The following is a 114,217-nucleotide window of genomic DNA, read 5'->3' as shown; positions in this document are numbered from 1 at the left end:
CAGCATCGCGGGCGAAAAAATCCTCTGCGGGCTATGATATGACCCGCCTTCTGGTCGGCTCTGAGGGCACATTAGGCCTGATCACGGAAATCACCCTGCGTTTGCAGGGCATCCCCGAAGCGATCCGCTCGGCGCGGTGTTCGTTTCGATCGGTGGATGATGCCTGCCGCGCGGTGATGATGACCATTCAATATGGTATCCCTGTCGCGCGTATTGAACTCCTTGACGAAATGAGCGTCGGGGCGGCCAACCAACACTCCGGTCTGGATTTGCCAGAGGTGCCGCTGTTGCTGCTGGAGTTCCACGGCTCTGACGCGGGCGTCGTTGAGCAGGCTGATATGTTTGCCCAGATCGCCGAGGAATTTGGCGGTTTTGACATCTCTGCCACGTCGACCGCAGAAGAACGCAACAAACTCTGGCAGGCGCGTCACAATATGTACTGGGCCAGCCTTGGATTGCGCCCCGGTGCCAAGGGGATATCGACCGATGTTTGCGTGCCGATCTCGCGGCTGGCCGAATGTGTTTCTGCGTCACGGGCCAAGGCCGAGGAGATGGGTCTGATGGCCCCGATGGTTGGCCATGTGGGGGATGGTAATTTCCACGCCCTCTTGCTGATCGATATGGAAAACGCCGAGGAACGGGCCAAGGCGGATGAATATGTCGGCTGGCTCAATGATCTGGCGATCTCCATGGAAGGGACCTGTACTGGCGAACATGGCATTGGACAGGGGAAACGCCCTTATCTGATCCGCGAGTTGGGCGAGACCACCCGGTTCATGGCAGCCGTAAAAGCGGCACTTGATCCCGACAATATCCTCAACCCGGGTAAAATCCTCAGCGACGGGTAACGCAGCAATAGGGAGGAAGCATGCGGCGGTCACGCCGCATCTTTTTTCCGATATAAGGCCCAAATTCTGCCTGATCCCACTGTTAACAGCGATAGTGGCAAAGAGGTGGGATGACATGTTTATCATCAGAAAATTACATAGGCTGTTTCGGCTCTATACCTTCGTCTTGCTGTGCGGGATCGTGATGGTGGGTATCGACTACGACATGCGGGCAAAAGCGGTGGGACAGACGATTGGGACCTATGAACCCAGCGCCTATCTTGCGACTCTGCAGCGTCGGCTTGGTCGGCCGCAATCGCTTCAGGTATCCTCCGACGGTCGCATTCGTTCACCGGAAGAGCAGGTGACCTCCCCGCTGGATGTGGCGTTTCGCGCCCTGCGTGGCCTTGCGGTGGCCAAGGCGCAGATGATGGGACAGGATCTCGAGATGGAACAGGTGGTCCTGTTGCCTCCGCCCGCGCCGACCACGCTGTCTGTACCGCAGGACACAGAGGCCGCTTCAGCAGAAGAGAGCCCGTCTCAGCGCCCCTGCGTACGTCGCGGCAACGTGCTGAACTGCTAAAATTCAGCTTCGCGAAATATCCTGTCGCCCGCCAAGTGTCGCGCTTTGCTTCGAAACTCTGACACAAAGTCGGTTTTGTCATTTTTTGCGTCGGACTGATTTCGCGTCTCTGCCACAGTCTGCGTCATAACCGATTCAATTGTGAATCAGAGAACTCGGAGAGCGGGCTCATGAAAACCCAAGTCAAAGCACTGGTCGTAGGCGGCGGCGCCGTCGGCACTTCGATTGCGTATCATCTGGCCAAGGCTGGTTGGGACGACGTCATGCTCATCGAGCGCGACGAACTTACATCGGGCTCCACGTGGCACGCCGCTGGTCTGCTGCCGCTGTTCAACATGTCCTATGCGACCACCCACATCCACAAATACTCGGTGGATTTCTACAAAACCCTTGAGGAAGAGACCGGCCTTAATGCGGGTTTCGCGGTCGTGGGCAACTTGCGTATGGCGCAGACGCAGGAACGCATGGATGAGTATATGCTCTATGCTTCCACCGCAGAGACCTGCGATGTGGCCTATGAGTGGCTGACCCCGGAGCAGATCAAGGAGCGCTGGCCGCTGATTGAGACTGGCGACCTCAAAGGCGCGATCTACCACACCGAAGATGGCTATATTAACCCCGCAGATGTGACTCAGGCGATGGCCAAAGGTGCCCGTCAGCGCGGCGTCGAAATTCACCGCAAACTGCAGGCCGATGCCTTTCACTGGACTGGCACCCATTGGGAAGTCACCTGCACCAAGATGGTCGAGAAGGGCGGCAACCTCGTTGAGAGCGACGAGCAGATCGTCATCACCGCCGAACATGTGGTGACCGCGTCCGGCAACCACGCGCAGCGCACCGCCAAGATGCTGGGCATCAAGATGCCCGCGATCCCGGTGGAGCACACTTTCATCGTCATGGACAAGGACCCCGAACTGGTCAAATGGCGCGAGGCAGGTAACCCGGAGCACCCCGTCATCCGAGACGCCGACAATGAATCCTATGCCCGCGAAGAGCGCGGCGGCTGGATCCTCGGCATCTATGAACACGGCGCACCGGCACGGTTCGAGCACGGCGTGCCGGACAGCTTCCGGGCGGACCTCTTCCCGCTCGATCTGGACCGGATTGCGGATCAGTATATGGCGATGGCGGAGCGTGTGCCCTCTTGCGCCGAATCCGGCCTCAAGGACGATTTCAACGGCCCGATCTGCTACACCCCCGACGGCAACCCGCTGGTGGGCCCGGCACCGGGTCTGCGCAATATGTGGCTGGCGGAGGGCTTCTCCTTCGGGATCACCGCTGCGGGCGGTACCGGCTACTATCTGGCGCAGATGATGGTGGATGGCGAGGCCGAGATCGACATGGCGTCGCTCGACCCGAAACGGTATTCGTCCAACTGGATGACCACCGAGTTCGCAGCCCGCAAGAATGAAGAATGCTACGAGCACGTCTACATCCTGCACCACCCGGACGAAGAACGCCCCGCCGCACGCCCGCTGCGCACCGCGCCTGCGTTCGACCGTCAAAAAGCCCGTGGCGCTCAGTTCGGCTGGGTCAACGGCTGGGAACGACCGAACTACTTCGGCCCCGTGGATGCACCGGATAATTTTGACCACGACGCCCGGTCCTTCCGTCGCGGCGGCTGGTGGCAACATGCGGTGGACGAGGCCAAAGCGATCCGTGAGGGCGTCGGCCTTGTGGATGCAACCGCCTTCACTAAACATGTGGTCAAAGGCCCCGGTGCCACCCAATTCCTCGACTGGTTCACCTGTAACAAACTGCCGAAGGTTGGCCGGATCAACCTGACCTACGCGCTGACCCAGAACGGCACCACCCGAACCGAATACACCATCGTGCGCAATGGCGAGAACAACTACTATCTCGTCTCCGCCGGGGCATGGTCCGAGTATGACGCCGATTTCTTGCGCAAGGCGGCCGAGGACAAGATGGAGGAGTTCGGCTACATCGAGATTCAGGATGTAACCACGCAGTGGGGTGTCTTTGCCATCGCAGGTCCGAAATCCCGGGATGTGCTCAAAGAGGTCATCAACGACGCCGACCCGACCACCGCGCTCTCTAACAAGCGCTTCCCGTGGCTGTCGGCCAAGCAGATCGAACTGGGCATGTGCCCGGTGAATGCGATCCGCGTGGCCTACACTGGCGAGTTGGGCTGGGAGCTGCATCACCCGATTGAAATGCAGAACTATCTCTTCGATCTGCTGGAGAAGGCGGGCGAGAAGCACGGGATGAAGCTGGTGGGCGCACGGGCGCAGAACTGGTTGCGTCAGGAGAAATCCTACCGTGCCTTTGGCAACGAGCTGGGCCGGGATGCCACCCCGCTTGAGGCCGACCTGCCGCGCTTTGTGGACCTGTCCAAAGACTTCCACGGCAAGGCCAAGCTGGAAGAAACCGGCGTGCGGGTGAAATGCTGCACGCTGCTGATCGACGGGCCAAGTGATGCCGATCCGTGGGGCCGCGAGGCGCTCTATGCGGAGGATGGCACCCGCGTCGGTCGTCTGACCTCCGGCGGCTACTCCGTCGCTTTTGAGAAGTCCATTGGCATGGGCTACGTCAAACCCGAGCACGCGGTCGAAGGCACCAAGCTGAAGGTCAAAATGCAAGACAAGCTCTGGGATGCGGTTGTCACCTGCGACAGCCCCTATGACCCCAAGAACGAGGTCATCCGCAAGGACGGCTAATTCTGCAGCCTTTGCCTGCACTGGCGGGCTGTGGTGACGTAAATCTCCCTCAGGCGCTCCGGTACAACCGGGGCGCTTTTCGCTTGGTTACCCAGACGAATTGCGAAATAATGATGTGAGTGTTGCGGCGTCTTTGAACAGGGCGCCGGAGGTTAAAGAGACAGTGATCGCGAGTAAGTTCCTAGCCGTTTTTGCGGACATCCCAGCGCGCCGCCTTGATACAGCCACCCGTGGGTTCTGCGTGTTGTTGCTCTTGGGGCTGGCCTTCAAAAGCGTGTTGCTGGCGCATTGGGCATTGAGCGCCATTCTGGTGGTTTTGGCCGGAATCATCCTGATCAATATGGTGGCGCTGCATCTGGAGCGCGAGGCTTTCGTACCTCTGTCAATTCTTGTGGCCGTACTGACCGCAACCGTGATCCTGACCACGTTCTACGTGGGTCTCTCCGGTGCAACTTGGATGTTCCCGACCCTGGTGGGGCTGCGATTTGCTGCGCCACCGTCGCAGTATCAACCGGCGCGGCTTGTGCTGATCGTGATGGTGCCCTTGGTGGTGCTTTATCATGGCGATGCTGGCAACGCGGGCCGGCTGCTGGCGGCAGGTATCATCACCTCTGCCTATCTTTGGCTTGCGGAGGGCGAGATCGTTTCGTTGCGCGCAAGGCTCGACGGGGACGAAGGCCGCGATCCTCTTACGCGGGCCTACTCGCGCGCGCGAATGGAACTGGACAGAAGCCTGATCGCCGACAATTTGCCCGTGGGGATTGTGGTGGTGCGGCTCAATGGGCTTATGGGTTTGCGCACGCAAGGAGAGGGCGCGCGCGCGGATGAAATCATGGTCACTGTCGCCGCCTCAATTCTGCCGCTTCTCAGCGCCCGCGAGCGTCTCTATCGGCTGAGCAACAATGAATTCATGATCGGCCTCGCAGGCTGGCGCGCGTTTGAGTGCTTCGAGTTGGGCCAGAAGGTCTGCAAGATCCTCCAGCCGCAATTGCCGGAAGGTATTACGGCGCAAAGCGGTGTCTCTGAGGTTAAGACACCAGAGGATTTTGAGGCGGCACTTGATCTTGCGTCATCCATGGTCTCAAGCGGCTCAGACTACCGGCGCAACGCACTTTCGTCGGCGTTTTGATCTAACGCTGCATGTCGGCATGCGAGACGATGCCGTCTCCGTCACGATCCAGACTATGGGCAAAACGGTCGGAGTGACGGTGAAATTCACGCCGAGAAATAAACCCATCCGCATCGGTATCAGCAAACGTAAACGCATCAATGCGACCGGGACTTGCATTGTGCGCCTGATAGCCTTGCCCCATCTGACGAAAGCGGGCTCTGGCATTCTGCAGAGAACGGTCGAATTCTTCGGGATTGATCTTCCCGTCCCCATCGCGGTCAATCTGGGTAAACTGCTGATTTCGCACCAATGCCACCTCGCTGACCGTGACCGTCCCGTCGCCATCAAAATCGAGGCTTTCCAAGAAATCAGGATCCGCCCAGACAGATGTCGCCCCGAGGCTGACTGTGAGACAGAGAGACGCAAACAAGGGTCTGAGGCCGACAGCCTGCAGATCGGTGACGAAAGGGCGGAGGGTCTGAGCCATGGGGAACCTTGCAACTGCTGCTTGGTTTTGAATTAAGCGCGCAGTTGCCGTTTTTTGAGAGGCCCGTGTTACAAAACTGTCAAATTTTTGCACATCTCATGTGCGTGACAAAATCAAGCACAGGTTGTTGGCAGGCATCTCCACGGGGCTCGCAACACTCAATCCGGCCAGAGCGGCCCATTCCGTGACGGTTTCAACATCCTTGTACCCAATGTCGGGATCGTGTGCGGTGAGAGCGGCGTGAAAGTTCTGATCACCCTCGCTCACCAACAAGCCATTCCGCGCGAAGGGCCCATAAATCAGAAAACGACCACCGGGAGCCAGAGCGGTGGCACTCTCCGAGAGGAGTGTGCGCGCCTCATGCGCGCTGATCAGATGCAATAGATTGGCCAGCACTATTAAATCAAAAGGCCCGATCAGCGCGCCCCATCCTTGTGTTGTGGCATCAAGAGCTGCGGCGTGTGCGACATTCTGCACGCCCGCCTCGGTCACGTGTGCATCAACGCTTGCGCGGCGGCTTGGGTCAATATCGCTCGGTTGCCATTGCAGTCCGGGCATGGCTCTCGCATAGCCGACCACATGCTGTCCGGTGCCACTGGCAATTTCCAATGCCTGACCTTTGGGGGGCGCGTGACGCTCCACGACCTCCAGAAGCGGTGCCAGATTGCGCGCCGCAGAAGGGGCGAAGAGCTTGCCGCCCTCACTCTCCTCGGCCACAGAGGCCTGTCCGGGAACTGATCGAAAGGGCATTATCGAAACCTCCCGGGGCATAGGGTGCGGACTATATCGGCGCTGATCTCGGGTGTATCGCATGCCACCAGCGCGCGTAGCAGCCGGGCAGAGGCGGGGGCGCTTTGGAACCCATAGCCGCCTTGACCTGCATACCACCAGAACCCCGCCTGAGCCGGGTCTTCGCCAAAGACAGGAACGCCGTCCGGTGCAAAGCTGCGCAAACCTGCCCAACTGGTTTCCAGTCGCGTGACGGGTGTGGTGACCATTTCCTCATAACGCGCAAGCCCTTCGGCCAACACCATGTCATCGGCCCATGCGTCTTGTGGAGGGACGGGGTCCGCGTCGGCGGGGGAAACCAGCAGCTTGCCCGCCTGTGGCTTGGCGTACCATGCCTCATGCACGCCCATCAGCATCGGCCAGCCGTTCACATCATGGCCTTCGGGTGCGGGCAGCTGTGCCATGGAGCGGCGCTTGGGCTGAAGACCCACCGGGGCCACGCCTGCCATCTCGGCAATGATATCGGCCCAGGCACCTGCCGCGTTCACGAGCTGGCGCGCGTCAAAGCTGTCATTGCGGGTTTCGACCCGCCACCCTGCCTCAAGTCGCGTGATCGCTATGACCTCCTGCCGCATGAGCGTCCTGCCCCCGCGTTGGCGCAGAAGTTTTGCCCAGTCCCCCATCAGCCGATCCGTGTCGATATCGGTTGCGGTTTCATGGGTTGCCGCAAAAGCAAGCGTCTCGGGGTTCAGGATCGGCACCCGTGCGCGTGCCTCTGCAACAGGGATTTCCTCCAGATCCAGTGTGGCCAGATCCGTTTCAAACCCCGCCCTCTGGTCGGCACGACCCACCAGCATCAATCCGCGCGGGCTGAGGTAACTCTCGCGCTCCGCGCCGGGGGCCGCGAGATAGGCCCGGCTTGCCCGAGACAGCGCCTTAATCGCGGGCGGGCCGTAATCTTCTTCAAACATCGCCGCAGACCGCCCCGAGGCGTGATAGCCCAGCGCATCTTCACGCTCTAATAAGAGTACCGAGCCGAGCTCTGCCAGATGCGCAGCTGCTGCGATCCCGGCCACCCCACCGCCGATGACGAGAAAATCGGTCATGCCTCCTCCAGCCGATCGGTCGCGGGAGCAGGGCGGGGGCTCAGGGCCTCAATGCGGGCGTATAGCTCCGGGGACATTTCAAACTTTGTGGCTGCAAGCGAAGGGGCCAGCTGACTGGCAGAGCGCGCCGACAGGATCGGAGCGGGGCGGGCGGGGTGATGCGCAGCCCATGCGACCGCCAGCGTCGCCGGGTCGGTGCCTTGCTCCTGCGCCAGTTGCAAAAGATCCTGCGCGGTGCGGTGCATCCAATCCTGACCGTATCGGGCGCGATATTTCTCATCTTCGCTCAACCGCCCATTGCCGCCCTTGGCGTATTTTCCGGTGAGAAGGCCGCCGCCAAGGGGAGAATATGGCACAGGCAGAATATTCTGATCAGCGCACATGGGCAGGATTTCCACCTCAGCCTGACGTTTGACCAGTGAATACATCGGCTGCAACACGTCGATCTGAAGGCCAAGACGTGCGGCCAGCGCAACCGCCTTCATCACTTGCCATGCGGCAAGGTTGGAAAGCCCGACATGACGGATCAGCCCTTCTTGCTGCAGCTGTGCAAAACAGGTGAGCGTGTCCTCTAGTGGTGTCTCTGAATCGAAGCGGTGCAAATAGAGAAGGTCCACCTGATCAAGTTTCAGACGTGCGCGGCTTTGATCAAACTGCGCGCGCATATTTGCGGCGCTGGCCCCACCCGTGAAGCCCACTTTGGTGGCCACATAAAGGCTCTCGCGTTCAGTGGCGATCAACTTGCCAAGGATTTCCTCACTTGCCCCGTCCGTATAGAGCCACGCGGTATCGAAATGACGCAGGCCCGCCTCCCGGCAGGCGGCATACATCTCGGAGGAGGCCTGCACGTCGGCGCGGCCGCCAAACTGCATACAACCAAAGGCAAAGCGGCCAATCTCATGACCATCCAGGGTGGTGAGCGGGGGGCGGGATACATGTGTCATGGCGCGAAGACTGACACGCGCCCGGAGGGCGTGCAACGCAGAGTTTAGCCCGATGCGATTTTGTGATCCGAAGCAGCAGTGTCTCAATCTTCACAATCCGGCAGCGGCAACGTGAGTGGATGTTTCAACCTTTAGCCGCTAGATCATGGGGATGTTTGACGCCAAAATCCGCCCTCTCATTGATCCGATCCTGAACGCGCAAGGGGCGCGGTTGGCCGCCTTTGGGGTGACGGCCAATCAGATCACTGTAGCGGGTCTGGCGCTTGGCCTGATGTCGGCTGCCATGATTGCATTGGGTCTGACCTATTGGGCGTTGGTGCCGCTTTTGGCGTCGCGGTTGGCGGATGGTCTGGACGGTGCGGTGGCCCGATGTCATGCGCCGAGCGACTTTGGCGGCTATCTTGATATCGTATGTGATTTTGTCTTCTACGGTGCGGTGCCGCTGGGGTTTGTGGCGCTGGCGCCAGAGATCAATGGCTTGGCCGGCGCGTTTCTCTTGTGCAGCTTTTACGCCAATGGTGCGAGCTTTCTCGGCTATGCCGTGCTCGCGGAAAAGCATGACATGCAAACTGCGGCGCGAGGAGTGAAGACCCTTTATTTCACGGGCGGTATTCTGGAGGGGGCAGAGACCATTGGCTTTTTTGTGCTGCTGTGCCTCTGGCCTCAAGCTTTTATACCGCTGGCGTATGCTTTTGGGGCGCTGTGTTTTGCCACTGCTTTATCGCGGGTGTTGTTGGCGGCACGTGTGTTTTTCAACAGATAGCGACGCGCCCAGTCGCGCGGGGGGCTCCCGCCGCTTCAGGCGCCCTGACCCTTTCGGGTCAGACCTACCCTCAGAGTTGGGCCGGGCCTTTTGTCCGGGGATCCCGGACAAAAGGCCGCCGCGCGTGCCCCATATGGGGCACGCGCGGCCACCCCCAACGGGAGCGAATGCGCAGGATTTTCCTGCGGGTTTGGCGACGGGCGGGAGCGCAACCTTCATGGCCAACAGACACGAAAAGACCCGCCACACAGGACGGGTCTTTCCAAATACACCAAGTATCTTGGGGCATTACTCGGGGATCGAACCTTCGATGCCTTCGACATAGAAATTCATGCCGGCAAGGGTCCCGTCGTCCGCGGTCTCACCTTCAGCAAGGAAGTCGGAACCGTCCTGCTTTTTCAGCGGGCCAGTGAAAGGGTGGTATTCACCAGATGCCATTGCGTCCTTCAGGGCCAGTGCTTCGGCTTTCACCTCGGCGGGAACCGCATCCGAAATCTCACCGATGCCGACCATGCCCGGGCCAATACCGTCCCATGTGTCAACAGAGCTCCAAGTGCCGTCCATCACTGCTTTGGTGCGGGCAATGTAGTAAGGTGCCCAGTTGTCGATGATGGAGGACACGCGCGGCTTGGGGGCATATTCTGCCATGTCGGAGGCCTGACCAAAGGTGATCACATTGCCCGCAGCCTGCGCTGCAGCTTGCGGCGCGGTTGAATCGGTGTGCTGCAGGATCACGTCTGCGCCCTGTTCGATCAGAACTTTGGCGGCGTCAGCTTCTTTGGCCGGATCAAACCATGTGAAGGCCCAGACGATCTTGAATTGGACGTCGGGGTTCACCTTCTTGGCGTGGATATAGGCCGAGTTGATGCCGCGGATCACTTCGGGGATCGGATAGGAGCCGATGTAGCCGACAATATTGCTCTCGGTCATACGGCCTGCGATGGTGCCCTGAACAGCGCGGCCTTCGTAGAACCGTGCCGAATAGGTCGAGACGTTCTCGGCGCGCTTATAGCCAGTGGCGTGCTCAAACTTCACGTTCGGGAATTTCTTGGCGACGTTGATGGTCGGGTCCATGTAGCCAAAGGAAGTGGTGAAGATCAGATCTGCACCCTGCAGCGCCATCTGGGTGATCACGCGCTCGGCATCGGGACCTTCGGCGACGTTTTCCACATAGACGGTTTCAACTTTGTCGCCGAATTCCTTTTCCACGGCCAGACGTGCCTGATCGTGCTCATAGGTCCAGCCGCCATCACCGACAGGGCCAACATAGACAAAGCCGACCTTGGTTGTGTCCTGAGCCAGCGCGCCGCCGGCGGCCAGACCCAGTGCAACAGCAGCACCGGCAAGAAGTTTGGTGAGTTTCATATGATGGGTTCCCCCTGATTGGTTCCATGTTTGAATGTCCGCCCCGGTTTCATCCGAGACTGGACTGGTCTTGAACGGTTCGGGCAAAACATCCCGCAACTGTCATACGCTCCCGGCGTTAGCGAGACGCGTGAAAACTCCGGCCAAGCGACGCAGGCGCGCTGCTCTTGTCGGCGGACAAAATAACGAGCACCAGAATGGTGATCAGATACGGCGACATTGCCAGATATTCCACTGGGATAGCAACGCCCGCTGCCTGCAGATTAAGCTGCACCACGGTGACGCCGCCAAAAAGATAGGCACCCAAAAGCGCCCGCCAGGGCTTCCAACTGGCAAAGACCACCAGTGCAAGGGCGATCCAGCCGATGCCTGCGGTCATCCCTTCGGTCCATTGCGGCACGCGGATCAGGCTGATGTAAGCCCCACCCAGCCCTGCACAGGCACCACCGAACAGGATCGCCAGCGTGCGGATCTTGACCACTTTGTATCCCAGCGCATGCGCCGCATCGTGGTTTTCGCCCACCGCGCGCAAGATCAGACCGACGCGGGAATACTTGAGCACCGCCCAGACCGCAGCCGTCAGCGCGATCCCGAAGTAGAGCACAACATCATGGCCAAAGAGAACGCGCCCAAAGACCGGCAGATCAGACAGAACCGGAATGTCGATACGCCCCATCTGCGGCGGTTTCACACCCACGTATTTCTGTCCCATCAGGGCCGAGAGACCCAAGCCAAAAAGCGTCAGCGCCAGACCCGAGGCCACCTGGTTGGCCAGTGCCACTTGGGTCATGATCACAAACAGCAGCGACAGCAGTGCCCCCGCGATGGCTGCGGCAACAAATCCCAACAGGGGCGAGCCTGTCTCTACGGCGGCGGCAAATCCTGCGATCGCACCGACGATCATCATCCCCTCGACCCCGAGGTTTAGAACGCCGGATTTCTCGACCACCAGTTCACCGATTGCAGCCAGCAACAAAGGCGTTGCAGCCACCATCAGAGACGCGATCAGAAGGACTGGGTTGATAGCAGACAGATCCATCACGCCACCTCCGGTTTGCCAATTGCAATGCGATAGTTGGTGAGCAGATCAAGCGCCAGCAAGAAGAACAGGAGCATGCCCTGAAACACCTGAATGGCTGCGGACGGCAGGCCCAGATTGCCCTGCGCAATATCGCCGCCAATGTAGGTCAACGCCATCAATGCGCCTGCCAGCAGAATGCCCACCGGATGCAGGCGACCCAGAAAGGCCACGATAATCGCGGTAAACCCATAGCCCACGTTGAAGTCAATCGACACCTGTCCTGAGGGACCAGAGACCTCAAACATCCCTGCAAGCCCCGCCAATGCGCCAGATGCCCCGAGACAGAACAGGATCAGCCGGGCGGGTTTCACCCCTGCGAATTTTGCCGCCCGCGGCGCCTCGCCGGTCAGGCGGATATGATAGCCAAGCATATGGCGGTTGAGCAGCACGTAAGAGAAAATCACCGCAATCAGCGCCGCCACCACGCCCCAATGCATGCCGGTCCCGGCGATCAACTCGGCGTTATGTGCGCTGTCATATTGTTGCAGGTTGCGCGAACCCGGAAAGCCGAACCCTTCCGGGTTCTTCATCAACCCTAGCGACATGGACGCCAGCAGCTGTTCGGCCACATAGACCAGCATCAGGGACACAAGGATCTCATTGGTGCCAAACCGTGTCTTCAGCACCGCAGGGATCATCGCCCAGGCCCAACCGCCAAAAGCGCCCGCCAGAACCATCAGTGGAAAGATGATCCAGGACTCCATCGGGTAGAACGCCAGACCCACACCCGCACCCGTGAGCGCGCCGATGATATATTGCCCCTCCGCGCCGATGTTCCAGATCCCGGCACGAAATCCCAGACTGAGGCCAATGGCAATCAGCACCAAGGGAGCACCTTTCACCAAAAGCTGCGGGCGGTAATAGAACGCAAACTCGCCAAACAGCGGCTCCCAGAAAATGGTGCGGATCGCCTCCACCGGGTTCTTGCCAAGGGTGGCAAACAGCAGCCCCCCCATCACCATGGTCGCCAGCACCGCCACCAGTGGCGTCGCCATCGACCACGCCCGCGACGGCTGCGGTCGTTTCTCTAGCCGGATCATCCCTATTGTCCCTCTTGGCCGGATCTTTGTGGTCCGGTTCTCTTCATCTTCTTGCAAATATCCCCGCCGGAGGCTCCCGCCCCAAGCGTTACATCCCCGACATTTGTGGTGAGGATCCTACACATGCGCCACTTCCATGCCATGTGCACCGCCCATCATCAGGCCGATCTCATCCACCGTCAGCTCCGCCGTGGGGCGCGGGGCAGACAGACGACCCTCATTAAGGGCGGCAAAATTGTCAGAGATTTCCATCAGCTCATCGAGATCCTGACTGATGCAGATCACCGCCGCGCCATTTGCCGCCAGATCGAGCAAGGCCTGCCGGATCGCCGCCGCTGCCGCCGCATCCACACCCCATGTGGGCTGGTTCACCACCAGCACTTCAGGGCGCTGCAATACCTCGCGGCCGATGACGAATTTCTGCAAATTCCCACCAGAGAGCGAGCGCGCTGCATTCTCCGGCCCCGGTGTGCGCACATCAAACGCCTTAATGATCTTTTCGGCAAAGGTCTTGGTTGCGCCCCATTTGAGAAAGCCGTTGTTTTCCAGCCCCTCGCGCACCGACCCGGTCAGGAGCGCATTTTCGGTCAAGCTCATATCAGGCGCCGCTGCATGGCCCAGACGTTCCTCGGGGGCGGTCAGCACACCAAGTGCGCGGCGTGCCGTCGGCCCCATGTGACCAATCGGCTTGCCATCAAATTTCACCGCATCGCGCGCGCAAGTGACCTCGCCCGACATCACCGCCAAAAGTTCATCCTGCCCGTTGCCCGCGACACCACCAATACCAAGGATCTCGCCCCGCCGAACGGCCAGATGCACGTTCTTCAATGTGGTGCCAAAGGCCGAAGGCGCAGGCACCGACAGGCCCGAGATATCCAAGGCCACATCGCCAAATTCCCGTGCACCGCGTTCGGGCGTCTTGAGGGCGGTGCCCACCATCAGCTCCGCCATGTCGCGGGCCGAGGTGTCGCGCGGCACACATTCGCCCACGTTCTTGCCCAAACGCAGGATGGTCGCGTGATCGCAGAGCGCGCGGATCTCTTCGAGCTTGTGAGAGATATAGAGGATCGACGTGCCTTCGCTTTTCAGTTTCTTCAGGGTCTCGAACAGGATCTCCACCTCTTGTGGCGTCAGAACCGATGTGGGCTCGTCCATGATCAGGAGCTTGGGATCTTGCAGCAGGCACCGGATGATCTCCACCCGCTGACGTTCGCCCGCCGACAGATCGCCGACGGTGCGGAACGGATCAAGCGGCAGGCCGTAAGCCTCGGAAACCTCGCGGATACGGGCGGCCAGATCACGCAGGGCGGGCGGGTTCTCCATCCCCAGCGCGATGTTTTCCGCCACATTGAGCGCGTCAAACAGCGAGAAATGCTGAAATACCATCGCGATCCCATCGGCGCGCGCCTGACGGGGCTCGGCAGGCTTATAACTCGCTCCGCGCAGGGTCATCCGGCCACTGTCAGGCTTCACAAGCCCATAGATCATCTTGACGAGTGTCGATTTGCCCGCGCCGTTTTCACCCAAGAGCGCATGTACCTCGCCCTCGCCGATGGTAAAGGAGACATGGTCATTGGCCACCACGCCGGGGTAGGCCTTGGTGAGGCCCTCGATGGTCAGAAGGGGAGGCGTGCTCACGCGCTATGCTCCTTTTTCAAGTCCAAACGCTGCGAGAGCGCCATGAGTTCTGCCGCCACGCCGATGGCGATGGCCTGCGGGTGTTTGCCCAATTCGGGCCGCCCGATCGGGCAGGTGAGGCGCGCGATCTGCTCTGGGCTATGCCCGAGCGCTGAAAGACGCGCGCGAAACCGCGCCCATTTGGTCTTGGATCCGATCAGCCCTGCAAATTCAAAGCCATGCCCCAGCAGGCGATGGCATAGCGCCAGATCAAGCTGATGGGAATAGGTCAGGATCAGATGATGCGCATCAGAGGGCGCGTGCGGTACCAATCGGTCCGGTTCCTGCGCGGGCAAGGCAGTCACGCACTCAGGGATGCGTTCCGGAAACTTTGAGTGCAGCGCATCGACCCAAGTGATTTCAAACTCCGGTAAAGGCGACAGCACCTGCACCAGCGCGCGCCCTACATGGCCAGCCCCCCAGATCCAAAGGGGCTGTGTTGGCCGCGCAACCGGCTCCACCATCCAACCTGCGATCATTTGTGGCTGGGAGCGCTGTCCTTGTGCACGGGCAGCATTCAAAAGGCGCGTTACGACAAGGGGTTGCGGTTCGGGCTTTGTTGGGCGTGCGATCACATCCCCCTGAAGGCGGGCCAGATCCTCTGACGTGTAAATCTCGCTTAGTAGGGTGACTGAGCCACCACAGCACTGCCCCAGATCCGGCCCGAGCGCATGGGTGGAGAGCTTGCGAGGGACATTCAAACCCTGTGCCGCCTCTGCCGCTTCAAGCTCCAGCGCGCCGCCGCCAATGGTGCCAGACTGCCCACCGCTCCAGACCAGCATCGCGGCTCCAACCTCGCGCGGGGCTGATCCTTTGACCTCGGCCACCACAACACGGATGACACGGCCATGGGCCGCGACGGCGGCCCTGAGGGCGTCGATATCAAACCCCATCGCGTTGTGTCCCAAGTGCACGCCAGATCTCCTCCGCCGTGGCTGGCGCGTTCAGATGTGGATAGGCATCGCCACAGGCCGCAACTGCATCCGATAGCGCAAGCCAAGCAGAAATCCCCAGCATAAAGGGCGGCTCCCCCACCGCCTTGGAGCGATAAATAGTGTCTTCGCGGTTCTGCCCATCATACAGTGCCACATTAAACACATCGGGTCGGTCAGAGCAGGCCGGGATCTTGTAGGTCGACGGCGCATGGGTCCTGAGCCGCCCATTGTCGTCCCAGACCAGTTCTTCGGTGGTGAGCCAGCCTGCGCCCTGCACATAGGCCCCTTCCACCTGACCAATATCCAGCGCCGGGTTCAGCGACGCCCCCGCATCATGCAGAATATCCGTGCGCAGGATGCGGTTTTCACCGGTCAGCCGGTCCACGACGACCTCCGTGACCGCCGCCCCATAGGCAAAATAGAAAAACGGCCGCCCCGCGCCCTTGATCCGGTCCCACTCCAGCGAGGGGGTCTTGTAATACCCGGTGGCCGACAGGCTGATGCGGCCCGTGTAACAGAGCATCGCTGCCGCCTCGAAACTGATCTCCTCAGAGCCGATCCTGACCTTGTCTCCCTCAAACGCGACCGCAGAGATCGGTTGCTGATGCACCTGCGCCAAATGCGCCGCCATGCGGTCGCGAATGGTGTCGCAGGCGGCCTTCACCGCCATGCCGTTCAGATCCGACCCTGAAGAGGCCGCCGTGGCCGACGTATTGGGCACCTTGGCGGTATCGGTCGCGGTGATCTTTACGCGCGCCTGATCGACCCCAAAGCGCGCGGCCGCCACCTGCGCCACCTTCTGAAACAACCCCTGTCCCATCTCGGTGCCACCATGGTTGAGATGGATGGAGCCGTCCTGATAGACATGCACCAAGGCCCCCGCCTGATTGAGATGCGTGAGGGTGAAGGAGATCCCGAACTTCACCGGTGAAAACGCCATCCCGCGCTTCAGCCGCTCATTTTTTGCATTCCAGGCCGCGATCTCTGCCCGTCGCGCCGCGTAACCCGAACTCTCCAGCAACTGTGCCGTCATCTCGTGCAGCTCAAAATCGGTGACCGGCATGCCATAGGGCGTGGTGTTGTCTTTCAGCTTTTCAGAAATATCTCGGGGGGAGGCCGCAGGTCGAGGGGCAGAGCCCCCTTTGCTCGAGGCCGCGGCAGTGCCTCCCGCATCAGGCGCATCGTAGTAATTGCGCACCCGTAGTTCGACCGGGTTAATCCCCAGAACATGCGCCGCATGATCCATCACCCGTTCGACCCCGACCATCCCTTGCGGGCCGCCAAAGCCGCGGTAGGCGGTGGCGCTTTGCAGGTTGGTTTTCAAACGGTGGCTCTCGATGCGGATCGCGGGGATCGCATAGGCGTTGTCGGCATGTAGCATGGCGCGGTCCGCCACCGGCAACGACAGATCCTGCGCCCAGCCGCAGTTAACCAGATGCGTGAACTCGATGCCCTGAATACGCCCCTGTGCATCAAAGCCCGCGCGATAGGAAATCCGAAACGCATGGCGCTTGCCGGTGATGGTCATGTCATCGTCGCGGTCATAGCGCATCTTGCAGGCTTTGCCGGTGAGGCGCGCGGCCACGGCGCAGGCGACGGCCAGCGCGTTGCCCTGACTTTCCTTGCCGCCAAAACCACCCCCCATCCGCCGGGTCTCGACGCGCACCGCGTGCATCGGCAGGCCAATGGCCTCGGCCACCTTATGCTGGATTTCGGTGGGGTGTTGGGTGGAGGAGTTGACGATCATGCCGCCATCCTCCTGTGGCAGCGCCAGCGCGGCCTGACCTTCGAGGTAGAAATGCTCCTGCCCGCCGATCTCGAAGCTGTCCTCGATCACATGTGCCGCCGAAGAGATGGCGGCAGAGGCGTCGCCTTTTTGATAAATGCGCGGGCCTTCCTCGAAGCGGCTGTCGGCAGCGAGAGCGGCCTCCAGTGTCAGCAGTGCCTCTTCTTCGGCGTATTCTACCTTGCCCTTGCGTGCAGCAATGCGGGCGGCGCGATGGGAGGTCGCGACCACCAGAAACACCGGCTGACCCAGATAATGCACCTCTCCCTTGGCCAACAGCGGCTCGTCATGGGCCGAGGGTGAGACGTCATTGTCGAACGGCAGACCGTCCGCCGCCAGCACCGCGACAACACCTTGGGATGCGCGCACCTCCGCGAGGTTCATCGCGGTGATTGTGCCCTTTGCAATCGGAGCAAGGCCAAAGGCCAGATGCAGCGTGCCCTTGGGTGTCGGAATGTCATCGACATAGCGGGCCTGACCCGTCACATGTAGCGCTGCCGCATCATGGGGCAGGGGTTTTGCAACACTCATAGGTCCACCTCCAACACATGTTCAGAGGCGCCGTTCAGGTCTGTGAAATAGCGCCTGAGCATATTGCGGGCGCAGTCCAGCCGATAGGCAGCGGAGGCACGCATGTCACTCATGGGGGTGAAATCCTGATCAAAGGCGGCTTTGGCGGCCTCAATCGTTGTGTCTGTCCACGGCTGGCCGATCAGGGCGGCCTCCACATGCGTGGCGCGCTTCGGGATGCCTGCCATGCCACCAAAGGCGATGGCGGCTGCGGTCACGCTGCCATTGACCACGGTGACATTAAACGCGCCCAGCACCGCAGATATATCCTGATCGAAGCGTTTGGAGAGTTTATAGACCCGAAGGCTGTCGGGTTGGCGGGCAAAGCTCACAGCCTCGACAAATTCACCCGGGGCGCGGTCCTGTTTGCCGTAATCGATAAAGAAGTCCAGCAACGGGATGGCACGGCGGGTGTCTGCGTGGCGCAGGTGCAATGTGGCGCGCAATGCGATGAGGGCAGGCGGGTTGTCCCCGATGGGAGAACCATTGGCGATATTGCCGCCGATGGTCGCAGCGGCGCGGACCTGCTGGCTGGCATAGCGGCGGATCATCTCGGCGTAGGAGGCATGGAGCGGCTCAAGGGCGGCGCGGACACGGTTCATATCCGCCATTGCCCCGATGCGGACCTCTGTTTCGGTGATGGTGATGTCCTTCAGATCCGTGCAGCCATCAAGGAAGATCACATTATTCAGATCGCGCAGTTGCTTGGTGACCCAAAGCCCCACATCGGTGGCTCCGGCGATCAGCGTGGCATCGGGGCGGGCTGCATAGGTTGCGGCCAGCTCATCCGAGGATCTGGGACGCAAGGTAGAAGGGGGCGCTGCCACAGGGATGTCGGAGGGGGGCTCTGCCCCCCGGTCTGCGACCTCCCCCCGAGATATTTCTGAGAAGATGAAGGATGAATCCTGCCGGATATGCTCCGGCACAGGGGAGTTCTGGGCGGCTTCGGCGGCGCGGATGATCGGGGCATAGCCGGTGCAGCGGCAGAGGTTGCCAGCGAGTTGGTCGTCATGATCGGTGGCACCATTGGTATGGGCGGTGACCATCGACATGATGAAGCCTGGGGTGCAAAAACCGCATTGGCTGCCGTGGAGATCGACCATTGCCTGTTGCACCGGATGCAGGGTGCCATCCGGATGGGCGACCCCTTCGACCGTGCGTATGGATTTGCCGTGGAGTTGCGGCAGGAACAGGATGCAGGCGTTTAGTGCTCTGGCACCGCTCTGGTCGGTGACCATCACAGTGCAAGCGCCGCAATCGCCCTCGTTGCAGCCTTCCTTGGTGCCGGTGAGACCACGGTCCTCGCGCAGCCAGTCCAGAAGCGTTGTTGTTGGCTGGGGTTCTGGAAGCGAGACCTCTTCACCGTTGAGATGAAAGGTAATCGTCATCTTGAAAAGCCCGTCGCGGTACCCTGTTGTCCCATGCTGCGCGACTTTCGATGCGACGTAGAAAGTGCGCGGGCGTTATTTGATGTCACGCTCAGCTTGTGAGGCCTTGCCAATCAAAGCAAGAACAATGGCTGCAGGCATCGGTTGAGAATTCTTCACGTTTAAGATCGAGGCATTGCACAGATTGCGCAGTTACTGCCTGATTTGTAACAATTTTACTCTGCGCGCGCTACGGTGGAATTCGTCTTCGGGCTAAAGAGTTTCAAAAAAATCCATAAATTGAGTGATGCGTTTCTGGGCGTGTGACGCTGTAATGAGCGCCGCAAGTCTGTGGCGCGCAACGCAAAGGGATCATGCGTCAGCCTTTCGAGGCACCGCATATATTGAGGCAACAAAGCTGACCTATCTGTGGCATGCTGCCCTCGCATTGGGCAGCTGCGACGCTATGGGCCCTTGTTTTCTTGCCTTGCCTTGTGTCGCGGGGGCAATGGCGCTAACAGGCGCTCAAAACAAGCTTCCCGAATTCACAGGTTTTGGTGTCATGACACGCGGCGTATTGGGCCTTCTGGCCAAGAATATCTCTCCTCCCAATCTTTCCATCATGCAGGATGAGGGCTTTACCGTGGCCCGTGTGCGCACCGAGTTGTTGTCGGGGCTGACGGTCGCACTGGCGCTGGTGCCGGAGGCTGTAGCCTTTGCCTTTGTCGCGGGCGTGCACCCGCTGGTGGGGCTTTATGCAGCCTTTCTGGTGGGGCTGATTACGGCGCTGATCGGGGGGCGTCCGGGTATGATTTCCGGCGCGACTGGCGCGTTGGCGGTGGTGATGGTTGCATTGGTTGCAGACCACGGCGTCGAATATCTCTTTGCGACTGTGGTTCTCATGGGCATCCTGCAGGTGATTGCGGGGGTGATGCATTGGGGCAAGTTCATCCGGCTGGTGCCGCATCCGGTGATGCTGGGGTTCGTGAATGGCCTGGCCATCGTGATTTTCCTTGCGCAGCTTACGCAGTTTAAACAGCCGGGTAGCAACGGCGAACAATGGCTCGCAGGGGCACAGCTTTTGATGATGCTGGGGCTGGTGGTGCTGACGATGGTGATCATCTGGGGTATGCCCAAGCTCACCAAGGTGATCCCGGCACCGCTCGCGGGGATTGGGATTACGGCGATTATCGTGATTGCATTTGGTCTGGATGTGCCGCGGGTTGGGGATATGGCCTCGATTGAGGGGGGCTTGCCGATGTTCCATATCCCGATGGTGCCGCTCGATTGGGCGACCCTGCAGATCATCCTGCCCTATGCGGTGATCCTGGCAGCGATTGGCCTGATTGAGAGCCTATTGACGTTGAACCTTGTGGGGGAGATCACCGGTAAACGTGGCGGTGCAAGCCAGGAATGTATCGCGCAAGGGACCTCTAACATTGTCACCGGCTTTTTTGGTGGCATGGGTGGTTGCGCCATGATTGGTCAGTCGATGATCAATGTGAACTCTGGCGGGCGGACCCGGATTGCAGCGATTGCGGCCGCCCTGTTTCTGTTGCTGTTCATCGTTGCGGCCTCCCCGCTGATTGAACAGATTCCGCTGGCCGCCCTTGTGGGGGTGATGTTCATGGTGGTGATCGGCACCTTCGCGTGGAACAGTTTTAAAATCATGACCAAAGTGCCGCTCACGGATGCCTTTGTCATTGTGCTGGTGACTGTGGTGACAGTCATGACCGACCTTGCGATTGCCGTGGTGGTTGGGGTCATTGTTTCGGCCTTGGCCTATGCGTGGAACAACGCCCGCCGCATTCATGCGATCACCCGCGACAGTGTCAGCGAGAAAGGGGCCAAGGTCTATGAGATCCAAGGCCCGCTGTTCTTTGGTTCTACGGACGGGTTTATCGAGCTGTTTGATATCGAGAACGACCCGGATGTGGTGATCGTTGATTTTGCCACCTCGCGCGTTGTGGATCAGTCGGCGTTGCAGGCGATCGAGGCTTTGGCCGGGAAATATGCGGCGGCGGGCAAAGCGTTGCAATTGCGCCATCTGAGCCGCGATTGTCACCAGTTGCTCTCGAAGGCGGGTCATCTGATGGTCGATAGCGATGATGACCCTGAATATGGTCTGGCGGTGGATTACTCGGTGAAAACCGGCATTCTGGGCGGTCACTGAGATCTGACAGGCAAGTTAGCAAAGCGGTCGCGGTCCCAAATGGGACCGCGGCTTTTTTGTTTTAAAAAGGAGGTCGCGCGCCAAAGCGGCAGATCAGTCGGGCGCGAGCGCTTCGAGCATGTCGAGATCGCCAGATGTGATGGCGGGTTCTGCGCGCAGGATCAGCTCTGCTGGCCAGTCCCACCATTTGAGCGCCAACAGACGGGCAATCTGCGGTTTAGGGAACCTGTGGCGGGCAATGGTGGCCGGATTGCCGGTCATGATCGCGTAGGGTGGAACGGTGCCACGCACCACGGCCCCTGCACCGATAATGGCCCCATCACCGATACGGGCACCGGGCAGGATCAACGCGCCGTAGCCGATCCAGACATCATTGCCGATCACTGTGTCGCGGGTGTCGGGTTGAAATCCGGCCATTTGAGCAGGGTCAAACACCGGAAACGGATAGCAGCTGAGGCCATCTTGTGCATGGTTGGCTGAGGCGGTGATGAATTTCACCCCATGGGCAATCTGGCAGAACCGGCCGATTTTCAGCTGTTCGCGCGCGCCTGCAAATAGATAGGGCGCCAGATGGCTGCCCCAATCCCGTGGCGGATCAAAATCCGATGCATAGGTGTAGTCGCCGACGATGAAGTTCGGGTTCTCCACTGCGCGTGCCAGCTGCACCGTGCCTGCATGAGGTGAGCCATCGGGCAGGATGATCGGATGGCGCATCTTTGGATCTGGGAGCGGCATCTCAGTCGTCCGGACGCGTCAGCGCGAACAGATCGCTGACCTTGGCATAATCGCGATACCCAAGGCGCGAGAGCGGCTGGTACTTGGTCACGTCAAAGATCCCGTCCACAAGGCAATCATCGCGCAAGTGCACGCCAACCACCTCGCCAAAGGCCACTTTGTTGGCCTCGCCGGGCAGGTCGATGATCTGGGTGAGCTTGCACTCCAGTGCAGCGGGCACGCCTGCGACACGGGCGCAGTTGATCGTCTCGCATGCAACCGCCTCAAGCCCCGCATGGGCAAACTCGTCGACGCCCTTATCAAATGCTGCAGAGGATTTGTTCATCTGATCGCGCATGGCGTATTCAACGATATTGACGCAAAAGACGCCGGTCTCGCGAATATTGGCCATGGAATCCTTGGTGCCGTCCTGATCCGCCTTGGTCGAGGTGGAGGCAAACATCACCTGCGGCGGCACATAAGCAACGGCATTAAAAAAGGAATAGGGCGCGAGATTGTTGACGCCTGCGCCGGAGCGCGTGGAGATCCAGCCGATCGGGCGGGGGGTCACGACGGCGTTAAACGGGTTATGGGGCAGGCCGTGGCCATCCTCGGGGCGGTAGAACATTCTATGTCTCCAAGTGTTTGCCCCAGACTTACGCCCGTGCTAGGGCGAAATCCACCCCCGCGTCGAGTTGGCCCTGTGGTCGCAAAGCGCAGCAGACGGAGCCTGAGACACGTGATCACAATCGCGCCGGAGATGCCGGAGGATTCTTGGGAGGTGGAAGCCCTCTATGACCTGTGCTTTGCGCCGGGACGGACGGCTTTGTCCTCTTATCGTCTGCGCGACAATGTCGCCCCGGTGCGTGCTCTCAGTCAGGTGGCACGCGACAGCGATGGCATTATGGCAGGCGCGATCCGGTTTTGGCCCGTTCATGTGGGTGACAGCGACGCGCTTTTGTTGGGGCCGGTGGCGGTTCACCCGACACGGCAAGGCGAGGGCATCGGTGCCTCATTGATCCGCGACAGCCTGTGGAAGGCGGAGCACAGCCATTGGCAGCGTGTGATCCTTGTGGGGGATGCCCCTTATTATCAGCGCTTTGGCTTTGTGCGGCTTGAGGGCGTGGAGATGCCACCGCCGACCAACCCCGAACGTATTCTGGGCCTGAACCTGAGCCCAAATGCATGGCAGGGGGTGCAGGGGCGTGTGACGCGCTGGAGCGGTGCGGCGCAGGGGTAACACTCACGGCCCGGATGCGATGTTCAGACCTTGAAACCATGGACGCGGCTCCTGATCTCTTATGGCAGGCGCAGCAGGGATGAGGTCAGACATGGGCGAACTGCCGGGTGAAATTCTGGAGAGCAGCGAGCGCAGCCTGACGGTGCGCGATGTCGAAGCAGAATTGGATGCGATTGCCGCTCGCTACCGGGCGGCGGGGCATTTTGGCATGCGGTTGTTGAATGCGCTGGGCGGTCAGGGAGAAGACCTGATGCGTCGTATGCCGAGGCCCGTGCGCAGCGCGATTGAGGGCGCGGTTTTGCAGGCGTTGCATCTCTCTGTTCGGGGGGCGGCGCTTAGCCGTCGCGTGCTACCCGATCAGCCAGCACAAACCAATCGCTGGGTCAGTACCACCATGGGCATGGTGGGGGGCGCGGCCGGGTTGCCGGGCGCATTGGTGGAATTGCCTGCAACAACGACCTTTTTGATGCGCAGCATTCAGGGCGTCGCGCAGGAATATGGTTTTGATCCCAATGCCAAAAGCGTGCGTTTTGATGCGGTCGAGGTTTTTGCCGCTGCGGGGCCTATGGCGCATGATGATGGGGCGGACACGGGGTTCCTGACCTTGCGACTGGGGCTGTCTGGCGCAGGATTGTCGCAATTGATCGCAGCCGTTGCCCCGCGCTTGGCAGTGGCGCTTGGCCCCAAGCTCGCCGCACAGATGGTGCCCGTTCTGGGGGCTGTGGCGGGCGGTAGCGTCAACTATGTCTACTCGGGCTATTATCAGGAAATGGCGCATGTGCATTTTGCGCTGCGTCGCCTCGCACTCGAGGCCGATACGCCCTATCCGCAGATGGTGGAACGCCTGCAACAGCGGCTTTTGAGCTGAGAGCGTATCCCGAACGACGCGGTATCGTGATCGTACCCGCCGACCGGCATCAAAACGCCCATAACCTTTGCTCCTCTGGATTGAACGGTGAAGAGGGGTAAAAGGAATGTTAACCATTTTTTCGCAATCTTGAGGCGCGTGTTATTTGGTTGGCCCGTGTTTGGGCCGCGATTTTAAAGAGTATAAAGGCAGGAGACCCATGTCAGAGGTCTTGGAAGCAGTCAGGCCGCAAGGCGAGCAGCAGGCCCTGCACCAGCAGGTCGGGGCACTGTGTTATCGGATCACCGCCAAGGGGCGGGTCAAAGTGTTGCTTGTCACATCTCGGCGGACACGGCGCTGGATCATCCCAAAAGGCTGGCCGATGGAGGGGAAATCAGCGGCCCAGGCGGCTGGTGTCGAGGCATGGGAAGAGGCGGGCGTCACAGGAGAGACGCTGGACATGCCAATCGGTCGGTTTACCTATGACAAGGTGCGCGAAGCCGCACCAAATTTGCGCTGTCGGGTGGATGTTTTTGCCCTGAAGGTGCACAAGCTCGCGGATCGTTTTCCCGAACGCGAAGACCGCTTGCGGGTGTGGATGTCGTTGAGCCGCGCAGCGAAACAAGTGGCCGAGCCAGAATTGGCGGCCTTGCTGCGTTCATTCTCGCCAAAGGGCCTGTAATGACGGGGCGGCTGGTTCCGGGCACGGCCACCCTTGCAAACCTCGCCCAGCCGTATTTAATCGTCGCCTCTGAGCACGAGACAAAAAATGATACGTTATGCACTGAAATGCGCTGAAGGACATGGCTTTGAAAGCTGGTTCCAATCGGCAGAGGCCTACGAGAAGCTTTTAGGCACAGGCATGGTTGCCTGTACCCATTGTGGATCCACCAAGGTGGAAAAGGCCCTGATGGCGCCCAGAGTGCGCCCCGGTCGCAAAGCGGCCGCTGCCCCCGCGTCAGAAACTTCACCTGACACTGTGCCAGCTGCACCGAAACAGGTCGCGCCGGCCCCGACATCGCTTTCGACACCATCGAATGAATTGGAAGCGGCGATTTCTGCGCTCAAAAAACAGGTCGAGGCGAACTCAGACTACGTCGGCAAGGATTTCGTGAAACAGGCGCGCGAGATGCATCTGGGTGATGCGCCCACGCGCTCGATCCATGGCGAGGCAAAGCCGGAAGAGGCAAAAGCGCTTCTCGAAGAAGGCGTGCCGGTTTTGCCCTTGCCCTTTGCGCCCACACGCAAGACCAACTAAGGCAGACCTATCTTGCGACTCGCTGGGACCGGTTGCGGATAGGAGCAGGCAGAGCAGACAGGAAGGAGACCGCCAATGCATGTGGTGGTGACAGGCAGCAGCCGCGGTATCGGACGCGAGCTGAAAGCACGGCTGACTGAGCGTGGAGACCGGGTGACCGGCACCTCGCGCGATCATTCCTCGGGTACGCGGCTTGATGTGAGTGATCCGGGCCAGCAAGCGCGCTTTGCGGCGCAGATCAAAGGCGATCCGGTTGATCTGCTGATCTGTAATGCAGGCGTCTACCTCGATAAATCCATGGCGCTGAAGGACTATACCGCTGAGGTTTGGGCGAAATCTCTGGCGGTGAATGTGACCGGTGTGTTCCTGACCGTGCAGGCGATGCTGCCAAACCTGAAACTCGCTGAGGCCCCGAAGATCGCGATTATCTCTTCGCAGATGGCCAGCCATGCCCGCGCGCCGGGGGGATCTTATGCCTATCGCGCCTCAAAGGCGGCAGCGCTCAATATCGGGCGCAACCTTGCAACCGACCTCAAACCCGAAGGTATCGCGGTTGGGATCTATCATCCCGGCTGGGTGCGCACCGATATGGGGGGGCAGGACGGCGATATCTCGGTGCAGGAATGCGCCTTGGGGCTGATCAATGAATTTGACGTCCTGTCGCTCGACACCACGGGGTGTTTCCATACTTGGGACGGTCAGGTCCACGCCTACTGAGGATGCGGTCATGCGGGGTCTTTGCGATCAAGGCAAAACCCGCTATGTGCGGGGCGAACCCCCTCTGATCCACCACCACCGGCCCAATGATCCGGGCCGGGAAACGGGATGACCGCATCATGACTGCCAGCAAACGCATCGTTCTTTCCAGTGATCACGCCGCCATCGAGCTGCGTCAAACCATCGCCAAACATATCGAGGCACGCGGCTATAGCGTGACCGACCTTGGCCCCACCACGCCGGAGAGCACCCATTACCCCAAACACGGTGAAGCTGCCGCGCGTCACGTGGCGGCAGGTGAAAGCGACTTGGGCATTTTGCTGTGCGGGACCGGGCAAGGCATCATGATGGCCGCCAACAAGGTCAAAGGCATCCGCTGCGGTGTCTGCTCTGATACATTCTCCGCCCAGATGATCCGCGCCCATAATGACGCCAATATGCTGTCGATCGGGGCGCGTGTCGTGGGCGAAGGGCTGGCGCTGGAAATCGTTGATGCTTTCCTCAACACTGAGTTTGAGGGCGGTCGTCACGGCACCCGTGTCGATATGATTTCCGCAATCGAAGGCTGATGACAGGTTCAGATCCGGGTCACGTACACATGTGATCCGGCCTTAAAACCCGGCCTTAAAACAAAGGCTCCCGAAGTGATCTTCGGGAGCCTTTTGATGTTCGGGGTGTGGGAGGTCTTAGTCCCAGCAGCTGACCAGCGTCGTAAGGCCGGTGGCCTCTTTTTGCAGTAGCGACAATGGCATCTCGCCAGTGGCGGAGGCTTCTGTCGCGGGCAGGCCGACGCCCGCTTTTTCAAGGGCCATACGGATCACCTCACCTTTGAGCGCAAACCGCACGCCTTCGGGCAATGTCGGACCATCGGTCACAACGGGCAACAGCATGCCATGCACCGTGCCGTCCTTGTCCAAAAGCGGACCACCGGCATCACCGGGCTGAGCGGCGAGTTCCAGACGGGCCAGATAGTCCTCACCCTGCAAGCCCTTGAGGTCACTGAGCGCGCCCCAAGTGAGGCTCGGCGCGCCGAGAACACCGCCGTAGGAGTAGCCAGAAACCGCAAGCGCGCTGCGCAGGCGCGGCGCGGTGGAGGCAAGCGGTGCGGTTGCCATTGGCGCAAGTGCTTCGGTCGGTTTCAGCACTGCAATGCCCGCCTCGCTATCGCTTAGCAGCACTTCGGCGGTTACGTCGCGATCCACGGTGATGCTGCCGCAGCTGTTCACCACATCTGCGGTGGTCACAACCACACCGTCGCCCGACACAAAGAAGCCCGAGCGCGACAGGCGCGGTTTGCGGATTTCCAGACCCGAGACCAGATCGATGGATTGTGCATCATCCATGCCTGCAGCCGGGTCGAGCACATTGTCCAGACGGGTAAAGCTCTCTTGCATGGCAGCCAGTACACGGGTGCGGCGCGCCTCATCCCCGGTGGGCCACACAAGGGTAAAGCCTTTGATCTCCCCATCAATCAGGCGTGCCTCTGCATACGTGACCACCTTGCTGTCGCGCCCTTCGAGGGTGAAGCGGTCGCCAGTGCGTTCGCGCGGACCTGCGAGCGGCATGATCGCCAGCGTCTGCATAATGTCATAAAGACCATAGAGCGTGCGGCGGTCGCCGGGCTGCGAAATCAGCAGCACACGCGCACCAAGATCGCCAGAGGACTCAAAATGCGCAAAAGGCGGCTCGTAGCGGCTGAACGCCACTTCGTTCAACGGCAGATCCAGCGAGATGCCTGCGGCTTCGTCGGTATATGACGCCATGCCGGTGGAAATCAGCGGTGCGTTATATTCATCCATAAGCGCTTTGCGTTGGCCGGTGGTCAAAACACCGGTCGCCTCATAGCCGCGTGCCACTTGCCAATCAGACATGGACGCGCGGGTGCCACGACCAAAAGCGCCATCGATGCCAGAGTTGTAAAACCCTGCCGCTTTCAGCGCGATTTGCAGGTCCATGCGCTCTTCGCGGGTGAGGGCGCGTTCGCTTTGGCGCGCCTGAGCCGGGGTTTCATCAGCCACTGCGACGTCTGGGGTGACGTCGGAAGCAGCATCCTCTGCGGGGGCGGCCTCAACCTCGGAATCCGCCAGCGGCACCGGGGCCGTTCCTTCCGACTCGACTCCTACAGGATAAAAGCGGGTGCGCAGGTTGCTTGTGAAGGTGATGAAACTGTCACGCGGGATCTGGCCCTCAGCGCGGTAGACACGCAGCACTTGTTCGGCGTCAGAGCGTGCATAGGGGCCGATGACGATGCCATACCAGCCCCCGCCAAGCGCATATCCTGACACATCGGGAAGGCGGGCGGCGAAATCACGTGCCTCTTCCTGCGCTTCGCTCAGCGACGGGCGGGCGGCGACCTGAATCCAGACGCCTCCGGCATTGGATTGCTGCGCCTGTGAGACGCCCGGAAGCGCCGCAAAGCACAGGATCAATGCCCACAACACCGAGGCAAATAGGTTCTTCATTGCTAATCCTCTGTACGAAGAAACGGATTTTGTTCGCCGCGCAGGTAACCATTTTGTGTCCCAAAAGGAAACGGCGAGAATCCGCACATCTGCGTGTTATATGCATCTGTTTCTCATCTTCGACACTTCGACGCGAATTTTCCCCCTGTCTGCGGTCTCGCCGGGGTTTGCAACGCACGGGGCCGTTGACCCCGCCGGGGGGCTTGCATAGGAAGACGGTCGAACATTGCACCGTCTGTGTGGGCTTCCGGTGGCTCTCATAAGGCGGGCGCGCCGATGCCCTAGAGGGGAAGAGACATGACCCAGACCACAGCCCCGCGTTCGTTTCAGGAGATCATCCTGCGTTTGCAGACCTATTGGGCCTCCAAGGGCTGCGCCATCCTGCAGCCCTACGATATGGAAGTGGGCGCGGGCACCTTTCACCCGGCAACCACGCTGCGCTCGCTTGGCTCCAACGCATGGGCCGCAGCCTACGTGCAGCCCTCGCGCCGCCCCACGGACGGGCGCTACGGTGAAAACCCGAACCGCTTGCAGCATTACTACCAGTATCAGGTGCTGATCAAACCCAGCCCGCCCGACCTGCAGGAGCTCTATCTCGGCTCGCTGGAGGCCATCGGCGTCGATATGGAGCTGCACGACATCCGCTTCGTCGAAGACGACTGGGAAAGCCCGACGCTTGGCGCCTGGGGGCTGGGCTGGGAAGTCTGGTGCGACGGTATGGAAGTCAGCCAGTTCACTTATTTCCAGCAGGTTGGCGGCCATGATTGCCACCCGGTCTCGGGCGAGCTGACCTACGGTCTGGAACGTCTGGCGATGTATATCCTCGGCATTGATCACGTGATGGATATGCCCTTCAACGATCCGCAGTCGCCACAACCGCTGAGCTATGGCGATATCTTCAAGCAGACCGAAGAAGAATACGCGCGCTGGAACTTTGACGTGGCCAATACCGAGGTGCTCTTGCGTCATTTCGAGGAGGCCGAGGCCGAATGTGCCGCGATCCTCGCCCAAGAGCATATGGACCCCAAAACCGGCAAGCGCATCATCATGGCGCATCCGGCCTATGACCAGTGCATCAAGGCTTCGCATATCTTTAACCTCTTGGATGCGCGCGGTGTGATCTCTGTGACCGAGCGTCAGGCCTACATCGGGCGCGTGCGCACGCTGGCTAAACAATGCGCCGATGCCTTTGTGTTGACCGAAGCGGGCGGGCATACCGGCGAGACAGCGGGCGAAACAGCGGCTTGAGCGGCGCAAGGGAGCATCTGATATGACCGGTAAAATCCTGTCGATCATTCTCATCGTCTCTGGCCTCGTGGCAGGGATCGCGATGTACTACCTGCAGGTCTACGGCTTTTATGACGATGTCGTTGAAAAACCCGGGCAGGATGTCGTGTTGTTGCCGATCGGAGGCGAAACGCCGGAACCCATCGCCTATGGAAACTTTCAGGCCATTGATGCCGATAGCTCTCCGATCCGCTATCGCGCCTGTTTCACCACGCCGCTGAAACCGGCGGAGGTGGCGCAGCTCTATCAACTGTCTGACGCGCGTGAGCCGCGTAATGCGCCAAACTGGTTTGATTGCTTTGACGCCAATACCATCGGGCAGGCATTGCATGACGGGCAGGCGACGGCGTTTATCTCTGAAAAGAACATCGAATTTGGTGTCGACCGTATCGTGGCCATCACTGAGGATGGCCGGGGTTACGTCTGGCACGAACTGAACAACTGTGGCGAAAAGGCCTATGACGGCACCATTGTGGGCGAGGAATGCCCCAAGCGGCCGCAAACCAACTGACGGGCGCAGGCGCGTCTGTTGCCACATCCCTTATTGCCGTGAACGCACGGCAGATCCGAACCGTTGAGGACTCGTAATGGCTGATCTTCTGATCGAACTTTTCTCCGAGGAAATCCCCGCCCGCATGCAGGCGCGCGCGGGCGAAGATTTGAAGAAGCGGATGACCGACGGTCTGGTCGAGGCGGGTCTGACCTATGCCGGCGCACATGCGCTGACCACGCCGCGCCGCCTGACACTGGCCATTGAGGGGCTCTTGGATCATTCCCCCACCGTGCGCGAAGAGCGCAAAGGCCCCAAAGTAGGCGCGCCCGACAAGGCGATTGAGGGCTTTTTGCGCGGTGCAGGTCTGAGCCGCGATCAGCTTGAGGAGCGCGACACCCCCAAGGGGGCGGTCTATTTTGCAATCATTGAGAAACCGGGGCGCCCGGCGGCAGAGATCATCGCCGAGGTGCTGGAAGACACCATTCGCAACTTCCCATGGCCCAAATCCATGCGCTGGGGTGCAGGGTCTTTGCGCTGGGTGCGGCCTCTGCATTCGATCCTGTGCGTGCTGACGCGCGAAGACGGCAGCGAGGTGGTGCCGCTGGATATCGACGGCATCACATCCGGCGATGCAACTTGGGGTCATCGCTTCATGGCCCCGGCGCGGATTTCTGTCACCAGCTTTGAGGATTACGCCGCCAAGCTGAAACGCGCCTTTGTGGTGCTCGACCCAAAGGAACGCGAGGCGGCGATCTGGCAAGATGCCACCAATCAGGCCTTTGCGTCGGGCCTTGAAGTGGTGGACGACAAGGGCCTTCTGGCTGAGGTTGCGGGGCTGGTGGAATGGCCGGTGGTCCTGATGGGCTCGATTGATGCGGAGTTCCTCGACCTGCCGCCGGAGGTGCTGCAAACCTCCATGAAGGAACATCAGAAGTTCTTCTCAGTAAAGAACCCCAAGACCGGGCGGATCGAGAAGTTCATCACCGTGGCCAACCGCGAAACCGCCGACAATGGTGCCACCATTCTGGCGGGCAACCAAAAGGTGCTGAGCGCGCGTCTGGCGGATGCGAAGTTCTTCTGGGAGAACGACCTGCGCATCGCGAAATCCGAAGTCGGCATGGAAGGCTGGCTGGAAAGCCTTGGCAATGTGACGTTCCACAACAAACTCGGAACCCAAGCCGCGCGCATCGACCGGATCGCGGCGCTGGCGCGCGAAATCGCCCCCGTTGTAGGCGCGGATGCGGATCTGGCGGAACAGGCGGCGAAGGTCGCCAAAGCGGACCTCAGCTCCGAGATGGTCTATGAGTTCCCCGAACTGCAAGGCCTGATGGGGCGCTATTACGCTCAGGCCGCCGGGCTGCCGCAAGAGGTCGCCAATGCCTGTCAGCTGCATTATTCGCCACTGGGCCCCAGCGATGAGGTGCCGACAGAGCCAGTCTCGGTCGCGGTGGCACTGGCCGACAAGATCGACACGCTCACCGGGTTCTGGGCGATTGATGAAAAGCCCACCGGGTCGAAAGACCCCTACGCGCTGCGCCGCGCGGCGTTGGGAGTGATCCGGCTGGTGCTGGAGAATGATGTGCGCGGCGGTTTGGAAGGTGTGCTTCAGATTGCGGCCAAGGTTCATGCAGAAAAGCTACCGTTTGAACTCTTTGTCGGTGCTAAACATCTTCCTAAAGAACGCTATATGAAAGCCGTTGCATCAGCCGAGAATGATGATGACCAGTTTAGCAAAGCTAAGAATATTTTCTTTTCGCAGGTTTTGCCCGACCTCCTCTCCTTCTTCCACGACCGCCTAAAGGTCTTCCTGCGCGATCAGGGTATTCGTCATGATGTGATCGACGCCTGTATTGCGATGGAGGGCAATGACGACCTGACGCTCTTGGTGAAACGGGCCCGCGCGCTGGAGGTGTTCATGTCGTCGGAGGATGGCGAGAACCTGCTGCAAGGGTTCAAGCGCGCCAACAACATCCTGTCGCAGGCCGAGGAAAAGGATGGGGTCGAATATTCCTACGGGGCCGACAAGAAATTCATCGAGGATGCGGCAGAGGCTGCCCTGTTTGATGCGCTTGCCGCAAACGAGGGAGCGATCTCCTCGGCCATCGAGGCCGAGGATTTCGCGGCCGCCATGGGCGGCATGGCCGCATTGCGCGCGCCGGTGGATGCCTTCTTTGAGGCGGTGCAGGTCAATTCCGACAATCAGGTGGTGCGCCGCAACCGGCTGAACCTGCTGAGCCAGATCCGCAAGGTCTGCGGTCAAGTGGCTGATCTGAGCCGCATCGAGGGCTGATCCTTCGCGTCAACTCGCGTGATCAAAGGCCCTCGCTATTTTTAGTGAGGGCCGTTTTTGTTGCAGCTTTGGCATGCTTTTCCTTGCGGGAGTGATTGCGCGCATTATGCTCGGGTTCAGGGAGGATCGCTGCATTGCAGAAACACACAGGGGACGAACCGATGGATACTACCCCGAAGGCCACTTTGATCACGGCCACCGCGCCGATTGCCAATCAGACACATGGCGGGCGGGCGAAATGTTTGCAGCGGCTGGTGCGGTTGAACCTGCCGGTGCCGCAGACTGTGGCGCTGTCCTTTGATGCGGTGCATGAGATCGCCGAAGGCTATATGGTCGACGTGCAGGCGATCCTTGCGGATCTGCGCCCCGATGCGCTGCTTTGTGTGCGCCCATCCTCGGAAGATCCCGACTGGGGTGGCCCCGGTGCGGTGCTGAACATTGGCATGAATGATGCGCGGTTCGTGGATCTGAGCGACACGCTTGGCGCGGATGCGGCGGCGGCGCTTTATTTGCGGTTTGTGCAGTCCTATGCGGTGCATGTGGCGCGGCTGGACCCGGATGTGTTTGAGGACGTCGAGGATGGCGGCCCCGATGCGCTGAGCGAGATGTTGCAGGCCTATGAGGCTGAGGCCGAAGAGCCGTTCCCCCAAGATCCCGGCGAACAGCTGGCGGCGGTGCTGAGGTCGATGGCGCGCGCGTGGGAGGGCACTTCGGCGCGGCTGTTGCGGGCGGCCAAGGGCGCGCCGGAGGATGCCGGGCTTGGGCTGGTGGTGCAGGAAATGGTGCCGGGGCTGGGGCAGGGCGAATGCGGCTCTGGCGTGCTGCAGCTTGTGAACTCTCAAACCGGGTTGCCGCAGATCACGGGCCGGTATCTGAGCCAAAGTCAGGGGCGGGACGCGCTGGGGGTCGATGCAGAATCGATCTATCTGGAGCAGGACGAACGCGGTCCTTCGCTTGAGGAGTTAGCGCCCGAAGCCTTTGCAGAGCTAAAGGCCCATGCGGCCCTGATGCGGGTGAAGCTGCGCGCGGAGATGCAGGTGGAGTTCGTGATCGAGAATGGCCGCGTGCATATTCTGGATGGGGTGCGGGTGACGCGCTCGGCTCAGGCTGCGGTGCGGATTGCAGTGCGGCTGGCCGAAGACGGGATTATCCCACCGGAAGAGGCGGTGATGCGGGTGGACGCGCATTCGCTCAATGAATTGCTGCACCGTCAGGTGGACCCGGACGCCAAACGCGATGTGATCGGCAGCGGGATCGCTGCAAGCCCCGGTGCTGCCACGGGGCGGCTGGTGTTCACCGCGACAGAGGCGCAGGCCAGCAAATCGCGCGGCGAGCCGTGCATTCTGGCGCGGCGTGAAACCTCGCCGGAGGATGTGCGTGGCATGCACGCAGCGGCTGGTGTTCTCACGGAAAAAGGCGGCATGACCAGCCATGCGGCGGTGATCGGGCGCGGGCTTGGGCTGCCTTGTATCGTGGGGGCCTCCAGCCTGAGATTTGATAGCCGACGCAAGCAGTTAACCGCGCCGGATGGGCGGGTTTTCAAATCCGGAGAGACGATCACCGTGGATGGAACCTCGGGTCAGGTTTTGGCGGGAGAGCCAAAAATGACCGAGGCGGCGGAAGACGATGCGCTTACGACTCTGATGGGGTGGGCCGATGCGGCGCGTGACATCGCGATCCGGGCCAATGCCGACACGCCTGCAGATGCGCAAACCGCACGCAATTTCAATGCGCAAGGGATTGGGCTCTGTCGGACAGAGCATATGTTCTTTGATCCCGGCCGTCTGACGGTGATGCGGGAGATGATCTTTGCCGAGACCTCTTCGGGCCGGGCCGCGGTGCTGGCGCGCCTGCTGCCGATGCAGCGGAAGGATTTCCGCGAGCTGTTTCGGATCATGGAAGGGATGCCGGTTTGCATTCGCCTGTTTGACCCACCTCTGCATGAGTTTTTGCCGACCACGACCGCGGGTCAGCGCGAGCTTTCCGAGGCTTTGGGCCTGCCAGTCAGCGATGTGACCCGCCGGGTGGAGGAAATGGGTGAGTATAACCCCATGCTGGGCCTGCGCGGTGTGCGTCTTGGGGTGACAGTGCCCGAGATCTACGACATGCAGGCGCGTGCGATTTTTGAGGCCACGCTGGAAGCCTCACGCGATGGGGCACCGGTGGTGCCGGAAATCATGATCCCGCTGGTGTCGGCCAAGCGTGAGGTGGAATTGGTGAAGGCCCGGATTGATGCGGTCGCCTCAGCAGTGAAGTCCGAGCGCGGGGCGGATTTCACCTATCGTCTGGGCGTCATGGTCGAAACCCCAAGAGCGGCGCTGCGCGCTGATGAGATTGCTGTTCACACTGCCTTCCTGAGCTTTGGCACCAACGATCTCACGCAGATGACCTATGGTCTGTCCCGGGATGATGCGGGGCGGTTCATGTCGGCCTATGTGCAGCAGGGTGTCTTTGCAGAAGACCCGTTCCACGTGCTCGATGTGGATGGAGTAGGGGAGCTGTTACAACTCGGTGTGCAGCGGGGACGGATGGCAAAGCCTGAAATCACCCTGTCGATCTGTGGTGAGCACGGCGGCAACCCCGAATCAATCGCGTTTTGCCGCGAGGCGGGCTTTGATTATGTGTCCTGCTCCCCCTTTCGAGTGCCCGTTGCACGGCTCGCGGCGGCGCAATTGGCGATCGCCGATAAAACCGGCCGAATAGCGCCGACATACATAAAAAATTAACGAATTCAGGGTTCTTCGGCGGCAAAAGAGACATCGCCGCATCGATGTAAGCCTTGGAGCATAACGGGTATACGTCCGCTTGGGTGGACGTTTTGATACATTTCCGTTACCCGAAGCCGTCGCTTGCGGTCGGAATGCCGCTGCAGGCAGTTGGACCGGGGGTACCCTGAATGAAACGGAATCTGATGTGTGTCGCAGTGATCGCGGCAACACTATGCGGTAGCATTGCCTCTGCAGACATGGGGCTGGATGCGCTTTTCAAACAGGAGCAGTCGACGCTTCAGGCCGCGCCAAAGGAGCGTATGCTACGCTTTTTGGGTGGAAAACGCCAAAGCCGAACCAAAGAAGTCACGCAGGTCGAGTACACGCGGGCCTTCTTAGACAGCCGACCCGAAGCGTCCGGCGGCAGTGAATTTGCGTGCCTTGCCGAAGCGCTGTACTTTGAGGCGCGGGGCGAGACCGTCAAAGGTCAGTTTGCGGTCGCTGAGGTGATCCGCAATCGGGTCAAGAGTTCACAATTCCCCAATACGTTCTGTGGCGTGATCAATCAGGGCACAGGTCGCAAATATCAGTGCCAGTTCACCTATACCTGTGATGGTCAAAAGGAAGTGATCCGCGAGCCACGCGCGTTTGAACGTGTCGCCAAGGTGGCGCGGCTGATCCTAGACGGGGTGAACCCGAAACTCACGCAGGGTGCCACCTACTATCACACCACAGCGGTAAAGCCGCGTTGGTCGCGGAAGTTTACCAAGACCGCGCGTATTGGCGTGCATCTTTTCTACCGTGACGAGCGTTTCCGCACGGCGGCAAAATAAGCGACGCGATTTTCCCTGCCAGAGATCGCCAGACGCCGCTTTCCGGCTCTGGCACGGCGGGTCTGAGCCTGTTATTTGGCCTGAACGGACCTAAGACTGTGACTCCTGACACAGCCTCCTTCCTGTTCTAAGCCAGCCGAGGGCCACACCATGAGTTCCGATATCCACCTCGCCTTCGCGCATCCCTCAGAGCGGTCCGCCGCAACGGCACGTCCCGGTCCGCTGGATCGGATTTCCCTGCGCGATCATATCGTCGAGGTTGAGATCGGTGCATTTCAGCAAGAGCGCGGCACCACGCAGCGGGTCTGTTTCAATGTGGTGGTAGAGATTGCGCCGCTGCCTGCGGATCTGGACGACGACGTCGATCGCATCCTGTCCTATGACAAGGTGACAGAGGCTATTGCCCATGAGCTTGCCCGCGAACGTCTGGCGCTGTTGGAAACCCTTGCCGAGCGGGTTGCGGAACGTATCCTGTGGGAGCCGCAGGCGGTGCGCGCTTTCGTGCGTATCGAAAAACTGGACCGAGGTCCCGGCAAACTCGGCGTGGAGATCGTGCGTTCCTCGGATCAGGTGTCGCATGAGACTGAAGAGGACATCAAACCACACCCTCGGCTGATGTTCCTGTCCAATACCGCAATCGACAGTGACAATCTGACCGGCTGGATCGATCAGATGGAATGCCGCGAACGGCCGCTGATCCTCTGTGTGGGGGCGCATGAGCTGGCGTTGCCGCAAACCGGGCATAAATGGACCCAGCGCCGTATTGATTTGCTGGCAATTGAGCAAAATGCATGGCGCTTGGCCGCCAGAGATGAACGCTGCAAAGTGGTGGAAACACGCACTGAGCTCGACTGGGCGATGAAGAATGGCCAGATTTGCGTCTGGGCGCCGTCCAAAATTGTATTGGATGCGGTCGAGGGGCCAAGCGAGCCGCCGTCGAATGCGGTTGCACTTGCGGCGTGGTTCGCTTCTACTTTCGAAGCAGAAGAAATGATCGTGATCGGCGCAGAGCTCCCGGACAACCCCGGCGTGCCCCTGCGCGCCCATGCTGAGGAGCAACATACCCTGTGAGTTACTACCGCCCCCTGGTTCGTCATGGAGATGCGCGCCCCGAGGGCGCTATTCATCTTGCCGGCAGCGCGCTTTGGTTCACTGAGGTCGAAGTTTTAGATCGTTTGGCCCCGCCCCGTATCGTGCCGGCGGGTCTATTGCCAGAAGAGATCCGGTTCCGTCTGATGAGCCGCCGCGCCGCAATTGCCGGGCTCGATATGACCCATCCGCATATCATGGGCATTCTCAACGTCACTCCGGACAGTTTTTCTGACGGCGGTCAGCATGACGAGCTGACCTCGGCGCGCGACGCGGCTTTGCAGATGGTATCAGACGGGGCCTCGATTATTGATGTGGGGGGCGAAAGCACCCGCCCCGGTGCGGCTGAGGTCGAAGAACTGGAAGAGATCACCCGCACCGCGCCAGTGATCGCCGCGATCCGCGAGGCAAGTGAAGTGCCAATCTCCATCGATACGCGCAAAGCGACCGTGGGGATGGAGGCATTGGAGGCGGGCGCGTCGCTGATCAATGACGTGTCGGGCTTTACCTTTGATGCCGCGTTGGCACCGCTGGCGGCACAGGCTGGGGTGCCGGTCTGCGTGATGCATGCACAAGGAGATCCGCAAACCATGCAGGAAAACCCGCATTACGAGAATGTGGTGCTCGACGTCTATGATTTCCTTGCAGCACAGGTGGACCAACTGGAGGCCATTGGTGTTTTGCGTGAACAGATCGTCATTGATCCGGGCATCGGGTTTGGCAAGAGCGAGGCGCATAACCTGGCGCTACTGCGCAATTTGAGCCTGTTTCACGGTATTGGCTGTCCGATCCTTCTGGGGGTCTCGCGCAAGGGATTCATTGGCGCGATTGGCAAAGAACCGCAAGCTGCACGGCGTGCGCCGGGTTCTATTGCCGTAGGCCTTGCGGGATTTGCCCAAGGCGTGCAATTGCTACGGGTGCATGATGTGGCGGAAACGGCGCAGGCCCTGCGCCTGTGGCAAGCCACGAGATAACGAGATTACGGCAGCTGTTGGACCCTCCGGCGGTGCGCCGGACAGAGGAGCAGCTTTGATGCGCAAACTCTTTGGAACCGATGGGGTGCGTGGCAAGGCCAATCTGCATCCCATGACTGCCGAGATGGCGCTGCGTATTGGAGCAGCTGTCGGTCGGTATTTTCGCCGTGAAACAGATACCGTGCACCGGGTGGTGATCGGTAAGGACACACGGCTGTCAGGCTATATGTTTGAAAACGCGCTGACGGCGGGGCTGACCTCGACGGGGATGAACGTGCTGCTCCTGGGGCCGGTGCCAACGCCTGCGGTGGGGCTGATGACGCGTTCGATGCGGGCAGATCTGGGTGTGATGATTTCTGCCAGCCACAATCCGGCCGAAGACAATGGCATCAAATTCTTTGGCCCCGATGGCTACAAACTCTCCGATGAGGTGGAACTGGAGCTGGAAGCGCTGATTGAGGCGGGGGTTGAGCCTGCACAGTCCCACAATATCGGGCGCGCAAAACGGATTGATGATGCCCGTTTTCGCTATGGCGAGCGGGTAAAGAGCTCTCTGCCACGCGATATGCGTCTGGACGGGTTGAAGGTGGTGATCGATTGCGCCAATGGCGCGGCCCATCGGGCTGCACCGGAAATCCTGTGGGAACTGGGCGCGGATGTGATCCCGGTAGGTGTGTCACCGGACGGCAAGAACATCAACCGTGGCTGCGGCTCTACCAAGCCCGCTGTCGCCGCAGAAACCGTGGTGGCGCATGGTGCCCATGTGGGGATCTGCCTTGATGGCGATGCGGACCGGGTGGTGGTGATCGACGAGACCGGCACCGTTGCGGATGGCGATCAGCTGATGGCGCTTCTGGCGTCCGCATGGGCTGAGGACGGGCGGCTGAGCGGCGGTGCGCTGGTGGCAACGGTGATGTCCAACCTCGGTCTGGAACGGTTCCTGAATGATCGCGGCATCGGGCTCGAGCGCACGGGGGTCGGTGACCGCTATGTGGTGGAGCGAATGCGGCAGGGTGGCTTTAACCTCGGTGGTGAGCAATCCGGCCACATCGTGATGAGCGACTATGCCACAACCGGCGACGGGCTGATGGCGGGGCTGCATTTCCTTGCTGAGATGGTGCGCCGGGAGCAGAAAGCCTCTGAGTTGGCACAGCAGTTTGAACCGGTGCCCCAGCTGTTGAAAAACGTACGTTTTGAGGCGGGGCAGGTACCGTTAGAGGTGGATGCGGTGCAGGATGCGATTGCGCAGGCGGAAGGGCAGCTCAATGGGCATGGGCGTCTCTTGATCCGAAAATCCGGCACCGAGCCGCTGATCCGAGTGATGGCAGAGAGTGAGGATCCAGACCTCCTGAACCGCGCGGTGGATGATGTGGTCGCTGCTGTGGAGGCGGCGACGAGTTGAGGTTTTTCCGCCCGGGTGTCCGGGCGGACCCGCGCGCCGAGCCTTTGGCTCGGCGCGCGAGAGGGGGCGCTGCCCCCTCGGGCGAAGCCCTCACCCCCGGGATATTTTTGAAAAACTGAATAAGTGGGGGTTTTGCCTTAGTGCCTGAGCCTCAGGTCCAGCCAAACAGACGTTTTAATGCGCCGTATTGGCTGAGTGCTACTCCTGCGAGGATCAGGGCCAAGGCCCACAACAGCGTACCCGGCAGGGCTTCGCTGAGGAACACCGCACCAAAGAACACGGCGCAGACAGGGACCAGATAATTGGTGAGGCTCATGAAGGTCGGCCCTGCACCGCGAATGACCAAGACGCGCAACAGGTTTGCTCCGGCGGTTGGGATCAGACCTAAAATTGCCAACCACATCCAGGTTTCTGACGAGATGACGGGTGGCGGGCCTTCGACCATCCATGCGGCGGGGATGATGCCAAGGGTGCCGATCAAGAGCAGCACTGCGGCAAGGCCAACGGAGTCGACCTCTGGCAAGCGGCGCATGGAGATGGATGACACCGCGTAGCAGGCGGCAGCGGTCAGGCAGGTAAGGCGGCCGGCCCATTCCAGATCGGAGCCGTTGCTTTCAAAAGCTTGTCCACCGATCAGCAGGGCGACCCCGAAAAAGCCGATGACCACACCGATCAGGCGGCGCAGGGTCAGAGGTTCTGAGGCGAAGAAATGCGCCAGCGGCAGAACCATCAGCGGGATGGCCGACATGCTGACACCGGCAAAACCGGAGGTCACATGCTGCAAGCCCCAGCTGATCAGGATGAACGGCAGCGTGGAGCTAAGAACGCCAATGAAGACAACAATCCACCAGTTTGGGCGTTCTTTAAACAGTTGAAAACCGCGCAGGCCCCAGACCGCGGTCAGCAACAGCGCCGCAAATCCGATCCGCCCGGACGCGAGCCAAAACGGGGTGATCCCGCGCAGTGCCAGTTCGACCACCATGAATGTCCCGCCCCAAGTGAGACCTAAGGCGGCCACCATGGCCCAGTAACGGGGGGCGATTTCCGGCATGATTTTCTCCTGACAATGGGCGCTGGCTGAACTCGGGTGCCGTGCGGGCAGATGACCTCTGGTGCGAGGAAAGGCCAATGAGGCATGCTTCGTTCCAGAGCGAAGTGTGTCACACCGTGAAAAAGGCGCCCCGGTGTCCCGAGGCGCCCTGCAGAGGTCCGGGCTGCGGAGCCTTAGCTCCGCAAACGGGGTCCTTAGTTTTTGGACTTGTCGACCATCTTGCCAGCAGAGATCCAAGGCATCATTTCACGCAGTTTGGCACCGGTGGCCTCGATCGCGTGCTCGTCGTTGGCACGACGGGATGCTTTGATGGTCGGCTGACCCACTGCGTTTTCCAGCATGAAGTCGCGCACGAATTTACCCTGCTGAATGTCGGCGAGGACTTCTTTCATGCGGGCTTTGGTTTCGTCGTACTTCAGGATGCGCGGGCCGGTGACATACTGGCCGTACTCGGCGGTGTTGGAGATGGAGTAATCCATGTTCGCAATGCCGCCTTCGTAGATCAGGTCGACGATCAGCTTCACTTCGTGCAGGCACTCGAAATAGGCCATTTCTGGCGCGTAGCCTGCCTCGACGAGGGTTTCAAACCCGCAACGGATCAGTTCAACCAGACCGCCGCAGAGAACGGCTTGTTCGCCGAACAGGTCGGTTTCGCATTCTTCACGGAAGTTGGTCTCGATGATGCCGGAGCGACCGCCACCGATGGCGGAGCAGTATGACAGCGCAGTTTCCAGCGCGGAGCCGGATGCGTCATTGTGAACAGCCACAAGGCAGGGCACGCCGCCGCCTTTGGTGTATTCGCCGCGCACGGTGTGGCCGGGGCCTTTAGGCGCCATCATGATGACGTCGACGCCTTCTTTGGGCTCAATCAGGCCAAAATGCACGTTCAGGCCGTGGGCGAATGCGATCGCTGCGCCCGGCTTGATGTTGTCGTGCACGTATTTCTTGTAGGTTTCGGCCTGAAGTTCGTCGGGCATGGTGAACATGATGACGTCACACCAGGCCGCCGCTTCGGCGATGCCCATCACGGCCAGGCCTTCGGCTTCGGCTTTCTTGGCAGAAGGGGAGCCTTCGCGCAGCGCGATGACAAGGTTCTTTGCGCCGGAATCACGCAGGTTCAGCGCATGCGCGTGACCTTGCGAGCCATAGCCGAGGATGGCGACTTTCTTTTCTTTGATGAGGTTCACGTCGCAGTCGCGGTCGTAGTACACACGCATCGGATCAATCCTTTGACCTGAGTTTCTATCTGTCAGCGAGCATAGGCGGCAGGGCAGGGGATGCGAGTGCGATTGGTGTATGAATTCACCAATTTTCACGGTATCTATTCGCGAAAATGTGAATTAGCGTAGCAATCATGCTTGATGATCTCGACAGGCGCATATTGCGCAACCTTCAGGAGGACCCGACCCAATCGCTGCCGGATCTGGCAGACCGGCTGGGACTCACCGCCTCGCGCCTGTCACGCAGGCTGGAGAAGTTACGTGAGGGCGGTGTCGTAAAGGGCACGCGGGCGGTCATCGACTGGCAGGCCTTGGGCTACGCGGTCGAGGTCTCACTGCGGGTGACACTTGATAAGACCAACCCACGCGCTTTTGATGAATTCATCCCCGCCGCGCGTGAAATCCCGGAGGTGCTGGAGATCCAGACCTTCCTCGGGCAGGTTGATGTGCGCCTCAGCGTGATTGCGCGCGATATGGCCCATTATCAGGCGCTGTATCGGGACCGTATTCTGCAACTGCCAAACATCACCGATATTGAGGCGCTGATGCATGTGGCGCGGATCACCACACGGACGGCGCTGCCGCTATGACGGAATTGGATGAAATTGATCTGGCGCTCCTGCGGGCCCTGTCGGAGGACGCAACCCAGACCGCAGGCGCACTTGGCCGCGCGCTTGGCCTCAGCCAGCCCGCCACATGGCGACGGATCAAGCGGCTGGAGGAGGCAGGGATTTTGTCGCATCGGGTGCTGGATCTTGATCTGGAGAAACTGGGGTTCGGTGTCACCGTTTTTGTCGGCGTCAAACTGGCCACCAAAGGGCGTGTCAGCCTTGATGACTTTGAACGCGCGGTCTCGGCCATCCCAGAGGTACAGACGGTAGAGCATGTACTGGGGTTTTATGATTATCGCCTGCGGGTGGTTGCCCGCGACATTGCCGATTTCGAACGCGTCCTGCGGCGGCGGATCATGACATTGCCGGGGGCGGGCAATGTGGACGCCAATGTGCTCTTGTCCGAAGAACGCCGCCCCGGCCCCTTGGGCTGATGCGCATTTAACGGCTTTTGCGACAAGAGCTGTAGCCACGTGGCGCTTGAGCCAGAGGGGCGGCTCTGCCATGACAGAGATAACCGGCCCCAGCCGACCCTATTGAAGCAAGGAGATTTCTCATGGCCCTCTTGGATACAGTCGACCCTGATGGTCTGGATGAGTTCTCGGTGGTGTTCACCGACCGGTCCCTCAATCACATGTCAAAGGAATTCCAGCAGGTGATGCTGGACATCAACGCCATGCTGAAAGAGGTCTACAAGGCGGATGCGACCGCGCTGGTGCCCGGTGGCGGGACCTATGCGATGGAGGCGGTCGCGCGCCAGTTTGCCCGCAATCAGGACACGCTGGTGGTGCGCAATGGCTGGTTCTCCTATCGCTGGAGCCAGATTTTTGAAACAGGCGGCCTGACCAAATCCGCCAGTGTCATGAAGGCGCGCCAGACCGGCAATACTGCGCAATCGCCCTTTGCTCCGGCCCCCATCGAGGAGGTCACCAAGGCGATCCGCGACCAAAAACCCGCCGTCGTTTTTGCGCCCCATGTGGAAACTGCGGCCGGTGTGATCCTGCCGGATGACTACGTGACCCAAATGGCGGAGGCCGCCCATGAGGTCGGCGCGCTGATGGTACTGGACTGCATCGCATCTGGCTGCGCTTGGGTCGATATGAAGGCCACCGGCGTCGATGTGCTGATCTCCGCCCCGCAAAAAGGCTGGAGCGCGTCGCCGTCTGCGGGGCTGGTGATGCTCTCCAAACGTGCGCTTGCGAGACTGGACGAGACCACCTCCGATAGCTTCGCCCTCGATCTCAAGAAATGGCGCGCGATCATGCAAGCCTATGAGGATGGCGGCCACGCTTATCACGCCACCATGCCCACGGATGCGCTGCGCATGTTCCGTGATACCATGGCGGAGACCAAAGAATATGGTTTCAAACGCTTGCGCGAGGCGCAGTGGAAACTGGGCAATGGTGTGCGTGAAATGCTCGCAAAAAAAAGCGTCACTTCTGTGGCGGCCGAAGGCTTTGGCGCGCCAGGTGTGGTGGTCAGCTACACCGACGATCCGCAGATCCAGAATGGCAAGAAATTCGCCGACCAAGGCATGCAGATCGCCGCAGGCGTACCGCTTGCGGTTGACGAGCCTGAGGGGTTTAAGACCTTCCGCCTTGGCCTCTTTGGTCTTGATAAGCTCTATGACGTCAACGGCACGCTGTCGCGGCTGAAAACCGTGCTCGACCAAGTGCTCTGACGCCCCTTCATTTTTTCAAAAATACCTCCGCCGGAGGCACGGGTCTGTCCCATAGGACAGGCCCGTTTTCTATCGTACGCCAAGTCCCATCTGCATCAGCATCTTGCGCACCTGCGGCAGGGAGTACAGCGCGTTCAGCCCACCGGCCCGCAAATCCCTGAGCGGACGGGCCTCGATCATCGAGGCACGATTCAGCAGATCAATACCGCTGACCCGCAATTTGATATCGCTGTGGCGGGCTTTCTCATAGGCATCCAGCATCGCCTGATCGCCCAGTCCCTCGGGGTGCGCCTCCACCAGATCCATCAGCACTCGCAAATCCGCCAGCGACATATTAAGCCCCTGTGCCCCGATGGGTGGCACCACATGTGCCGCTTCGGCCATCAATGCCAGACGCTCGCCCACCAGACGTTCGGCGCGCTGGCTAATGATGGGCCAAAGGGTGCGGCGGGAGGCCAGTTTCAGCGCCCCCAGCACCCCGCAGGAACGGGTGTTCATCTCGCCTTCGAATGCGGCTTCATCAAGGGCTGCGAGCCGGTCGGCGTTGGCATTTGTTTCCATCCAGACAATCGCCGACGAGGGCCGCCCGTCCAGATCCGGCAGGGGCACCAGCGTAAAGGGGCCACCGGTGCGATGAATTTCGGTCGACACGTTTTCATGCGGCAGATCATGGGTCACCGCAAAGGCCAGCGCCTTTTGTCCGTAACGGGTGATCTGTACCTCGATCCCTGCCGCCTCGCGCATGGGGGAGGCGCGCCCATCACAGGCCAGCAACAGTTTGCACCGCACACGCGCGCCATCACTCAGGGTTACACGGGCCTCTCCCATACGGGTGAACAGGCTTTGGGTGCCAACGCCGGGGCGAAATTCCGCATTGGCCAACTCGTTGATGCGCGACAGCATTTCGCGGCGCAGCAGCCAGTTGGGCAGGTTCCAACCAAACGGCAGTTCGGAAATCTCTGCGGCATTGAACTCTCGCACCACACGCGGTTCGGGTTCGGCACCGCCCGCATCAATAATGCGCATGATCTGCAAAGGTGCGGCATAAGGAGCCAACCGCGCCCAGAGCCCTGCATCCTCCAACAGTGATTTTGCCGGTTGCAGAAACGCGGTGGTGCGCAGATCCGCGCCCGCATCCTCGCGCGCGGTCACAGGGGCCGTCGGGTCCACGCAGATCACGGAAAATCCGCGCGCTGCAAACGTCGCCGCAGCGGTCAGCCCGGCAATGCCGCCCCCGGAAATCAGGATGTCACATGTCTCGCTCATCACCTCGGCCCCGCGCTGTTGCTATGAGGGGAGACATAGGGCGCGGGGCGGGCGAATGACAAGCGGCTCTGTGCCGCAGGGGATCAGCCGCGCGAAATCAGGATCAATATGATCCACATTACCGGCACCAGAGCGAGTGCGGGCAAATAGAGGCCAGGCAGGCCAAACAGCATGATGGAAATACCCCAGAGGCTGATGAACGTGACAATCGCGTAGTAGATGTTGCCCTCATCGCCATAGCTCACCTCTTTCCAGATGCGGCCCAGCACGGGCACACGAAAGATAATGCGCTCAAAGGTGGTGAGCTTCGGCGGCAGGGTGTAGGCGGTCATGTCAGGCTCCGTCATGTCGTGTCGCCCTGCGATATAGGGCGCAAAACATGACTAAAACATGTGCATTTTGGTCGCTGCGACAGGCTACCGCAGGTGGCCCAGAAAATCCGTCAGATCCATGGTGTGATGATGGATGTGATCGCCCTCAAAGACCTCGGGTGCCACATGCACCGTACGCATGCCCATCGCATGCGGCGCGGTCAAATTGCGCGGGTCATCCTCAAACATCGCCGCCTTGGCGGTCTCGACACCGGCTTGCGCAAACACCCGTTCAAAGGCGCTGCGCTCTGGTTTTGGGCGATAATCTGCGTGCTCAACGCCGTAGATGCCGTCAAACAGCCCCGAGAGCCCCCGCGCGGCCAGAACGCGCTCCGCATAGGGGGCAGAGCCATTGGTGTAGACAATTTTGCGCCCCGGCAAGGCTTTGATATGGCCTGCCAACATCTGATCAGGCTCCAGATGGTCGAGCGAGATATCGTGCACCGCCACCAGAAACGGATCGGGGTCGATACTGTGTTCCTGCATCAACCCCGCCAGCGTGGTGCCGTGATTGCGCCAATAATCGCCGCGCAGCTTGTCCGCCGCACCATGATCGATCCCGAGCGTGTCCATCACATACGTGATCATCTTCGCCTCGATCTGGTCAAACAGTCGGGCCGAAGGGTGATAGAGCGTATTGTCGAGATCGAACACCCAATGTTCGACATGAGAGAAGGATTGCTTGACCATAATCCGAGACCTAGGCGCTATGTCTCGGATTCGCAATGGATTAGCATGAGGCGCATTCCGCCTCAGACTTGATCGCAGCGCTGGCAAAGCGTAGAAAGTGGCGGTGCAATGGAGGGCAAAGCGCCGATGAGCCAGACGAAGAACAGCACCCAGAAAGACGCCTATGGGCTGATCCTCGACGCCATCGACGTTGGAATGTTCAAACCCGGCGACCGTCTGGTGGAGAACGATCTGGCCGATCGATTTGGCGTGTCGCGCACCCCTATTCGCGAGGCATTGCAACGGCTTGAAACCCAGAGCTTGCTGGAACGCGATGGCCGTTCGCTGATTGTGGCCTCGCTCGATCACAACCAGATGGCCGAGCTGTATGTGGTGCGGCGCGAGCTAGAAGGGCTGGCGGCTGCGCTGGCTGCGCGCCATGCCACCGATGAGGAAGTGCAGGTTCTGCGCGATATGGTCGCGGCAGATGACGCGCTGGTCGACAAACCGGTAGAGCTTGCCAAGGCAAACCGGCGGTTTCATCAGCAAATCCATCTGGCCTCACACAACCGCTATCTGGTGCAGCAGCTGGATTTGGTGCATCGCTCAATGGCGTTGATGGCCACCACATCATTGGCAGCCGAAGGGCGCGGGCGTATTGCGCAAGACGAGCATAAGGCAATCGTCGCAGCCATCGCCAACCGGGACGAGGCTGCAGCTGGGCAAGCGTTGAAGGATCATATCTCGGTCGCTTTCACCACGCGCCTGAAGCAGGACGCAGGCGCGCGCGGCGGCTGACTTACTCCTCCGCCGTGCCGCCGTGATCACCGTGAGCGGTCTTGTCCCAAAAGAAGGGAGCGGCAAAAACCTCCCACAGGGCTTTGTAGGCGGCAAAACAGCCAAGCGCAAAATAGAGTGGCATCAACGGGGCGCAAAACGCGAACAACGGGCGACCTGATGCGCGCGCACCGCTGATCCAGATGCAAAAGTTAAGCACCTCAAAGACCACAAGCGCCCCGGCGGTGACGTGCAGCGCTCCGGGCGGCAGCGCACCCTCTAGCGGATGTGGCAGGCCCAGTGCGACCAGCCAGAAACTCCACAACACCGGGGCCAATAAAAATTGTCCCAAGGTGCCGAGGAAGAACGCCTGAACGCCCAAAAAACGCCACCAGCCGATATCGCGCAGCAGCTGGGTGGGGGCGCGCATATGCACCAGATAGGTCATCATAAACCCCTTGAGCCAACGGGAACGTTGCTTGATCCATGGGGTGATGCGGCTGTTGGCTTCTTCATAGGTGGTCGTGGGCAGCATCTCTGTGCGATAGCCTGCGCGGGCAAGGCGCACGCCAAGATCGGCGTCCTCGGTGACGTTGTGTGCATCCCACGCGCCGAGGCCCTCTAAGGCATCGCGGCGGATGAACAGGGTGGTCCCGCCCAATGGAACCACCAGCCCCAGCCGCGCGATGCCTTGTAACAGAACCCGAAACCAGCCCGCATATTCGAGCGTAAAGCAACGCGAGATCAGATTGCGGGTGGGGTTATAGAAATCCAGAACCCCTTGGAAACAGGCCACTTCGGGGGGCGCGTGGGAAAACGCTTGCGCGGCGATTTCCAGTTGGTCTGGTTCTGGCGCATCTTCTGCATCCCAAATGCCGATGATCTCGCCATGGCAGAAGTTCAGCGCGTAGTTCATGGCCCGAAGTTTGGTGGTAAGAGAGCCATCACCCGGCACCTCAACTACCCGAAACCAGTCGGGGAGATCGGCGCATTTCACCGCATTGCGCGTGACCTCATCGCTTTCTTCCAGCACCAAGAGCACTTCCATGCGGGCGCGAGGGTAGGTGAGGCGACACAGGCGGCGCAACAAATGTCTGCCAATTTCCGCCTCGCGATAAAGCGGCACCAACATGGAGATCATGGGGGTTGCGTTCTGGGGCTCAATCTTGGGCGGGTTCGCGCGCCTGGCCGCCAGCAGACCGGTGATCCTGAGGCTCGTGAACAATACCAAGGTCAACAACGCACCAAAGGTCAGAAAAGCGATGACGACCTGTGGAACAAGCAAGGAGAACAGCACAAACAGCGCCGCAATCGCAAAGGCCGGGGCGCGGGCTGCTTGATAGTCAAACGTCCGGCAACTGAGAGCAGGGGGGACGCTGTTGGATGCCGCTTGCGTCATCTTTTGGCGAAAGACCTGAAGCAGGGTCGCCTCAATCTCTGCCGCGGGGGTCGGTATGGGAACAAGGTCGTGAAAATGCCCCGCAAGCTCTTGTTTTAACGCAGGTAAGCCCGTGGGATCTGCCATCAGTATCAGAGCAGTATGTCCCAAGGTTTCCAACGGCACCGCCTGATGCCGCAACCAAAAGGCAGGAGGACGCAGGGCAAGAATATCCTGATCGGGGCGCTCAGTACCGATCCGCTGCAACCGGGCCGCGCGGCGGGTGTTCTGAAGCCGCGCGATATTTTCCAAATGCTGCTGGTGGAGATTGCCCAGATCCAAGGAAGACGGCGGATCACGCAAACTGCCCGGTCGCGCCGACCGGCGATAGAGCATGCGGCTGCGCCGGTGCAGGTCCATCTGGTTCTTGCCCATAGCTTATAGCTAACAGAGCTTTGGTCAGCGCCTAAGTTAAACACCCGCAACAGATGGGAAAGTCATCGTAAAAGAAACCGCCCAGCTGCAGCGGCAACCGGGCGGTTTTGAACTGTGCTTTGGCCGCTGATCAGGCCTTGCGAGCCGCCATTGCTTCCGCAAAACGCTCAAACAGGTAAAAGCTGTCTTGCGGGCCGGGGCTGGCTTCGGGGTGGTGCTGGACGGAATAAACCGGGCGATCCTTCATGCGGATGCCGCAGTTGGAGCCATCAAACAGCGAGACATGCGTCTCTTCCACACCCTCGGGCAGGGTTTGTGCATCGACCGCAAAGCCGTGGTTCATCGAGGTGATCTCAACCTTGCCGGTGCCGTGTTCCTTGACCGGGTGGTTGGCCCCGTGGTGACCGTGGTTCATCTTGGTGGTCTTTGCACCCAATGCCAGTGCAAGCATCTGGTGGCCAAGACAAATCCCAAAGACCGGCAGGTCAGTCTTATCAAGAATGTCCTTGATCATCGGCACCGCATATTCACCGGTTGCTGCCGGGTCACCGGGACCGTTGGAGAGGAACACACCATCGGGATTATGTGCCAGGACCTCTTCAGAGGTCGCCGTGGCGGGCAGCACGGTGACGTCACATCCGGCGGAGGCAAGGCAGCGCAGAATGTTGCGTTTGGCGCCGTAGTCGATGGCGACCACCTTGTGCTTGGGGTCCTCCTGACGGCTGTAGCCATCGGGCCATGCCCACCGCATCTCGTCCCAGCGGTAAGATTGCGCGCAGGTCACGTCCTTGGCGAGGTCCATGCCCTCAAGGCCGGGCCATGCACGCGCAGCGGCGACCAGCGCTTCGAGGTCAAAATTCCCGTCCGGGTTATGCTCCATCGCCACATGCGGTGCGCCTTGCTGGCGGATCGCACGGGTCAGACGGCGGGTATCGACGCCGCCAATGGCAATGCGGCCAGTGCGGGTGAGCCATGACTTCAGCTCTTCGGTGGCGCGCCAGTTCGACGCCAGCGTCGGATCCCATTTCACCACCATCCCCGCGGCGACGGGGTCGGCGGTTTCGTCATCCTCGGGGGTGACGCCAGTGTTGCCGATGTGGGGGAAGGTGAAGGTGACGACCTGACCCGCATAGGAGGGATCGGTCATGATTTCCTGATAGCCGGTCATTGCGGTGTTAAAGCACAACTCGGCCACGCATCGCCCGGTGGCGCCGAACCCGTGTCCGTAGAACACGGTGCCATCTGCAAGGGCCAGGCAGGCGGTTGGCTTCGGCGAAACGGTTTCGACCATGACTCGACTCTCCATGCGGGCAAAATTCGCGCATCAATAAGTCTCGCATAGCGTGGGGTCAAGCACAGATAAGCCGATAACGGGCCTGCATCGCGTGCAATCCCGAGAGCTTGAATGTTACCGCGGATTTGATTAATACTGCCTCTTCTTGTTCCACATGGACGAAGAGAACACATGGATACGCGAACTCGGGTCAACGAGGCCCTCAAGCAGGCGATGAAGGATAAGGCGATGGAACGCCTTTGCACTCTGCGTCTGATCAATGCTGCCATCAAGGACCGTGAAATCGCAGCGCGCGGTGACGGCGAAGAGGGCGGCATCGGCGACGAAGATATTCTCGCCATCCTCGGTAAGATGACCAAACAGCGCAAAGAAAGCGTGCGCGCCTATGAGGAGGGCGGACGGCTCGACCTTGCTGAGCGCGAGATGAATGAGATCGAGATCATCGAAGAGTTTCTGCCAAAGCAGCTCTCGGAGGATGAGGTGTCCAATGCGGTGAAAGCCGCTGTGAATGAGACCGGCGCCGAATCGATTCGCGACATGGGCAAAGTCATGGGCGCGCTGAAGGCCAAATACACTGGCCAAATGGATTTCGGCAAAGTTGGTCCGATGGTCAAAGATCAGCTCTGCTCGGCTGGTGGCTGCTGAGGCCAACGCCCAGAGCGTGACGAGCAAGAGATAGATAAACCCCGGTTCGAGACGCGAGCCGGGGTTTTTTGCTGCCGTTTAGTCCTGATGTGACGTGGCGGCAGGGCTCTGACGAATGGAATTTCGCAGATCCTCATACAGTGCTTTGCGCTCGTCTTCGGACAGGAACGCTCCGATTTCCACCTCTCGCCCGGCACCGCGCAGGGTTACGTAGTTAGGCACCGGCCCGCGCTCATGGTGCAGGGTGACCTCGGCCCAATGGCGATTGCAGCGCCAGCTTTGTGTGCTGCCGCGTCCATCGGAGCGGATCAACTCTGCGTCCTTTGGTCCAAGACGCAGCACCTCCAGCACCTGCGCATTGCGGCGGTTCTGATCGAGGGCGTATTTCATCCCGAATACGGCCAGCGTGAGAAATGGGATCAGCGCCCAGAACAACGGCGTGCCCATCAGTGGCAGCAGCGGCACCGTGATCAACGCAGCCGTCACCCCCAGAAAGCGTACATAGCCTTCGGGTTGGAGCGACTGATGGGGCCACAGGTGCAACTCGCCATCCTGATCGCTGGGGGGACGTGTCCAGTCATAGGGCATGGGGCGCATTTTAGCTCTCATGCGCAGGCTGTCGAGTGAAATGGCCGCCAGTTCTAGATCGGTGGCACAAAAGAAAACGCCCCGAAGCGCGAGGCTCCGGGGCGTTTTGATTTCAGCTCAGACCTAGCTTAGTGGCTGTGGCCTTTGTCCCAGTCTTCCTGCTTAGGCAGGGTTTCAAAGGTGTGCTCTGGCGGTGGGCAGGGCAGGGTCCATTCCAGCGTGTCGGCGTATTCGTTCCAGTAGTTGTTCTGGGTTACGCGTGCGCCACGCAGCAGCGAATAGATCACCACACCGAAGAAGAAGATGAAGGATGCAAAGGACAGGAACGCGCCGTAGGACGAGATCTTGTTCCAGTATGCAAAGCCTTCCGGATAGTCGATGTAACGACGCGGCATACCCTGACGACCCAAGAAGTGCTGCGGGAAGAACGTCAGGTTTGCGCCGATGAAGAACATCCAGAAGTGGATCTGTGCGCCCAGCTCGGAATACTGACGGCCAGTCATCTTGCCGAAGTAGAAGTAGATACCCGAGAAGATCGCAAAGACCGCGCCGAGGCTCATCACGTAGTGGAAGTGTGCAACCACATAATATGTGTCGTGATAGGCACGGTCGACCGCAGCCTGTGACAGAACCACACCGGTCACACCACCAACGGTGAACAGGAAGAGGAAGCCGAAGGCAAAGACCATCGGTGCCTTAAACTCGATGGAGCCGCCCCACATGGTTGCGATCCACGAGAAAACCTTCACCCCGGTCGGAACCGCAATCACCATAGTGGCGAGCATGAAGTAGGCCTGTTGGTTGAGGCTCATGCCGACGGTGTACATGTGGTGCGCCCAAACGACGAAGCCCAGAACACCAATCGCAATGATCGCCCAGACCATCGGCAGATAGCCAAACACCGGCTTGCGCGAGAAGGTGGCGATCACGTGAGAGATGATGCCAAAGCCCGGCAGGATCACGATGTACACTTCCGGGTGGCCGAAGAACCACAGGATGTGCTGATAGAGGATCGGGTCGCCGCCGCCTGCAGGATCAAAGAAGGTGAAGCCGAAGTTGCGGTCCATCAAGAGCATGGTGATCGCGCCCGCCAGAACCGGCAGGGACAGAAGGATCAGCCAGGAGGTGACAAAGATCGACCAGCTGAACAGCGGCACCTTGAACAGGGTCATGCCGGGGGCACGCATGTTCAGGAAGGTGGTGATCATGTTGATCGCGCCGAGGATCGAGGAGGCACCGGAGACGTGCACGGCAAAGATCGCCAGATCCATCGAGAAGCCGCCTTCCTTGACCGAAAGCGGCGGATACAGCACCCAGCCCACACCGGAGCCAAGCTGGTTGTTGCCACCCGGTGCAAAGACCGAGCACACCGCCAGCGCGGTACCGGCAACATACATCCAGAACGAAAGGTTGTTCATCCGCGGGAACGCCATGTCCGGCGCGCCGATCTGCAACGGCATGAAATAGTTGCCGAAACCGCCGAACAGGGCCGGGATGACGACAAAGAACATCATCAGGATGCCGTGGCCAGTAATCAGCACGTTCCAGAGATGGCCGTTCGGGGTACAGGGGTCGGAGGCAAAGCCTTCCATACACATGTATTGAACACCGGGATCCATAAGTTCGAGTCGCATGTAGACGGTGAATGCGACGGAAATGAAGCCGGTGAGCGCCGAAACGATCAGGTAAAGGATACCGATATCCTTGTGGTTCGTGCTCATAAACCAGCGGGTGAAAAAGCTCCGCTCGTCTTCGTGGCCGTGACCTTGAATGGCTGCGTCTGCCATTTGGGTGCCTCCTGTTAATACTCCTCAGAGACCGCACGAGGGATTCCCGGCGGCTCTGGACTCTTGCCGGTTTTAGAATGGCCTGCCCGGCCCTTCAATGGCGGAGTTTGATCTGGATCAAGAATAATTGTCGCGCCCCCTTGAGTTTTTTGCCGACCTTACGGTCGAATCCGGTCTACGCGATCCCCCGAGCGTCGCGGTCGCGGTGGGCATAGACCAGTTGCTTGACCGCATCTGCAGAGACTGCGACACCCAAGCATGACGCCTGCGTTGGGCCTTGATACGGAGAGAGTCGACCATGACCGCCTATGATGACGACAATATTTTCGCAAAAATCCTGCGCGGTGAGATCCCCTCCACCCGCGTCTATGAGGATGACGACACGCTGGCCTTCATGGATATCATGCCACGCGTTGACGGGCATCTGCTGGTGATCCCCAAAACACCCTGCCGCAACGTGCTGGATGCCAGCCCCGCGCAACTGGAGGCTGTGATCCGCACCGTGCAAAAGCTCGCACAGGCCAGCAAGGCTGCTTTTGATGCAGATGGGGTTACGATTCAGCAATTCAACGAGGCCGCAGGCGGACAGGAGGTTTTCCATCTGCATTTCCATGTGTTGCCCCGTCACGAAGGTGTCTCTCCGCGCGCGCCGGGACAAATGGGCGATATGGATGCCATCGCCGCCCACGCCGAGAAAATTCGCGCTGCGCTCTAAGGGCGCTGATCTCGCGGCATTTCAAACAATCGAATGGAGGTCATAGTGGCCAAAATCGCACATAGTATGATCCGTGTTCTTGATGAGGCTGCCTCTGTGGCCTTCTACAAAGCGGCCTTTGACATGGAAATCGCCGACCGTCTTGATTTCGATGATTTCACGCTGATCTATCTGACCGCGCCCGAAGGCAGCTTTGAGCTGGAACTGACAATCAACAAAGCACAGAGCGAGCCTTATGAGTTGGGCAATGGCTATGGCCATTTGGCGCTGGTGGTTGAGGATCTGGAACACGCCCGCGCCAAGGTCGAGGCAGCCGGTGGCGCGCCGCGTGATATCGTGGATTTTTGCCCCGCCGGAGAGCGTGTGGCGCGGTTCTTCTTTGTTGCGGACCCTGATGGCTATCAGATCGAAGTGATCGAGGCACGCGGGCGTTTCCGTTAAGGCGCTCTTTGAGGGCCATCACCGCGACAAAGAAAAAGGGCGCTTCGGGCGCCCTTTTTGCTGTCGTTATTGTAGCATGCTGCGGTGTCAGTCGACGTCCTTATAGGAAATCTCACGCGAGTCTGCGCCTTCGCCCATTTTGTCGCGGCGCACGATCAGGCGGTTGAGCGCGTCGATATAGGCCATGGCGGAGGCCACAACCGTATCGGTGTTGGCGCTGTCGCCGGTGGCGATGACGCCATCTTCTTCGAGGCGCACAGAAACCGTCGCCTGCGCGTCAGTACCCTCAGTCACCGCATGTACCTGATAAAGCTGCAGATGCGCGGCGTTGGGATGGATTTTGCGGATCGCCTTAAAGGTCGCGTCCACCGGACCGTCGCCCTCGGCGGTTTCTGTCACGTCCTTGCCGTCGACTTCCATCTCGACAGTGGATTCTGCCGGACCCCCGGTGCCGCAAACCACCTTCATCGAGACCAGTTTCAGATGATCGTCCTCATCGCCGCTGGTGCGCATGAGCGCGATAATGTCGTCGTCAAAGACTTCTTTCTTGCGGTCGGCCAGCTCTTTGAAACGGACAAACAAGTCCTTGAGCTGGTTGTCCCCGATCTCGTAGCCGAGATTGGTGAGCTTGTCGCGCAGCGCCGCGCGGCCCGAATGTTTACCCAAAGGAAGCGAGGTCCCCGCAAGACCAACGTCCTCGGGGCGCATGATCTCAAAGGTTTCCTTGTTCTTGAGCATACCATCCTGGTGAATGCCGCTCTCATGGGCAAAGGCGTTCTTGCCGACAATGGCCTTGTTGAACTGCACGTTGAAACCCGAAACCGTGGCGACACGGCGCGAGATATGCATGATCTTCTTGGTGTCGATCCCGGTCTGGAACGGCATGATGTCGTTGCGCACCCGCATCGCCATGACCACCTCTTCCAGCGCGGTGTTGCCCGCGCGTTCGCCAAGACCGTTGATGGTGCACTCGATCTGGCGCGCGCCCGCCTCGACAGCCGCCAGCGAGTTTGCGGTCGCCATGCCAAGGTCGTTGTGGCAGTGGGTTGCGAACACAACTTCATCCGCGCCGGGCACGGTTTCAATCAGGCGACGGATCAGATCTGCGCTCTCGCGCGGGGCGGTGTAGCCAACCGTATCGGGGATGTTGATGGTGGTCGCACCCGCCTTGATGGCGATCTCGATCACCCGGCAGAGATAATCCCACTCAGTACGGGTCGCATCCATCGGCGACCATTGCACATTGTCCACGAGGTTACGCGCATGGGTCACGGTGTCGTGGATGCGTTCGGCCATCTCATCCATGGTGAGGTTCGGAATCGCGCGGTGCAGTGGCGAGGTACCAATAAACGTATGGATGCGCGGCTTGGCAGCCTTGCGCACGGCCTCGGCGCAGCGGTCGATGTCCTTGAGGTTGGCGCGTGCCAGACCACAGATCACGGAATTCTTGGAGCGTTCTGCGATCTCGCTCACGGCCTTGAAATCGCCCTCAGAGGCGATCGGAAAGCCTGCCTCGATGATGTCGACGCCCATATCGTCCAGAAGCTCGGCAATTTCGAGCTTTTCATCATGGGTCATGGTGGCGCCGGGGCTCTGCTCGCCATCACGCAGGGTGGTGTCAAAAATGAGAACGCGATCCTGCGGGTTCACGGTGTCGGTAATGCTGGTCATGTCAGATGTCTTTCTTGCTCTGATCCCCGGGGACGTCAGGCGTTATGTTCGGGGGGTAGGGTCCAATCCTTGGCGCGCATGCACATCCTCTGAGCGGGCGCGCCGGATGGCACGCTCAGAGGCGGATTAGGAGCAGTAGGCCACGCGAAAGCGCGCTGCAGGTGGCAGCGTCGGCAATCTGGATATGCGGATACGTGGTCATGGCCTGAGTTATACAGGCCATGCGCCGAATGAAAAGGGACAAATTTCTCTGCGCTGCAGCGACCGTGGTGTGCTGAGACTTCGGTTGGATTTGGATATTTATAAGAAGTTGAAAGCAAAGAGTGGAATTCCCCACGCATCACGCCAGTTATGCCGGTCATGACACGGCTTGTATTAATATTGGGCGACCAGCTGTCCGAAGGATTATCAGCGCTAAAGGCGGCTGATCCCGCACGCGATGTGGTGGTCATGGCCGAAGTGATGGATGAGGGCACATACGTCCCACATCACCCCAAAAAGATCGCTCTGGTTCTGGCAGCGATGCGCAAGTTTGCGGCTCATTTGCGACAGCTGGGCTGGCAGGTGGCCTATCGCCGTCTGGATGAGGAGGGCGCTGACAGCATCGTGGGGGAGCTGTTGCGACGGGCCGAGGAATTTGACGCCTCTGAGGTGCTGGCGACCACGCCCGGTGAATGGCGGCTGATCCGCGCGCTGAAATACGCACCTCTCAAGGTCCATTTCCACGCGGATGACCGATTTCTGGCGACACGTGCGGATTTTGCCGATTGGGCAGCGGGCAAAAAGCAGCTCCGGATGGAGTATTTCTACCGGCTGATGCGCAAGAAAACCGGCCTTCTGATGGAGGGATACGACCCCGCGGGCGGCAAGTGGAACTATGATGCGGAGAACCGCAAAGCGCCACCAAAGGAGATCGACCATGCTGGCCCGCTCCGGTTTGAGCCTGATGACGGTGTCAAGGATGTGCTGGATTTGGTTGAGGCACGGTTTGGCACCCATTTTGGTGAGTTGCGCCCGTTTTGGTTTGCCACCACCCGCGATCAGGCGCTGGAGGCGCTGGCGCATTTCATCACCTATGCCTTGCCACAGTTTGGTGATTTTCAGGACGCGATGATGACGGATGAGCGCTGGCTCTATCATGCGATCCTGTCGCCCTATCTGAACATCGGCCTGCTATCACCGCTGGAGGTCTGCGAGGCCGCAGAGGCAGAATGGCAGGCGGGTCGCGCGCCGCTCAACGCGGTGGAGGGGTTCATTCGCCAGATCCTGGGCTGGCGCGAATTTGTGCGCGGCATCTATTTCATCGAGGGCGAGGATTACCCCAGTCGCAACGCGCTGGGTCAGACGCGCGCCTTGCCATCGCTCTATTGGGGGGCGGAAACCGAGATGCATTGCCTGTCGCAAGTGGTGCGGCAAACACAAGAAGAAGCCTATGCCCACCATATCCAGCGGTTGATGGTGACCGGCAATTTTGCATTGCTGGCCGGGGTCGATCCCGCCGAGGTGCACGACTGGTATCTGGCGGTCTATGCGGATGCGTTTGAATGGGTGGAGGCCCCCAATACGGTCGGTATGAGCCAGTTTGCCGATGGCGGCATCATTGCCTCCAAACCCTATGTGTCCAGCGGCGCCTACATCGATAGAATGTCCAACTATTGCGCCAGTTGCGCCTATAAGGTGAAGCAGAAAACGGGCGAGGGGGCCTGCCCGTTCAATCTGCTTTACTGGCATTTTCTGAACCGTCACCGGGATCGGTTCGAGGGCAATCCGCGTATGGGCAATATGTACCGCACTTGGGACCGGATGGACGCTGACAAGCGAGATGTGATCTTGCAGGAGGCCGACGCGTTCCTTGCCAAACTGGAGGCGGGCGAAAAGGTTTAGCGGGTTCTGTTCATCCAGAACTTGCGCCATCTGTCTTCTGTCTCGGGCGACAGTTCGGCGAGCGCCAGAGCATTCGGTGCCAGTTTGGGCAGATCTTTGGCGAGTTTGTCGGGGGCGCGCGCCGAGCGTTCCATCATATCGAGCGCGATATTGGCCCAGACATTGCGCCCCGCCGGCATTGGGGCGGCAAAGGCGCAGAGATAAGCGAGATAACCAAACTCCGTGCCGCGCCCAAGCCCGTGGCGCACTGAGTATGCTTTTGCTTTTAGTCTCAGGGACAAGGGTTTAGGCGGCTCATTTATTGTGGGTAACTTTTGAACAAGTTCCAGGTTCACAGCCCGCCCATGCGGAAACATGACATCAAAGCGCCCATGATACACATGCCGCATATAGTTTGAATATTGGCTCACCGTATCGTTGGCAAAGCGCAATTCCTGCGCGTTTTTTGACAGAAGCGCGCCGAGGTGGACTTGTTCGATATTGTCAATTCTTGGGCCATTTGTCAGCGTGTTGTGCGGCGTTAATGATTGATTTATGAAATCAAACTCTGCTGGGGTCAGGCCTAAAATCCCCGTGTTCAGGACTTCGGTACTGCTGTGAATATGGGCCTCGAGCGCGGTGCCTTTGCAGGCGTCAATGATGGGCGCCCAGTCCGGGCGTCCCGCCAGCCAGCCGTCGCGATCATAGAACAGGGGCGCCTGCGCCGCGATGCGCTCAGTCATCTCACGGGGAGGTGCCTTAAACGCAGTGTCCGTCGCCACCCAGCAGACCGGGGCGGTGCTTTCTGAAAGGGTTAGTTTGAGCGCATGAAGCTGCGCGCGGGCAGGCCTGCGCCCGGCGTCCGTCCACTGTGCGATTTGATCGTCTGACAGGATATGATGGCGCACGGGCAGATCCGGTCGGCGATTGGCCTCATCGCACATCAGCAGGATTTCCACCCCCTCCAGCCCCTGCTTCAGGGCGGAGAGGATGCTGTAAGAGAGCTGCTGTTGTTGGCGCAGTGCGCGCCCAAAGACAAGATAAAGGAGCGTGGCCATACGAAGTGTTAGTCGCTGCCGCCTTCAGTTTCAGCCGGTTGATCGGCGGTGGATTTCAGCGCGCCATTCTCCCAAGTGCCGGAGGCCTCTTGGCCAGAGGCGTAACGCATGGTGCCCGGCCCCTGACGTTTGGAATCCACGAAATTGCCCTCGTAGATGTCGCCATTGGCATAAGTGGCAATGCCCTTGCCACTGATCTTGCCCTCGGACCATTCGCCCTCATAGCTGAAACCATCGGGACGGGTGATTTTGCCGGTGCCATGGCGCTGACCATTTGCAAACTCGCCCTCATAGATCGAGCCATCCGCATAGGTCACTTTGGCCTCGCCGTGGCGCAGGCTGTCTTTCCAGCCGCCCTCATAGCGGTAGCCTTCGGGTGAGGTCATCACGCCTTGACCATCGTTCTTGGCGTTTTTGAAGCTGCCTTCGTAGATTGCGCCATTTGCATAGGTGGCTTTGCCTTCGCCTTCAATGACGCCAGCGACCCATTCGCCCTCATAGGTGGAGCCATCGGGGTAGGTGATTTTGCCGGTGCCATGGGCCAGATCATCGCGGAAATCGCCCACATAGACCGATCCGTCGGGATAGGTCACCTCGCCTTGGCCTTCGATCTGGCCCGCCTGCCACTGGCCAGTGTAGATATAGCCATCGGTGCCAGTGAACGTACCCTGACCCTGCCGCAGGTCATCCTCAAACCGGCCTTCATACCTATCGCCATTGGCATAGCGTAGGATGCCTTCGCCATGGCGGCGGCCATTGACCAGCGGACCCTCGTAGACGTCACCGTTGGGTTGGGTCAGCGTGCCGGTGCCGTTCATCTGATCGTCAGCCCATTCGCCCTCATACTTCAGCCCGTCCGGCATCACCAACGTGCCAAGCCCGTCGAGCTTGCCGTCCTTGATGCCGCCCTGATAGGTGGTGCCATCGGGATAGGTGATCTTGCCGGTGCCTTCTTTACGGCCCTCAATCCAATCGCCTTCATACTGATAGCCGCCGGGGTTTTGCATAATGCCGCGGCCATGATGCTTTGCGTTGACGAATGCGCCCTCGTAGCGCACGCCATTGGCGTAGATCGCGATGCCTTGGCCGTTGATCACGCCGTTTTGCCATTCGCCCTCGTAGGTGCCGCCATCGGCAAAGGTGATCTTGCCCAGACCTTCGGGTTTGCCCTTGGAGAAATCCCCCTCATAGACGGAGCCATTGGGAAAGCGCGCGATACCCTTGCCGCGAATTTCGCCATCGACCCATTGGCCGGAGTATTCATAGCCATTGGGCAATTTATAAGTGCCCTGACCATGTTGCAGCCCGCCCTTGAACTCCCCCTCGTAGACGCCGCCGATTTCGTCTTGGGTGGTCAGGACCTGTCCGTCCTGTGCAAATGCGGGAGCCCCGACACCCGCAGCGGTCAGCGCCAGCAGGGAAGTCAGGATAAGTGTGGAGCCGATGCGGATCATGGAAACCTCAGTTGCCTCAAGTTCTTCGAGAGCTGCCTGGAAATTGGGTTGCTTGACCGCGAACCTATGTCAGCGGCGATCTGGTCGCAACGGTTTTGCCCCCTTAGGCTTCCCCTTCGGCGGGGATCTGATACATGGCTGGGTAAGAGATGAATTCGAGGACCCGTAAGATGGCCGATAGTTTTCGCATCACGCTTGCGCAATTGAACCCGACCGTTGGCGATTTGGCTGGCAATGCCGCCAAGGCGCTCAGCGCATGGCAAGAGGGGCGCGACGCCGGGGCTGACCTTGTGGCGCTGCCGGAGATGTTCATCACCGGCTACAATACGCAGGATCTGGTGATGAAACCGGCCTTTCATCAGGCCGCAATTGCCGAGGTGGAGGCGCTGGCCGCAGCCACGGCAGAGGGTCCGGCGCTGGCGATTGGCAGCCCATGGGTCGAGGATGGCAAGCTTTTCAACGCTTATTTGATCCTGAAGGGTGGCAAGATCGCGTCCAAATGCCTGAAACACCACCTGCCGAATGAAACGGTGTTTGACGAGGTGCGGATTTTTGATGCCGGGCCGTTGGGCGGGCCATATTCCGTTGGCAATACCCGTATCGGCAGCCCGATCTGCGAGGACGGCTGGCATGAGGATGTCGCCGAGACGCTGGAAGAAACCGGCGCGGAGTTCCTGCTGATCCCCAATGGTTCGCCCTATTATCGCGGCAAGATGGAAACCCGCTACAACCACATGGTGGCCCGCGCGGTCGAGACCGGCCTGCCGGTGATCTACCTCAACATGGTGGGCGGTCAGGACGATCAGGTCTTTGACGGCGGGACATTTGCGCTCAACCCGCATGGCGCATTGGCGGTTCAGTTGCCGGTTTTTGACGAATGCATCGCGCAACTCGATCTGGAGCGCACCGCCGATGGCTGGCGCATCAAAGAGGGCAAGAAGGCGCATCTGCCGGACGCGTGGGAGCAAGACTATCGCACCATGGTGCTGTCCTTGCGCGACTACATGGGCAAGACAGGGTTCAAGAAAGCGCTGCTTGGCCTCTCGGGCGGTGTGGACTCAGCCATCGTGGCCGCCATCGCGGTCGATGCCATCGGCGCGGAGAACGTGCGCTGCGTGATGCTGCCCTCGGAATATACCTCCAAGGACTCGCTGGAGGATGCAGAGGCCGTCGCCAAGGCGCTGGGCGTGCATTACGACTATGTGCCAATTTCAGAGGGGCGCGAAGCGATCACCAACACGCTTGCACCGCTCTTTGCGGGGCGTGACGCGGATCTCACCGAAGAAAACATCCAGTCCCGTCTGCGCGGTCTGTTGTTGATGGCAATGTCCAACAAATTTGGCGAGATGCTGCTGACCACCGGCAATAAATCCGAGGTCGCGGTGGGTTACGCTACCATCTACGGCGATATGAATGGCGGCTATAACCCGATCAAGGATCTCTACAAGACACGGGTCTTTGAAACCTGCCGCTGGCGCAACGCCAATCACCGCGACTGGATGATGGGCCCCTCGGGCGAGGTGATCCGCCCCACTGTCATCGACAAGCCCCCGTCGGCCGAGTTGCGCGAAGACCAAAAAGACAGCGATTCCCTGCCGGACTATCCCGAACTGGATGCGATTCTCGATATCCTTGTGGATCAGGACGGATCTATCGCGGATTGCGTCGCGGCAGGCTTTGATCGCGACGTGGCAAAACGGGTCGAGCACCTGCTTTATATCAGCGAATACAAACGCTTTCAGTCCGCACCCGGCGCCCGCCTGACCAAACGCGCCTTCTGGCTTGATCGGCGCTATCCGATTGTCAATCGCTGGCGTGACCCCAGCTGAAAAACGCTGCGGCGCATTCGGAAAACAAGGTGGTTCCGGCCTTGATTGAGGCCGGAAGAACACAGGCCAGAGGAACTGGCCGACAGAGCCTTATACGCGGCTAGACCCGCTCTTCGCCCACGGACTAGAACTGACCCATGCCCGGACCACAGCTGCCTCATTTCAATTCGGACCGCGTGCTGCCAAACGCGGTTGATGTCGTCGTGATCGGCGGTGGAATCGTTGGCGCATCCACGGCGCTGGAACTCGCTGAACGGGGCCATTCGGTGCTATTGTGCGAAAAGGGTCAGATTGCGGGCGAACAAAGCTCACGCAATTGGGGCTGGGTGCGCATGTCGCAGCGCGACCCCCGCGAGATGGAACTGATGACCCATTCCCAGCGCATCTGGGAGGGGCTCGACGCACGTACCGGCTACGCGACGGGTTATGCCAAACGCGGCATCATGTTCACCGCAGGCAGCCGCAAGCGCGAGGCGGAGTTGTTGGCCTGGGCGGAGCATCTCAAGGCGATTGGTGGCGAAGGCCATATGCTGCGCGGCGCGGCTCTGGAGGCGCTGACACCGGGCTATGGTCATCGGTTGCGCGCGGGCTTTCACACACCTCAGGACGGCTGCGCCGAACCGCAGATGGCCACGCATGCGATTGCTTCGGCTGCGCGCGACAAAGGGGCCGTGGTGGTCGCTGGCTGTGCTGTGCGCACACTGGATGTGGAAGCCGGGCGCATTCGGGGTGTTGTCACCGAAAAGGGCCGCGTGACCGCAACGGCTGTGGTGGTTGCGGGCGGGGCCTGGTCGCGCTTGTTCCTGCGCAACGAGGGCATCTTCCTGCCACAACTCAAGGTGCTCAATTCCGTGATGCGCCTCTCTCCGGTCGAAGGTGTCCCTGAAACCGCGCTTTGGGCGGCGGGCTTTGGTCTGCGCAAACGTGCAGATGGCGGCTATACCGTTGCCTCGGGCGGCGAAAACACCTTTGATATCGTGCCCGACACGTTCCGCATCGGGCACCACTTTATTCCGGCCTTTCTGCAGGATGTCACTGCCCTGCGGTTTCGCCTCTCCAACCGCTGGCGCATCGAGGCCCGCGAGGCCCGCCCTTGGACTGGACAGGACCGTACCGCCTTTGAGGAAACCCGCGTGCTTGATCCTCAGCCCTCACAAAAGGCGCTGCGCCGTGGGCTTGCGGCGGTGCGCGACGCTTTCCCAGCACTGGAAAAGGCCGATGTCACCCAAAGCTGGGGTGGCCTGATTGATGTGACCCCGGATGAAATTCCGGTGATCTCCGAAGTCCAGGTCCGCCCCGGCCTGTTTGTCTCCACGGGCTACAGCGGGCACGGTTTTGGCCTTGGTCCCGGTGCCGGGCGGCTCACTGCGGATCTGGTGACGGGGGACGCGCCCATCGTGGACCCGCGCCCCTTCCGCCTGAGCCGCTTTGGGTCTTAACCCATCATCTGATAGCTGACCGGGACAAACCTGAACCCGTCGCCACGCGTCTCCACATAGCCCGCAGCCGGGAACGGCATATGGTAGCCGATCATTGGCGTGCGGCTGTCCGCCAGCATTGAGAGCACCCGCCGCCGCGTTGCCGAGGCCGCATCCTTGTCGGTGTCAAAGCTGGTCTGCCATTCGGGATGGGCAAAGGGGAACACATAGTGATTGGCCAGATCCGCCGTCAGCAGAAGTTGCTGCCCGCCGCTTTCGATCATGTAGACCATATGCCCCGGCGTATGCCCAAAGGCCGCCATGCCGGTCACCCCGGAGGCCACCGCGCCGCCATCCTCGATAAAACTCATCTTCTCGGCCTGCGGTGTCACCTTGGCTCGCACCCGATCCGCGCCGCCATTGCCCTCGGGCAGCCCGGTCCAGTGGTCGTATTCCGCCGCCGCTGTCACATAGCGCGCATTGGAGAATGTCACAGCGCCGCTGTCATCCGTCATGCCGCCGATGTGGTCGCCATGCATATGAGTCAGCACCACCACATCAATCTCGTCGGGTGTCACGCCCGCATCCGCCAGCGCCGAAGTGATGCCGCCTGCGTTGAGGCCGGTATCAAACAGGATTTTCTCTGACCCTGTATCGACCAGCGTCGGGGTAAAATAGAATTGCGCGCTGGTGTCAGAGATGAAATTCTCCTCAGCGACCTCTGCAAACGCTTCATCCGAAGCCCCGCCGCCAAAGATATCTTTCACCCCTTCGCGCCCGGTGCTGCCCGCCAGCAGGCTGTGCACGGTATAATCGCCAACCTTGAAGGCGCGGGCATGCAAGGGTTTCATGGCACCCCCTTCGCCAGCGGCCCGCAGGGGCGCAGCAACACTGGCGGCAATCGGGGCGGCGGCGGCACCGGCCAGCGCGGCACGGCGGGATAGCTTTACTGTCATCCTCTTGGTCTCCCTGTTGAGTGGTATGATCCAAGCCTAGCGCGCCAGCCCGCAAAGTCCCCTGAAGCCCGATCACGAATGCGTGGGAGCACCACATCGCCTTCAACTTCTCCCAAATATCCCCGCCGGAGGCCGCGCCCCGACAGGGGCGCTCTTTGCAGCGAAAGACGCGAAAACTGGACAATTCCGCGCGCCTGTGACAGAGCAACCTCAACAGGAGATTTGCGATGACCACCACCCGTTTTGCGCCGTCGCCCACCGGCTATATCCACGTGGGCAACCTGCGCACCGCCTTGATGAACTATCTGATCGCCCGCAAGGCCGGCGGCACCTTCATCCTGCGCATCGATGACACCGATCCCGAACGCTCGAAAGAGGTATACGTCGACGCGATCAAGCAGGATCTCGAATGGCTCGGCCTCACCTGGGACAAGGTCGAACGCCAGTCCGAGCGGCTCGATCGTTATGCCGAGGCCGCCGACAAGCTGCGCGAGATCAACCGTTTCTACGAGGCCTTCGAGACCCCGACCGAACTCGACCTCAAGCGCAAGAAACAGCTCAATATGGGCAAACCACCGGTCTATGACCGCGCCGCACTGGCGCTGTCGGATGCGGAAAAAGACGCCCTGCGCGCCGAGCGTGGCAATGGCGTGTGGCGCTTCAAGCTCGATCAGGAACGCATTGAGTGGACCGATGGCATTCTTGGCGACATCTCCATTGATGCGGCGTCTGTCTCGGACCCGGTGCTGATCCGCGGTGACGGGCAGGTGCTTTATACCATCGCCTCGGTGGTCGATGACACCGACATGGGCGTCACCCATGTGGTGCGCGGCTCTGACCATGTGACCAATACCGCGACCCAGATCCAGATCATGGGGGCCCTTGGCTTTGGGCACCCGGAATTTGCGCACCACTCGCTCCTGACCGGCCCGCAAGGGGAGGCGCTCTCGAAACGTCTCGGCACGCTGGCGCTGCGCGATCTGCGCGAGGCGGGCGTGAAGCCGATGGCGCTTCTGTCGCTGATGGCGCGTCTGGGGTCCTCTGATCCGGTGGAATTGCGCACCGATATGGCAGAACTGATCGAGGGGTTTGACATCAACCGTTTCGGCTCTGCTCCGACCAAGTTCGACGCCGAAGACCTCTACCCGCTGACCGCGCGCTACCTGCAAACCCTGCCGGTGGAGACCGTCAAGGCAGAGCTTGATGCCATCGGTGTGCCAGCGGATAAGCAGGCAGCCTTCTGGGCGGTCGCAAAGGAAAACATCACTACGCTCAAGGATCTTGAGGGCTGGTGGATTCTGTGCCGCGACGGGGCGGAGCCGCTGATCGCCGAAGAGGACAAGGAGTTTATCGCCGAGGCGATGACCCTGCTGCCCGAAGGCCCTTACGACTCTGAGAGCTGGGGCAAATGGACCGCCGCAGTGAAGGAAAAGACCGGCCGCAAGGGCAAGGGTCTGTTCATGCCGCTGCGCAAGGCCGTAACCGGCATGGAGCGCGGTCCCGACATGTCGGCTCTGCTGGCCTTGATGCAGACCGTGCGCGCGCGCGGCTGAGCCGGGAAGCATCCAAGACAAAAAGCGGGCAGGGCGCAGGCTCTGCCCGCTTTTTTATGGGCTACTGCGCGTCAAAATAGCTGCGGCGCATCTCGCGGGCGGCCTCTGTCATGGCGGTGTTGGAGTGATGTTCCAGCGCTTTGAGCGACGTCTCCATCCATGCCATGACCTCTGGCGCATCTTCTGCATAAAGCGCGATGGGTGGAAAACTTACCTTCAGCAGGTCTTTGGCTGTCACAGGTGGCAGGTGAACATGCGGATAATCCGCCTTTGCCTTTGTGGCGCTCGTGTCTTCGGGCAGGTTTTCCCATAACAGGCGGGTGATGCGCCCCATGACCTCATAGGCGGTGCCCGGATCATTGACGCCGGGGGACAAGGCGCGCTGCGCCGTTTCCGCCAGCAGGGTCAGACCAAAGGTCGGATCTTGTTCGAAGCTGCGTATGTCACCGATATCAATGAGGTCGCAGGCCTCCTCGCAAAAGGCCTCATCAGCGCCCTCCGCCACCGCAACGGGGCGGCCACGCAGGACAAATTCACCGGGCAGCCGGGTGAGGTAGAGGGTGACGCCCGCCTCGTCAGCGCGGGCGTTCAGCGCAGCCATATCCACATAACGGACAAAGCCGCTTTGGGTTGCTGCAATGGGGCGGGCATCTGATGGCGGCGCGCTCGTGCCGCAACAGCCACCAAGACAAGGCGTGTCCTTGCGGGCTTGCAGACTGGTGCAGGTGCGGGTTTCGATCAGGCGCAGCGTGTGGTCCATGCTGCCCAAATCCGACAGGTGATCGATCCAACGCAGGATTGCGACCACGATCAGCACCACCACCAGCGCTGTCATCACAAATACCACAAAGGCCGCCCCCGGCGGGTAGAGTTGCGCCCGAAACAGAATGATCGCGCTCAGGGAATAGACAAAGCCGCCAGTAAAGGTCGCCAGCACGCTCTGGGTGACCGTGTCTTCCAGCAGCAGCCGATAGACCCGCGGTGTCGCCATGGAGGAAGCCGTGCGATAGGCGCTGACCATGACGTTCAGCGAAAATGTCGTCACCGCCAGCATGCCGGAGGCAAGGATCGTCAGCACCGGCAATACCGCATCGCGGCCAAAGCGATCTTCCCATTCTTGCGGCAGCACAGGGGCCAGCAAGGGAGCCACCGCAAGCGCCAGCAAGGAGAACAGCGAAATCGCAACCACCCGAAACCACAGTTGGCGCACAATGCGCCGCAGCAGCAGGAGGCCGCGCGACATCATAGGCTGTCTGCCAGAACCCGTGCGCCAGCCTCCGCGATCAGCGCATCGTGGAACGCGCGCTCGGCTGTGGTCATCTCTTGATGGCGCGGATAGCGCGGGGTGGCGCGATCATCGAGGATCGGCGTGTCCCAGCCATCGGTCGTCGCCATAAAGGCCCGCGCGCCGCCTTCGCCAAAGACCTCTGTATAGCCGCGTAGCACCACGTCGAGATAGCTCATCAGGATCTTGTGGCCATTGGCGTCCCGGTCCTGCGTCTCTTCGGGCACCTGATAGAGCGAGATTTGCGGGGCAGGGGCCATGTCATGTCCCACCTGCGCGGTCACATCCACCCGCACATAGCCGGTTTCCCGCTCATCCAATGCGGCCCAGTCGCCATTCGGCACGGCGGCCAGCAGCCCTTCGATCACGTTGCCGGGCGCGGCGGTGACGCTTAAGAATGCCAGATCGCGTTCAGGCGTGTGGACCCATGCACGCCGCCAGCCTTGCAGGCGCGCAGGGCGGGTGTTGCCATAAACATGGGTGGCGGTGTTCACGAGGCTGCCGAAGCCGAAGAAATGCGGTGTCATGGGGCCTTGTCGTTTTCTGAGCGAGCTTTGATGTATGTCAAACCGCTTTTTGTCCTAATTTGCAACAGTGGGCCATCGCCGCCAATGGGAGAGGGCCCCAGACATGCGTATCACAAAAAGAACCAATATCGCGGTCCGTCTGCTGATGTATTGCGCCCTCAATGAGGGTCGCCTCGTTACAAAATCCGAAATCGCGCAGCGCTGCAACATCTCGGAGAACCATCTGGCACAGGTGGTCAATCAGCTGAGCCAGCTTGGGTTTTTGAAAACACAACGCGGGCGCAATGGCGGGCTGAACCTGAGCCGCTCCGCTGATGAGATCTGCATTGGCGATGTATTCCGGCAGGTTGAGGGCGGCCTGCCGATGGTGGAGTGCTTTGCCGATGTCGACAATACCTGCCCCTTGGTAGAAGCGTGCCGCCTGCGCGATGCGCTCAGCCGCGCGGGAGAGGCCTTTTACAGTGCCCTCGACGGGGTCACATTGGAAAGCCTGACCTGCGATAACTTTGATCTGCAACGCATTTTGGCACCTGTGTCCTGTCCGGGTCCGGCGGTGGCCGCGCACGCCTAGAGGTCTGCGCCCCTAGTCGCGCGCGCGCAGCACCCGTGCGGGCCGGGCGGCCAGCGGGCGCAGCGCATAGGCCAGCCCGGCAAAGAGCGTCACCAATATGCCGCCGCCGATCACCCCAAGCGCATTGGGCCAGATCACCACATAGTCGGTCTCCAGCACAAAATGGCTCACCGACCATGCGCCAAGGATGCCCGCCAAAAGCGCCACACTCCCCGCCGCCGCGCCCAGCAGGGCCGAGCGCAGCGCAAAGCTGCGCAGGATCTGACCGCGCGGCGCGCCAAGCGTTTTCAAGAGCGCCGCCTCGTAGCGCCGCGCAGGTTCCGCTGCGGCCGCCGTGCCCAACAGAACCAGAAACCCCGTGAACAAGGTCGCCGCCGCGCCATAGGCGGTGGCGGTGGCCAGCTGGCCGAGGATTTCGGACACGCGGTTGATCGCGTCGCGCACCCGGATTGCGGTGATATTGGGCATGGCGCGGGCCACGTCGCGCAGGATTGCCGCCTCGGCCTCCTCTTCGGCATAGACGCTGGCGATATAACTATGCGGCGCGCCCCGCAGGGCGGCCTCGTTCATGGTCAGCACAAACCCCATGCCCGCGTTGGAAAAATCCACCTCGCGGAAGCTGGTGATGGTGCCGGTGATGTCGCGACCCAACACGTTGATGGTCATGGTATCACCGAGCTTCAGGCCCATTTCCTCGGCCTCTTCGGCGGCAAAGGAGATCTGGGGCTCCCCATTGTAATCCTCGGGCCACCATGCGCCTGCGGTCACTTTGGTGCTTGCGGGTTTGGCGGCCGCATAGGTCACGCCGCGATCACCCCGGATCACCCAATGATCGCCCGCAACCTCCTTGGCCGGGCGGTCATTGATGCGGGTGATGATCCCGCGCAGCATCGGCGCATTGTCGACCTTGCTGACCTGTGAGTCCCCCTCGACACGCTCCAGAAAGGCGGGCATCTGGTCGCGCTGAATATCGACAAAGAAATAGGACGGCGCCACATCCGGCAGGTTGCCCGCAATGGCGCGGCGCATGTTGCCGTCGATCTGGCCAATCGCGGCCAGTACCGTGAGGCCAAGCCCCAGCGCCAGGACCGCTGGCATTGCGCCTTCGCGGGTCGAAGAGATCGACGCCAGCGCCCAGCGCAGGGCCGGTCGCCCCCGTGCCACCCGGTTGCCCATCCGCGCCAGCGCGCCGATGGCGGCCCCTGCAATCAGCAGCACGATGAGCGCGCCGATCAGCCCGCCAGCGGTCCAGAGCGCCAGCTCCGGTGCTCCGCTAAAGAAGGCGGCGGCGGCGATCAGAAGGCCAAGTGTTGCAAGCGTTGCGAGGATGTACCGTGGCGCGGGCCAATGGATCTTCCCGCCCACCGCATCCCGGTAGAGCGCCGCCGCCCGGATGCGCTCCGCCCGCGCCAAGGGCCAGAGGGTGAACAAGAGTGCGGTCAGAACACCGTAAAGGGCCGATTCCGCCAGCGCGCCGGGATAGACCGAGAACACCGCCGGAAAGGGCAGTTGCGCCGCAATCAACGGCCCCAGCAACAGTGGGCCAAGCCCGCCGAGCAGCAACCCGAGGGCAATCCCGCACAGCGACAGCACACCGATTTGCAAAAAATAGGTCAGAAAGATCACCCGCCGCTCGGCCCCGAGGGTGCGCAGGGTGGCGATCGTCTCTGTTTTGGTGGCGAGGTACGCGCGCACCGCCGTTGAGACCCCGACGCCCCCGACCGCCAGGCCAGAGAGGCCGACCAGCACCAGAAACGCGCCCAAACGCTCGACAAAACGCGCAATTCCCGGCGCGCCATTGCGGGCATCGCGCCAGCGCATGCCGCTGTCCTCAAACCGTGCGCGGGCGTCCTGTTCCAGCGCCTGCAGGTCGGCCTCTGGTGGTAAGGTCAGGCGGTATTGGGTGGAATAGAGCGTGCCCGGTGCCAAAAGGCCCGATTGCGCCAAGGCCTCGGTGCGCACCAAGGTGCGCGGCCCGATGGAAAACCCGGACCCGGCGGCATCCGGCTCCCACGCGAGGAGGCCGCTCAGGCGGAACTCCTGCGTGCCGAGGCGAAACCCGTCGCCCTCGTTCAGGCCCAGCCGGTCAGCCAGCACCTTTTCCATCACCGCGCCGGGGCGGCCATCGACCTCAGCCAGTGCTGCGTGCAGGGGCTGGCCCGAGGTCAGGCGGACCTCACCGCGCAGAGGGTAGGCGGCATCCACCGACTTCACTTGGGTCAGCGCGCGTTCTTCCCCCACCACGGCCATCGAGCGAAACTCCACCACCTCGGAGCGATCACGGGCGATCTCCTCCATCCAGGCGGATTCACCCTCGGAAGCAAAGCGATAGGTGAATGTCAGCTCCGCATCGCCCCCCAAAAGACTCGCGCCTTCGCGCGCAAGCCCCGCCTCGATCGACGCCCGGATGGAGCCGATGGCGGCAATGACACCGACCCCCAGCGCAAGGCAGGCGAGAAACAGACGAAAGCCGCGCAGGCCGCCGCGCAATTCGCGCAGGGCAAAGCGCCACGCAAGGCGAAATTGGCTCGGAGCCGCTGTCTCAACGCTCATTCCGCCGCCTCACGCTGGGCGTTTGTCAGGATGCGACCATCGCGCAAATGCACCGTGCGGTCGCAGCGCTCGGCCAGCTCAGGCGCATGCGTCACCATCACCAGCGTGGAGCCATGCCGGTCGCGCAGATCAAACAGCAGATCCATCACCTGCGCACCATTGGCCTGATCGAGATTGCCGGTGGGTTCGTCCGCCAGGAGGATCTCGGGCCGCGTCACCACCGCACGGGCCAGCGCCACCCGCTGCTGTTCGCCGCCGGACATCTGCGCGGGCATATGATCGCAGCGATGGCCCAGCCCCACGGCTTTCAGTTCCTCGCGGGCGCGGTCAAACGCATCACGCGCGCCAGCCAGTTCCAATGGTGTGGCGACATTTTCCAGCGCTGTCATCGTCGGGATCAGGTGAAAGCTCTGAAACACCACCCCCATATGGGCGCGGCGGAACCGGGCCAAGGCGTCCTCACTCAGCCGAGTCAGATCCTCGCCCATGGCGCGCACGCTGCCGCCTGTTGCCTGCTCCAGTCCGCCCATCACCATCAAGAGCGAGGACTTCCCGGACCCCGATGGTCCCACCAGCGCCAGCGTCTCGCCCGCCTCGACATCCAGAGTGATCTCTTCGAGGATACGTACCGGGCCGGTATTGCCATTGAGCGACAAATGCACATCTTGAAGCGTAAGAACGGGGCGGGCGTCGTTGCTCATATGGGGCTACCTGTCTTTTTGATCTCAAATGGATATGGAGTGTCCAACGCCATGCGCAAGTTTCTTAGGCAAATTGTGGTCAGTTTGGTTAGCATTCCCTTGCTTTTGACCACTGCTTGGGCAGAGCCCCTGCGCATTACCGCCTTTGGTGACAGTCTGGTGCAGGGCTACGGCTTGCCGCAGGACCAGGGCTTGGTCGCGCAACTGCAGGTCTGGTTCGACACCGAGGGCTATGATGTGGCGCTGACCAACGCGGGCGTATCTGGAGACACCACCGCAGGGGGCGCGGCACGGATCGACTGGACCTTGGCGGATCAACCCGATGGGGTGATTGTGCTCTTGGGCGGCAATGACCTGTTGCGCGCCCTGCCGCCCGAAGACACGCGCGCCAACCTGACGCGCATCATAGAGGCCTCGCGCGCGGCAGGGGCGGAGGTCATGCTGATCGGCATGCAGGCGCCGGGCAACTACGGCGCGGATTACAAGGCTGCCTTTGACAGCATCTACCCTGATCTGACGCAGGCGTATGATTTGGTTCTGCATCCGTTTGCCTTTGCTGGCATGGCGGCAGAGACCGGCGAGGACCCGGCCCAAATGGGGGCGTTTATGCAAGATGACGGCATCCACCCAAACGCACGCGGGGTTGCGCTTAACATCAAAGCGATGGAGCCGACCCTGCGCGCGTTTATGCAGCGTCTTACAGAGGTTTCGGCCCAAAGCGGCGGGTGAAGCGGCCTTTGGGCGAGTGATTTTTAGTTAAATGCGCGCAATCCTGTGACCCGCAATAAGGTGACGCTTGACGTTGCGCGCGCTATTGCCCATGGCACCCCAAAAGGCGGCCCAAGGTCGCCCCTGCTACGCGAGGCGCGCCCATGACCATTTCCCATCTTGTCACCCATTCGGGCGGTTTTCACGCGGATGAACTGCTCTCGACCGTCATCCTGAGCCGCCTTTATCCCGAGGCCGAGCTGGTACGGACGCGCGACAAATCTTGGATCGCCCCGGCTGAAGGGCGGATCATCTATGATGTGGGTGGGCAATTTGATGCAGGTGCCGGGATTTTCGACCACCACCAGCGCCCCAACCCGCTGCGCCCGAATGGGCAGCCTTATAGCTCCTTTGGTCTGATCTGGGCGGAGTTTGGGCGTGACTATCTGCGTGCGCAGGCGGTGCCGGAGAAAGATCTGGAGCAGGTCCACGCCGCATTTGACGAGGATTTTGTGCGCCCTGTGGACCTGTTGGACAATGGCGCGGTGGACACGGCAGAGGCGGGGCCGCTGTTTGCAGGCCTCACGCTGCCGGTGCTGCTGGAGAGCCTGAAACCGGTGTTTGATGACCGCAGCGAGGGGGCCGATGATACGGCCTTTCATGCTGCGCTTACGGTGGCCAGAGCCATTGTTGAGGCCCGCATCCGCCATAAGGCGGCCAAGCTGCGCGCCGCCGATGTGGTTTTGACCGCAATCAAAGATGCAGGCACAGGCCGCGTGCTGGAACTGCCCATGGGTATGCCCTTTCGCGGCGCGGTCGAGCGCGCGGGCGCGGATCATCTGTTGTTTGTGGTCCACCCGCGCAATTCCGATTGGGCGCTGACCACGATCCGCACGGGCGACGACACGTTCGAGACCCGCGCCGATCTGCCTGCCGCATGGGCGGGTCTTACCGATGCGGCGCTGGAGCAGGCCTCCGGGGTGGAGGGCGCGAAATTCTGCCACAACGCCCGCTTCCTTGCGATTGCCGACAGCCGCGATGCGATCTTAAAAATGGCCGAACTCGCGGTGGCTGAGGTGACGGAGTAAGCAGCCGCAATGGCTTTTTGCTGCCGGGGCACGGGGTTGGCGTTGATATCGAATAACAAGGGCATATCTGCTAAGGTATTGGCATAATAAAACCGATTTGCTGCAATCATAGGACGCCTTTCATGTTCCGTGTCTCTCTGACCCTTTCTGCCCTTGCGGTGCTCGCCGCCTGCGCCACGCCTCAGGAACGTTGCATCCGCAAAGGGGCCTCAGAACAAACGCAGATTCTGAACAAGATCAAAGAGACCGAAGCCAATATCACGCGCGGTTACGCGATCCATCGACAGACCGTGCCAGAGACGGTTTTCTACAGTTGCCGACGGGTCAACGACGGTAAAGTGGTCGGCTACTACCCCTGTCCAGAGACCTATTATCGCACGATTGAGACCCCGGTCAGTATCGACGTAAAAGAAGAGCGCAAGAAACTGCGCCGGCTTCAGGACGCGCTGCCCGCCGCCCAAAGCCGCGCCGCAGAGGCCGCCGCGCAATGTCGGGTGCTCTATCCTGAAAAAGCCAAATAAGCCGCGCTTTTCCCCGTCGCGCGAGCGCAGAGTGCTATACGCCCACGACGGATTTTATGGTATTCTCACGCAGATGATCTCATCGAAAGGATGGGTTGATCATGCGTGTTTTGATCAGTGTTCTAGTTGTTTTTCTGTGTCTCAACGCCCCCTTAGCGATGGCGCGAAATTTTATCGCGGCGAGTGACGGCTCCAACAATACAGTCAATCAGCGTACAACGCGCGACGTGGTGCGGACGCTGGAGCATGAGGTTGGCTTGTGTCTTCAGCTGTTTGATGCCTACCGCTTTGATTGTATTGTGAAATCTTACAATATTGCGGCGCGACTGATCAAAGGAAGCATTGATTATCTGCCCGCCTATGAGGCGCTCAACAGCGTAGAGCGGCGGGTTGGCGAGATGGTTGCAGCCAATGCCGACCCCACCGCGACGCGCTTGCGCCGAGGCATCATGAGCTATGGCGCGATCAAACCCTGCACGCAGGAGGCGGTGAAACGTGAAACCCTGCGCGCGATGGAAGAGGCGAGGGCGTCACTCCTGCGCGCAACGGGGCCGCTGCAAAAGCCGCATTTCCAAGACATCGCGGATGCGATCGGTGCCAATTATGCCATGATACGCGCGGCCCTCGCTGCGCAACACCAAGGGGCTCCTTTGATCCCGCGCCTAGCCGAATGTCGTGACCACATCATACATCACCGGCTCAAAACTGCGGCACAGCGCATTTAGCTCTCGGTTGCGCTTGCGCATCTCTGTTGAGCGCAGCATCTCCATAAAGTCCTCACGCTTTTGCCATTGCGAGTAATTGGCGACCCGCGTTTGTGCGTCATTCACATGCAGCCCGGCGGCGATAAATCCCGGCTGATGCGAGATGAATTCTGCATAGGCGGCCTCCAGCGTGTCGATCAAATCCTGACAGGTGCCCGGAGTGACCTCGAAGGTGGTGATGACCGTCTGTAAATCGTCTGACTTCTTGATTGTCGGCATGAGAACGTCCTCCCTTTTCAAAGCGTAATCCAATGCGCTTGAAAGTCTACATCGGCTTGCTCTACCATAGGTGGAGTGGGTGTGATTTCAAAAGGCTTGGCCGATGCGTCTGCCCATCCTCATTGCTCTTTTAGGCCAGCTGTGGTCGCTGCCTGCTATGGCGGGGGCGTGGCTGGAGCAAAAGGGCGGTGGTTTCACCTCAACCGCGCTCAGGGCGCGCGCGTCCGGACAAGAGCTCAGCGGCTATGTCGCTTATGGGGGATCGCGGCGGCTGACCTTTGGTCTCGATCTGCATCACAGCACGGATATGAAGACCAAGAGCGCCCATGCTCTTGTGTTTGCGCGGCTGCCGCTGCGCCAATCGGATCAGGGCTGGCAATTGGCGTTTGAGCTTGCAAGCGGGTTCGGGCGCGACGGGGCGCAGTGGTCCGGCATGCGGCAGCTCAGCCTCTCTGCGGGCCGCGGCCTGTCGTGGCAGGGCCGCGATGGTTGGGTTAATTTTGATCTCACACGCGAATGGCGGCGTGGCGGGGATCTCACCGCGTGGAAGCTCGACAGCGCCTTGGGGATTGCGCGCAAAACCGGACCTTCTGTAATCCTGCGTACGGAACTCTATCAGCCAGACGGCGGTGAGATGATCTGGAAGGCGCTGCCGGGGCTGCGCTGGCAGATTTCACCTCAACGAGAAGTGCTGACCGGGTTGGAGTGGCGGTCTTTTGGCGCGGAGCGGCTTGGACTGACGGTGGAGTTGTGGCACAGGTTTTGAGCCTCGCCAGCCGGATTGTGATCCGCCCGCCCGGCCTGTTTTGCAAACCGGAGAGCGCAGCCGTGCCAGAAAATACAAATACCCCGAAAGAACCAAAATCACCCATCCGCCCCACCGATGATGAGGCGCGCGGCCTCGCGTCCGATTTGATGCAGAGCGCGACATTTGCCGCATTGGCCACGCTCAGCGCGGCAGGTCACCCTGTGCAGAGCCGCGTGGCCTTTGCGCTGGATACTGGGGGGAGACCGATCTCTCTGGTGTCCACACTGGCGCAGCACACGCAGGCGATGGCCGCGCGTCCGCAGATGTCGCTCCTGATCGGGGAGCCCGGCGACAAGGGCGATCCGCTGACGCATCCGCGCCTGACCCTGAACGGACGCGCCGAGATCCTGCCCAACGCCTGCCCCGCGCATGAGGAGATGGCCGCGCAGTATCTGCGCCGCCACCCCAAGGCCAAGCTCTACATAGGCTTTGCCGATTTCCACTTCGTGCGGTTCCAGATTGATGAGGCCTTTTTGAACGGCGGTTTTGGAAAGGCTTGTGTGCTCACACCTGCCGATCTGGGCCTGAGCGCCTAGCGGTCGATGCGGATCAGCGCCCGTACGGTGCCGCGCACGGCCTGTTCCCAGACGATGTCGATCTCGTCATTATTGCTGCCCTCCTGCGTGCGCACATAGTGGCCGGGGTAAACCACCGCGCCGCTGCTGCCGCGCAGTGATCCCTCAATGATCACCGCATCCACCGCGCGGCTGTAGCCCTGAAACGGCAGCGTGCCGCCGGTGGGTATGGTCCAGGTACTGGCGGCCGTGTTCTGGTCAAACTCCACCCGCAGCGGATTGCGGCACTGGGTGCTGACATTGTGAAAGCTGTTGGCGTCAAAGAATACGTCCTTTGAGCGCGAGAAATCGAGAGTAGCAAAGCTGGTATCAACCCGCTCGGCCCGGTCGATGGTGCCGTTGATCGACCGGAACTTGTTGCCGGTCACCGATACCCCATTCAGAAAATGCCCGCTGCCATAAGGCTTTATCACGATATAGCTGAACCAGCTCGCCACATCACCGCTGAGGAACACATTGTCGGTGATCGACATGGCCGCAAAGGAGAACCCGCCGGTGAAATCGGGGTTTGCGTCATATTCATTGGTCCACTCGATAAAGCAGTTGTCGATGTAGTTTTCCGAGATCGTGTGCGAGGCATAGGTGTCGGTCACAACAATCCCGGCGGTGCGGATGCCGCCCGCAACGCTGTCGCCCTGAAAGAAATGGTTGCCGGTGACCGTGTGGTTTGACCCGGCCATCACCGCCCAATGCAGGAACCGCGTGGCGCGGTTGTGGCGCAGCTTCACATCGTTGGAGTTCACGTTGAGCGCAATACTCTCGCGATCCGCCACATCCATGGCGTCCTCGTCCGACAGGAACTGGCAATTGTCCACCAGCATGCCCTGACAGCCGCTGCCGATCGAGGTGATCCCGCGCGCCTTGGGGCGGGTAAAGAAACAATCATGCAACGCGAACACGGTGCCCGCCGGCGCCAGACGCACCGCGCTGGCGACGCCGTTGCACTGGAATTCCACGCCTGAGATGCCGAACTTCTTCAGCGCCGAGAAGCCGGAGAAATCCAGCATGTATTTGAACGCGGTGAAGGTGAAATTCTGCGTCCCTTCGGCGTCATACAAGGGCTGGCTCAGGGTCAGCTCGGTCGCGCCGACGTTCTTTGCGGTGACATAGACCTCGCGCCCGACACCTGCACCCTCGACCAGCGCCCCCACCGGAATGGCCGAGATATTGGCCACATTGGTCAGTTTCTTCTTGTCTGAGCTGTCATAGGTCGCCTGCGCGGTGACCACGTCATGATCCCAACTCGCGCCCGCCTGCGCCGTGAACTGGCCGTTGCGGATATAGCGGCGGGTGGCATAGCTGGTCCGGTTGGGCACCGCCGCCTGCATGTCGATGGGGCCGCTGACGGCGATGCTGCGCCCGCCGAGGTCGAGGCTTTCGTGATCGACACTGTTCAACAGCGCCTGAAACGCCTTCTTAAAGGCCAGTTCCTCATCCCCAAACGCCGCCGCATAAGTCGGGTAGTCATAGCTCTTGGTCAGCAGGAGCATCGCGCTGTCGGGCATCGACAATGTGCCCTCAAAGATCACATCATGATTGAGCGAAAGCGTGTTGTTGATCTGAAATTCGCCCTCGGGCACCAGAATGCGACGGCCATTGGCGGCGTCATCCGCCGCCTCGAACGCGGCGTGGCAATTGGTGGTGCCATCGCCCACGGCGCCAAAATCGGTCACATCCACCACGCTCAGCATATCGCGCAAAAAGACGCTGGTGATATCCTCGATCGCGATGTCGTCGACGCGGATCACACCACCATTGGCCCCGGTCAGATTCAGCCCGAGGTGCCCGTAGGCGGCGTCCAGCCCCCAAGGCATATCGACGCCAGAGCGGCTGCCGGTGCCGACGATGGCCTGCACCTCGACCACCTCGCCATAGGCGCTGAGGGTGATGCCCGGCCCGCTCTCAACCACGCCAGAGACATGGGAGTTGTTGGCCGCCCCGGCCCAGCCCGCGATGCGCACGGTGGGAAAAGCGCCGCTCATGGCTTTGACGCGCGCGGTCACCCGCAGGTAGCAGCCCGGCAGGATCGGCGTTTCGCCCATGTAGCGCAGCCGCTGGGTACTGTCGGTCTTTTGCAGCTCCAGACAGCCGCCAAAATCGGCGTCCCCGGCAACCACGGCAGCATTTGCCGCCCCGTCATAGGTGTCAGAGCCGGGTGTGCCGTCGCCGCTGGACCAGACGCCCAATCCGTCGCTAAACGCGGGCGGCATCAGTTGCAGACCGTCGGTGATTGCCTTGTTCATGAAAAACCCTTTCCTGTTCCACCACGCCGGGAGTGAGGAAGGGTTTTACCAGTTTGAATTTAACTCTCACTCAGGAGGGCGTACGCCCCATGGGCAACACCCGGCGCAGGCTTGCGTCCAAAGGAAATGGGGCCCCGCAGTGGGACCCCATGCCGTGAGCGGTGTGCGGACAGGCTAGAGCAGAAAACCCGTCTGAAGAGGTGAACGCAGAAGCAAAGCAAGATCGGGCGAGTCGGGATGAGCGGCTGGAGCAATGTCATATGCAACGCGCACTCCGGTATCGTCCTTCAGGCGAAATGTGACCCAAATGCCGGGCGTGCAAGGGCGGATGCTTTCTTCAAGGGATAGGTCGCAATAAGCCAGTTCGTCATGGTCGTCGCACCAGACGATTGCCTCACTGCTCTCTGCATCGACCCAAATGACAACACCATTCATCAAAACACCATAACCCGGTTCAAAGGCTTTTCTCTGCGTTCGTCAGATGCGCTGCACCCCGGTGAAGTTGGGAGGGACATACCTTTGTGCAACACTCTGACGTTTATGATGGTAGCGCACATAGGCCTCTGGTTGAATTTCGTAACTTTAGTTTTCTAAAAACTTCTGTGCAAGAAATTCAGAATATTCGAGTGGTTCGTCACGTATTTGCTGCTAAAGTAAGCGGATGCGTATCTATTGAAACATTCATTTTAACGAGTGCCTAAAGTGTCTGAGGAATCCCAAAACAAGAGCGGGAGTGCATTTGAACGTGATCTGTTCTCTGCGCAGCTCGGTGAGCTTGTTGAAAAACGCGGGGCAATCGCTCACATCTGCAAGAACGCGGGCCTCAATCGGCAGCAGTTCAACCGGTATCTAAGCGGTGAGAACATCCCCTCATTGGCGACGGCCTACCGGATCGCATCGGCGCTTGGTGTGTCTTTGGACAGTTTGGCCGGGCAAGCTGTGACGAGAGAGGCAGATCCTGAGAAAATGCCGCTAGACCAGTTGTTTAATGAAAACGCATCACCCAACACAGGATTGGTCGAACCGGGGTTTTATTGGGAAATCACCCGCTATGGAGACCCGAGTGATCAGTTCGTCCTGAGCCTCACGCATTTTATCCCCCAGAAAACCGGTGGGTTGTACTATCGATATAATCAGGCCGCGCGTGCCGATGGCACCATTGTCCCTCAAGAATTCTGGGGGCGCTACTATGAGGCCGAGGGAAAAGTGACCGTGTTTCAGACCAATACCCGCGTCCGCAACACTATGGGGTCGATGGCGTTGCGGCGTCTGGATGGCTATGGCGCAGAGCTGGCTGGGCAGAAGATGGGGCACCGTTTTATCAGTGGCGCGCGCGTGACCACAAGTATCACAGCTTTGAAATTTATCGGGCGGGAAGTGGAGCAGGAACCCAACCAGTTGTTGACGGGGATCAAGCTGAGATCAGAGATCCCTGCCGATATCATGGTGCTCTATGATTCCGTCCTTGCGCTCTCTGAAGCGGAGCCGGGGCGTCTGCATTTTTAAGGAAGGCTATTTATGCTCGCCTTATGCTCGTCTGACGATAGGGAACGCAAAACGGGCGCCCTGAGATACAGCGCGCCCGTCAGAAGTTTTGTGTTCAAAGTGACCCTTAGGCTAATTCGCCCGCCAAGGCGCTCTCGACCAACGCGATGGTGTCCTCAACGCCATAAAGCGCGATGAAGCCGCCAAATCGCGGACCTTGGCTCGCGCCCAAGAGCACCTCGTAGATCGCCGAGAACCACGCACGAAGGGGTTCAAACCCGTGGATCTTGCCGATAGCAAAGACCACGGACTGCAGGAACTCGTCGTCGGCAAAATTGGCTTCGGGCAGCGGATCACCGTTGCCAACCAGCTCGTTTTTCTTGGCGATGGCCGCCAGTGCCGCCTCTGGCGAACGCAGCGCATCGGCCAGATCCGTGAGGGCTGCGCGCTCCTGATCGGTGGGCAGGCGGTATGTTTTTGCGGGCTTTACGAAATCATTGAAATAGCGCACCGCATGGCCTGCGGCCTGATCCATGCCGGGATGGGTCTCGGCGGTGGCGTCGGGCGCATATTTGTTGATGAAGCCCCAGAGGGTTTCCTTGTCCTCGGCGTTGGAGACGCTGGCGATGTTCAAGAGCATCGAGAACGGCACCATCATATCCGACTGCGGGACATTGCCGCCGTGGATGTGCCAGACAGGGTTGTTGAGCTGCGCCTTCAGGTCCTGACCGTGATAGGCCCGCAATTGCTGGTGATATTCATCCACCGCCTTGGGGATCACGTCAAAATGCATCCGCTTGGCGGTCTTGGGCTTTTGATACATGAAATACGCAAGGCTCTCGGTCGAGGCGTAGGTCAGCCACTCGTCGATGGAGACGCCGTTGCCGGAGGTCTTGGAGATCTTCTGGCCGTTTTCATCGAGGAACAATTCATAGGTGAAATGCTCCGGCGCGCGCTGGCCCAGCACCCGGCAGATGCCGTCATAGATCGGTGTATTGGTGGAGTGGTCCTTGCCATACATCTCAAAATCGACGCCAAGCGCGGCCCAGCGGGCGCCAAAGTCAGGCTTCCACTGCAGCTTCACATTGCCGCCGGTCACCGGCAGGGTCCATTCGCGGCCGTCCTCATCATCAAAGGTGATGGTGTAGGTCTCGGCGCAGACCTTTTTCATCGGCACATAGAGCACGCGGCCGGTGTCCGGGTGGATCGGCAGGAAGATGGAATAGGTCTGGCGGCGCTCTTCACGCAGCGACTTCAGCATGATCGCCATGATGTCGTCGTATTTTTCAACTGCGCGCTTCAGAACCTCGTCGAACTGGCCGGAGCCGTAGAATTCGGTCGCAGAATAAAACTCATACTCGAACCCAAAGGTGTCGAGGAAGCGGCGCAGCATGGCGTTGTTGTGATGGCCAAAGCTCTCGTATTCGCCAAACGGGTCCGGCACCGAAGTAAGCGGCTTTTGCAGATGCTCCGTGAGGCTCTCGGAATTGGGCACGTTGCCGGGGATTTTGCGCATCCCGTCGAGATCATCCGAAAAGCAGATCAGCTTGGTCGGAATGTCGGAGATCACCTCGAAGGCGGTCTTGATCATGGTGGTGCGGGCCACCTCGCCAAAGGTGCCGATATGGGGCAGGCCGGAAGGGCCGTAACCTGTTTCAAAGAGGACATAGCCCTTTTCTGGCGCGCCCTTGGCGTAACGTTTGAGAACACGGCGTGCTTCTTCAAACGGCCAGGCTTTGCTCTTCAGAGCTTCTTCGCGCAGAACAGACATGATGTACTCCAGTCAGCGTCTTTTTCAGGGATCTGTGGTGGCACCATGCACACCGACGCGCTTCTCTATTGTGCCTGTGCAGCATGAGTCAACAAGCGCCGTTCTCTGAGCATGGGCGGAAAACCACTTTTCGCACGGTGCATTGTTGTATGCGGGGCAGGGGGGGCTTATTCTTGGAGGAGGAGAAAATCCGCAGTTTCAGGCACAAAGGACGCCCTAGATGACAGAAGAGACCATCCAGTTGCTGACCCCGCAGGACTGCCTTGTGGCGGTTATGGTGGCTGTGTCGGCATCGGACGAGGACATTCGCACCGCAGAGCTGGTGAAGATCCAGAATGCGGTCAATATGCTGCCGATTTTTGCCGAATATGATGCGGATCGGATTGCAGCCGTCTCGCGCACGGTCTTTGACCTGTTTGAGCAGGAAGACGGGCTGGATGCGCTGTTTGGTTTGGTGCGAGATATCCTGCCCGAGCGCCTCACCGAGACCTGCTATGCGCTGGCCTGCGATGTGGCGGCGGCGGATGGCAAGCTGAACGAAGGTGAGCTGCGTTTGCTGGAAGAGATCCGCTATGAGCTGAATGTGGATCGGCTGCATGCGGCGGCGATTGAACGGGGCTCGCGCGCACGCCACATGGTCTGAGGCGTGTCTGCGGGCGGGATGCGAGGCGCTGCCTCGCGCTCCGGGATATTTCTGGTTAGAAGAGATGTCTTACGGACCGAGAGGGGCGCGAGGATGCGCCCCTTTTTATGTGGGTCAGGAGCCGTAGACCTGCCCCCAGCGGTCCAGCAGGCTTTCTTGTAGTTTCTTGGCACGCGTGTTCCAGCTGCGCCCGCCGCGAGGGCGTTCGCGTTCGGCGCGGCTGATTTTGGCCCGGGCGCGCTGATCGGCGCTGAAGATCGCAAACGCCAGCTCATTGCCGTCCGGGGTGGTGATAAAACCGCCAAGGCCGGAGACGAAGTTCAGCGTGCCGGTCTTTGCTGCGATCTTGACCGGGTGGGTTTTTATGGGGCGGCCTTTGGCGTCGCTGAAATAATAGGGCTTTAGCAGCGGCTTTAGCGCGCCGGTGCGGCGCGAGGCGATCAACGCGCGCACCATGTCGTCTGCGGTGAGGCGGGATTCTTCGCCAAGGCCAGAGTGATCCACCATCCGACAGCGCTGCATTCCGAGGTTGCTGCGCGCCCAATCGTTCATGATCTGAGCGGAGGATTTGAGGCTGGAGGGGCGGCTGCCGCGATTGACGGTTGCGGTCATGCCGATCATTTCGGCCATCAGGTTGTTGGAATATTTGAGCATCGCTTCCAGCAGGTCCGGCAAGGGCGCGCTCTGGATCTGTGCGATGACATTGCCGCCGGGCAGCGAGGAGGTCACTTTGGGGTTGGGAAGCGAGATGCCATTTGCGCGCGACAGCGTCTGGAATACATCCCCTGCATAAAGCGCAGGGTTGCGTACCGGCAACCAGCGCGCGCCACCATTGCCGAGCGCCCCGCTGGCAACGGTCCAGTGATCGACGCCTGCCTTATCCTGATAGCTGTAGACGGGCAGGTCACGACGGGCGAGCGCCATCTTGGAAGTATAGACATCGGGGCGGTATTTTTGAGTGCGGGCGTCCATGGTGATGGCCCAGCTGCCGCCTGCGCGTTTCCACTCAAAGTGAACCCGGTTGAAATTCAGGGCAATACCGCTCACCGAGGGGCTGTAGCCGATGTGGTCGGGCTGATCCGGGTCGATCGAGCGCACATAGGGCAGCATGTCGTCCCAGACCAACAGACGGCCAGAGATACCGCGTACTCCGGCGGCCTTCATCTGGGCTGCAAGATCGGCTAGCGCGTCGGTGTCGAGGGTAGGATCACCCCCTCCGGCCAATACCAGATCGCCTTGGATGATGCCGTTGCTGAGTGGACCTGTGGCAATCAGGCGGGTGCGAAAACGGTAGCCTGCGCCCAGCGAGTCGAGCGCATAGAGCGCGGTCAAAACCTTCGCGACGCTGGCGGGGGGAAGCGCGGCGTCGCCCCGCGCGCTTTCGAGTATCTGACCGGTGCGGGCATCTGCGACCACGCAGGCGCTTTCACCCGAAAGCCCTGCACCTTTGAGGATGGCCTCCAGCCCGTCCGCACCGGGGGTGTAGGGGCTGACGCCGCGTGCCTTGGGGCGCGGGGTGAGGCCGGGGGCGTTGGCGAGGGCCGGGCCGGTGGCGAGAACTGCGAGGGCGGTGCTGAGGAAGCGACGACGTGAAATCATGGTGAACATTGTGAATCAAATTCCCAAGCCAAGGGCAAATGCTTTGAAGGTCATATCACCAAGAAGTTTTTGTGACGTGGCACGTCGGTTGCGCCGGGCGTGGGTCATTCGGACCAGCCACCACGTTTGCGGATCTCCGTGGATGAGGCGTCGATCATCGGGACATTGAGAAAACACCAGGCAGGGGTTTCAGCCCGCGCCAACCGCTGGCTCTGTGCGGCGGGAATGCGGTAGCGACTGTAGATGCGCGCGGCCGGAGACAGTCTTGCGGAAATGCGTTCGCCGGGGCGGGCCAGAACCCCCACTGGCACGCTGTCGAGGATTTCGCGCCAATCTTTCCAGCGGTGAAAATGAGCGAGGTTATCCGCGCCCATCAGCCAGACAAACCGCACGCGGGGGTAAGACTTGCGCAAGGCGCGCAGGGTTTGGGCGGTGTAGCGCGTGCCGAGGCGAGCTTCGATATCGCTGATGCGCACCTTTGGGTGGTCCATGATCTCGCGGGCCGCCTGCACGCGACGGGCCATGGAGGCAGGCGGGTTTTCCTTCAGCGGGTTGCCGGGGGTCACCAGCCACCACAACTGATCCAGACCAAAGCGTTTCAGAGCCGCGCGCGAGATCTGCACATGACCTTCGTGGGGGGGATCAAAAGATCCACCCAATAGGCCCACGGTCATGCCGGGCGCGAGATAGGGATACGCATGTCTCATCATCGGATTGATGCGCAGATTTAGCAGGGGAAGGCAACGGCTTGCGCGGCAGTCGGTTCGTTGTCGCGCAAGATCGGGGGCGGACAGGCGCGCATCTGATATGACACCGCATCACAAGTGGCACATCTATCATCGAAATGCGCGTTTAAGGTGGAGGCTAAACCCCGCCCACGGCGACCGGAGTTAGAAGAGTTCACTTGCGTCGAGGAGTGATCTCTCAGGTGTCAGCCAACCGCGGTTTCATGCGAGGAGTTTGACTCCCACTCGGACGAACGGTTGTGCAACAAATGCGCAAAAAGCGTGACACTCAATGTGCTGAGGGCGCCGACGAAGGAATAGATAAGCAGGCAGACCAAGATCGACAGATCCAATGCGATATACCCGATGGAGGCGGTGATCAGCCCTGCGACCATGCCTAGGAGCAATCCAGCGAAAGCCATTGTTTGCGATCCTCCCTCAGTCAGTTTTCGACCCAATATCGAGCCGAATTACGGTGCTTTGACGTTCAATCTTTAATTGATTTGTTCAAAGCTGCTCATCCTAAACTAGCAGAATTGTGTTGAGAAAAGGTTAACGAGACGGTGTTTGATGCTGTTTGAGCGAGATCGCGCCAGAAACAAAAAGGGCTTATTTCGACACCCGTACATCGCCGGATCAAAGGCCACCTCAGGCATGGGCGATGGACCGGTCGTCGCGTTCCATTGTGTCCTCGCGACGCGCGCGCAAAACTGTTGCAACAAAGAGCGTTAGCACCGTCACAAAGAGCCCTGTCGACATATATATAGCACAGCAGACCCAAAAACTCACATCAAAAAACAGCCCTGCACTGAGCGCGGACAATGCCCCGCTTATGACCCCGAGGATGAGTGCTGCCACGATCATATTTGGTCTCCTGTTGCCTCGCCCGGCGTTCTGCGACTCTCCGCTTCTGCGGATATGGGCTGCATGTCTGGAAGAATTGTAGATAAATGTGGTCAGAATATGGTCAATGACGTCACGGCAAGGCGCGCGATGACTCGCCCGCTCGCGCACCTGCACGGCAGCGATTGCTCCTGCCCGTCGCACGCGCTATCACAGCGGCCAAACTCTTTCCCCTAATGACGGAGCAATCCCATGGCCTCCTACCAGTACGTTTACCACATGCAGGGTGTCTCCAAGACCTACCCGGGTGGCAAGAAATGCTTTGAAAACATCCATCTGTCCTTCCTGCCCGGCGTGAAAATCGGTGTTGTCGGCGTCAACGGTGCCGGTAAATCGACCCTGATGAAGATCATGGCCGGTATGGATACGGACTTCACCGGTGAGGCCTGGTCGGCTGAGGGGGCCAAGGTTGGCTACCTGCCGCAGGAGCCGCAGCTTGATGAGAGCCTCACCGTGCGTGAAAACGTCATGCTGGGCGTGAAGGAAAAGAAAGACAAGGTCGACCGCTTCAACCAGATCGCGGTTGAAATGGCCGAAAACTACACCGACGAGTTGATGGAAGAGATGACGGCGCTGCAAGACGCCATCGATTCCGAGAACCTCTGGGATCTCGACAGTCAGGTCGACGTTTCCATGGAGGCGCTGCGCTGCCCGCCGGATGATGCGGCGATCAAGGATCTCTCAGGCGGTGAAAAACGCCGCGTGGCGCTGTGCAAACTGCTGCTTGAAGCGCCCGACATGCTGCTGCTCGACGAACCGACCAACCACCTGGACGCGGAAACCATCGCCTGGCTGCAACAGCACCTCATTGACTACAAGGGCACCATCCTCTGCGTCACCCACGACCGTTACTTCCTCGATGACATCACCGGCTGGATTCTGGAACTCGACCGGGGGCGCGGTATTCCCTACGAGGGCAACTACTCGAGCTGGCTGGAGCAAAAGGCCAAACGTCTGGAGCAGGAAGCCCGCGAAGACAAAGCCAAGCAAAAAACGCTGGAGCGCGAACTCGAATGGATGCGGCAGGGTCAAAAAGCCCGTCAGGCCAAATCCAAGGCCCGTATCGCCGCCTATAACGAGATGGCCAACACCTCCGAGCGGGAAAAGGTCGGGCGCGCCCAGATCGTCATCCCCAACGGTCCGCGTCTGGGTGGCAAGGTGATCGAGGTCGAAAACCTCGGCAAACACTATGGCGACAAGCAGCTGGTCGAAGGGCTGTCCTTCTCGCTGCCGCCCGGTGGCATTGTCGGCGTGATCGGCCCCAACGGTGCTGGTAAATCGACGCTGTTTAAAATGCTCACCGGTCAGGAGCAGCCCGACGAGGGCTCCGTCACATATGGCGACACGGTGAAGCTCTCTTACGTTGATCAGTCCCGCGATGACCTCAACGACAGTGACACCGTCTGGGAAGCGATTTCCGGTGGTGCCGAGATTATTGAGCTGGGCGATGCGCAGGTCAATTCGCGCGCCTATTGTTCCTCGTTTAACTTCAAGGGCGGCGATCAGCAGAAGAAGCTGAACCTCCTCTCTGGTGGTGAGCGCAACCGTGTCCACATGGCGCGCCTTTTGAAGGAAGGCGGCAACGTGCTGCTGCTCGACGAGCCGACCAACGACCTCGACGTGGAAACCCTGCGTGCGCTTGAGGATGCGCTGGTCGATTTTGCCGGCTGCGCGGTGGTGATCTCGCACGACCGTTTCTTCCTCGACCGGATCTGTACCCACATCCTCGCCTTTGAAGGCGACGCGCATGTGGAGTGGTTCGAGGGCAACTTCGAAGACTATGAGGAAGACAAGAAACGCCGCTTGGGACCGGACGCATTGGAGCCCAAGCGCCTGAAGCACAAGAAGTTTGTGCGGTAAAACAGAATGAGCGGCGGGGGATTACCCCGCCCTCAACTCTACACCTCTACAACTAATAAACTCTTCAATCTTCCAGTCTTAGTTTCGTTGCGGTACGCAGTGAAGCAAACTTCTTTTGTCGGCTCACCCCCTCCTGCAAGTACTTGGGTGGCGTTCGTACTAAGACTCGACGTAATGGCGTTGACAACGCTGGCGTTGCGAACGGTATCACCAAGTTCGAATGGGACGGTGCGTTTTTCCTCAGGAATGTACAACCGTCCACGAAACGTATTGGCGTTGTAGCTGGAAACGACCCCACAGTACTCAGAGAAATTGTCACTCGTGATTGTCTTGTCGATGTATTCGAATGTACTTGCATCCGCGTAGACATCCATTTGACCTTCATCAGGTCCTACACGATATCCAAAACTAGCGACTTCAGCGCTGCCAGAATAAACGATCGGTCTGTGGAGAGATTTTACGCCACTTTCTGTCTTTTCGATTAGTGAGTCAAACCTTTCCACAGATAAATCGTCGGAAATTGACCGCCGTGGTCCCGAATTCCGGTACTTCCTAATCTGCGCACCCAGCGTTTCGTCAAAGTTTGGAGTAAAGCCCAAAGTTTCCTGAATAACATATTCTACAGCAGATTTTGTGAGCCAGCCGAAGGCGGTATCGGGAGCGGCGGTCCCAAAGGCCATAATTGCCGGTCCCATCGCTCCGACCAACCCAACGGTCAGTTTCCAACTCCCCTCCTCGGGAGGAAGTGCCACTAACTTAAATCCTTTGGCGCTGGGAGATTGAGTAATTACCTTGCCGTTGATTAGTAGGTGTGTGGTTAGCGCAACGACGCGCTCAAATCCTGCCATCGCTTGTGAAACATCATAAAACTCAATAGCATGTTGGTCGGCCCATTTTCCTTTGAACTTCAATTCAAAGCTACAATCCATTACGTATCCTTGCAGTCGTTAATGCACGAAATCAAATGCCAGAAGATGTTTTCTGTCAATGATGAAATGCGCGCTTAAAGCGATTTGAAATACACCATGCGCCGAGAGCATTAATCTGTATTTTCAGAGATTTGCATTCGTTTCGAATCACGAACAAAGCTCGTGCCTGACCTTGGGGAGGTGCGAATGCGCCTTCCCGGGGGGAAGGTCAGGCGCGGGCCGTGCGGCTTTGCCTTACGGCCCCGGATAGTAGCTGACTGTTTCGCCTCAGCCCTTCACGACTCCAACTGAACAATCGGCCCCCCTGCGGCCTCGGCGTCTGCGGCATCATGTGTCACCATCAGCACCGGCAGCGCGCGGTCGCGGGCGAAGGTGAACACCAGATCGCGCATCTGGCTGCGCAGGGTGGCGTCCAGTCGCGAAAACGGCTCGTCCAGCAACAAGAGATCCGGCTCGGAGAGCAGCATCCGCATCAGGGCCACGCGGGCTTTTTGACCGCCCGAGAGCGTCTCCGGGTCGCGGTTGTGAAAGCCTTCAAGGCCGATCTCTGCCAGTGCGTCTTTGATGCGCGCGCGACGGGCGCGGCCTCGGACCTGCGGCGCGAGGCCAAAGGCGAGATTGGCCCCGACGCTCAGGTGCGGAAACAACAGGTGGTCCTGAAACAGGATGCCGACACGGCGCTCCTGCGGGGGCAGGGGGCAGAGGTCGCGGCCATTCAGGAGGATCTCGCCCTCAAGGCCGAAATCCGCGCTCATCTGCCCGGTGATCGCCGCAAGCAGGGTGGATTTGCCCACGCCTGATGGTCCCATCACGCTCAGAATGGTGGCGGGGGGCACGGTGAGGTCGAGTTCCAGCAAGGGGCGATCGCCGTGTTTGATGCGCAGGGCGCGCAGTCTCAGGCCCTCAGCCATGTTGCAGTCCTCTCCGGTTGCGCCAGACGATCAGCGGCAGGGTCAGCGCCAGCACAAATGGCAATAGTGCCGCCGCCGTTTGCAACAGCCCGTATAGGCCAATGGCACGGCGGTCGCCACCGGCGGCAAGGGCGACAGCCTCGGTGGTGAGGGTCTGGACACGCCCGCCGCCCACCAAGAGCGTCGGCAGATATTGCCCGACCGAGACCGCCATACCCACTGCCAGCGCAGTCATCACCGGGGCCAACAGCATCGGCAGCCGCAGGGTCAGGAAAATACGGCTCGGAGAAGCCCCCATCGCCGCGCCCACCGCACCAAGGCGCGCATCCCACGCCTTGTAGGGGCCTTCGAGGGACAGGCGCAGATAGGGCAGCACAAAGACCAGATGCGCGAGCATCACCGCCCAGAGTGTGCGATCGATGCTAAAGCCCAGTAAAAGCGTCTGCATGCCCGGCAGGAAGGCGGTCTGTGGCACCAGGAGCGGCAAATACAAGAGCCAAAGCCCCTTGCGCGTGAGGCGCAGATTGCGGCGCTCTTCGGTTTCAAGACACCCCAGCGTCAGGACCAGCCCGGCAAGGGTGGCAGCAAGGGCGATGGCAAAGGTGGTCGTGAGTGTCTCCATCGCGGCAGGGCCGTTGCGTTGCCAACTGCGCAGGCTGTAGCCCTCAGGGAGAATGTCGGGAAAGCTCCATCGGGCGGCAAAAGACCAGACCACCAACCCCGCAAGCCCGGCCAAAACCAGCCCCACACAGAGCAAAGCCGTCATGAGACCAAATGCGCGCCAGAGGCCATCCCGCGACAGGCGCGGCCCGCAGTAGATCAGACGTCGGCCCAGTGCGGCAAGCGCACGTTCCCCCCCGTGCCAGAGCAGAAGCGCGCCGATGACCAGTGCCAGTTGCACCAATGCCGCCGCCGAGGCCAGTGTGCGCAGCGTAAGGTCCGGCTCTCCCATCCAGCGCACGATCTGTACGGACAGCGGCGGTGGCGTGTTGGGCCCGAGGATCACCGCCACATCGACCACCGACATGGAGTAGGCAAGCACCACATAGACCGGCAGACGAATACGAGCATAAAGCGCAGGCAGCACGCCAAACATCCATGCGGCCATGCGCCCATATCCAAGCGCCAAGGCAACGCGCAGGCGGCCTTGAGTGTCGATCTGGCTAAGGGCCGCGAGGCTGATCAGCAGCAGGAACGGCACTTCCTTGACCACCAGCCCCAGCGTCATCGCAAGGCCCATCGAGTCCTGCACAAACAACACATCGGGCGGGCGCTGCCAACCCGTGAGCCACGGGCTGAGCGCGCGAGAAATCCAGCCTGAAGGTTGGATCAGGAACATCAGCCCAAAGGCGGCGGCGGCATGCGGCACCGATAATAGCGGCGACAACAGCCGCAGGACCGCACGAAAGGGGCGCGTACCGGACCAGCCTGCGAGCAGCAGCAGCGTGATCGCCAGCGAAAGAAATGTGGCAAGCCCGCCCGTTACAAGGCTGAGGCGCACCGAGGCCGATAGCCCCGGCCATTCCCACAGCGTCTGAAACGGCGTCAGTGACGGCCCCTGCAGCCCCGCCACCGGCAGATGCCCGAAGGCCGCACTAACGGTGCCCCATAGCCCGGCCAGAACAGGCCCGATGAGAACCAATATGGTCAGCAGCGGCAGGACCGGGGGCAGGGCAAGGGAGGGGCGCACAGAAGTTGCGTTCTAAGGCTCAGTTGCCGACGCCGTAGCGGGCCACCCAATCCTCGGAGATGCGGGTCATCCAGCTCGGATGTGGTTCCGGCTGCACAGCGCCGAGTTCCTCGGGCGAAAGCGTCGCAATTCCCAGATCCAGCGTGCGGAAGGCCGCCCGATCCTGAACCGGCAAGGCGTTCATATCAAGCACGGTGCCATAGCCCAGTACCTCGGGGTCTTGGGCGCGCAACTGGGCCTCGGGCGACATCAGGAAGTTTGCCACCACCATGGATGCAGCCTTGGAGCCTGAATTATAAGGGATTGCCACGAAAGACGCATTGCCAATGGTGCCCTTGTCGAGCACGAAAGTGCGCACGCTTTCAGGCAGTTGATAATTGGCGATTGCGGTGCTGGCCTCGCCGGGGCTGAAGGAAATCGCCAGATCAATCTCATCATCGTTCATCAGTTGCAGCTGGCGCGGGCCGGTGGGTGGGTAGGCGCGCCCCTCACGCCACAACAGCGGCGTCAGCTCCTCAATGAAAGCCCACAGCGGTGCGGTCACCTCGACATAATTGTCTTCATTGACGGGCTCAGAGAGCGCCTTGGGGTTGTCGCTCAGGTCGACCAATGCCTGTTTCAGGAAAGTGGTGCCGAGGAAATCTGGCGGCTGCGGATAGGTGAAGCGTCCGGGGTGTTCGCGGGCCCAGTCCAATAGCGCATCCATTGATCCTAAGCGTTCGGGCAGGTCTTTGGTGTCATGCATAAACACCACCTGCGCCATCGCCCATGGGGACTCATAGCCCTCGGTCGGGACGGTAAAATCATGCGTCAGGGTGCTGTTCTCCGTGTTGGCATATTGCCAGTTCGGCAGCGCCTCGGCGAAGGGGCCAAACAGCAGATCGGCGTCTTTCATGGAGGCAAAGTTGGCGCCGTTGATCCAGATCAGGTCCACCGCACCATCCTCGTCCTGACCTGCGGATTTCTCTGTCAGCACCCGCGTCACCGCATCGGCAGTGTTTTCCAGTTTCACATGAGTGAGGGTGATATCGTAGTCGTCCGCGAGCCGTTCCCCGACCCATGCGATAAAATCATTGGTCGCGGTGGAGCCTCCCCACGCATGCCAATGCACGGTTTGACCCTGCGCTTCTTCCAGCACAGTGGGCCAGTCCGCCGGATCGGGAGAGGCCCACGCCGAAAGCGGCGCGAGGGCAAGGGCAAGAGACAACATGCGTTTCATGGCGATCCTCGTTCTGGGACAAATCTTGGGTGCAGTATAAGCCGCATATCTGCGGCGATACTCCTGCAATCTCCCTCTGATTGCGCGATCCGCGCCGCCGCGTCCATGGGCATGACGAAAATGTGACGCTTGGTGTGGTGAGGGGGAGGCGGATGCTTGCACGGTCAGGGTCCTGCGGGTATGCACAGGCCCATACTCGCATGGTACTATGCGAGGCGTGACCGGACGCGAGCGCTCTTCCACAACCGCGTCCGATTTTTCGGTGCCGTTACGATCTTCAGGCGGCCCGCGACCATACGAGGGGAAAACCCAGCCATGTCGCTCGATATTCCCGTGCTGCGCAGCGCATTGTCCCAGCACTACGATCTCACTCCGAACCCCGAACTCGCCGAGTCCATGTCTGATGTCTATCAGCGCATGTCCCGCGTGGTGTCGCCTGTCGATTGGGTGCTCTATGCGCCATACGTCAAGGCGATCAATGAGCTGAAGGCCAAGCGCAACGCGGTGATCCTTGGCCATAACTACATGACGCCCGAGATTTTCCACGGCATTTCCGATTTTGTCGGCGACAGCTTGCAATTGGCGATAAAGGCCACCGAGGTCGAGGCGGATGTGATCGTGCAATGCGGCGTGCATTTCATGGCCGAAACCTCCAAGATCCTGAGCCCTTCCAAAACGGTGTTGATGCCCGACATGGAAGCAGGCTGCAGCCTTGCGGAATCGATCACCGCCGAAGGGGTCGAGGAAATGCGCCGCCGGTATCCCGGTGCGCCGGTGGTTTCCTATGTGAACACCACTGCCGAGGTGAAAGCGGCTTCTGATATTTGCTGCACCTCCTCCAACGCGGCGCAGATCGTCGGCGCGATGGAGAGCGACACGGTCATCATGACGCCGGATCAGTATCTGGCGCAGAACGTGGCCCGCGATGTGCCGCATAAGAACGTGGTCTGGTGGGAGGGCTCTTGCATCGTGCACGAGCAATACTCTGCCCAGGATCTGCGCGATTTCCGCGAATGGAACCCCGGCACCCGGCTGATTGCCCACCCGGAATGCCCACCGGATGTAGTGGCGGAGGCCGATTTCTCCGGCTCCACCAGCGGTATCCTGAAATATGTGACCGATGAGAAACCGGAAAAGGCACTGCTGATTACCGAATGCTCGATGGCGTCCAACATCGCGGATGAACTGCCAGAGGTCGAGTTTGTCGGCCCCTGCAACATGTGCCCCTATATGAAGAAGATCACGCTGGAAAAGGTCCTGTGGTCGCTGCATTCCATGGAGGGTCAGGTCGAGGTCGAGCCCGAAATGGCCGCCAAGGCGCGTCACGCGGTGCAGGCGATGATCGACCTGTCGCGCAAGCTGGGCATCTAAGCGCAGCATGGAAAGCTCTCAGGACATCCAAAGCAACCGCATCGTCATCATCGGTGCGGGGCTGGGGGCGCTTTATGCGGCGCTGACGCTGGCGCCGCGCCCGGTGGTGATGATCTCCCCTGATCCATTGGGGCAGGGGGCAAGCTCGGCTTGGGCGCAGGGCGGTGTGGCCGCCGCGATGGACGTGAGCGACAGCCCCGAAGCGCATGCCATTGATACCACCCGCGCCGGTGCTGGGACTGTGGATGCCGAGGTCGCCGCATTGGTCACCCGTGAGGCACGCGAACATATCCTTGATCTCACCACGCTTGGCGCGCCTTTTGATCGGACTGAGGACGGCGGCTATGTGATGTCGCGCGAGGCGGCGCATAGTTTTGCCCGCGTGGTGCGGGTCAAGGGTGATCAGGCCGGGGCTGAGATCATGCGCGCGTTGATCGAACGGGTCCGCGCGACGCCCTCGATTCAGGTAATCGAAGGGGTGTTGGCCGAGGGTCTGGAGGTTCACGATGGCACTGTGACGGGCGTGCGGCTCATCTCTTCCGCGCCTGAAGGATCAGCCGCATTATTGCTAAGTGGCAGTGCGGTGCTGATGGCCGGTGGCGGCAGCGCCGGGCTTTATGCGATCACCACCAACCCGCCCCGCATCCGGGGGCAGGCGCTGGGCATGGCCGCGCGCGCAGGTGCCGAGATCGCTGACGCGGAGTTCGTGCAGTTCCATCCCACCGCGATGGATGTAGGCGAAGACCCGGCCCCACTGGCGACTGAGGCGCTGCGCGGCGAGGGTGCAATCCTTGTGAATGCCGCCGGTGAGCGGTTCATGCTGGACGAACACCCCGACGCGGAGCTGGCGCCGCGTGATGTGGTGGCACGGGCCATTTTTGCACAGTCTCAGGCAGGCAAGCGCCCCTTGCTGGATACACGGGCCGCACTTGGTGAGAGTATCACCACGCTATTCCCCGCAGTCAGCGGGTCCTGTGCGCGGAACGGTATCGACCCCACACAGGACCCGATTCCGGTGGCGGCAGCAGCGCATTATCATATGGGCGGTATCGCCACAGATCTGGACGGGCGCAGTTCGCTTGCGGGGCTTTGGGCCTGTGGTGAATGTGCTTCGACGGGGCTGCATGGTGCCAATCGTCTGGCCTCCAATGGTCTCTTGGAGGCGCTGGTCTATGCCCGTCGCGCGGCAGAGGATATTGCACGAGGGCAGGGGGAAACCCGCGAGGCGGCGCCGGTTCATCTTGAGTTGCCGCCCGGCGGCGAGGGGGCTGATCCCGCGCTTGTGGCATCCCTGCGCCAATGCATGACACGCAATGTCGGTGTTGTGCGCGACGCCGATGGGCTACGCGCTGCGCTGCGCGAGATCGCGGCCCTTTGCGCCAAACAGCCCGACTGCGAGTCGTTTCAGAACATCTGTACCGCTGCCACCATGATCGCGGTCGCCGCACTGATGCGCGAAGAGAGCCGTGGTGCGCATGAACGGTCTGACTTCCCCGAACCCTTACCCGCGCTGGCCAGCCGTTCCCGCCTGACATGGGATGCGGCGAAGGCGCTGCGCGACAGCCTGCTTGACCCTTACGTATCCGACCCGGAGACCTCATGAGCTTTGCCACTCTGCCTGACCTGATCCTTGAACCTTTGGTCAAATCCGCCCTTATGGAAGATCTTGGCTCTTATGGCGATGTGACCACCCGCGCGGTGATCCCGGACGATGTGACCTATTCCGCCCGTCTGTGCGCCCGCGAAGAGGCCGTGGTCTCTGGCATGCAGGTGGCTGCACTTGCGTTCCGACTGGTCGATGCAAACCTGCGGGTGAACACCCTCGTTGCAGATGGGGCCGCCTGTCAGCCCGGCGATGTGCTGATGGAGATCGAGGGCAAAGCAGCCTCGATCCTGATGGGCGAACGGGTGGCGCTGAACTTTGCGGGCCGCCTGACGGGGATTGCAACCCTGACAGCGGCGATGGTGGCCGAGACGCGCGGCACCGAGGCGCGCATCACCTGCACCCGCAAGACAACGCCCGGCCTGCGCATGGTGGAAAAACTCGCAGTGCTGCATGGCGGTGGGTTCAATCACCGCTATTCGCTCTCGGATGCGATCCTCATCAAAGACAACCACATCGCCGCTGCGGGCGGTATCCGCGCGGTACTGGACGCCACGAAGGCGAACGCTAGCCATATGATGGCGGTGGAAATCGAAGTGGACACGCTGGATCAGCTGCGCGAGGTCCTGGAGGTCGGCGGTGCCTCTGTGGTGCTCTTGGACAATATGACGCCGGATCAGCTGCGTGAGGCAGTGCAGATCAACGCCGGACGTCTGGCGCTGGAGGCCAGCGGCAACGTCAAACGCGACACGGTGGCAGCGATTGCCGCTACAGGCGTGGATTATATCTCCTCAGGGGCGCTCACGCATTCGGCGCGCACAGTCGATTTGGGCTTGGATTTTTAAACGCTCAGCCCACAGCCCTTGCTGGATGATAACGCCTGAAGGACGGGGTCCGCGCGCAGCCGGTCGCGGGCAAAGTCAATAAAGCTGCGCACCTTTGCCGGTGCGCGCCGCCCTTCTGCATGGACCAGATGGATTGGCATGCTGTCTGGCTCAAACTCCTCCAGCAGGCAGGCGAGGTGCCCCGCAGCCACATCGCGTCCGGCCTGATAGGACAGCATCCGGCAGATGCCCCAGCCTGCGCGCGCAGCGTCCAGCCCGGCCGCAACGGTACTGACACAGAGCTGCGGCGTAATGCGCACCGCGTCTTGTTGGTCGGTGCCAAACCTCCACTCCGTCGCGGAAGAGACCGCGTTGATCGCCACGATGCGATGCGCAGCAAGGTCTGCCGGAACCTCTGGCGTGCCGTATCTCTCCAGATAGGAGGGCGCAGCACAGACCACCCGGCGCACCGCGCCGACTTTGACCGCTGACAGCGTTGAGGAGGGCAGATGCCCGATCCGCAGGGCCACATCAAAGCCCTCTTCGACGATATTCACCACCCGGTCCAACAGCACCAGCTCGGCCCGCATCTCCGGGTATTGATCGAGATAGTCCAGCAGGATCGGCAGGATGTAAATCCGCCCGAACTCATTGGGGCAGGTCAGCCGCAATAGTCCCACCGGGGCGCTGGCCGCCCCGCGCGCCGCATCATCGGCGGCCTGCAAGGAGGTCAGGATATGGCGCACATCGTCCAGATAGCGCCGTCCCACATCCGTCAGATGTAAGCGCCGGGTGGTGCGGGTAAAAAGCCGCGCGCCCAGTTGCGCCTCTAAGCCGTTGATCGCCCGTGTGGCCGATGGCGCACTTAGGCCTACCCGGCGGGCCCCGGCGGCAAAGCCCTCTTCCTCCGCCACGGCGACAAACACCTGCATGCTTTGAATGCGGTCCATGGATTTTGTCCTGATTGCTGTCAAAATCTGAAATTATCTCTTTCTTTCATGCCGTATTATTTTACACAACGGGGTGATTTATCTCTGTCACCAGAGGCGCTGACCACCGCGCCACAACTGGAGACCAAAATGACCCTCACGCCCCGCCCACCGCTGCCACCCTTCACCCGTGAAAGTGCGATCGAGAAAGTACGTCTTGCCGAGGACGGCTGGAACAGTCGGGACGCCGCCAAGGTGACGCTGGCCTATACGCCCGACAGCCGCTGGCGCAACCGCGCCGAGTTTCCCGTGGGCCGGACCGAGATCGAGGCCTTTCTGACCCGCAAATGGGCGCGTGAGCTGGAGTATCGGCTGATCAAGGAGCTTTGGGCCTTTGACGGCAACCGGATCGCCGTGCGCTACGCCTATGAATATCGCGACGACAGCGGCCATTGGTTCCGCGCCTATGGCAACGAAAACTGGCAGTTTGACGAGAACGGTCTGATGGAAGAACGCCATGCCTCCATCAACGAACATCCCATCACCGAAGCAGATCGCAAGTTCCACTGGCCGTTGGGCCGTCGCCCCGACGACCACCCAAGCCTGAGCGATCTTGGCCTTTGACCCCTGAGGAAAACCAGATGACCCCCGATTTCCCCGCCAACGCCGCCCCGATCAAATTCTACCGCCACCCGCTCTCTGGTCACTGCCACCGGGTGGAGATGATGCTGTCGATCCTAGATCTGCTGTATGAGCTCATTGAGGTCGACCTGCTGAAGGGCGCGCATAAAGCGCCGGAGTTTCTCGAACTCAATCTGTTGGGTCAGGTGCCGGTGATCGACGACAACGGCACTCTGGTTGCGGATTCCAATGCGATCCTTGTCTATCTGGTGCAGGCCTATGGTGCGGGGACCGACTGGTTGCCGACCGCGCCCAAATCTGCCGCCGAGGTGCAGCGCTGGTTGTCGCTGACGGTATCGCATGTGGCAACCGGCCCCTCACGCGCGCGGTGGCGGACATTGATCGGCGCGGGAGATACGGCTGAGGCCATCGCGGCGCGCGAGGCCAGCCATACGTTCCTTGGTCTGATGGAGGGCATGATCGCGGGGCGGGATTTCCTTGTGGGCGACAGCTCCACGATCGCCGATGTCGCGGCCTACGCCTATATCGCCCATGCGCCCGAGGGGGGCGTGAACCTTGCGGACTATCCTCTGGTGCGGGCGTGGATCGACCGGGTGCAGGGGGTCAAGGGCTTTGTGCCGATGCAGGCCTCCCCCATTCCCGAAATCGCCTGAGGAGTGCCCGCATGTTCCGTGCAAACCATGTCTTTCACGCAGGTGAGCTGATCCTGCAACGCCGGGCGGGTGTGGCAGAGAGTTACCGAGAGCGGGTGGCCCATGCCATCCGTCCGGAAATGCCGCAACAGCACCGTGATTTCTTCGAGAGCCTGCCGGTGCTGTTCCTCGGCCTCCTGGATGCGCGCGGACAGGTTTGGGCGACGCCTGCGGTGGGCGAGGTCGGGTTCTTGCGTGCACGCGATCCCCGGCGTTTTGCGGTGGGCGCGCGGCCGGTGCTGGGCGATACGCTCTGGCTCGATGTGCGGCCCGGTGCGAAAGTGGGCGTTGTTGGCATGGAGCTGTCCAGCCGTCGCCGCAACCGGATGAATGGCACCATCCGCGCGGTCAATAGCGAGGGGTTCGAGATCGCTGTGGACCTGAGCTTTGGCAATTGTCCGCAGTATATCCAGACGCGCGATCTGTTGTGGCCCGCCAATCCGCCCGCGCCGGTGGCGACCGCACTGCCCGATTGGGACGCGCGCAGCCGCGCCTTGGTGGCGCGGGCCGATACCTTCTTTATCGCCTCGCGCGCGGCGGAGATGTCGGACGATCCAACCGATGGCATCGATGCCTCGCATCGCGGTGGGCGACCCGGATTTCTGACGATCAACGCCGATGGTTCGCTGTCGTTTCCGGATTTTTCGGGCAACCGCTTTTTCAACACGCTTGGCAATATCGAGGCCGACGGTCGCGTGGGGCTGTTTATCCCCGATTTCAGCAGCGGGGCGGGGGTCTTTCTCACTGGATTGGCGACGGTCGACTGGAACCCAGACCGTGTGGCGCGTTTTCAGGGTGCGGAGCGGATTGTGGACGTGCAGCCTGAGGAGATCTGGTATTGCGACCACGCGCTTCCGGGGCCTGCGCCGCTGGCAAGTTCATGGCCGATGCTCGCTGAAACCGGGGTCTGGTAGAGCGCGGCGCACCACGCGACTCGGGTAAGTGGCGGAGAAAACCCGCGCCTTATGGTCCCCTGCACATGTAAGCTATGGGGTGCTGAAGGGGTGGTGTATCGCAATCAAAGCGTTGCTTTAGTTGTGGTGACACAGGTTATTTCTAGTAAAAACAACGCATTAATCTGCATGGTGATGGGTGTCGGTCCGAGGGCATTTGACGCGGCGTCACAGTTAATGCTTTAAAAATAGAAATTTCAAGCTTGAAATTGTTTTGAGATGCGCAGAACCTTCTCCCATCAATAACCGAATTGGGGATGAGGATCAGATGCGCATTGCATGCTTGGGAGGGGGGCCTGCGGGCCTGTATTTCGCGATCTCGATGAAGCTGCGCGATCCCGGTCACGACGTCACCGTGATCGAGCGCAACCGCGCCGATGACACCTTTGGCTGGGGTGTGGTGCTGTCGGATGAGACGCTCGACAATCTCGCCGCCAATGACGCCACAAGTGCGCAGTCGATCCGGGCGCATTTTGCCTATTGGGACGACGTGGCGCTGCATTTCAAAGGCACCCGGCAGGTGTCCTCCGGCCACGGGTTCTGCGGCATTGGACGCAAGCAACTGTTGATCCTGCTGCAAGAGCGCGCACGCGAATTGGGCGTCGATTTGCAATTTGAGACCGAAGCAAAAAGTGCCGAGGACTATCGCAAGGACTACGATCTGGTTGTTGCGAGCGATGGGCTCAATTCCCGCACCCGTAGCCTTTATGCAGAGACGTTCAAACCGGATGTGGACACGCGCCTGTGTAACTTTGTCTGGCTGGGCACCCATCAGACCTTCAAAGATGCCTTCACGTTTATCTTTGAGGAAACCGAGCACGGCTGGGTCTGGGCGCATGCCTATCAGTTTGATGACGACACTGCGACCTTCATCGTGGAATGCACGCAAGAGACCTTTGACGCCTTTGGCTTTGGCTCCATGAGCCAGCAGGAGAGCATCAAGGTCTGCGAAGAGATCTTTAAGGATCATCTGGGCGGCCATGCGCTGATGACCAATGCCAACCACATTCGCGGCTCGGCCTGGATCCGCTTCCCGCGGGTTCTGTGCGAAAAATGGAGCCACGAGAATGTGGTCCTGATGGGCGATGCGGCCGCGACGGCGCATTTCTCGATTGGGTCGGGATCGAAGCTGGCGCTGGAATCCGCCATAGCGCTGGCTGACCTGCTGCATGAAAAGCCCGATCTGCAAAGCGCCTTTGAGGACTACGAAGAACAGCGTCGCCTTGAGGTGCTGCGCCTGCAATCGGCGGCGCGCAACTCGATGGAGTGGTTCGAGCGGGTCGAACGCTATCTTGATCTCGATCCGGTGCAACTGAATTACTCGATGCTGACCCGTAGCCAGCGCATCAGCCATGAAAACCTGCGCGAACGCGACAAGGACTGGCTTGAGAGCGCGGAACGCTGGTTCATGGATCAGGCCGGTGCGCCTAAGGACGCTCCGCTGCGCGCGCCGATGTTTGCGCCCTTCCGCCTGCGCGACATGGACCTCAAGAGCCGCATCGTGGTCTCGCCCATGGCGCAGTACAAGGCCGAGGATGGCTGTCCCACCGACTGGCATCTGGTGCACTACGGCGAACGCGCCAAGGGCGGTGCGGGGCTGGTCTATACCGAGATGACCTGTGTGTCGCCAGAGGGCCGGATCACCCCGGGCTGTCCGGGGCTATATGCGCCAGAACATGAGGCTGCATGGTCCCGCATTGCCGATTTCGTACATACGCAGACGGATGCCAAGATCTGCTGCCAGATCGGTCATTCGGGGCGCAAAGGCTCCACCCAGCTCGGTTGGGACGAGATGGATGCGCCGCTGCCAGAGGGCAATTGGGATATCGTCAGCGCCTCTGCCATTCGATGGTCGGATCAAAACGCCACCCCGCGCGAAATCACCCGCGCAGAGATGGACGAGGTCCGCGATCAATTCGTGAGCGCGGCTGAGATGGCGGATCGTGCGGGGTTCGACATGATCGAGCTGCACGCGGCTCATGGCTATCTGATCTCGTCGTTCCTGTCGCCGGTCTCAAACCAGCGCGGTGATGACTATGGCGGCAGTCTTGAAAACCGTCTGCGCTACCCACTGGAGGTCTTTGCCGCCATGCGCGCGGTCTGGCCCGAGGGCAAACCGATGTCGGTGCGCATCTCCGCCAATGACTGGGTGGGCGAGGATGGCGTGACCCCGGACGAAGCGGTCAAGATCGCCCGTGCCTTCTGGGAGGCAGGGGCGGATCTGATCGACGTGTCTGCCGGTCAGACCACCATTGATGCCAACCCCGTCTATGGTCGCATGTTCCAGACGCCATTCTCGGATCAGATCCGCAACGAGGCCGGGATTTGCACCATGGCGGTGGGCAATATCTTTGAGGCCGATCACGCCAACTCGATCCTGATGGCGGGCCGGGCTGATCTGGTGGCCGTGGGTCGCCCGCATCTGGCCGATCCCTACTGGACCCTGCGTGAGGGCACCAAGATTGGTGACCGCGCCGCTCCGGACTGGCCGCTGCCCTATCAGGCGGGCCGCGATCAAAGCTGGCGGCTGGCGGACAAAGAAGCGGAGAGCTTGCGCGCATGAGCAGAGATCTGAGCCAAGAACACGTCCTGATTACCGGCGGTGGCACGGGGGTGGGGGCGGCCTGCGCGCAGGCTTTTGCCGCTGCGGGGGCCACGGTCACCCTGATGGGGCGCACAGAGAAAACCCTTGTTGAGCAGGGGCTTCCTTATGAGGTCTGCGATGTGACCGACGCGGCGAGCGTCACATCCGCTGTGGCGCGCGCGGCGGCTGCGCGCGGGCCGGTGAGCGTGGCGCTTGCCAATGCGGGTGCCGCTGAAAGCGTGCCTTTTGCCAAGATGCAGCCAGAGATGCTGAATGCCATGATGGCGGTGAACCTCAACGGCGTGGTGAACCTCTGGCAGGCGGTGCTGCCGGGCATGAAGGAAGCCGGACACGGGCGCATGATTGCCGTGGCCTCGACCGCCGGGCTCAAAGGCTACCCTTATGTCAGTGCCTATTGTGCGGCAAAACACGCGGTGGTGGGGCTGACCCGCGGTCTGGCCAAGGAACTGGCCCGTACTGGCATTACCGTGAATGCAATCTGTCCGGGGTTTGTGGAAACGCCGATGCTTCAACGCAGTATCGACAATATCCGCGCCAAGACGGGCATGAGCGCCGAGGATGCTACGGGCGCGCTCAAGGCGGACAATCCGCAGGGGCGTTTTGTGCAGCCGGAGGAAGTTGCGGATGCGGCGCTGTGGTTGGCATCGAGCGGTGCGGCCTCGGTCAACGGCCATGCCTTGGCCCTGACGGGGGGTGAGATATGAGCAGCGCCAAACCGCGCGCAGAGGTCCGCGATGCGGCCTCCAAGGCTCGTCTGCGCCTGTGGCTGAAACTCTTGAAGACCTCTGGCAGTATCGAGGCCGAGCTGCGCCGCCGCTTGCGCGATCGCCACAATACCACGCTGCCGCGTTTTGATGTGATGTCGGCGCTGTCGCGCAATCCCGAGGGCCTCAAGATGAGCCAGCTGTCGCAGTTTCTGCGGGTCTCAAACGGCAACGTGACTGGCATCGTGGATCGGCTGACCGACGATGGCCTCGCGCTGCGGGTTGCGGTGCCCGGGGATCGCCGTGCGCAGGTGGCGCGACTGACCCCTGCGGGTGAGGCAGAGTTCGCCCGCCTTGCCGCCGAGCATGAGGCCTGGATCGATGAGATGATGGCGGGCCTTGGCGCAGATGACATCACGGATATGAGCGCGCTTCTGGATCAGATCCAGCCCATAGGCGCAAACCAGACTTCTAAGGACGACCTCACATGAGCCTGCACGACACAACCCATTTCAATTGCACCATCGAAGGCGGCATTGCCCGCATTTCGCTCAATCGGCCAGAGCGTAAAAACCCGCTGACGTTTGACAGCTACGCCGAGTTGCGCGACTGGTTCCGGGCGCTGCCCTATTCGGACGAGGTGCATGCGGTGGTGATCGTGCCCAATGGCGGCAATTTCTCCTCTGGCGGCGATGTGCATGACATCATCGGCCCGCTTACAAAGATGAACATGAAGGAGCTTTTGGCCTTTACCCGCATGACAGGGGATCTGGTGAAGGCGATGCTCAATTGCACCAAGCCGGTGATTGCGGCGGTGGATGGCATCTGCGCCGGGGCCGGTGCGATCATGGCGATGGCGAGTGATCTGCGCATTGCCGCCCCTGAGGCCAAGGTGGCCTTTCTGTTCAACCGTGTGGGCCTTGCGGGCTGCGACATGGGGGCCTGCGCCATGCTGCCGCGTATCATCGGTCAGGGCCGCGCGGCGGAGCTGCTCTATATGGGCCGATCGCTGGGCGCCGAGGAAGGCGAACGCTGGGGGTTTTTCAACCGCGTGGTGGCGGGCGACGCGCTGGAGGCGGAAGCCATGAAGATGGCGGAGCGCATCGTGCAGGGGCCGACGTTTGCCAATGGCATGACCAAGACCATGCTGGCGCAGGAATGGTCCATGAGCCTTGAACAGGCCATCGAGGCCGAGGCGCAGGCGCAGGCGATCTGCATGCAGGGCAATGATTTCCGCCGTGCCTATGAGGCCTTTGTCGCCAAAGAGCGGCCAGTGTTTGAAGGCGACTGAGAGCGCCGGATTTCGCCTTCGGCGAGGATATTTAACAAGAAGATGAAAACAACGGGGAAGATAACGTGGCGGACCAGAGTTTTCTGAATTGGCCCTTTTTTGACCAAGAGCACCGCGACTGGGCGGCGCAGGTCGAGGCGGTGACCTCCGGGTTGGTGATTGATCACAGCGACACCGATGCAGCCTGTCGCAAGCTGGTGGCCGACCTTGGCGCGGCAGGTGTTTTGCGGCCCACGGGCGAGGGAGAGGGCGGCGAGCGCCTTGATGTGCGCAGGCTGTGTCTGTCGCGTGAGATCCTCGCCCGCCACGATGGGCTGGCGGATTTTGCCTTTGCCATGCAGGGGCTTGGCACCGGGGCGATTTCGCTGTTTGGGACCGATGCGCAGAAGGCGGCGTGGCTGCCCAAAACCCGCAGCGGTGCGGCGATTGCCGCCTTTGCGCTGACGGAGCCGCAATCGGGGTCGGATGTGGCGAACTCTACCATGACGGCGGTGCGCGATGGCGATGACTTTGTGCTGAATGGTGAAAAGACCTGGATCTCCAACGGAGGGATCGCCGATGTCTACACGTTGTTTGCTCGCACCGGAGAGGAACCGGGCGCCAAGGGGCTCTCGGCCTTTATTGTGACGCCGGATCTGGACGGATTTGAGGTGGTGGAGCGGCTGGAGACCATCGCGCCGCATCCGCTGGCAACCTTGCGCTTCACCGATGTGCGTGTCCCCGCAAGCGCCATGATCGGCGCGCCGGGGCAGGGGTTTCGTATCGCCATGTCGGTACTGGATGTGTTCCGCTCCACGGTGGCGGCGGCGGCGCTGGGCTTTGCGCGCCGCGCATTGGACGAGGCCTTGCAACGTGTCACAGAGCGTCACGTGCAGGGTGCGCCGCTCTTTGATTTGCAGATGGTGCAGGGGCATATCGCCGATATGGCGCTGGATGTGGATGCGGCGGCCCTGTTGGTCTACCGCGCCGCATGGACCAAGGATAGCGGTGCTGCGCGTGTCACGCGCGAGGCGGCGATGGCTAAGCTGTTCTCGACCGAAGCGGCGCAGGTTGTGATCGACAAGGCGGTGCAGCTCTTTGGCGGGGAGGGCGTGCGCTCTGGTGCGATGGTCGAAAAACTCTATCGCGAAATCAGAGCCTTGCGGATTTATGAAGGGGCCAGTGACGTGCAGCGCGTGGTGATCGCGCGGCAAGCCATGATGGCGATGGAGGGCAAGTCATGAAACTGGGCGCAACCGCACATACCGACACATTCACCCGCGACGCGCTGCCGCCGCTGGAACAATGGCCGAATTTCCTGATGGATGGGTTTGACTACCCGGATCATCTGAACGCGGGCGTCGAGCTGACAGACGCCATGGTGGAGCGGGGCTTTGGCGACCGTACTGCCCTGATCGGCAACGGGCGGCAGCGCACCTATAAGGAGCTTGCCGACTGGACCAACCGGCTGGCGCATGCGCTGGTGGAGGATCTGGGCGTCAAACCCGGCAACCGCATCCTGATCCGGTCCGCCAATAATCCGGCGATGGTGGCCTGCTGGCTGGCCGCCACCAAGGCGGGCGCGGTTGTGGTCAACACCATGCCGATGTTGCGCGCCGCAGAGCTAAAGAAATACGTCGACAAGGCACAGATCCAATTTGCCCTCTGCGATACCCGGCTCATGGAGGAGATGGAGACCTGCGCGGCAGAGTGTGACGTGCTTGAGCGCGTCGTCGGCTTTGACGGGACCTCCAACCACGACGCCGAACTCGACAGGCTGGCGCTGGAAAAGCCGGTGCGCTTTGAGGCGGTGCCGACCGGGCGCGATGATGTGGCGCTTTTGGGGTTCACCTCCGGGTCGACCGGAGAGCCCAAGGCCACCATGCATTTCCACCGCGATCTATTGATCATTGCCGATGGCTATGCGCGCGATGTGCTCAATGTGGTGCCTGAGGATATTTTTGTTGGCTCTCCGCCACTTGCCTTTACCTTCGGGCTTGGCGGATTGGCGATTTTCCCGCTACGGTTCGGGGCAACCGCGACGCTTTTGGAACAGGCCACCCCGCCCAATATGATCGAGATCATCGAGAAATACCGCGCGACCGTGTGCTTTACCGCGCCGACCGCCTATCGGGTGATGCTTGCCGCAATGGAAGAGGGGGCGGATCTCAGCAGCCTGCGTGCTGCCGTCTCCGCCGGGGAGACCCTGCCCAAACCCGTCTATGACGATTGGATGGCCAAGACCGGTAAGCCGATGCTGGATGGGATCGGCGCAACCGAGATGTTGCATATCTTTATCTCCAACCGCTTTGACGACCACCGCCCGGCCTGTACCGGCAAACCCGTGGGGGGCTATGAGGCCAAGGTGGTCGATGACGAAGGCAACACTGTGCCTGATGGCGAAGTTGGCCGCCTTGCGGTGCGTGGGCCGACCGGGTGCCGCTATCTGAACGACGACCGTCAGGCCGGGTATGTTACCGATGGCTGGAACATCACCGGCGACAGTTTTATCCGCGACGCGGGTGGCTATTTCCACTTTGCCGCCCGCAACGACGATATGATCGTCTCGGCGGGCTACAATATCGCAGGCCCCGAGGTGGAGGCGGCTTTGCTGGCGCATGAGGCCGTCTCTGAATGCGCAGTGATCGGTGCCCCCGATGAGGAGCGCGGTCATATTGTGCAGGCCCATGTGGTGCTGAATGCAGAATTTGTGCCCTCAGACACGCTCATCAAAGTCTTGCAGACCCATGTGAAGGCGACCATCGCCCCCTACAAATATCCCCGCAGCATCATCTTTGCCGAAAGTTTGCCCAAGACGCAGACCGGCAAGATCCAGCGGTTTCGGCTTCGTTGAATAATAAAACAAACCAACCACAAACAGGGAGTTTGATCATGAAGAAGCTAATGTTGGCCACAGCGGCCGCGGCGCTGGCCGCGGGCGGAGCGATGGCGGATGTCAAAGTCGGGATGATCACCACGCTTTCGGGCGGCGGTGCGAGCCTCGGTATCGACACGCGCGACGGGTTCATGCTGGCGATGGAAGAGGCCAACCGTAATGATGTCAAGGTGATCATCGAGGACGATCAGCGCAAGCCCGATATCGCGGTGCAGCTTGCGGATAAGATGATCCAATCAGAAAAAGTCGACGTGCTGACCGGGATCGTCTGGTCAAACCTCGCCATGGCCGTGGTGCCTGCCACCACCGCGCAAGGGTTGTTTTACCTCTCAACCAACGCCGCGCCTGCGCAACTGGCGGGCAAGGGCTGCAACCCTAACTATTTCTCGGTGTCGTATCAGAACGATAACCTCCATGAAGGTGCGGGTGCATATGCAACCCAAGCCGGGTTCAAGAACACCTTCATCCTCGCGCCGAATTATCCGGCAGGTATCGACAGCCTCACCGGGTTTAAACGGTTCTACGAGGGCGATCTGGCGGGTGAGGTCTACACCAAGCTGGGGCAGACAGATTACGCGGCTGAAATCGCCCAGATCCGCGCGTCTGGTGCGGACAGCGTGTTCTTCTTCCTGCCCGGTGGCATGGGGATTTCCTTCCTGAAGCAATATGCCGACAGCGGCGTCGATCTGCCCGTGGTTGGCCCGGCCTTCAGCTTTGATCAGGGGATCCTGCAAGCGGTGGGCGAGGCGGCTGTGGGGGTCAAGAACTCCTCCACATGGTCAAAGGATCTGGACAATGAGGCCAACGCGGCCTTTGTCGCGGCCTTCCAGCAGAAATACGACCGCCTGCCGTCGATCTACGCGGCGCAGGGCTATGACACTGCGAACCTGCTGTTGTCGGCCATCGACAAGGCGGATGTGAATGATGACGCGGCCTTTGCTGCGGCCCTGAAGGAGGCGGATTTTGCCTCTGTGCGGGGGGAGTTCTCCTTTGCCGCCAACAATCACCCGATCCAGAACGTCTATGTGCGTGAGGTCATCAAGGAAGGCGACGTCTTTACCAACAAGATCGTCGGCACCGCTCTTGAGGATCATGCAAACGCCTATGTGGACGAGTGCAAGATGTAAGTGAGGCGCGCCCGGCCTGCAGAATCTGCGGGCCGGGACACACCTGAAAGAAGACATATGTCCACGATACTTATCATCGAGCAGGTGCTGAACGGGCTGCAATCCGGCGTCATGCTCTTTCTCATGGCGGCAGGGCTGACGCTGATCTTTGGCGTCATGGGGCTTATCAACCTCGCCCATGGCTCGCTCTATATGGTTGGGGCCTTTGCGGCGGCGGCTGTGGCGGGTGTCACCGGGTCGTTTGTGCTGGCACTGATCGCGGCCCTTGCGGCGGCAGCTCTTGCGGGGGCTGTGATCGAGGTCGCGGTGATCCGCAGGCTTTATGACAGTGACCATCTCGATCAGGTCTTGGCGACGTTCGCACTGATCTTGATCTTTTCTGAGGGCACACGCTGGGTCTTTGGCTCTTTTCCGCTGTTTCTGGACATTCCCGATGCCTTGTCGGGGCCGGTGACCTTGCCCGGCGGCATCCAGTATCCTTTGTATCGTTTGGCGCTGATTGGCGTGGGATTGCTGGTGGCGTTTGGCCTGTGGCTTTTGATTGAGCGTACCCGTATCGGCATCCAGATCCGCGCGGGCGAAAACGACCGCGAGATGATTGCGGCGCTGGGCGTCGATATCTCAAAACTCTACACGCTGGTCTTTGCGCTGGGGGCGGCCTTGGCTGGTCTCGCAGGCGCCTTGGTGGGCGCGATCCAGTCGGTGCAGGTGGGCATGGGTGAGCCGGTGCTGATCCTTGCCTTTGTGGTGATCGTCATCGGTGGGATCGGGTCCATCAAGGGCGCGTTTATCGGCGCATTGCTGGTGGGGCTTACGGACACATTGGTCGGGATCTTCCTGCCCGAAGTGCTCAAACTCTTTATGGACGCGGCCCCCGCCACCTCTGCCGGATCGTCGATTGCCTCGATGTCGATCTACATCCTGATGAGCCTTGTGCTGATCTGGCGTCCCTCTGGCCTGTTCGGAGCGCGCGCATGAGCCGAGAAACACTCTTTAACGCAGCCCTGCTGCTGGGTCTCATTGCCGTGCCTGCATGGGCGGTGATGACGGATGAACCCTTTACGATCACACTGGCGACCCGTGCGGTGATCCTTGCCCTTGCTGCAGCTGGCCTGAACATCGCGCTGGGCATCGGCGGTCTGGTGAGCCTTGGCCACGCGGTGTTTTTTGGGATTGGCGGCTACGCCATGGGCATCCTTGCCCATCACGCCCAAAGCTACACCCCGCTGATGGAATGGCCTTTCCTGATTGAGGGCACCAAGTTCATGCCGTTGATCTGGCTTCTGGCCATTGTCGTCTCGGCCCTTGTAGCATTGGTCATCGGCATCCTGAGCCTGCGCACCACCGGGGCCTATTTCATCATGATCACGCTCGCCTTTGGTCAGATGTTTTACTACTTCGCCATCTCCTGGAGCACCTATGGCGGCGAAGACGGCATGTCGATCTATGTCCGCAACGATTTTCCGGGTCTCAACACATTGGCCCCGATCCAGTTCTACGGGCTGTGTCTTGCGATCCTTGTGGTGGTGCTGGTTTTTTCCGCCCGCCTGCGTCGCTCGCCCTTTGGTCTGGCGCTGAATGCGGCGCGTCAGGTGCCTGCGCGGGTTGAGGCCGTGGGTATGGACCCGATGCGCCTGAAACTGGTGGCCTTTGTGATTTCCGGTGTCATCACCGGTCTGGCTGGCGCGCTCTTTGCTGATCTCAACCGTTTTGTCAGCCCGACGATGTTCAGCTGGCAGTTCTCGGGTGAGATCATGATCCTTGTGATCCTCGGCGGGGTGGGGCGATTGTTTGGGCCTGTTGCGGGGGCTGTGACCTTTGTGGCGCTGGAACATTTCCTCGGCGGCATCACCGAGTTCTGGCATATCTTCCTTGGGCTGATCCTTCTGGCGGTCGTGCTCTTTGCGCGCGGTGGCATCACCGGTCTGGTGGCCGGCAAGGAGGCGACCCATGACTGAGACAATCCTCGCCACATATGGCATCACCAAATCCTTCGGCGCGCTGAAGGCCAGCAATGATATCTCGATTGATCTGCGCCCCGGCGAAATCCACGCCATCATCGGCCCCAATGGGGCGGGTAAATCCACGCTGATCGGCCAGATCTGTGGCTCGCTTGCGCCGGATGCAGGTCGCGTAGAGCTGATGGGTCAGGATGTGACCACCCTCAGCACCGACCAGCGGGCGCGGGCCGGTCTGGGGCGGACCTTTCAGATCTCGGCTTTGGCGATGGAAGACACGGTGCTGGAGAACGCCACCCTCGGCGCCATGGGCGCCAGCGGCAGGCCGTGGCGGTTCTGGTCGGCGGCCCTTGGTGACAGGTCTTTACGTGCCCGTGCCGAAGCGGCGCTGGAACGGGTTGGTCTTGCCGACCACAAGACCAAGCGCTGCGCCGACCTGAGCCATGGGCAACGCCGCCAGTTGGAGGTTGCCGTGGCCCTCACGCTGGAGCCCAAGGCCTTTGTGATGGATGAACCCATGGCGGGCCTTGGCGCAGAGGGGTCCAAGAACCTCACCGGTTTCCTTGATAGTCTGCGCCAAGAGGCTCCGATCCTTTTGGTGGAACATGACATGGACGCGGTCTTTGCGCTCGCGGACCGGATCAGCGTGCTGGTCTACGGCGAGGTCATCGCCACCGGCAGCGTCGACCAGATCCGCAGCGATCCGCGCGTGCGCGAAGCCTATCTGGGAGAAAGCGCATGAGCCTGTTGTCCGTCAAATCCCTCACGGCATCCTACGGCGTGAGTCAGGCGCTCTTTGGTGTCGATCTCGATATCAATCCGGGCGAGGTGGTGGCGCTTATGGGCCGCAACGGCATGGGCAAATCCACCACCGTCAAAGCGATCTGCCGCATGATCGCCGCGGGCGGCACGCTGGAGTTTGCGGGCCAGAACCTGCACGCGCTGCCAAGTCATAAGGCCGCGCGTCTGGGCCTTGGTCTGGTGCCAGAAGGGCGGCGCTGTTTTCGCGATCTTACGGTGGCGGAGAACCTTCTTGCCACCAGCCGCCTTGGTGACTGGGACATGGGCCGCGTCACGCAGCTGTTCCCGCGTCTGGGTGAACGCCAGAGCCAGCTTTCAGCGTCGCTTTCGGGCGGTGAGCAGCAGATGCTGGCGATCGGCCGTGCCCTGATGACCAACCCGCGCCTGCTCATTCTGGATGAGGCGACAGAGGGGCTTGCGCCCATCATCCGTCAGGAAATCTGGGCGGCGATCAACCGGCTCAAAGCAGACACCGATATGGCGATCCTGGTGATCGACAAGACTTTGGCGGAACTGGAACAGGTCTGTGATCGTGCGGTGGTGCTGGAGCGAGGCAAGACCGTCTGGAGTGGGACCATGGCGGCCCTGACCCCAGAGATTTCAGAGCGTTACGTGGGGGTATGAGCCATGTATGAGATGCCACAGAAAGTGCTGTTCAAACATTGCGACCCGGCGGGGATTGTCTTTTTTCCGCGCTATTTCGAGATGATGAACGACTGCGTCGAGAGCTGGTTTGCCGATGTTCTGGGCTGGCCGTTTGAGGACATGCATCAAACAGCGGGCGTGCCCACCGCCAATATCCAAACGCGGTTTTCCGCCCCCAGCCGTCACGGTGATCACCTGGTGCTGCGCCTTGTGGTCACGCGGATCGGGAAGACCTCGCTTGCCTATGATATGACCGCAACCTGCGGCGAAGAGCTGCGTTTTGCGACAGAGACGACCTTGGTGCATATCAACGCGCAGGGACGCCCCGCGCCGTGGCCTGCATCAATTAGAACGAAAATTGAGAAAGACATGAAAGGGCAGACATGACCCACCAAACCATTCACCCCGAAGGTTGGGCTCCGGCCAAAGGCTATGCCAATGGCATGCTGACCCATGACGGCGTGCTGCATATTGGCGGCCAGATCGGCTGGGACGAGAACAAGGAATTTGTATCGGATGATTTCGTTGGCCAGATGCGGCAGGCGTTGAAAAACATCCGCGCCATTGTTGAGGCTGCCGGGGGTAAGCCCGCGGACGTGACCCGGCTGACGTGGTTCGTTATCGACAAACAAGAATACCTCGCCCATCAGGCCGAAGTGGGCGCTGCCTACCGTGAGGTTTTTGGCAAGCATTTTCCCGCCATGTCGATGCTGATCGTTGCGGGGCTGGTGGAGGATCGCGCGCTGGTCGAGATCGAGGCCACCGCGCATATCAGCTGATCCCATCCTCAGGTGAACGGACTGAGACGATATCAAAAGGGGCCCCGTGATGATCCTGCGATGATACGGGGCTCCTTTTTGTTTACACGGCCCGTCTAGCGATCTGGTTCTACGACGAACGCGTTGATCAGATCTTCAGGATGGCATTGCCGACCAAAGTACCCGCCTCAACCGCTTCATGCGCGGCGGCGATGTCCTCAAGGGCAAAGCTGCGATCAATGCGCGGGGCAAGCTGCCCAGCCGACAAAAGCGCGTTGATGTCGGCGATGGCCTCAGCCTTGGCCGCGTCGCTCATGGAATACACAAAGACCGGCTGTATCTGGATGTTGCGGAACGCCAGCGGATAGAAAGGCAGGGCGGGCGTCAGGTCACTGGCCGACGCATAGGCCCCGACTGAGCCATTGAGCTTTAGGATCTGCGGATAGATCTTCATATGTGCGGCAATATCCACGTCAACCACATGATCGATGCCGCCTGCACCCAGCAACTGCGTCAACTGATCGGCCAAGGGCGCGTTCTTGTAGTTCAGCACCTCATCCGCGCCCGCCTCGCGCGCGATCTCGGCCTTGGCCTCAGAGGAAACGGTGGCAATCACCCGCGCGCCCTTGGCTTTGGCGATCTGAATGGCGCTGTGGCCGACCGCGCCGGCACCGCCGGTCACCAGTACAGTTTTGCCTGCGACCGCCCCGGCCCACATCAACGCGCGATGCGCGGTCATGGCAGGCACGCCAATGCAGGCGCCCGCCTCAAAACTGGCCGCTTCCGGTAGCTCTACCGCCAGATGCGCGGGCACAATGGCGTATTGCGCAGCCGTACCCAGTGGCCCCTGACCCAAGCCGTCAACGGAACGGTTCACATTATAGAGCCAGACGCGCTGGCCGATCCGCGCAGGGCCGACGCCGTCGCCAACCGCCTCGATGACACCTGCACCATCGTTATGGACCAAGACCTGATCCGCAATCATTGGCCCCTGCGCGCCAGAGCGCAGCTTCACATCAGATGGGTTCACCCCGGAGGCACGCATGGCGACCAAAACCTCTCCGGGACCGGGGGCAGGGGTGTCGGTTTCCTTCAGCACCAAAGTGTCCCGCGCGGTGCCGCGTGCGGTGTTGAAAACTGCTTTCATGCTCGCTCCTGTCGTCTGCTCAGTGGTTTCGCGGCGTATGAGCCCTGAAAAGCACGGTAAAGGCAAGCGCGTTCCCGGACAGCTTGCACCAGTATGAAAATACTGCATTAACCACGACATTAATCTCTGCCGCACATTAGGTTTTCCGAAAACAAATAGCCTTACTGTCAGAGCGATGTGGGAATGGTTGCGGTCGGGGAGACCAGTTTGATGAGCCTGAGACAGGCGCTTGTGTTTTTCGCGCTGATTTTGGCATTGCAGGTTGGTGTGTCCTTTCTGGGCTATCGCTACCTGACACTGGCGAGCGAATACCGCGCGCGAAACTTGGTGCATCTGGGGCTGATGCATCGGTCGCTCGAAATTTTGCAACAAAACCCGGCGCTTGGTCAGGAACCTGCCCGCGAGCTGCACGGCATTTTGGAATCTGCAAGTGAGCAGGCGCGTTGGTGTATCAACAATCTCTCCGGCATCGAGCGTCAGGGCTTTCGGTTGCTGGGAGCCGCGCCGGCGTTTGAAATTTGTGAAAAAGGGCTCGCTGGGGCGATCCACACGGATGAGTTGCTGCTGTCGATGATGCGAGGCGAAACCGCCACCACCGAAGGATCAAGCAGCCCGTTTGCCCTCAACGTAAAGCTCACGGATGGTGTTAAGCGCCTGCAGGAATTGAGCCTTTCGTTTAGGCCGTATGTCGATCAGGTGGAAGAACGTCTGGTGCGCGTGGTCAAAG

At 60.5% G+C, this 114,217-nt stretch carries 106 protein-coding genes (2 of these 106 only partly in view); 61 read left to right on the top strand and 45 right to left on the bottom strand.

What is annotated here, in order from left to right; translation table 11 throughout:
- The 4 genes from UB90_RS02585 to UB90_RS02570 form a co-directional block, all read left to right on the top strand.
- Nucleotides 1-848 carry the 3' portion of an FAD-binding oxidoreductase gene (locus UB90_RS02585; protein WP_065324766.1) on the top strand. Its footprint begins 559 nt before the window's first position, so the window shows 848 of its 1,407 coding nt (coding positions 560-1,407); its start codon lies beyond the left edge, outside the window; its stop codon occupies nt 846-848.
- Nucleotides 849-963: 115 nt separating this feature from the next.
- Nucleotides 964-1,410, top strand: a complete 447-nt coding sequence (locus UB90_RS02580; protein WP_009176845.1) for a hypothetical protein — start codon at nt 964-966, stop codon at nt 1,408-1,410.
- 170 nt (nt 1,411-1,580) lie between these two features.
- Nucleotides 1,581-4,088 (top strand): GcvT family protein, encoded by a 2,508-nt coding sequence (locus UB90_RS02575; RefSeq protein WP_065324765.1) that lies wholly within the window; start codon nt 1,581-1,583, stop codon nt 4,086-4,088.
- A 163-nt stretch (nt 4,089-4,251) separates the two neighbouring features.
- On the top strand, nt 4,252-5,217 hold the full coding sequence (locus UB90_RS02570; protein WP_065324764.1) for a nucleotidyl cyclase domain-containing protein: 966 nt from the start codon (nt 4,252-4,254) through the stop codon (nt 5,215-5,217).
- A 1-nt stretch (nt 5,218) separates the two neighbouring features.
- Here UB90_RS02570 and UB90_RS02565 read toward each other — a convergent pair whose 3' ends face one another.
- From UB90_RS02565 to UB90_RS02550, 4 genes are all read right to left on the bottom strand, one after another.
- Nucleotides 5,219-5,686 carry an EF-hand domain-containing protein gene (locus UB90_RS02565; protein ID WP_065324763.1) on the bottom strand — a complete coding sequence of 156 codons (468 nt, stop codon included), beginning with the start codon at nt 5,684-5,686 and terminating at the stop codon, nt 5,219-5,221.
- A gap of 96 nt (nt 5,687-5,782) precedes the next feature.
- Nucleotides 5,783-6,436, bottom strand: a complete 654-nt coding sequence (locus UB90_RS02560; protein WP_065324762.1) for a DUF938 domain-containing protein — start codon at nt 6,434-6,436, stop codon at nt 5,783-5,785.
- The gene (locus UB90_RS02555) at nt 6,436-7,521 is read right to left on the bottom strand and encodes an NAD(P)/FAD-dependent oxidoreductase (protein ID WP_065324761.1); all 1,086 of its coding nucleotides are present in this window, start codon (nt 7,519-7,521) and stop codon (nt 6,436-6,438) included. Before UB90_RS02555 ends, UB90_RS02560 begins: the two co-directional genes overlap by 1 nt.
- Nucleotides 7,518-8,465 carry an aldo/keto reductase gene (locus UB90_RS02550; RefSeq protein ID WP_065324760.1) on the bottom strand — a complete coding sequence of 316 codons (948 nt, stop codon included), beginning with the start codon at nt 8,463-8,465 and terminating at the stop codon, nt 7,518-7,520. The genes UB90_RS02555 and UB90_RS02550 overlap by 4 nt, the downstream gene beginning before the upstream one ends.
- Before the next feature lie 151 nt (nt 8,466-8,616).
- Here UB90_RS02550 and UB90_RS02545 point away from each other — a divergent pair, with 151 nt between their 5' ends.
- Entirely contained in the window at nt 8,617-9,228 is a 612-nt protein-coding gene (locus UB90_RS02545) for a CDP-alcohol phosphatidyltransferase family protein (RefSeq protein WP_065331875.1), read from the top strand.
- Between the two features lie 288 nt (nt 9,229-9,516).
- Here the strand turns inward: UB90_RS02545 and UB90_RS02540 are convergent, their stop codons facing one another.
- The 7 genes from UB90_RS02540 to xdhA all read right to left on the bottom strand — a co-directional run bounded on the left by UB90_RS02540 (nt 9,517) and on the right by xdhA (nt 19,070).
- Nucleotides 9,517-10,593 carry a BMP family ABC transporter substrate-binding protein gene (locus UB90_RS02540; protein ID WP_039982631.1) on the bottom strand — a complete coding sequence of 359 codons (1,077 nt, stop codon included), beginning with the start codon at nt 10,591-10,593 and terminating at the stop codon, nt 9,517-9,519.
- A 118-nt stretch (nt 10,594-10,711) separates the two neighbouring features.
- On the bottom strand, nt 10,712-11,632 hold the full coding sequence (locus UB90_RS02535) for an ABC transporter permease (RefSeq protein ID WP_009176866.1): 921 nt from the start codon (nt 11,630-11,632) through the stop codon (nt 10,712-10,714).
- On the bottom strand, nt 11,632-12,714 hold the full coding sequence (locus UB90_RS02530) for an ABC transporter permease (protein ID WP_005633093.1): 1,083 nt from the start codon (nt 12,712-12,714) through the stop codon (nt 11,632-11,634). Before UB90_RS02530 ends, UB90_RS02535 begins: the two co-directional genes overlap by 1 nt.
- 117 nt (nt 12,715-12,831) lie before the next feature.
- On the bottom strand, nt 12,832-14,352 hold the full coding sequence (locus tag UB90_RS02525) for an ABC transporter ATP-binding protein (protein ID WP_065324759.1): 1,521 nt from the start codon (nt 14,350-14,352) through the stop codon (nt 12,832-12,834).
- A complete protein-coding gene (xdhC, locus tag UB90_RS02520) occupies nt 14,349-15,284 on the bottom strand; it encodes a xanthine dehydrogenase accessory protein XdhC (RefSeq protein ID WP_065331873.1) in 936 nt (311 codons plus the stop codon). Before xdhC ends, UB90_RS02525 begins: the two co-directional genes overlap by 4 nt.
- The gene (gene xdhB, locus UB90_RS02515) at nt 15,274-17,643 is read right to left on the bottom strand and encodes a xanthine dehydrogenase molybdopterin binding subunit (protein WP_065324757.1); all 2,370 of its coding nucleotides are present in this window, start codon (nt 17,641-17,643) and stop codon (nt 15,274-15,276) included. Before xdhB ends, xdhC begins: the two co-directional genes overlap by 11 nt.
- A complete protein-coding gene (gene xdhA / locus UB90_RS02510) occupies nt 17,640-19,070 on the bottom strand; it encodes a xanthine dehydrogenase small subunit (RefSeq protein WP_065324756.1) in 1,431 nt (476 codons plus the stop codon). The genes xdhB and xdhA overlap by 4 nt, the downstream gene beginning before the upstream one ends.
- Nucleotides 19,071-19,611: 541 nt before the next feature.
- Here xdhA and UB90_RS02505 point away from each other — a divergent pair.
- Entirely contained in the window at nt 19,612-21,222 is a 1,611-nt protein-coding gene (locus UB90_RS02505; protein WP_065324858.1) for a SulP family inorganic anion transporter, read from the top strand.
- A gap of 93 nt (nt 21,223-21,315) precedes the next feature.
- Here the strand turns inward: UB90_RS02505 and UB90_RS02500 are convergent, their stop codons facing one another.
- Nucleotides 21,316-21,957, bottom strand: coding sequence for a CatB-related O-acetyltransferase (locus UB90_RS02500; protein ID WP_065324755.1), 642 nt, complete (start codon nt 21,955-21,957; stop codon nt 21,316-21,318).
- A gap of 1 nt (nt 21,958) precedes the next feature.
- Nucleotides 21,959-22,564: a flavin reductase family protein gene (locus UB90_RS02495; RefSeq protein WP_065324754.1), complete on the bottom strand. Its 606-nt coding sequence runs from the start codon at nt 22,562-22,564 to the stop codon at nt 21,959-21,961.
- A 111-nt stretch (nt 22,565-22,675) separates the two neighbouring features.
- On the opposite strand from UB90_RS02495, the gene UB90_RS02490 reads away from it, so the two are divergent.
- The 6 genes from UB90_RS02490 to rpiB all read left to right on the top strand — a co-directional run bounded on the left by UB90_RS02490 (nt 22,676) and on the right by rpiB (nt 26,567).
- A complete protein-coding gene (locus UB90_RS02490; RefSeq protein WP_065324753.1) occupies nt 22,676-23,176 on the top strand; it encodes a GNAT family N-acetyltransferase in 501 nt (166 codons plus the stop codon).
- A 91-nt stretch (nt 23,177-23,267) separates the two neighbouring features.
- A complete protein-coding gene (locus tag UB90_RS02485; protein ID WP_005626211.1) occupies nt 23,268-24,044 on the top strand; it encodes an EcsC family protein in 777 nt (258 codons plus the stop codon).
- Nucleotides 24,045-24,243: 199 nt separating this feature from the next.
- Complete coding sequence (locus UB90_RS02480; protein ID WP_065324752.1) at nt 24,244-24,705, top strand: NUDIX hydrolase; 462 nt, start codon at nt 24,244-24,246, stop codon at nt 24,703-24,705.
- Between the two features lie 87 nt (nt 24,706-24,792).
- Nucleotides 24,793-25,281 (top strand): DUF1178 family protein, encoded by a 489-nt coding sequence (locus UB90_RS02475; RefSeq protein WP_065324751.1) that lies wholly within the window; start codon nt 24,793-24,795, stop codon nt 25,279-25,281.
- A 75-nt stretch (nt 25,282-25,356) separates the two neighbouring features.
- Nucleotides 25,357-25,998 carry an SDR family NAD(P)-dependent oxidoreductase gene (locus UB90_RS02470; protein ID WP_065324750.1) on the top strand — a complete coding sequence of 214 codons (642 nt, stop codon included), beginning with the start codon at nt 25,357-25,359 and terminating at the stop codon, nt 25,996-25,998.
- 119 nt (nt 25,999-26,117) lie between these two features.
- Nucleotides 26,118-26,567 (top strand): ribose 5-phosphate isomerase B, encoded by a 450-nt coding sequence (gene rpiB / locus UB90_RS02465; protein WP_065322336.1) that lies wholly within the window; start codon nt 26,118-26,120, stop codon nt 26,565-26,567.
- Nucleotides 26,568-26,684: 117 nt separating this feature from the next.
- Here rpiB and UB90_RS02460 read toward each other — a convergent pair whose 3' ends face one another.
- Nucleotides 26,685-28,460 carry a trypsin-like peptidase domain-containing protein gene (locus UB90_RS02460; protein ID WP_065324749.1) on the bottom strand — a complete coding sequence of 592 codons (1,776 nt, stop codon included), beginning with the start codon at nt 28,458-28,460 and terminating at the stop codon, nt 26,685-26,687.
- Nucleotides 28,461-28,757: 297 nt separating this feature from the next.
- Here UB90_RS02460 and UB90_RS02455 point away from each other — a divergent pair, with 297 nt between their 5' ends.
- The 8 genes from UB90_RS02455 to glmM all read left to right on the top strand — a co-directional run bounded on the left by UB90_RS02455 (nt 28,758) and on the right by glmM (nt 39,536).
- Entirely contained in the window at nt 28,758-29,708 is a 951-nt protein-coding gene (locus UB90_RS02455; RefSeq protein WP_005626192.1) for a glycine--tRNA ligase subunit alpha, read from the top strand.
- Nucleotides 29,709-29,730: 22 nt separating this feature from the next.
- The gene (locus tag UB90_RS02450) at nt 29,731-30,258 is read left to right on the top strand and encodes a DUF6446 family protein (protein ID WP_065324748.1); all 528 of its coding nucleotides are present in this window, start codon (nt 29,731-29,733) and stop codon (nt 30,256-30,258) included.
- Between the two features lie 76 nt (nt 30,259-30,334).
- Nucleotides 30,335-32,530, top strand: a complete 2,196-nt coding sequence (gene glyS / locus UB90_RS02445) for a glycine--tRNA ligase subunit beta (protein WP_065324747.1) — start codon at nt 30,335-30,337, stop codon at nt 32,528-32,530.
- A 161-nt stretch (nt 32,531-32,691) separates the two neighbouring features.
- Entirely contained in the window at nt 32,692-35,256 is a 2,565-nt protein-coding gene (locus UB90_RS02440) for a putative PEP-binding protein (RefSeq protein ID WP_009176933.1), read from the top strand.
- Nucleotides 35,257-35,426: 170 nt separating this feature from the next.
- The gene (locus tag UB90_RS02435; protein ID WP_005659184.1) at nt 35,427-36,071 is read left to right on the top strand and encodes a cell wall hydrolase; all 645 of its coding nucleotides are present in this window, start codon (nt 35,427-35,429) and stop codon (nt 36,069-36,071) included.
- A 150-nt stretch (nt 36,072-36,221) separates the two neighbouring features.
- On the top strand, nt 36,222-37,142 hold the full coding sequence (locus UB90_RS02430) for a dihydroneopterin aldolase (RefSeq protein ID WP_009177114.1): 921 nt from the start codon (nt 36,222-36,224) through the stop codon (nt 37,140-37,142).
- Nucleotides 37,139-38,134: a dihydropteroate synthase gene (gene folP, locus UB90_RS02425; RefSeq protein ID WP_065324746.1), complete on the top strand. Its 996-nt coding sequence runs from the start codon at nt 37,139-37,141 to the stop codon at nt 38,132-38,134. Before UB90_RS02430 ends, folP begins: the two co-directional genes overlap by 4 nt.
- Nucleotides 38,135-38,192: 58 nt before the next feature.
- A complete protein-coding gene (glmM, locus tag UB90_RS02420; protein WP_065317467.1) occupies nt 38,193-39,536 on the top strand; it encodes a phosphoglucosamine mutase in 1,344 nt (447 codons plus the stop codon).
- Nucleotides 39,537-39,687: 151 nt separating this feature from the next.
- Here glmM and UB90_RS02415 read toward each other — a convergent pair whose 3' ends face one another.
- Nucleotides 39,688-40,587: a DMT family transporter gene (locus UB90_RS02415; protein WP_065324745.1), complete on the bottom strand. Its 900-nt coding sequence runs from the start codon at nt 40,585-40,587 to the stop codon at nt 39,688-39,690.
- Between the two features lie 194 nt (nt 40,588-40,781).
- Nucleotides 40,782-41,804: a ketol-acid reductoisomerase gene (ilvC, locus tag UB90_RS02410; protein WP_009176207.1), complete on the bottom strand. Its 1,023-nt coding sequence runs from the start codon at nt 41,802-41,804 to the stop codon at nt 40,782-40,784.
- A gap of 137 nt (nt 41,805-41,941) precedes the next feature.
- Here ilvC and UB90_RS02405 point away from each other — a divergent pair, with 137 nt between their 5' ends.
- From UB90_RS02405 to UB90_RS02395, 3 genes are all read left to right on the top strand, one after another.
- Nucleotides 41,942-42,397 (top strand): Lrp/AsnC family transcriptional regulator, encoded by a 456-nt coding sequence (locus UB90_RS02405; protein WP_009176894.1) that lies wholly within the window; start codon nt 41,942-41,944, stop codon nt 42,395-42,397.
- A complete protein-coding gene (locus UB90_RS02400) occupies nt 42,394-42,852 on the top strand; it encodes an Lrp/AsnC family transcriptional regulator (protein WP_009176804.1) in 459 nt (152 codons plus the stop codon). The genes UB90_RS02405 and UB90_RS02400 overlap by 4 nt, the downstream gene beginning before the upstream one ends.
- A gap of 122 nt (nt 42,853-42,974) precedes the next feature.
- On the top strand, nt 42,975-44,099 hold the full coding sequence (locus tag UB90_RS02395) for an aminotransferase class V-fold PLP-dependent enzyme (RefSeq protein WP_065324744.1): 1,125 nt from the start codon (nt 42,975-42,977) through the stop codon (nt 44,097-44,099).
- A 69-nt stretch (nt 44,100-44,168) separates the two neighbouring features.
- Here the strand turns inward: UB90_RS02395 and UB90_RS02390 are convergent, their stop codons facing one another.
- The 3 genes from UB90_RS02390 to UB90_RS02380 all read right to left on the bottom strand — a co-directional run bounded on the left by UB90_RS02390 (nt 44,169) and on the right by UB90_RS02380 (nt 46,426).
- Nucleotides 44,169-45,365 carry a UbiH/UbiF family hydroxylase gene (locus UB90_RS02390; RefSeq protein WP_065324743.1) on the bottom strand — a complete coding sequence of 399 codons (1,197 nt, stop codon included), beginning with the start codon at nt 45,363-45,365 and terminating at the stop codon, nt 44,169-44,171.
- An 83-nt stretch (nt 45,366-45,448) separates the two neighbouring features.
- Nucleotides 45,449-45,697, bottom strand: coding sequence for a hypothetical protein (locus UB90_RS02385; protein WP_065324742.1), 249 nt, complete (start codon nt 45,695-45,697; stop codon nt 45,449-45,451).
- An 84-nt stretch (nt 45,698-45,781) separates the two neighbouring features.
- Entirely contained in the window at nt 45,782-46,426 is a 645-nt protein-coding gene (locus UB90_RS02380) for a pyrimidine 5'-nucleotidase (protein ID WP_065324741.1), read from the bottom strand.
- A gap of 126 nt (nt 46,427-46,552) precedes the next feature.
- Here UB90_RS02380 and UB90_RS02375 point away from each other — a divergent pair, with 126 nt between their 5' ends.
- Entirely contained in the window at nt 46,553-47,203 is a 651-nt protein-coding gene (locus UB90_RS02375) for a GntR family transcriptional regulator (protein ID WP_193600276.1), read from the top strand.
- Between the two features lies 1 nt (nt 47,204).
- Here UB90_RS02375 and UB90_RS02370 read toward each other — a convergent pair whose 3' ends face one another.
- Together UB90_RS02370 and carA are read right to left on the bottom strand one after the other, a co-directional pair.
- Nucleotides 47,205-48,995: a glycosyltransferase family 2 protein gene (locus tag UB90_RS02370; RefSeq protein ID WP_065324740.1), complete on the bottom strand. Its 1,791-nt coding sequence runs from the start codon at nt 48,993-48,995 to the stop codon at nt 47,205-47,207.
- A gap of 130 nt (nt 48,996-49,125) precedes the next feature.
- Nucleotides 49,126-50,286 carry a glutamine-hydrolyzing carbamoyl-phosphate synthase small subunit gene (gene carA, locus UB90_RS02365; RefSeq protein WP_009176391.1) on the bottom strand — a complete coding sequence of 387 codons (1,161 nt, stop codon included), beginning with the start codon at nt 50,284-50,286 and terminating at the stop codon, nt 49,126-49,128.
- A gap of 174 nt (nt 50,287-50,460) precedes the next feature.
- Between carA and UB90_RS02360 the strand changes: the two genes are divergently transcribed.
- A complete protein-coding gene (locus UB90_RS02360) occupies nt 50,461-50,934 on the top strand; it encodes a GatB/YqeY domain-containing protein (RefSeq protein ID WP_005618666.1) in 474 nt (157 codons plus the stop codon).
- A gap of 78 nt (nt 50,935-51,012) precedes the next feature.
- Here UB90_RS02360 and UB90_RS02355 read toward each other — a convergent pair whose 3' ends face one another.
- Together UB90_RS02355 and UB90_RS02350 are read right to left on the bottom strand one after the other, a co-directional pair.
- Complete coding sequence (locus tag UB90_RS02355) at nt 51,013-51,531, bottom strand: DUF2244 domain-containing protein (protein ID WP_009176559.1); 519 nt, start codon at nt 51,529-51,531, stop codon at nt 51,013-51,015.
- Nucleotides 51,532-51,650: 119 nt separating this feature from the next.
- Nucleotides 51,651-53,309, bottom strand: coding sequence for a cytochrome c oxidase subunit I (locus tag UB90_RS02350; protein WP_009177030.1), 1,659 nt, complete (start codon nt 53,307-53,309; stop codon nt 51,651-51,653).
- Between the two features lie 298 nt (nt 53,310-53,607).
- Between UB90_RS02350 and UB90_RS02345 the strand changes: the two genes are divergently transcribed.
- Nucleotides 53,608-54,024, top strand: a complete 417-nt coding sequence (locus tag UB90_RS02345; protein WP_065322266.1) for an HIT family protein — start codon at nt 53,608-53,610, stop codon at nt 54,022-54,024.
- Between the two features lie 45 nt (nt 54,025-54,069).
- A complete protein-coding gene (locus tag UB90_RS02340; protein ID WP_065324857.1) occupies nt 54,070-54,465 on the top strand; it encodes a VOC family protein in 396 nt (131 codons plus the stop codon).
- Between the two features lie 87 nt (nt 54,466-54,552).
- Here the strand turns inward: UB90_RS02340 and UB90_RS02335 are convergent, their stop codons facing one another.
- Nucleotides 54,553-56,136, bottom strand: a complete 1,584-nt coding sequence (locus tag UB90_RS02335) for a 2-isopropylmalate synthase (protein WP_005618676.1) — start codon at nt 56,134-56,136, stop codon at nt 54,553-54,555.
- Nucleotides 56,137-56,496: 360 nt separating this feature from the next.
- On the opposite strand from UB90_RS02335, the gene UB90_RS02330 reads away from it, so the two are divergent.
- Nucleotides 56,497-58,020 (top strand): cryptochrome/photolyase family protein, encoded by a 1,524-nt coding sequence (locus UB90_RS02330; RefSeq protein ID WP_204161354.1) that lies wholly within the window; start codon nt 56,497-56,499, stop codon nt 58,018-58,020.
- Here the strand turns inward: UB90_RS02330 and UB90_RS02325 are convergent.
- Both UB90_RS02325 and UB90_RS02320 read right to left on the bottom strand, forming a co-directional pair.
- Nucleotides 58,017-59,057 (bottom strand): hypothetical protein, encoded by a 1,041-nt coding sequence (locus tag UB90_RS02325; RefSeq protein ID WP_065324738.1) that lies wholly within the window; start codon nt 59,055-59,057, stop codon nt 58,017-58,019. The two genes, UB90_RS02330 and UB90_RS02325, sit on opposite strands and share 4 nt — an antisense overlap.
- An 8-nt stretch (nt 59,058-59,065) precedes the next feature.
- Entirely contained in the window at nt 59,066-60,511 is a 1,446-nt protein-coding gene (locus UB90_RS02320) for an MORN repeat-containing protein (RefSeq protein WP_065324737.1), read from the bottom strand.
- Nucleotides 60,512-60,681: 170 nt separating this feature from the next.
- Between UB90_RS02320 and UB90_RS02315 the strand changes: the two genes are divergently transcribed.
- A complete protein-coding gene (locus UB90_RS02315; RefSeq protein WP_065324736.1) occupies nt 60,682-62,340 on the top strand; it encodes an NAD+ synthase in 1,659 nt (552 codons plus the stop codon).
- Between the two features lie 137 nt (nt 62,341-62,477).
- Complete coding sequence (locus tag UB90_RS02310; RefSeq protein ID WP_065324735.1) at nt 62,478-63,779, top strand: NAD(P)/FAD-dependent oxidoreductase; 1,302 nt, start codon at nt 62,478-62,480, stop codon at nt 63,777-63,779.
- On the opposite strand, the gene UB90_RS02305 is transcribed toward UB90_RS02310, so the two are convergent.
- Nucleotides 63,776-64,714, bottom strand: a complete 939-nt coding sequence (locus UB90_RS02305; RefSeq protein ID WP_065324734.1) for an MBL fold metallo-hydrolase — start codon at nt 64,712-64,714, stop codon at nt 63,776-63,778. The genes UB90_RS02310 and UB90_RS02305 overlap by 4 nt on opposite strands.
- Nucleotides 64,715-64,941: 227 nt before the next feature.
- Here UB90_RS02305 and gltX point away from each other — a divergent pair, with 227 nt between their 5' ends.
- Nucleotides 64,942-66,267, top strand: coding sequence for a glutamate--tRNA ligase (gltX, locus tag UB90_RS02300; RefSeq protein WP_065324733.1), 1,326 nt, complete (start codon nt 64,942-64,944; stop codon nt 66,265-66,267).
- A gap of 61 nt (nt 66,268-66,328) precedes the next feature.
- Here the strand turns inward: gltX and UB90_RS02295 are convergent, their stop codons facing one another.
- Together UB90_RS02295 and UB90_RS02290 are read right to left on the bottom strand one after the other, a co-directional pair.
- Nucleotides 66,329-67,513: a DUF2254 domain-containing protein gene (locus tag UB90_RS02295; protein ID WP_065324732.1), complete on the bottom strand. Its 1,185-nt coding sequence runs from the start codon at nt 67,511-67,513 to the stop codon at nt 66,329-66,331.
- On the bottom strand, nt 67,510-68,079 hold the full coding sequence (locus tag UB90_RS02290) for a gamma-glutamylcyclotransferase family protein (RefSeq protein ID WP_065324731.1): 570 nt from the start codon (nt 68,077-68,079) through the stop codon (nt 67,510-67,512). Before UB90_RS02290 ends, UB90_RS02295 begins: the two co-directional genes overlap by 4 nt.
- A 103-nt stretch (nt 68,080-68,182) precedes the next feature.
- Here UB90_RS02290 and UB90_RS02285 point away from each other — a divergent pair, with 103 nt between their 5' ends.
- Nucleotides 68,183-68,650: an RrF2 family transcriptional regulator gene (locus UB90_RS02285; RefSeq protein WP_009176728.1), complete on the top strand. Its 468-nt coding sequence runs from the start codon at nt 68,183-68,185 to the stop codon at nt 68,648-68,650.
- Nucleotides 68,651-68,662: 12 nt separating this feature from the next.
- Here the strand turns inward: UB90_RS02285 and UB90_RS02280 are convergent, their stop codons facing one another.
- The gene (locus tag UB90_RS02280) at nt 68,663-71,203 is read right to left on the bottom strand and encodes an ABC transporter permease (protein WP_065324730.1); all 2,541 of its coding nucleotides are present in this window, start codon (nt 71,201-71,203) and stop codon (nt 68,663-68,665) included.
- Nucleotides 71,200-71,904, bottom strand: coding sequence for an ABC transporter ATP-binding protein (locus tag UB90_RS02275; RefSeq protein WP_065324729.1), 705 nt, complete (start codon nt 71,902-71,904; stop codon nt 71,200-71,202). The genes UB90_RS02280 and UB90_RS02275 overlap by 4 nt, the downstream gene beginning before the upstream one ends.
- Nucleotides 71,905-71,955: 51 nt before the next feature.
- Between UB90_RS02275 and UB90_RS02270 the strand changes: the two genes are divergently transcribed.
- The 4 genes from UB90_RS02270 (at nt 71,956) to UB90_RS02255 (ending at nt 74,946) form a co-directional block, all read left to right on the top strand.
- On the top strand, nt 71,956-72,633 hold the full coding sequence (locus UB90_RS02270) for an arylesterase (protein ID WP_065324856.1): 678 nt from the start codon (nt 71,956-71,958) through the stop codon (nt 72,631-72,633).
- 143 nt (nt 72,634-72,776) lie between these two features.
- On the top strand, nt 72,777-73,700 hold the full coding sequence (locus UB90_RS02265; RefSeq protein ID WP_065324728.1) for an MYG1 family protein: 924 nt from the start codon (nt 72,777-72,779) through the stop codon (nt 73,698-73,700).
- A gap of 122 nt (nt 73,701-73,822) precedes the next feature.
- A complete protein-coding gene (locus UB90_RS02260) occupies nt 73,823-74,221 on the top strand; it encodes a hypothetical protein (RefSeq protein WP_005664176.1) in 399 nt (132 codons plus the stop codon).
- A gap of 101 nt (nt 74,222-74,322) precedes the next feature.
- The gene (locus UB90_RS02255; RefSeq protein ID WP_065324727.1) at nt 74,323-74,946 is read left to right on the top strand and encodes a hypothetical protein; all 624 of its coding nucleotides are present in this window, start codon (nt 74,323-74,325) and stop codon (nt 74,944-74,946) included.
- Here UB90_RS02255 and UB90_RS02250 read toward each other — a convergent pair.
- Nucleotides 74,884-75,204 (bottom strand): antibiotic biosynthesis monooxygenase family protein, encoded by a 321-nt coding sequence (locus tag UB90_RS02250; RefSeq protein WP_065322252.1) that lies wholly within the window; start codon nt 75,202-75,204, stop codon nt 74,884-74,886. The two genes, UB90_RS02255 and UB90_RS02250, sit on opposite strands and share 63 nt — an antisense overlap.
- 103 nt (nt 75,205-75,307) lie before the next feature.
- On the opposite strand from UB90_RS02250, the gene UB90_RS02245 reads away from it, so the two are divergent.
- Both UB90_RS02245 and UB90_RS02240 read left to right on the top strand, forming a co-directional pair.
- Nucleotides 75,308-75,970, top strand: coding sequence for a hypothetical protein (locus UB90_RS02245; RefSeq protein WP_065324726.1), 663 nt, complete (start codon nt 75,308-75,310; stop codon nt 75,968-75,970).
- 62 nt (nt 75,971-76,032) lie between these two features.
- Nucleotides 76,033-76,548, top strand: a complete 516-nt coding sequence (locus UB90_RS02240; protein WP_065324855.1) for a HugZ family pyridoxamine 5'-phosphate oxidase — start codon at nt 76,033-76,035, stop codon at nt 76,546-76,548.
- On the opposite strand, the gene UB90_RS02235 is transcribed toward UB90_RS02240, so the two are convergent.
- The gene (locus UB90_RS02235) at nt 76,545-78,830 is read right to left on the bottom strand and encodes a glycosyl hydrolase family 28-related protein (RefSeq protein WP_065324725.1); all 2,286 of its coding nucleotides are present in this window, start codon (nt 78,828-78,830) and stop codon (nt 76,545-76,547) included. The genes UB90_RS02240 and UB90_RS02235 overlap by 4 nt on opposite strands.
- 174 nt (nt 78,831-79,004) lie before the next feature.
- On the bottom strand, nt 79,005-79,265 hold the full coding sequence (locus tag UB90_RS02230; RefSeq protein ID WP_065324724.1) for a hypothetical protein: 261 nt from the start codon (nt 79,263-79,265) through the stop codon (nt 79,005-79,007).
- Between the two features lie 267 nt (nt 79,266-79,532).
- Here UB90_RS02230 and UB90_RS02225 point away from each other — a divergent pair, with 267 nt between their 5' ends.
- Nucleotides 79,533-80,336 carry a helix-turn-helix transcriptional regulator gene (locus UB90_RS02225; protein ID WP_065324723.1) on the top strand — a complete coding sequence of 268 codons (804 nt, stop codon included), beginning with the start codon at nt 79,533-79,535 and terminating at the stop codon, nt 80,334-80,336.
- A gap of 106 nt (nt 80,337-80,442) precedes the next feature.
- Here the strand turns inward: UB90_RS02225 and UB90_RS02220 are convergent, their stop codons facing one another.
- Nucleotides 80,443-82,086 (bottom strand): lysine--tRNA ligase, encoded by a 1,644-nt coding sequence (locus UB90_RS02220; protein ID WP_065324722.1) that lies wholly within the window; start codon nt 82,084-82,086, stop codon nt 80,443-80,445.
- Nucleotides 82,087-82,306: 220 nt separating this feature from the next.
- Here UB90_RS02220 and UB90_RS02215 point away from each other — a divergent pair, with 220 nt between their 5' ends.
- Entirely contained in the window at nt 82,307-82,729 is a 423-nt protein-coding gene (locus UB90_RS02215) for a tellurite resistance TerB family protein (RefSeq protein WP_005635429.1), read from the top strand.
- Nucleotides 82,730-82,843: 114 nt separating this feature from the next.
- Here the strand turns inward: UB90_RS02215 and dacB are convergent, their stop codons facing one another.
- From dacB to UB90_RS02195, 4 genes are all read right to left on the bottom strand, one after another.
- Complete coding sequence (gene dacB / locus UB90_RS02210) at nt 82,844-84,328, bottom strand: D-alanyl-D-alanine carboxypeptidase/D-alanyl-D-alanine endopeptidase (RefSeq protein WP_065324854.1); 1,485 nt, start codon at nt 84,326-84,328, stop codon at nt 82,844-82,846.
- Between the two features lie 104 nt (nt 84,329-84,432).
- Nucleotides 84,433-85,035, bottom strand: a complete 603-nt coding sequence (locus UB90_RS02205) for a nicotinate-nucleotide adenylyltransferase (RefSeq protein ID WP_074712562.1) — start codon at nt 85,033-85,035, stop codon at nt 84,433-84,435.
- 224 nt (nt 85,036-85,259) lie between these two features.
- Entirely contained in the window at nt 85,260-85,475 is a 216-nt protein-coding gene (locus UB90_RS02200; RefSeq protein ID WP_065324720.1) for a hypothetical protein, read from the bottom strand.
- Nucleotides 85,476-85,701: 226 nt separating this feature from the next.
- A complete protein-coding gene (locus UB90_RS02195) occupies nt 85,702-85,917 on the bottom strand; it encodes a hypothetical protein (RefSeq protein ID WP_065324719.1) in 216 nt (71 codons plus the stop codon).
- Between the two features lie 231 nt (nt 85,918-86,148).
- Here UB90_RS02195 and ettA point away from each other — a divergent pair, with 231 nt between their 5' ends.
- Nucleotides 86,149-87,816: an energy-dependent translational throttle protein EttA gene (gene ettA / locus UB90_RS02190; RefSeq protein ID WP_065324718.1), complete on the top strand. Its 1,668-nt coding sequence runs from the start codon at nt 86,149-86,151 to the stop codon at nt 87,814-87,816.
- Between the two features lie 38 nt (nt 87,817-87,854).
- Here the strand turns inward: ettA and UB90_RS02185 are convergent, their stop codons facing one another.
- The 4 genes from UB90_RS02185 to UB90_RS02170 form a co-directional block, all read right to left on the bottom strand.
- Entirely contained in the window at nt 87,855-88,745 is an 891-nt protein-coding gene (locus UB90_RS02185; RefSeq protein ID WP_065331872.1) for a DUF7946 domain-containing protein, read from the bottom strand.
- Nucleotides 88,746-89,020: 275 nt separating this feature from the next.
- Nucleotides 89,021-89,656, bottom strand: a complete 636-nt coding sequence (locus UB90_RS02180; protein ID WP_065326388.1) for an ATP-binding cassette domain-containing protein — start codon at nt 89,654-89,656, stop codon at nt 89,021-89,023.
- A complete protein-coding gene (locus tag UB90_RS02175; RefSeq protein ID WP_065326389.1) occupies nt 89,649-91,346 on the bottom strand; it encodes an ABC transporter permease in 1,698 nt (565 codons plus the stop codon). The genes UB90_RS02180 and UB90_RS02175 overlap by 8 nt, the downstream gene beginning before the upstream one ends.
- A 19-nt stretch (nt 91,347-91,365) precedes the next feature.
- The gene (locus UB90_RS02170) at nt 91,366-92,565 is read right to left on the bottom strand and encodes an ABC transporter substrate-binding protein (RefSeq protein WP_009176929.1); all 1,200 of its coding nucleotides are present in this window, start codon (nt 92,563-92,565) and stop codon (nt 91,366-91,368) included.
- A 315-nt stretch (nt 92,566-92,880) separates the two neighbouring features.
- Here UB90_RS02170 and nadA point away from each other — a divergent pair, with 315 nt between their 5' ends.
- Genes nadA through nadC form a run of 3 tightly spaced genes read left to right on the top strand, consistent with a single transcriptional unit; the run spans nt 92,881 to nt 96,384 of the window.
- Nucleotides 92,881-93,936, top strand: a complete 1,056-nt coding sequence (gene nadA / locus UB90_RS02165; protein WP_065326390.1) for a quinolinate synthase NadA — start codon at nt 92,881-92,883, stop codon at nt 93,934-93,936.
- A 7-nt stretch (nt 93,937-93,943) separates the two neighbouring features.
- Nucleotides 93,944-95,539, top strand: coding sequence for an L-aspartate oxidase (locus tag UB90_RS02160; RefSeq protein WP_065326391.1), 1,596 nt, complete (start codon nt 93,944-93,946; stop codon nt 95,537-95,539).
- Nucleotides 95,536-96,384 carry a carboxylating nicotinate-nucleotide diphosphorylase gene (gene nadC, locus UB90_RS02155; protein ID WP_065326392.1) on the top strand — a complete coding sequence of 283 codons (849 nt, stop codon included), beginning with the start codon at nt 95,536-95,538 and terminating at the stop codon, nt 96,382-96,384. The genes UB90_RS02160 and nadC overlap by 4 nt, the downstream gene beginning before the upstream one ends.
- On the opposite strand, the gene UB90_RS02150 is transcribed toward nadC, so the two are convergent.
- Complete coding sequence (locus UB90_RS02150) at nt 96,381-97,313, bottom strand: LysR family transcriptional regulator (RefSeq protein ID WP_065326393.1); 933 nt, start codon at nt 97,311-97,313, stop codon at nt 96,381-96,383. The genes nadC and UB90_RS02150 overlap by 4 nt on opposite strands.
- A gap of 129 nt (nt 97,314-97,442) precedes the next feature.
- Between UB90_RS02150 and UB90_RS02145 the strand changes: the two genes are divergently transcribed.
- The 16 genes from UB90_RS02145 to UB90_RS02070 all read left to right on the top strand — a co-directional run bounded on the left by UB90_RS02145 (nt 97,443) and on the right by UB90_RS02070 (nt 112,364).
- Nucleotides 97,443-97,916 carry a nuclear transport factor 2 family protein gene (locus tag UB90_RS02145; protein WP_065326531.1) on the top strand — a complete coding sequence of 158 codons (474 nt, stop codon included), beginning with the start codon at nt 97,443-97,445 and terminating at the stop codon, nt 97,914-97,916.
- A 17-nt stretch (nt 97,917-97,933) separates the two neighbouring features.
- The gene (locus tag UB90_RS02140) at nt 97,934-98,587 is read left to right on the top strand and encodes a glutathione S-transferase family protein (RefSeq protein WP_065326394.1); all 654 of its coding nucleotides are present in this window, start codon (nt 97,934-97,936) and stop codon (nt 98,585-98,587) included.
- 11 nt (nt 98,588-98,598) lie between these two features.
- Nucleotides 98,599-99,540, top strand: a complete 942-nt coding sequence (locus UB90_RS02135; RefSeq protein ID WP_065326395.1) for a pyridoxamine 5'-phosphate oxidase family protein — start codon at nt 98,599-98,601, stop codon at nt 99,538-99,540.
- Nucleotides 99,541-99,847: 307 nt separating this feature from the next.
- Nucleotides 99,848-102,142 (top strand): bifunctional salicylyl-CoA 5-hydroxylase/oxidoreductase, encoded by a 2,295-nt coding sequence (locus UB90_RS02130; RefSeq protein WP_065331871.1) that lies wholly within the window; start codon nt 99,848-99,850, stop codon nt 102,140-102,142.
- Nucleotides 102,139-102,888: an SDR family NAD(P)-dependent oxidoreductase gene (locus UB90_RS02125; RefSeq protein ID WP_065326397.1), complete on the top strand. Its 750-nt coding sequence runs from the start codon at nt 102,139-102,141 to the stop codon at nt 102,886-102,888. Before UB90_RS02130 ends, UB90_RS02125 begins: the two co-directional genes overlap by 4 nt.
- Nucleotides 102,885-103,379, top strand: a complete 495-nt coding sequence (locus UB90_RS02120; protein ID WP_065326398.1) for a MarR family winged helix-turn-helix transcriptional regulator — start codon at nt 102,885-102,887, stop codon at nt 103,377-103,379. Before UB90_RS02125 ends, UB90_RS02120 begins: the two co-directional genes overlap by 4 nt.
- A complete protein-coding gene (locus tag UB90_RS02115) occupies nt 103,376-104,179 on the top strand; it encodes an enoyl-CoA hydratase family protein (RefSeq protein ID WP_009176846.1) in 804 nt (267 codons plus the stop codon). Before UB90_RS02120 ends, UB90_RS02115 begins: the two co-directional genes overlap by 4 nt.
- Before the next feature lie 65 nt (nt 104,180-104,244).
- Nucleotides 104,245-105,402: an acyl-CoA dehydrogenase family protein gene (locus UB90_RS02110; RefSeq protein ID WP_065326399.1), complete on the top strand. Its 1,158-nt coding sequence runs from the start codon at nt 104,245-104,247 to the stop codon at nt 105,400-105,402.
- Nucleotides 105,399-107,012 carry an AMP-binding protein gene (locus UB90_RS02105; RefSeq protein WP_065326400.1) on the top strand — a complete coding sequence of 538 codons (1,614 nt, stop codon included), beginning with the start codon at nt 105,399-105,401 and terminating at the stop codon, nt 107,010-107,012. Before UB90_RS02110 ends, UB90_RS02105 begins: the two co-directional genes overlap by 4 nt.
- Nucleotides 107,013-107,050: 38 nt before the next feature.
- Entirely contained in the window at nt 107,051-108,181 is a 1,131-nt protein-coding gene (locus UB90_RS02100; protein ID WP_065326401.1) for an ABC transporter substrate-binding protein, read from the top strand.
- 57 nt (nt 108,182-108,238) lie between these two features.
- The gene (locus UB90_RS02095) at nt 108,239-109,159 is read left to right on the top strand and encodes a branched-chain amino acid ABC transporter permease (protein WP_065326402.1); all 921 of its coding nucleotides are present in this window, start codon (nt 108,239-108,241) and stop codon (nt 109,157-109,159) included.
- Nucleotides 109,156-110,139, top strand: a complete 984-nt coding sequence (locus UB90_RS02090; RefSeq protein WP_065326403.1) for a branched-chain amino acid ABC transporter permease — start codon at nt 109,156-109,158, stop codon at nt 110,137-110,139. The genes UB90_RS02095 and UB90_RS02090 overlap by 4 nt, the downstream gene beginning before the upstream one ends.
- Nucleotides 110,132-110,881: an ABC transporter ATP-binding protein gene (locus UB90_RS02085; protein WP_065326404.1), complete on the top strand. Its 750-nt coding sequence runs from the start codon at nt 110,132-110,134 to the stop codon at nt 110,879-110,881. Before UB90_RS02090 ends, UB90_RS02085 begins: the two co-directional genes overlap by 8 nt.
- Nucleotides 110,878-111,564, top strand: coding sequence for an ABC transporter ATP-binding protein (locus UB90_RS02080; RefSeq protein ID WP_065326405.1), 687 nt, complete (start codon nt 110,878-110,880; stop codon nt 111,562-111,564). The genes UB90_RS02085 and UB90_RS02080 overlap by 4 nt, the downstream gene beginning before the upstream one ends.
- A 3-nt stretch (nt 111,565-111,567) precedes the next feature.
- Nucleotides 111,568-111,972 (top strand): acyl-CoA thioesterase, encoded by a 405-nt coding sequence (locus UB90_RS02075; RefSeq protein WP_065326406.1) that lies wholly within the window; start codon nt 111,568-111,570, stop codon nt 111,970-111,972.
- Nucleotides 111,969-112,364 (top strand): RidA family protein, encoded by a 396-nt coding sequence (locus UB90_RS02070; RefSeq protein ID WP_065326407.1) that lies wholly within the window; start codon nt 111,969-111,971, stop codon nt 112,362-112,364. Before UB90_RS02075 ends, UB90_RS02070 begins: the two co-directional genes overlap by 4 nt.
- A gap of 127 nt (nt 112,365-112,491) precedes the next feature.
- On the opposite strand, the gene UB90_RS02065 is transcribed toward UB90_RS02070, so the two are convergent.
- Nucleotides 112,492-113,490, bottom strand: coding sequence for an NADPH:quinone reductase (locus UB90_RS02065; protein ID WP_065326408.1), 999 nt, complete (start codon nt 113,488-113,490; stop codon nt 112,492-112,494).
- A 210-nt stretch (nt 113,491-113,700) separates the two neighbouring features.
- Here UB90_RS02065 and UB90_RS02060 point away from each other — a divergent pair, with 210 nt between their 5' ends.
- On the top strand, nt 113,701-114,217 hold the 5' portion of the coding sequence (locus UB90_RS02060) for a putative bifunctional diguanylate cyclase/phosphodiesterase (RefSeq protein ID WP_065326532.1). It continues 1,838 nt past the right edge of the window; 517 of the gene's 2,355 nt are visible here — the first part of the coding sequence; it begins with the start codon at nt 113,701-113,703; its stop codon lies beyond the right edge, outside the window.

The sequence above is a fragment of the Tritonibacter mobilis genome (assembly GCF_001681715.1).
GTDB classification, from domain to species: Bacteria; Pseudomonadota; Alphaproteobacteria; order Rhodobacterales; family Rhodobacteraceae; genus Epibacterium; species Epibacterium mobile.
The sequence above is the reverse complement of the archived record's forward strand: the minus strand, read 5'-3'. Positions and strand labels throughout refer to the sequence as shown.

Bases quoted from the DNA above. Each gene is read 5' to 3' on its own strand.
- UB90_RS02580 (WP_009176845.1), top strand. From the start codon at position 964: ATGTTTATCATCAGAAAATTACATAGGCTGTTTCGGCTCTATACCTTC.
- UB90_RS02575 (WP_065324765.1), top strand. From the start codon at position 1,581: ATGAAAACCCAAGTCAAAGCACTGGTCGTAGGCGGCGGCGCCGTCGGC.
- UB90_RS02565 (WP_065324763.1), bottom strand. From the start codon at position 5,686: ATGGCTCAGACCCTCCGCCCTTTCGTCACCGATCTGCAGGCTGTCGGC.
- UB90_RS02560 (WP_065324762.1), bottom strand. From the start codon at position 6,436: ATGCCCTTTCGATCAGTTCCCGGACAGGCCTCTGTGGCCGAGGAGAGT.
- UB90_RS02555 (WP_065324761.1), bottom strand. From the start codon at position 7,521: ATGACCGATTTTCTCGTCATCGGCGGTGGGGTGGCCGGGATCGCAGCA.
- UB90_RS02550 (WP_065324760.1), bottom strand. From the start codon at position 8,465: ATGACACATGTATCCCGCCCCCCGCTCACCACCCTGGATGGTCATGAG.
- UB90_RS02545 (WP_065331875.1), top strand. From the start codon at position 8,617: ATGTTTGACGCCAAAATCCGCCCTCTCATTGATCCGATCCTGAACGCG.
- UB90_RS02540 (WP_039982631.1), bottom strand. From the start codon at position 10,593: ATGAAACTCACCAAACTTCTTGCCGGTGCTGCTGTTGCACTGGGTCTG.
- UB90_RS02535 (WP_009176866.1), bottom strand. From the start codon at position 11,632: ATGGATCTGTCTGCTATCAACCCAGTCCTTCTGATCGCGTCTCTGATG.
- UB90_RS02530 (WP_005633093.1), bottom strand. From the start codon at position 12,714: ATGATCCGGCTAGAGAAACGACCGCAGCCGTCGCGGGCGTGGTCGATG.
- xdhC (WP_065331873.1), bottom strand. From the start codon at position 15,284: ATGGGGTTTGATATCGACGCCCTCAGGGCCGCCGTCGCGGCCCATGGC.
- xdhB (WP_065324757.1), bottom strand. From the start codon at position 17,643: ATGAGTGTTGCAAAACCCCTGCCCCATGATGCGGCAGCGCTACATGTG.
- xdhA (WP_065324756.1), bottom strand. From the start codon at position 19,070: ATGACGATTACCTTTCATCTCAACGGTGAAGAGGTCTCGCTTCCAGAA.
- UB90_RS02505 (WP_065324858.1), top strand. From the start codon at position 19,612: ATGACACGCGGCGTATTGGGCCTTCTGGCCAAGAATATCTCTCCTCCC.
- UB90_RS02500 (WP_065324755.1), bottom strand. From the start codon at position 21,957: ATGCCGCTCCCAGATCCAAAGATGCGCCATCCGATCATCCTGCCCGAT.
- UB90_RS02495 (WP_065324754.1), bottom strand. From the start codon at position 22,564: ATGTTCTACCGCCCCGAGGATGGCCACGGCCTGCCCCATAACCCGTTT.
- UB90_RS02485 (WP_005626211.1), top strand. From the start codon at position 23,268: ATGGGCGAACTGCCGGGTGAAATTCTGGAGAGCAGCGAGCGCAGCCTG.
- UB90_RS02480 (WP_065324752.1), top strand. From the start codon at position 24,244: ATGTCAGAGGTCTTGGAAGCAGTCAGGCCGCAAGGCGAGCAGCAGGCC.
- UB90_RS02475 (WP_065324751.1), top strand. From the start codon at position 24,793: ATGATACGTTATGCACTGAAATGCGCTGAAGGACATGGCTTTGAAAGC.
- UB90_RS02470 (WP_065324750.1), top strand. From the start codon at position 25,357: ATGCATGTGGTGGTGACAGGCAGCAGCCGCGGTATCGGACGCGAGCTG.
- rpiB (WP_065322336.1), top strand. From the start codon at position 26,118: ATGACTGCCAGCAAACGCATCGTTCTTTCCAGTGATCACGCCGCCATC.
- UB90_RS02460 (WP_065324749.1), bottom strand. From the start codon at position 28,460: ATGAAGAACCTATTTGCCTCGGTGTTGTGGGCATTGATCCTGTGCTTT.
- UB90_RS02455 (WP_005626192.1), top strand. From the start codon at position 28,758: ATGACCCAGACCACAGCCCCGCGTTCGTTTCAGGAGATCATCCTGCGT.
- UB90_RS02450 (WP_065324748.1), top strand. From the start codon at position 29,731: ATGACCGGTAAAATCCTGTCGATCATTCTCATCGTCTCTGGCCTCGTG.
- glyS (WP_065324747.1), top strand. From the start codon at position 30,335: ATGGCTGATCTTCTGATCGAACTTTTCTCCGAGGAAATCCCCGCCCGC.
- UB90_RS02440 (WP_009176933.1), top strand. From the start codon at position 32,692: ATGGATACTACCCCGAAGGCCACTTTGATCACGGCCACCGCGCCGATT.
- UB90_RS02435 (WP_005659184.1), top strand. From the start codon at position 35,427: ATGAAACGGAATCTGATGTGTGTCGCAGTGATCGCGGCAACACTATGC.
- UB90_RS02430 (WP_009177114.1), top strand. From the start codon at position 36,222: ATGAGTTCCGATATCCACCTCGCCTTCGCGCATCCCTCAGAGCGGTCC.
- glmM (WP_065317467.1), top strand. From the start codon at position 38,193: ATGCGCAAACTCTTTGGAACCGATGGGGTGCGTGGCAAGGCCAATCTG.
- UB90_RS02415 (WP_065324745.1), bottom strand. From the start codon at position 40,587: ATGCCGGAAATCGCCCCCCGTTACTGGGCCATGGTGGCCGCCTTAGGT.
- ilvC (WP_009176207.1), bottom strand. From the start codon at position 41,804: ATGCGTGTGTACTACGACCGCGACTGCGACGTGAACCTCATCAAAGAA.
- UB90_RS02405 (WP_009176894.1), top strand. From the start codon at position 41,942: ATGCTTGATGATCTCGACAGGCGCATATTGCGCAACCTTCAGGAGGAC.
- UB90_RS02400 (WP_009176804.1), top strand. From the start codon at position 42,394: ATGACGGAATTGGATGAAATTGATCTGGCGCTCCTGCGGGCCCTGTCG.
- UB90_RS02395 (WP_065324744.1), top strand. From the start codon at position 42,975: ATGGCCCTCTTGGATACAGTCGACCCTGATGGTCTGGATGAGTTCTCG.
- UB90_RS02390 (WP_065324743.1), bottom strand. From the start codon at position 45,365: ATGAGCGAGACATGTGACATCCTGATTTCCGGGGGCGGCATTGCCGGG.
- UB90_RS02385 (WP_065324742.1), bottom strand. From the start codon at position 45,697: ATGACCGCCTACACCCTGCCGCCGAAGCTCACCACCTTTGAGCGCATT.
- UB90_RS02380 (WP_065324741.1), bottom strand. From the start codon at position 46,426: ATGGTCAAGCAATCCTTCTCTCATGTCGAACATTGGGTGTTCGATCTC.
- UB90_RS02375 (WP_193600276.1), top strand. From the start codon at position 46,553: ATGAGCCAGACGAAGAACAGCACCCAGAAAGACGCCTATGGGCTGATC.
- UB90_RS02370 (WP_065324740.1), bottom strand. From the start codon at position 48,995: ATGGGCAAGAACCAGATGGACCTGCACCGGCGCAGCCGCATGCTCTAT.
- carA (WP_009176391.1), bottom strand. From the start codon at position 50,286: ATGGTCGAAACCGTTTCGCCGAAGCCAACCGCCTGCCTGGCCCTTGCA.
- UB90_RS02360 (WP_005618666.1), top strand. From the start codon at position 50,461: ATGGATACGCGAACTCGGGTCAACGAGGCCCTCAAGCAGGCGATGAAG.
- UB90_RS02355 (WP_009176559.1), bottom strand. From the start codon at position 51,531: ATGCGCCCCATGCCCTATGACTGGACACGTCCCCCCAGCGATCAGGAT.
- UB90_RS02350 (WP_009177030.1), bottom strand. From the start codon at position 53,309: ATGGCAGACGCAGCCATTCAAGGTCACGGCCACGAAGACGAGCGGAGC.
- UB90_RS02345 (WP_065322266.1), top strand. From the start codon at position 53,608: ATGACCGCCTATGATGACGACAATATTTTCGCAAAAATCCTGCGCGGT.
- UB90_RS02335 (WP_005618676.1), bottom strand. From the start codon at position 56,136: ATGACCAGCATTACCGACACCGTGAACCCGCAGGATCGCGTTCTCATT.
- UB90_RS02330 (WP_204161354.1), top strand. From the start codon at position 56,497: ATGACACGGCTTGTATTAATATTGGGCGACCAGCTGTCCGAAGGATTA.
- UB90_RS02325 (WP_065324738.1), bottom strand. From the start codon at position 59,057: ATGGCCACGCTCCTTTATCTTGTCTTTGGGCGCGCACTGCGCCAACAA.
- UB90_RS02320 (WP_065324737.1), bottom strand. From the start codon at position 60,511: ATGATCCGCATCGGCTCCACACTTATCCTGACTTCCCTGCTGGCGCTG.
- UB90_RS02315 (WP_065324736.1), top strand. From the start codon at position 60,682: ATGGCCGATAGTTTTCGCATCACGCTTGCGCAATTGAACCCGACCGTT.
- UB90_RS02310 (WP_065324735.1), top strand. From the start codon at position 62,478: ATGCCCGGACCACAGCTGCCTCATTTCAATTCGGACCGCGTGCTGCCA.
- UB90_RS02305 (WP_065324734.1), bottom strand. From the start codon at position 64,714: ATGACAGTAAAGCTATCCCGCCGTGCCGCGCTGGCCGGTGCCGCCGCC.
- gltX (WP_065324733.1), top strand. From the start codon at position 64,942: ATGACCACCACCCGTTTTGCGCCGTCGCCCACCGGCTATATCCACGTG.
- UB90_RS02295 (WP_065324732.1), bottom strand. From the start codon at position 67,513: ATGATGTCGCGCGGCCTCCTGCTGCTGCGGCGCATTGTGCGCCAACTG.
- UB90_RS02290 (WP_065324731.1), bottom strand. From the start codon at position 68,079: ATGACACCGCATTTCTTCGGCTTCGGCAGCCTCGTGAACACCGCCACC.
- UB90_RS02285 (WP_009176728.1), top strand. From the start codon at position 68,183: ATGCGTATCACAAAAAGAACCAATATCGCGGTCCGTCTGCTGATGTAT.
- UB90_RS02280 (WP_065324730.1), bottom strand. From the start codon at position 71,203: ATGAGCGTTGAGACAGCGGCTCCGAGCCAATTTCGCCTTGCGTGGCGC.
- UB90_RS02275 (WP_065324729.1), bottom strand. From the start codon at position 71,904: ATGAGCAACGACGCCCGCCCCGTTCTTACGCTTCAAGATGTGCATTTG.
- UB90_RS02270 (WP_065324856.1), top strand. From the start codon at position 71,956: ATGCGCAAGTTTCTTAGGCAAATTGTGGTCAGTTTGGTTAGCATTCCC.
- UB90_RS02265 (WP_065324728.1), top strand. From the start codon at position 72,777: ATGACCATTTCCCATCTTGTCACCCATTCGGGCGGTTTTCACGCGGAT.
- UB90_RS02260 (WP_005664176.1), top strand. From the start codon at position 73,823: ATGTTCCGTGTCTCTCTGACCCTTTCTGCCCTTGCGGTGCTCGCCGCC.
- UB90_RS02255 (WP_065324727.1), top strand. From the start codon at position 74,323: ATGCGTGTTTTGATCAGTGTTCTAGTTGTTTTTCTGTGTCTCAACGCC.
- UB90_RS02250 (WP_065322252.1), bottom strand. From the start codon at position 75,204: ATGCCGACAATCAAGAAGTCAGACGATTTACAGACGGTCATCACCACC.
- UB90_RS02245 (WP_065324726.1), top strand. From the start codon at position 75,308: ATGCGTCTGCCCATCCTCATTGCTCTTTTAGGCCAGCTGTGGTCGCTG.
- UB90_RS02235 (WP_065324725.1), bottom strand. From the start codon at position 78,830: ATGAACAAGGCAATCACCGACGGTCTGCAACTGATGCCGCCCGCGTTT.
- UB90_RS02230 (WP_065324724.1), bottom strand. From the start codon at position 79,265: ATGAATGGTGTTGTCATTTGGGTCGATGCAGAGAGCAGTGAGGCAATC.
- UB90_RS02220 (WP_065324722.1), bottom strand. From the start codon at position 82,086: ATGTCTGTTCTGCGCGAAGAAGCTCTGAAGAGCAAAGCCTGGCCGTTT.
- UB90_RS02215 (WP_005635429.1), top strand. From the start codon at position 82,307: ATGACAGAAGAGACCATCCAGTTGCTGACCCCGCAGGACTGCCTTGTG.
- dacB (WP_065324854.1), bottom strand. From the start codon at position 84,328: ATGATTTCACGTCGTCGCTTCCTCAGCACCGCCCTCGCAGTTCTCGCC.
- UB90_RS02205 (WP_074712562.1), bottom strand. From the start codon at position 85,035: ATGAGACATGCGTATCCCTATCTCGCGCCCGGCATGACCGTGGGCCTA.
- UB90_RS02200 (WP_065324720.1), bottom strand. From the start codon at position 85,475: ATGGCTTTCGCTGGATTGCTCCTAGGCATGGTCGCAGGGCTGATCACC.
- UB90_RS02195 (WP_065324719.1), bottom strand. From the start codon at position 85,917: ATGATCGTGGCAGCACTCATCCTCGGGGTCATAAGCGGGGCATTGTCC.
- ettA (WP_065324718.1), top strand. From the start codon at position 86,149: ATGGCCTCCTACCAGTACGTTTACCACATGCAGGGTGTCTCCAAGACC.
- UB90_RS02185 (WP_065331872.1), bottom strand. From the start codon at position 88,745: ATGGATTGTAGCTTTGAATTGAAGTTCAAAGGAAAATGGGCCGACCAA.
- UB90_RS02180 (WP_065326388.1), bottom strand. From the start codon at position 89,656: ATGGCTGAGGGCCTGAGACTGCGCGCCCTGCGCATCAAACACGGCGAT.
- UB90_RS02170 (WP_009176929.1), bottom strand. From the start codon at position 92,565: ATGAAACGCATGTTGTCTCTTGCCCTTGCCCTCGCGCCGCTTTCGGCG.
- nadA (WP_065326390.1), top strand. From the start codon at position 92,881: ATGTCGCTCGATATTCCCGTGCTGCGCAGCGCATTGTCCCAGCACTAC.
- UB90_RS02160 (WP_065326391.1), top strand. From the start codon at position 93,944: ATGGAAAGCTCTCAGGACATCCAAAGCAACCGCATCGTCATCATCGGT.
- nadC (WP_065326392.1), top strand. From the start codon at position 95,536: ATGAGCTTTGCCACTCTGCCTGACCTGATCCTTGAACCTTTGGTCAAA.
- UB90_RS02150 (WP_065326393.1), bottom strand. From the start codon at position 97,313: ATGGACCGCATTCAAAGCATGCAGGTGTTTGTCGCCGTGGCGGAGGAA.
- UB90_RS02145 (WP_065326531.1), top strand. From the start codon at position 97,443: ATGACCCTCACGCCCCGCCCACCGCTGCCACCCTTCACCCGTGAAAGT.
- UB90_RS02140 (WP_065326394.1), top strand. From the start codon at position 97,934: ATGACCCCCGATTTCCCCGCCAACGCCGCCCCGATCAAATTCTACCGC.
- UB90_RS02135 (WP_065326395.1), top strand. From the start codon at position 98,599: ATGTTCCGTGCAAACCATGTCTTTCACGCAGGTGAGCTGATCCTGCAA.
- UB90_RS02130 (WP_065331871.1), top strand. From the start codon at position 99,848: ATGCGCATTGCATGCTTGGGAGGGGGGCCTGCGGGCCTGTATTTCGCG.
- UB90_RS02125 (WP_065326397.1), top strand. From the start codon at position 102,139: ATGAGCAGAGATCTGAGCCAAGAACACGTCCTGATTACCGGCGGTGGC.
- UB90_RS02120 (WP_065326398.1), top strand. From the start codon at position 102,885: ATGAGCAGCGCCAAACCGCGCGCAGAGGTCCGCGATGCGGCCTCCAAG.
- UB90_RS02115 (WP_009176846.1), top strand. From the start codon at position 103,376: ATGAGCCTGCACGACACAACCCATTTCAATTGCACCATCGAAGGCGGC.
- UB90_RS02105 (WP_065326400.1), top strand. From the start codon at position 105,399: ATGAAACTGGGCGCAACCGCACATACCGACACATTCACCCGCGACGCG.
- UB90_RS02100 (WP_065326401.1), top strand. From the start codon at position 107,051: ATGAAGAAGCTAATGTTGGCCACAGCGGCCGCGGCGCTGGCCGCGGGC.
- UB90_RS02095 (WP_065326402.1), top strand. From the start codon at position 108,239: ATGTCCACGATACTTATCATCGAGCAGGTGCTGAACGGGCTGCAATCC.
- UB90_RS02090 (WP_065326403.1), top strand. From the start codon at position 109,156: ATGAGCCGAGAAACACTCTTTAACGCAGCCCTGCTGCTGGGTCTCATT.
- UB90_RS02085 (WP_065326404.1), top strand. From the start codon at position 110,132: ATGACTGAGACAATCCTCGCCACATATGGCATCACCAAATCCTTCGGC.
- UB90_RS02080 (WP_065326405.1), top strand. From the start codon at position 110,878: ATGAGCCTGTTGTCCGTCAAATCCCTCACGGCATCCTACGGCGTGAGT.
- UB90_RS02075 (WP_065326406.1), top strand. From the start codon at position 111,568: ATGTATGAGATGCCACAGAAAGTGCTGTTCAAACATTGCGACCCGGCG.
- UB90_RS02070 (WP_065326407.1), top strand. From the start codon at position 111,969: ATGACCCACCAAACCATTCACCCCGAAGGTTGGGCTCCGGCCAAAGGC.
- UB90_RS02065 (WP_065326408.1), bottom strand. From the start codon at position 113,490: ATGAAAGCAGTTTTCAACACCGCACGCGGCACCGCGCGGGACACTTTG.